Raw genomic sequence first — 115343 nt, forward strand, 5'->3', positions numbered from 1 at the left:
TGGAGGCGCGCACGCTGGTGCTGCCGCCGCCACCGATCCAGGGCATCGGCAACGCCGCCGGCTTCTCGATGCAGGTCGAGCTGCGCGACGGCAACAGCGATTTCGCCAAGCTCCAGGCCATCACGGGCGCGATGGTCAGCAACGGCCAGAGCCAGAGCGCGCTGCAGAGGGTCCAGTCCTCGTTCCGCTCCTCGGTGCCGCAATTCAAGGTCGAAATCGACCGCATCAAGACCCAGACCCTGCACGTCACCACGGACCAGGTGTTCGCGGCGCTCTCGACCTATCTCGGCTCCTCCTACGTCAACCAGTTCAACAAGTTCGGCCGCGTGTTCCAGGTCTATACCCAGGCCGATCCCGCCTTCCGCGTCACCGAGCGCGACATCGCCAACATGCAGGTGCGCAACTCCAACGGCGACATGATCCCGATCGGCACCGTCGCCACGATCACGCCGGCGACCGGCCCCTCGCTGATCAGCCTCTACAATCTCTATCCCTCATCGACCGTCATCGGCCTGCCCGCCCAAGGCTACTCCTCCGGCCAGTCGCTGAAGCTGATGGAGGAGATCGCGGACAAGACGCTGCCGCCGGGCACCGGCTTCGAATGGACCGCGATGTCCTATCAGGAGAAGGCCGTCTCCAACCAGATCTACTGGGTGTTCGGGCTCGCCATGCTGCTGGTCTATCTCGTGCTCGCCGGCCAGTATGAGAGCTGGTACGCGCCGATCTCGGTGATCCTCGCCGTGCCGCTGTCGCTGATCGGGCCGATGCTGATTCTCAATGGCCTGAAGATCGACAACAATCTCTATTGCCAGATCGGCCTGATCCTGCTGATCGCGCTGTCGGCGAAGAACGCGATCCTGATCGTCGAGGTCGGGCTGGAATTGCATGGCCGCGACGGCAAGCCGGTGCTGGAATCCGCCATCGAAGCCGCACGCGCCCGCTTCCGCCCGATCCTGATGACGTCGTTCGCCTTCATCCTCGGCGTGGTGCCGCTGGTGATCGCGACCGGCGCCGGTGCCAGCGCCCGCAAGTCGATCGGCATCACCGTGTTCTCGGGCATGCTGGCCTCGACCTGCCTCGCGGTGCTGTTCGTGCCGGCCTTCTTCGTGGTGGTGCAACGCTTCGAGAACTGGCGTGCGTCGAAGAAGGCGCCGAAGCCAGCGGCGGTGGCCGAGGTGAAGTCCTAAGCCTTCTCAGTGGAGGTCGGCCGCCCCTCGCCGCTCGACACCAGCAACACCGAGACCTTGGCCTGCCTGAGCACGGCGTCGGCGACGCCGCCGAAGGAGAGATGATCGCCCTGGATGCGATCGACCCCCATGACCACGAGATCGACGTCGGTGGTCTCGATCTCGCGCAGGATCGCCGCCTCGGGCGCCCGGTTCACGCGCAAGGTCGTGGTGATGTCGACCTCGTAGCGGGCAGCGAGATCGCTGGCGTCCTTCAGGATGCCGGCCTCCTGGCCCAAGCCGCGGGAGGCACCGCGCTGGGCGCCCTTGTCCCGCGTCGTCGCGACATAGATCACCCGGAGCGAGCCTGATCCCGCCTGCGCCAGCGCCACCGCGACCTCGGCGCCGCGCTTGGAGACGCCGCTGCCGGAGACGGGAACGAGGATGTTGAGCGCGTCGGGCATCGGCTCCTTCAGGTGTTTTCCCTTGGCCGCCACGATCGCGAGCGGTCCGTCGAATTTCGCGGCGATGTCCTCGATCTTGCGGTCGAAGCGGTCCTTGGCGGCAGTGACCTTGTCGACGCCGACGACGAGGAGATCAAACCCCTTGCGCGCTTCGTCGGCGATGGTCTCGCCGAGCTCGGCACGCCTCGCACGGGTGACGACGTCGACGCTGCCGGCATCGCTGTCGCCATGGGCGGCGACGGCTTCAGCAGCCTTCTTCACCACGGCCTCGTGGCTCTCCTCCTCGTCACGGTCCTTCTCCTGCTCCTTGGCGCGCTTGCCGATATGCAGCACGGTGATCGGAAAGCCGCGCATGCCGGCGATCAGGCCGGCGATGTGGGCGGCGAAAGTCGCGTTGACGCTCTCGTCCACGGCGAGCAAGGGGCGTTCGAGATTGGCGACGAAGCCGCGCTTCTCGAATTCTTCGCGCTCCAGCCGCGCCTTCTCCTCGTCGTTCATCGGGAGCCGGGCCAGCGCCGCACGCAACATCGGTGGCATCGCCATCGTCGTCACGATCGCCATGGTGACGATCATCGTGAACAGGTTCTGGCTGAGCACGCCGATGGACAGACCGATGGTCGCGATGATCACCTCGGTCGAGCCGCGGGCATTCATTCCGCTCGCGAGGGCCAGCGATTCCCGCGTGTTCAAGCCGCCCAGGGTGCCGCCGACAAAGGCGCCGCCGAACTTGCCGACGCTGGCGATCACGACCAGCAGGCCGGTGAGCATCAGGAGATTGGGATCGCGGAGCACCGAGAGATCGGCGCTGAGGCCTGCGAGGCCGAAGAACACCGGCATGAAGAAGCTCGAGATCAGCCCGCGCAGGCGCTCGTCGATCTGCCGTGTCAGGATCGGGGATTCGCCGACGAGGATGCCGGCGACGAAAGCGCCCAACACGGTGTGGACGCCGATCAGATGCGTGATCAGTGCCATCACGCACATCAGCAGCAGGATCACCGTGATCACCGCCGCCGCACTGACGAGATTGTCGTTGGCCCAGCGGATCAGCTGAAACACCAGCTGGCGGCCGATCGTGAAGCTGACGGCGAGGAAGGCGAATGTGCCCAGCACGGCTTTCGCCACCGAGGCGATATCCAGCGTGCCGTGCGAGGCCAGGCTGAAGATGACGGCGATGATGATCCAGCCGATGGTGTCGTCGATCACGGCGGTCGCGACGATGATCTGGCCGACATTGCGGCGCATGAAGTTCATCTCGCGCACGACGACAGCTACGATCTTCACCGAGGAGATCGACAGCGCCGTGCCCATGAACAGCGAGGCGACCAGTCGGGCCTGCGGATTCGGCAGTAATGCGTCCGGCAGGAACTCGCCGAGCGCAAAACCGCAAGCAAAGGGCACGAGGATGCCGGCGATCGAGATCGCGATGGCGGCCTTGCCGACCTTCCTGACCAGCTTGAGGTCGGTTTCCATGCCGGTGAGCAGAAGCAGAAGGAGAATGCCGAACTGGGCGATCCCGTCGAGCATCGCCTTCTGCTCGGCCGTCTTGGGGAAGATCGCGTGCTGCGCCTCAGGCCAGAGCCAGCCGAACAGCGACGGGCCAAGCAGGATGCCGGCGAGCAATTCGCCGATCACCGAGGGCTGGCCGATCCGCTGCATGATCTCGCCGAGGCCGCGCCCGACGGCAATCAGCAGCACGATCTGCGCGACCAGCAGGAATTCCGAGGGACCGGCCGATTTGCCGTCCTCGGCGCTGGCCGCAATGGTGGTGAGGACAAGCGCCGCAGGGACGAGGCCGACCGGTCGGAGCAGGCTCCACTGCATGCAGGTGTCATTTCCCCATTATCTGCCCGCAAGGGGCTGAGGCAATAGAACCCGCAAAAGGCGGAGCGGGTTCCTCCGTCTCACGGACGGAGGCCAAAACAAAAAGGTCGAAAACAACCCCATGCACAGTAGAGATGGGATTGAAAAAGCTTGAGAAATTTCGGCCTTGCCGAAACGGCTTGCTCCGTCGGGCAAAACACCGGCATAGTGTTATCGTGGTTGGTGTGCCGGGCATGCCCCACACTCCCCGTCATGGCGAGCGCGGCGACGCAATCCAGTGTCCCTCTGCGGAGGCAGTCTGGATGGCTTCGTCGCTGCGCTCCTCGCAATGACGGGAGAGGCCTGCGCGAGGCGGCCCCCCTCACGCCGCCTGCGGCGTCCGGATCTCGCGGGGCAGGATGATTGCGGCGGCGATCGCCAGCAGGCAGAGTGCGGCGAAGGCGTGCAGCATAGTGACGAAGCCGCCCTGCTCGTAGAGCCAGGCGACCAGGCCGACAGAGGCGCCGGCGGCGGTGAAGCCGATGAAATAGCGCACGGCGTAGGCGCGCGAGCGCCATTCCTCGCTGGTGTATTTGCCGACCATGGCGTCGTTCACCGTCACCTGTCCGAACGCGCCCATGACGATGCCGATCGACACAAGAATCAGCGGCAGATTGGACAGGCTCGCCGCGAGATAGAGGAACGGCGCCAGCATGAAGGACAGCGGCAGCGCCACCGTCTTCAGCGAATAGCGGTCGAGCAAGCGGCCGATCGTGTACTGCGTCATGGCACCGAACACGTAGACGCAGGCGGCGATCACGCCTAACAGCGCCGGGCTCTCGGTCAGATCCGCAAGCCGCTCGGCAAACAGCTTTGGCAGCGCCACCGTGACCGCGTTGAACGTCGTCGAGATCGCGATCACGACGATCAGCAGCGACAGGATCACGCGCCACATGTCTTTCTTCGCCACGCGCGCCTGCGCCGCGGCCTGCCTGGCACCCTTGCGGTCCTCATGCACCACCATCATCGCAAACGCGATGCCGATCAGGATGGTGACGATGCCGGGAACGATGAAGGCAAAACGCCAGCCGAGATACTGGCCGATCACGCCTGTCACCAGCGCCGACGAGGCAACGCCGAGGTTGCCCCAGACGCCGTTCAGCCCCATCTCGCGGCCGAGCTTGTCGGCATAGGACACGATCATCGCGGTGCCCACAGGATGGTAGATCGAGGCAAAAATACCGATTGTGAACAGCGCCGCGCCGAGCTGGGCAGGCGTCTGCACGAAGCCGACCGAGATCATGGCGAGCCCGATGCCGACGAAGAAGATCAGCATCATGTGGCGGCGGCTCCAGCGGTCCCCCAGCCAGCCGGTGATCAGCGAGCCCGCGCCGAAGGCGACGAAGCCCGGGGTCGCGTACGGAAGCAGTTCCGAATAGGCCATGCCGAGCGCCGGTCCCATGATGATCACGGCGGCGGCGAAGATCAGCATCGCATAGTGATCGATGAAATGGCCTGCGTTGACGAAACTGATCACCCGGCTGGGGCTGTTCATTCCGAATCCTCTCCTGCTCCGAAATGAGTTATATGTCGGGCGCATGACGGGATGCTGCCAATGACTGTCGTCGAGACGCCAATCCTCCGGGAGGTCCGGAGCAACCATCGCTCGCCGGCGGGCGTGCATCTGGTTGCGCGCGACTATCCCAAGGGCATGCGGATCGATCTGCACATGCACCGCGAGGCGCAACTGATCTATGCCGCCAAGGGCACCATGCAGGTGACGACGCCCGGGGGACGCTGGTTGGTGCCGCCGGATCGCGCGGTCTGGGTGCCGGCCGGGCTCGAGCACGCCATCGACCTGCTCGCTGACATCGAGATGCGTACGCTCTATTTTGACCTGTCCTGGCTGAAGCGCGAGCAGCGCCTCAAGGGCCTGACCAAGGAATTCGTGGTCCGGGTGTCACCGCTGCTCAACCAGGCCATCCTCGCGTTGTTCGATGCCCGCAATACCGAAGAGCGCACCGGGCTGCTGGTGCGCCTGGTGATGCTGGAATTGCACCAGGCCGAGGATTCCGCGACTTTCGTGCCGCTGCCGCACGAGCCGCGCTGCCGGCGCGCGGCCCTGATCGTGCTCGACGATCCCACCGGCCTGCATGACATCGACACGCTGGCACGCGAGGTCGGAACCTCCGCGCGCACGCTGTCGCGACTGTTTTCGACAGAGACGCAATTGAGCTTCAAGAGCTGGTGCCAGCGCGCAAGGGTTGCGGCGGCGATCCAGCTTCTGTCGACGGACGCCAATGTGTCGGTGAAACAGCTCGCGGCCCAGCTCGGCTATGCCAGCGTGCCGGCGTTCTCGGCGGCGTTCAGGCAGGTGACGGGGCGTACGCCGACCGAGTTTGCGGGGAAGCCGTAGCCGTCGTTGCGCACCAAAGCAGATCCAACTGGTGCTTTGATCGATAGCTTTGATCCAAGCGTGCAATTCTTTGTCTGCTATTGCGCTTGACGGCGAGAGCGAACATCAAGGTCGAGGGCGCCCGACCAGGAACCCAGCGTTGGGTCTGCACTTACCCTTTTTGTTTTTCTTCTGCGCTTTTTCCATCGGAGCTTTTAGAGCGTTCTTCGAAGCGATCAGCGCCCTTGGCTAGATCGTGCCCGGTCTTGCTCTCGTTTTTCGCTTCTTCCTTGGCGGTTGCCTCGCGCAAGCCTTCAGCGGCCCGTTCGCCCGCTTTTGATGATTTTCGTTCGTCATCCATTTGGTGCTCCTTCCTGAGATAAAGACAGGAATACTTCCTTGTCTGTCCGAGCTCAGCCGTAACAATTCCCAATCAGATCGCCGGGGCATTGTTCCAGGTCGCTCGAAGCCAGGTGCGCCTTCCGGCGTAAGCCTCAATTGAGCAGCGCGATCCCCATTCGCTAAACAGCGCCAAGCCGGCATCGAAACTTACAAACACCATCTTCCCTCAGGGTCAAAGCCGCCGTGGTGCCGCACACGGTCGACGTCCGGTCTACGTTCAACAGCGGACATGGCACTCGGCTGGAGCTTGGTCGGCTAAGGGGCCAAAAGGGAAATACCTGCTATCGTTCAAAGCGTGATGCGAACGCACACGGAAGCCGAGGTGTCGGATGTCATTGCGTGGAATAATCCGCAAACTGGATCGGACTGCACTAGGCAGCGTGGCTGACGTTCAACTGCAGCTCAGTCGGGTCTTTGCTGGCGTTCGGTTTGTCTATCTGACCGAGGAACCGCCAAGTGCGATCGAGGCTCGAAAACACATGTCACTTGCCAAGCGGCTCTGGCTTATGTTGTTCGGAGTAAACGGACGCTACCCGTGTTGCAACGGCTCATGGGAGCGTGTGGAGAACTTGGGCGGCGGGGCGATCGAATTCTATTTCGAGACAAATAGGCCCGTTCGATATGTCAGCGCGACTTGCTATGGAAGAACCCGGGGCTTCGACGCCCTATTCGAAGAACTGGAAAAGAACACTGGTTGGAAGACCAACTTTGCTTGACGGACACACCGCCATTCTCATCGCGCGCTCAGGCCAATTGTCGCCTTCGGGTCAAAAGCAAAGGTCAAGGGAAGCCATCCAGCCAGGCGATAGCAAAAGGGAATTGCAGACCAGGCCCTTGATACCGACGCTGTCGAAAGCCCGCCCGACCCGCGGTCACGCGTCGAACGGATCCGCCTATTGCCACACCAAGCGGTTTTTATCGCCGGTTAATGGACAGCAGCGCGAACAGGGCAGAATCGCCCTGAGCTTGAGCGGCCTCCCGCGTAATTTCAAACCCCGACGCGATCTCTGTTTCGCCGTCTGAAACGTTCCACTTCCAGCTTCCTGACCGGATTGCGACACGGCGACGTCGAGCAGGCGAACCGGGGATTTGGCCATACCAGCAATATGAGCCTGAGTCCCGCAGTTACAAGTGCGCCGTGCGCCGGGATCGCATAGTCTGTCTCGAACTGCCTGTCGGCGTGGAAGGTTGGAGGTCCTGCTGGTTGCGCTTCGAATTCAACATAAAACGACCTATCGTTTCAGAGGATTGGTGAGCCTTGCACCACACCGCCTGATGCTTCGTCCGCGCGAAAGTCGCGACCTTCGTCTCTTATCCCAGAACTTGACGATAACGCCGGCAGCGGTGACGGAATGGGCACATGACGTCTTTGGGAATGCGGTCGCGATGGCCAATTTCGCGGCCATGACCGATATGCTCGTTATCGATAGCGTGGCGAATATCTCGCTCGACACGGCTGATTGGCCCATTTTCGCCATCGCCGCTTCCGCCATCTCCTACCCATTCCGCTATTCCAATGACGAATGGACCGACTTGGGAGCACTGACGATCGCGCAATATCCCGATCCAGGCGAGCGGTTGCAGAAATGGGCGAGAGGTTTCGTCCGCAGCAGTCCAACCGATACGCTTTCCCTGCTCAAGGACCTGAATGCCGGTGTCGCGCAACGCATCCAGTACCAGAGCCGCGAAGTCGAAGGCACCCAATCGCCCGACGAGACGCTCGACCGCGGCTGGGGCTCGTGCCGCGACTTCGCGGTGTTGTTCGCAGAAGCGACACGCAAGCTCGGCTTCGGTGCGCGCATCGTGTCGGGTTATCTGCACGATCCGAACCACGACCAACTGGGCTCGGCCGAAGCGGGCTCGACCCACGCATGGGCCGAGGTTTTTGTCCCCGGAGCGGGCTGGATCACCTTCGACCCGACCAACCGCAGCGTCGGAGGCAGCAATCTGATCCCTGTCGCGGTCGCTCGCGATATCAGCCAGTGCACGCCGGTCTCAGGGAGCTTCTTTGGCAACACTGACAGCTTTCTGAGCATGGATGTCGCGGTATCGGTCACCTCATAGGCAGAACATGCCGAACTGTCGATGGCGGGACAGGCGATCCTGAAACCCGACTTGCCGTGGGAGTTCGTGCAGATCGGCAATTGCCGATCGGATACTTTCGCCAATTTCGCGACGGATCAACCTCGCCGGCCTGACGCACATTCACGAGTGCCAACAGACGGATCCCCAGCCCTTCGATCCAGCCGCCTTTCACGGGCTCGCTCTCGGCGAGACGATCGAATTGATCCATGTAGGAAAACGGCTTTCTGTCATCCACATGCAACAGATCACCCCTTGCTGCGCTGTGATGGGGACTGCCGTGGCACATCACACAGGCGCGATGACCGAGCTGAGCGGTACGTCCAGTAAGTAGACGAACCCGGATGGCTCATACGCGAGATGAACCTGGCCGCTCAATTGCTGTCCAAGCGACTCCATCATCCGGGTCCCGAAACTTCGTCTTGTCGGCACCTCAACCAGCGGACCGCCGCTTTCGGTCCAGGTCAGCCGAAGGCGCTGCTTCATCTCGTCAACCGTCCAGGCAACCTCTACGCGGCCTGCCGGGTTGGAAAGAGCGCCGAATTTCGTGGTGTTGGTGCACAGTTCATTGAAGGTCATCGCAAGCGCAATGACGGCACCGGAGGTAATTCGGATGTCGGGCCCGTTGAAATGAAACCGCCTGCCGCCGCTGCTGTCATAGGGATCGGTTGCCCCGCTCAGGGTGTGCGTGAGACTGGCATTCGCCCAGCTGACCTGCATGAGCAGATCGTGGGCGCGTCCCAACGCGATCAATCGGCCCTCCATGGCCTTTTGTCCGTGCTCGACACTCTTTGCTGCCCGGAAACTCTGCGACGCAATTGCGCTCACCGTGGCAAGGGTGTTCTTGACCCGATGATGCAGTTCGCCAAGGATAAGCTTCTGAAGCTTGTCGGCTGCCTCGCGCTCCTTGGCGTCGATGCCGGCTTGGGCAAGCAAGGTGCTGGCGTCTATTCCAGCTTGTTCAAGCAAGAGCCGGAGGTTGTCATTTTCTGCCGTTAAGATGGCCTCATGCGCATTCGCAGCCGCCATTGCCGTGTTTGGGACAATCTTTAATGCCCCCAGACCGATCATCGCCTGGAGTTGGGCGGCCATTTCCTCCATTCCCAGCGGCTTGCCAAAGAAACGGCTGTCCGCTGGCCTTTCCGCTTCCGATGGGTTCACCTGGCCGGAAACCAGAATGATCTTGATGGCCGGCCAGCGGTCGTGGACTGCATGGGCGAGTTTCAGGCCGTCCATGCTGCCCGGCATCTGAATATCGGTGAACAACAACGAGATATCCGAGCGCGTCTCGAGAATGGAAATGGCCTCGTCGGCATTGACGGCTTCGACAGCGGCGAATCCTGCATCCTCGACGATGTCCACCGCGCGCATGCGCAGAACCATTTCGTCTTCGACGACGAGAACGTTGGCTGGAGGACCGGTTAATTCTGATGACATAGCGAGCTCCCGGCACGGAGCCAAAAATGATCGCCCGCGCCAATTGCTCAGTGGCGTCGGGCTAGCCCCGCGCCTATCGCAGACGCACAGCAGCTTTGGACGTTACGCGAAGCGCCTGATCAGCGCTGCGATATCTGGCGAGCTTCACGCACTGGCATCCCTGACCGGACATCGTGCAGGCAGGACGCCTCAAGGCGCGGCCAAATCTGGCTTGAGCAGCTTCCGGCGATGAGGCGAATGGGAAGCCGGTCCGCCTTCGCCATGGCAGCCGCTTCGTCCGCATTCGCTTGAGGCGCAAAACCGGGTATCGCAATCACCGCTGCGCCCAGCAGCGCCAATATCGCCAAGGCCATGAGAGATTTGATCATTTGAGGTTGTTTACTTTGGCTGGTCGCCGGTCCCGCTGCGCTTGGGGACACTTCACAACAACCAGAATGATAAATTGTTCCCGCCTGACAACTTATATTCGAGTGGCCATCGCTGCCGTGCGACGCCGCCTGCGGTCAAAGACCGAAGTCGCTGTCGGAGACGGAGACTGCGGCGTACCGAACGCCCCGCCTTGGCGGGGGCGTCACAATGTTCCGAGTGACCGATGGCACGGCCAAAGATGCAGAATTCACCTGCTTGATTGTGATCGGCTTCCGCCCAGATTTTGTGTAAGCTTCCCGCACCGCACAACCACGTTTCGAAAGGCCCCGATGGCCAATGCCTTCTTCTCAGACCTGCTCACCACCATCTCCGAGCGCGGCCGCACGCTGCTTCGCCGCGGGGATTCTGCCGACACCAAGCAGGATGCCGACGGACTGATCGATCTCTGCGGTGCGCTGCTGTCGGGCCGGGGCGAAGCTTCGGGCACCGCCATGGCGCGTGAGGTGCTCGACATCTACCAGGAGCTGGATGAGGCGGGACGCCGCACCTTCTTCGAAGCACTGGTGCGCGATTTCGGCCCGGATCGGGAACGCCTGTCCAAGGCGATCGAAAAATGGCGCGCCAAGCCCAGCGACGAGGACGCGAGCTCCCTGCACTTCGCCTCGGAGCCGCGCCGGCAGGAGCTGATCCGCCGCCTCAACCGCGCACCGGGCGGCACCGGCGATCTCGTCAGCATGCGTGCCGATCTGCTCGGCATGATGAACGGCCACACCGATCTCGGCGCGCTCGACCGCGACGTCTCTCATCTGCTCTCTTCGTGGTTCAACAGGGGATTTCTCGTGCTGCGCAGCATCGACTGGTCGACCCCGGCCAACATCCTCGAAAAGATCATTCGTTACGAGGCCGTCCACGAGATCAGGGACTGGGATGATCTGCGCCGCCGCATCGACCCGGTCGACCGCCGCTGCTACGCCTTCTTCCATCCCGCGATGGTCGACGAGCCCTTGATCTTCGTCGAGGTGGCGCTGACCGAGACGATCCCCGGTGCGATTCAACCCCTGCTCGCGGTGGACCGCCAGCATCTGCCGATCGAGCGGGCCCGCACCGCCGTGTTCTACTCGATCTCCAACACCCAGCGCGGCCTTGGCGGCATTTCCTTCGGCAGCTTCCTGATCAAGCAGGTGGTGGAGGAGCTGCGCCGCGAAACGCCGAAGCTCGACACCTTCGTGACGCTGTCGCCGGTGCCCGGCTTCATGCCATGGGTGAAGCAGGACAAGGATGTGCCGCTGTCGGACGAGGACCGCGAGATCCTGAAGCGCCTCGACGATCCCAAATGGTTCGAGAACCCCGAGACCACGACGCTGCTCCGCGGCGTGATCGAGCCGCTCGCAGCGTACTATTTCCTCAAGGCCCGCACGCCGAAGGGCAAGCTGATCGACTCGGTCGCCCGCTTCCATCTCGGCAACGGCGCCCGCCTCGAGCGCATCAACTGGCTCGGCGACCTCTCGCCGAAGGGCCTGCGGGAGTCCGCCGGCGTCATGGTCAACTACCTCTACCGCCTCGACGACATCGAGAAGAACCACGAGGCCTACGCCAATGACGGCGAGGTCGTGGCCTCGAGCGCGGTGAAGAAGCTGATCAAGGGTGAAGGGCGAAGGCTGCTGGATATGCGGCTGTCGTAGGGGATTTCGTAGCCACAACATGGCTGTCATCGTCCGCGAAAGCGGGCGATCCAGTATCCAGAGGCCAGCGTTGAAGAGCTCGCCCTCGCCACATCCGGTGCGGCGTACTGGATGCCCCGGTCAAGCCGGGGCATGACCGCGGAGGGTCGGCGCAGACATCGCGCCCCAACGCCGCAAGCGAAGCCTTACTCCGCCAGCGCCTTCATCTCCTTGTAGAGATCCGACTTGCCTTCAAATCCGATGCCCGGCAGGTCCGGCATGGTGATGTGGCCGTTCTCGACGCGCACGCCGTCCGGGAAGCCGCCGTAGGGCTGGAATAAATCAGGGTAGCTCTCGTTGCCCCCTAAGCCCAAGCCTGCCGCGATGTTGAGCGACATCTGGTGGCCGCCGTGGGGGATGCAGCGGCTTGGCGACCAGCCGTGGGTCTTCAGGACTTCCAGCGTACGCTGGTATTCGCACAGCCCGTAGGACAGCGCGCAGTCGAATTGCAGCCAGTCGCGATCAGGCCGCATGCCGCCATAGCGAATGAGATTACGCGCGTCCTGGTGGCTGAACAGGTTTTCGCCTGTCGCCATCGGCCCCGGATAGAATTCGGCGAGCGCTGCCTGCAGCGAATAGTCGAGGGGATCGCCGACCTCCTCGTACCAGAACAAGGGATAGTCGCGCAGCATCTTGGCGTAGGCGATGCCGGTTTCGAGATCGAAGCGGCCGTTCGCGTCGACGGCGAGCTGCGCGTCCTTGCCGATCTCCTTGAGCACCGCCTCGATGCGGGTGCGATCCTCGTCGATGCCGGCGCCGCCGATCTTCATCTTCACGACGTTGTAGCCGCGGTCGAGATAGCCGCGCATCTCGCCGCGCAGCATCGAGAGATCCTTGCCGGGATAATAATAGCCGCCGGCGGCGTAAACGAACACGCGCGGATTGGCTTTGACGCCATGCCGCTCGGCCAGCAGGCGAAACAGCGGCTTTCCCGCGATCTTCGCCACCGCATCCCACACCGCCATGTCGATGGTGCCGACCGCGACCGAGCGCTCGCCGTGGCCGCCCGGCTTCTCGTTGGTCATCATCGCGCCCCAGACCTTGTCGGGGTCGAGATTGTCGCCGGCCGCGTTCAGCAGCGACTTAGGATCGGCCTCCAGGATGCGCGAGGCAAAGCGCTCGCGGATCAGGCCGCCCTGTCCGTAGCGGCCGTTGGAGTTGAAGCCGTAGCCGACGACGCGCCTGCCGTCGCGGACGACGTCGGTGACGACGGCAACCAGGCTCGTCGTCATTCTGGTGAAATCGATATAGGCGTTGCGGATCGGCGAAGAGATCGGTTTGGTTATCTCGCGGACGTCGACGATGCGGACGGACATGGGGGACCTTTTGCTTTCGTCATTGCGAGCGATGGGCAGACCCTCACCCTGAGGAGCCTGCGAAACAGGCGTCTCGAAGGGCGAGGCCACTGGCCGGGCCCTTCGAGACGCGCGTTCCGCGCTCCTCAGGATGAGGGACTAACCGTTGAGCTCGCTCCTCACTTCTTGTCCCTGAAATACGGTTCCACCGGACCGTGCACCTTGATGGTCAGCGGGTTGCCGTGGCGGTCCTTGGCGTTGCCTGCGGTGACGCGGACCCAGCCTTCGCTGATGCAGTACTCCTCGACATTGGTCTTCTCGACGCCCTTGAAGCGGATGCCGACGTCGCGCGCCAGGATGTCCGCGTTGTAATAGGGGCTGTTCTGATCGACCGAGAGGCGGTCGGGAAATTCGTCGCTCATGATTGTCTCGCTCATAACAGGGTCTCGATTTGGGTCCGCAATCCTTCGGGCCGGGCGGTCGGCGCATAGCGCGCGATCACCTTGCCCGCACGGTCCACCAGGAATTTGGTGAAATTCCATTTGATGGAGGCGCCTAACAGTCCGGATTGCTGGCGTTTCAGGTACTCATACAGAGGGTGCGCATGGCTGCCGTTGACGTCGATCTTCTCGAACAGGGGAAAGGTGACGTCGTAATGGGTCGAGCAGAATGCCTGGATCTCGCTTGCCGGTCCCGGCTCCTGCGCGCCGAACTGGTTGCAGGGAAAGCCGAGCACCGAGAAGCCGCGCGGGGACAGGTCCCGATGCAGATCCTCCAGGCCACGATATTGCGGCGTGAAGCCGCATTTGCTCGCAGTGTTGACGATCAGCAGCACCTGCCCTTCGAAGCGGCGCATGGCGACCGCCTCGCCGAGAAGCGAATTGGCCTTGAAATCGTAGATCCCGGACATCCCTAACCCACGGGATCGATCGGCGACGGCGGCACGCCGCCCGCCTCGATCGCCTCGCCCGCCAGGAGACAAAGATCCTCGCGATAGCGGCCGGACACGATGTGCACGCCGACCGGCGCCTTGCCGACGAGGCCGGTGGAGACCACCAGGCCCGGCAATCCCATGAAGGGCGTGGCGATCTGCGGCAGCTGCGCCTCCCAGACGCGCTTGAAGGACGAGTCGTCCTTGCGGTCGAGATGATCCGGAAACGGCAATTCGCCGGAGACGGGCGTCAACACCACCGCATATTGCTCGAAGAACAGCATCCATTCGCGGGTCAGCGTAGCGCGGCGGGTCAGCGCCTTGGCGTAATTGGCCTGGTCCATTGGCGTGACCCTGGCGCGGTTGCCGCGCAGGCACGCCAGCGCGCCGGGATCGCCCTCACGCTCGGCCATTTCGAGCTGCGCCTCGTAGCCGTCGCCGAGCCAAAGCTTGATCTGCCATTCGACGGCTTCACGCATCGGCGGGGTGTTCTCGATCGCCTCGACGGTCCAGCCGGCGCGCTCCAGCCGCTTGCCGGCATCGGTCACCGCTGCCTTCACCTCCGGCGTGGTGGCAAGGCCGTCCGGATTGAGGCAGAGCGCGGCGCGCTTGGGCCTGGCCGGGCCTTCCAGCGGCGCCGGCACAAACCAGGGGTCGCGGATGTCGGGTGCCGACATCGCGGCGAGCGAAATCCTGAGATCATTGACGGTGCGCGCCAGCGGTCCCGACACCGCCATGATCTGCGGCCCGATCGGGCGCTCCGGCAGCGCCGCGTTGAAGGCGGGGACGCGGCCGAGGGTCGGGCGCAGGCCGTGCACGCCGCAGGCATAGGCGGGATAGCGGATCGAGCCGGCAATGTCGGTGCCATGGGCGATGTGGCCGATACCGGCCGCCACCGCCGAGCCGGCGCCGCCGGACGAGCCGCCCGGCGTCAGCGAGGCATCGCGGGGGTTTTTGGTGTCGCCATGGACCAGATTGGTGGTGAACCAGCGATAGGAGAAGGCCGGGCAATTGGTGCGTCCAAGGAGTATGGCGCCGGCTTTGCGGAAATTGGCGACCACCGGATTGTCTTCCCGGGCGATCAAATCGCGCTGGAGCTTGAGGCCGTTGGTGGTGGCAAAGCCTGCCTGGTCGACATTGGCCTTGATGGTGACGGGCACGCCGGCCAGCACGCCGGGGTCCTCCCCCCGCGCAATGGCGGCATCGACGGCATCAGCCTGCTTGAGCACGTCCTCCGGCCGATGGTCGATCACCGCATTGAGCTTGGGATTGACGGCATCGAGCCGGGCGAGGCCGGCTTGGGCTGCCTCCCTGGCGGAGACCTTTTTGGCTTTGACGAGGATGGCGAGGTCGGCGGCCGACAGGCGCCAGAGGTCTTGCATGGCTTGCTCCGTGTAACCGGCGTCTTTTAGCGCCGGGAACGCAGCAAAGCCATGCGATTTCGCAGGGGCGAAGAGCGGGTCAGTGCCGGGTCGCAGACTTGTCGGGGACGTCCAGCAGCGCCTCGGTGAAGGGGAATTCGAGCACGACCTCGCCTTCGACGTCGGTGACCTCGATGACCGCCTCCAGCAGGACCGGTTGGGTGCCTTCCGATTTCAGGACCTCCAGGATCATCTGGCGGGCGACCTCCCAGGCGCGATCCGGATTGCGCAGGTCCTCGCCTTCGGGATCCACGATCAGTTCGTTGCCGATACGGGTGTTGAAGAAATATTTGGGCATCACCGAGATCCAATTGGGCCGCCTGTACCGGATTGAAAGCTGCACTGCACTCACAACTGCTTTATCAGGACAGGGTTCGCGACCGAATGCGCCTGGCGCAAGACTGCCTGCGCAAAAGCGCTGTTCCAACCCATATTTCGCGGCGCAACATGACTTTCTCGGGAAGATTTCACTAGCGAACTTTTCCGTCCGCATTACCTTAACTGTTGGGCGGACACGTCCGAGTTCGCGAAATGGAGAGCCAAAATGGCCTGGAAAGCCCCCAAGATCGTCGAAGTGCCCTGTGGCATGGAAATCAACATGTATGTGAGCGCCACCCGCAAGTAAGCGGTTGGTGACTTCGCCTTCAGTGCAGGTGGGTCTCTCGGTCACGACAGGTTTCCGAACGATGGAAACTGTGTTGGCCTGAGACCCACTTCGCAGCGTTATTTCCAGGAGACGGATCATGCTTCGCGTCGTCGTCCTGGGCGCCGCAGCCGGCGGCGGAGTGCCGCAATGGAATTGCGGCTGCGAGGGTTGCCGGGCGGCCCGTTCCGGCGGCCAGGAGCTTCACAGGACACAGGCCTCGGTCGCCTTCAGCGGCGACGGCGAGCACTGGTTCCTGATCAACGCCTCTCCCGACCTCCGCCAGCAATTGAATGCCACGCCACAGCTGCATCCGAAGGCTGGCGCGTTGCGCCATACGCCAATCGCAGGCGTGATTTTGACCAACAGCGAAGTTGATGCGGTCGCCGGCCTGCTGTCGATGCGGGAAGGCTCGCCCTTCACGGTCTATGCGCACGAGAAGGTGCTGGCGATCCTTGCCAGCAACAGCATCTTCAACGTGCTGAACGAAAAGAACGTCAAGCGCCAGCCGATCGGCATCAGCGAGCCCTTCGAGCCGCGGCTGCCCGATGGTACGCGCGCAGGCATCGAGGTGCTGCCCTTCGCGGTATCGGGCAAATCGGCCTGGTATCTGGAAGGCAAGGCACATCCCGGCGGCGGGAGCGGCGACGGCGATACGCTGGGCCTGAAGATCACCGACAAATCGACCGGCAAGTGCTTCTATTTCATCGCCGCCTGCGCCGAGGTGACCGACGCGCTCAAGGCCGAGATCGACGGCGCCGCTTTGGTGTTCTTCGACGGCACGGTCTGGCAGGACGACGAGATGATCAAAGCCGGGCTCAGCCACAAGACCGGCAAGAGCATGGGTCATGTCGCGATGTCCGGGGACGACGGCGCCATCGCGCGGCTGGCCGGTCTCACGCTCGACAGGAAGATATTTCTGCATATCAATAACTCGAATCCGGCGCTGTTGCCCGCCTCACCCGAGCGTAAAGCGCTCGAGCAGGCGGGCTGGCAGATACCGGCCGACGGAACGGAGATCGTGCTGTGAATGCCGCGTCCAAGGCTGGAATGAACATGACTGGAATGACCGCGCTCTCGATCGGCAAGGACATCAGGCTCAACTCGGCCGAGGAGCTGGAGGCGACGCTGCGTCACATCGGGGCGACTCGCTATCACAGCCTGCACCCGTTCCATAAGCTGCTGCACGGCGGCAAGCTGAACAAGGGCCAGGTGCAGGCCTGGGCGCTGAACCGCTACTATTATCAGAGCACAATCCCGATCAAGGACGCGGTCGTGATCTCGCGCTTCCGCGACCGCGCCACGCGGCTGGAATGGCGCCACCGCATCGAGGACCATGATGGCGATGTCGGCTCCGAAGGTGGCATCGAGCGCTGGCTGAAGCTGACCAGCGGCCTCGGCCTCGACGCGGCCTATGTGGAATCGACCGAAGGCATCTTGCCCGCGACGCGCTTTGCGGTGGAAGCCTATGTGCACTACTGCCGTGAGAAAACCCCGCTGGAGGCCATCGCCTCCTCGCTCACCGAGCTGTTCGCGCCGAACCTGCACGAGGAGCGCATCTCCGGCATGCTGGAGCACTACGACTTCGTCAATCCTGACATCATGAGCTATTTCAAGCGCCGGCTGGCGCAGGCGCCGCGCGACGCCGGCTTTGCGCTCGACTATGTCAAGGCGCATGCCACGACGCCGGAGCAGCGCGCTTCCGTCTGCAACGCGCTGATCTTCAAGACCAACGTGCTGTGGGTGCAGCTGGATGCGCTCCAGCACGCCTATGTCGAGGGCCACATTCCGCCGGGCGCGTTCGTGCCCCAAGAACACTAACGAAGAACACGAAAAAGCGAGCTGAAGGAACATCGATGGCCGGGCCCCGTCACATCAGCGTCAGCGAGGCAAGCCGCCCGGTGCTGCCGCGGCATGCCAAGCTGAAATACGACGAGACGCGAAAAGTCTGGGTGATCCTGGCGCCAGAACGCGTGCTGGCGCCCGACGAGATCGCGGTCGAGGTCTTGCAGCTCTGCAACGGCGAGCGCAATGTCGGCGATGTGTCCGACCAGCTGGCGGCGAAGTATGCCGCGCCGCGCGAGGCGATTCTCGCCGACGTGATCGTCATGCTGCAGGATCTCGCCGACAAGGGCTTCCTCACGGAGGCCCGGGAGAAGACGTCATGAGCGATGCGCTCGGCAATCCCACCATCCCGCCTGATGCGAGCGACAGCCTCGCGGTGCTGGAGAAGCAGCGCTCGACTGCGGAGACCTTTGGCATTCCGCTCGCGGTGCTGCTCGAAATCACCCACCGCTGCCCGCTGCAATGCCCCTATTGCTCCAACCCGGTCGAGCTCGACCGCTCGGGCAAGGAGCTGACCACCGAGGAATGGAAGAAGGTACTGAGTGAGCTCGCCGAGATCGGCGTACTCCAGGTGCATTTCTCCGGCGGTGAGCCGACGGCGCGCAAAGACCTCGTCGAGCTGGTCAAGCATGCCAGCGACGTCGGCCTTTACACCAACCTCATCACATCGGCCGTGCTGCTGACGCGCGAGCGGCTGAGCGAGCTTGCGGATGCCGGGCTGTGCCATGTGCAGATCAGTTTCCAGGGCGTCGAAGAAGCCCTCGCCGATCGCGTCGGCGGCTACAAAAACGGGCATCGCAAGAAGCTCGAAGTGGCAAAATGGACGCGCGAGCTCGATTTGCCGCTGACCGTGAACGCGGTGATGCACCGGCAGAACCTGCACCAGCTCCCCGACATCATCCAGATGTCGATCGATCTCGACGCCGACCGGCTGGAGGTCGCCAATGTGCAATATTACGGCTGGGCGCTGAAGAACCGCGCCGCGCTGATGCCGACGGTGGCGCAACTGGATGAGTGCACCCGCATCGTCGAGGAGGCGCGCGAGCGGCTCAAGGGCCGGTTGACCATCGACTATGTCGTTCCCGACTATTACGCGCTGCGGCCGAAGAAGTGCATGGGCGGCTGGGGCCGGCAGTTCTTCAACATTTCGCCGGCCGGCAAGGTGCTGCCCTGCCACGCCGCGGAGAGCATCACCGGGCTCGATTTCGAATCGGTGCGCTCCAACCATTCGATCGCCTGGATCTGGCAGAATTCGGACGCCTTCAACCGCTATCGCGGCACCGGCTGGATGAAGGAGCCGTGCAAGTCCTGCGAATTCCGCGAGATCGATTTCGGCGGCTGCCGCTGCCAGGCCTTTGCGCTGACCGGCGACGCCGCCAACACCGATCCGGCCTGCGCGCTGTCGCCGCTGCACGAAACCATCTTCAAGCAGGCCGAGCGCGAGGCCGAGGGCGAGACCAACCGCTTCCTCTACCGCAATTTCGCCGGCGGCACTTTGGAATCCGAGAATGGTGCCTGACGCCGACGCGGCCGCATCGGTCAAGCGTGCCGATCCCTTTGCACCGCTGACCTCCGAAATGCTCGACGTCGGCGACGGCCACGAGCTCTATGTCGAGAGCGTCGGCCGCACTGGGGGCATTCCCGCGGTCTACCTGCATGGCGGCCCCGGCAGCGGCTGCCAGCCCGACCATCGCCGGCTGTTCGATCCGGATCGTTTCCACGCCGTGCTGTTCGACCAGCGCGGCTGCGGCCGCAGCCGTCCCAAGGGATCGCGCGAGCACAACACCACGCAACATCTGATCGCGGACATGGAGAAGATCCGCGAAAAGTTCGGCTTCGAGCGCTGGATGGTGGTCGGCGGCTCCTGGGGCGCGACGCTGGCGCTGGCTTATGCGCAGGCGCATCCCGAGCGCGTCTCCGGCATTGCGCTGCGCGCAACGTTTCTCGGCACGCGTGCCGAGGTCGAGATCGCCTTCACCTCGCGCCTGTCGCAATTCTATCCCGCGCTGTACGCCGATTTTCTGAGCGTGCTGCCGCCGGAGGAGCGCGACCAGCCGGTGGACGCATATTGGCGCCGCATCCTCGATGCCGATCCGGCCGTTCATGGCCCGGCATCGCGCGCCTGGCACGACACGGAGCGCGCCCTGTCGGAGCACAAGGCGGCAAAGACCCGGCTGGACCTCGCGTCACTGAACGTGTGGCGTACATTGCCGGCGACGCCGTTCATGGAGGCGCATTATTTCGTCCACGACAGCTTCATGACCGAGAACCAGTTGTTGCGGAACGCCGGTAAGCTCGACGGCATTCCCGGCATCATCGTCCAGGGCCGCTACGACCTGTTGTGCCCGCCTGAGACATCGCAGGCGCTCGCGAAAGCGTGGCCGGGTTCCGAGATTCGGATCGTGGAAGAAGCCGGCCATTCGCTCTATGATGGCGGCGTGCGGGACGCGGTCATGAAGTCGATCGCGGATCTTGCTTCGAAGGCCGCGCGCTAAACTCGATCTCCTCATCCTGAGCAGCGCTCCGAAGGAGTGCGTCTCGAAGGATGAAAGGCCGAGCTGCGAAAGCCGGGCTTTCATGGTTCGAGACGCCACTTCGTGGCTCCTCACCATGAGGGGATAATTGGAAGGACAACAAGAAAATGCCGCTCGCCGGGACAGGCATGCTGCTGACGTCGATGAATATCGACGTTTCAGACGAGGCCGATTTCAACCGTTGGTACGATCGCGAGCATCTGCAAGAGCGCGTCGCAATCGAGGGCTTCCTGGAAGCGCGGCGGTATACCGCGCATGCAGCCAATCCCAAATACCTCTCTTTGTATTCGACCGCGACGCTCGACGTGCTCGACAGCCCCGCCTATCGGACACGGCTCGCCAATCAGACCGAATGGTCGCGGCGCACCATGGCTCGTTTCAAGGACATGCTCCGCGTCGTCGCCCGCATCACGGTCAGCAACGGCACCGGTCGCGGCGCGGTGCTCGGCCTCGTGCGGCTGCGGCCGACGCCGGACAATGCAGGCGCATGGCGTGATGCACTGCAAGAAAAGCTGGCGCCCGGAGAACGCGACGGCATCATCTCCATGCACCTGCTCGAGAGCGAGCCCGAATTGTCGGGCGCAACGGCAGACATTCCAGCGGTGCGCAACGAAGGCGCGCGTGACTGGTTCGTTCTGATCGACGGCACGCATGTCGGCGCGGTCTCGGCTGTCATCGCCGAACGCTTTACCGGCCCCGCTGCATCGCCCCTCCCGCTTCCCGTCTCCGTCGGCACTTACAGCCTGATGTGGGATCTGGCGAAGAGCGATATTGCGCACGGCTGAAGCAGCCATCCGCAACGCAGCATATTGCACCGCCGCATTGCTGCGCGCGGCCGTTAATGCTGTGCGCGCGCAGCTCCCATGAAAGCCGTCAATCGCGCAAATTTGCCGTTGTGCTTCGGAACGGTTCTAATAAGCTAACCCGATGACGTCATTCAGAAACCAGATCGACGCGCGTTAGCGTTCGCCAAGCTCAAGAAAAGGCCGCGGGGTCTTTGAGCCTGCGCGGACAGGGTAGGAATGAAACCGACCGATATCGCGGCCCCCGACTACTTTCACAAAGTGGTCGATTGCCAATGGGCCTGTCCTGCACACACCCCGGTTCCCGAATACATCCGACTGATCGCCCAAGGCCGCTACAGCGACGCCTACATGATCAATTGGAAATCGAACGTGTTTCCCGGAATTCTGGGACGCACCTGCGATCGTCCCTGCGAACCGGCGTGCCGGCGCGGACGCGTCGAGGAAACGCCGGTCGCGATTTGCCGCCTCAAGCGCGTCGCCGCTGACTTCAAGGATGACATCACGCAGCGCCTGCCGCGGCCCTCGGCCAAGAACGGCAAGCGCGTTGCATTCGTCGGCGGCGGTCCCGCTTCGCTGACGGTGGCCCGCGATCTCGCGCCACTCGGCTATCACTGCACCGTGTTCGACGGTGATCCCCAGGCCGGCGGGATGATGCGCTCGCAGATCCCGAAATTCCGCCTGCCCAATTCGGTGATCGACGAGGAGACCGGCTACATTCTCGGTCTCGGCGTCGACTTCAAGGGCGGCCACCGCATCGAGAGCATGAAGTCGCTGCTCGCCGAGAAATACGACGCGATCTTCGTCGGCTCCGGCGCACCGCGCGGCCGCGAGCTCGACATTCCCGGCCGGAAAGAGGCCGCCGCCAACGTTCATATTGGCATCGACTGGCTGTCCTCGGTCTCGTTCGGTCATACCGACAAGATCGGCAAGCGCGTCATCGTGCTCGGCGGCGGCAACACCGCGATGGATTGCTGCCGCACCGCCCGCCGTCTCGGCGGCGAAGAGGTCAAAGTGGTCGTTCGCTCCGGCTTCGAGGAGATGAAGGCCTCGCCCTGGGAGAAGGAAGACGCGCTCCACGAGGACATCCCGATCCTCAACTTCCTCGTTCCCACGGCCTTCGTCCACGACAATGGCAAGCTCACCGGCATCACCTTCCAGAAGGTGAAGGCGGAGTACGACGCCAGGGGCCGCCGCAACCTGGTGCCCTCGGGCGAGCCGGACCAGACAATCGAATGCGACGACGTGCTGGTCGCGGTCGGCCAGGAGAACGCCTTCCCCTGGATCGAGCAGGATTGCGGCATCGAGTTCGATAAATGGCACATGCCCAAGGTCGATCCCAAGACCTTCGTCTCGACCAACCCGAAAGTGTTCTTCGGCGGTGACGCCGCGTTCGGCCCGAAGAACATCATCTGGGCAGTGGCGCAGGGTCACGACGCCGCGCTGTCTATCCACAAGATGCTTTCGGGCGAGGACATCACCGAACGGCCATTGCCGGAGGTGCATGTCTCCTCGCAGAAGATGGGCATCCACGAATGGAGCTATGACAACGACATCTCCAACGACAAGCGCTTCAAGGTGCCGCATCGCGACAAGGTGATCGCGCTGAAGGACATCCGCACCGAGGTCGAGCTTGGCTACGACGTCAAGCTGGCGCTTGGCGAAGCCGAGCGCTGCCTGAACTGCGACGTGCAGACCGTGTTCTCGACCTCGCTCTGCATCGAGTGCGATGCCTGCGTCGATATCTGCCCGATGGATTGCATCACCTTCACTGCCAACGGCGAGGAAGACGATCTGCGCCATCGCCTGAAAGCGCCCTCGCTGCATCCGGACCAGGACCTCTACGTCTCGTCTGATTTGAAGACCGGACGCGTGATGGTCAAGGACGAGGATGTCTGCCTGCATTGCGGGCTGTGCGCCGAGCGTTGTCCCACCGGGGCCTGGGACATGCAGAAATATTTGATCGAGATGACTCACGCAGGTTCAGCATGTCCGACAAAAAGCCGATCAGCAGCGTAAACGACTTCGTCGTCCGCTTCGCCAACGTCAACGGCTCGGGCTCGGCCAGCGCCAACGAGATGTTCGCGCGCGCGATCCTGCGCCATGGCGTGCCGGTGAGCCCGCGTAACATCTTCCCCTCCAACATCCAGGGCCTGCCGACCTGGTACGAGGTGCGGGTGACCGAGGACGGCCATCTCGGCGCCCGCGGCGGCGTCGACATGATGGTCGCCATGAACCCGCAGACTTGGGACAAAGACGTCGCCGGCATCGAGCCCGGCGGCTATCTGTTCTACGATTCCACCAAGCCGATGCCGTCGACGAAATTCCGCGACGACATCACCGTGATCGGCGTTCCCCTGACCGCGATCACCAACTCGACCTACACCGATCCGCGCCAGCGCCAGCTGTTCAAGAACATCATCTATCTGGGCGCACTCTCGGCGCTGCTCGACATGGATCCGAAGCTGATCGAGCAGCTGATCGGCGAGCAGTACAAGGGCAAGGAGAAGCTGCTCTCGTCCAACGTCCACGCACTGCATCTCGGCCGTGACTGGGCGCTGCAGAATTTGAAATGCCCGACCGGGCTGCGGGTGAAGAAATCCGACAAGGTCGGCGACCGCATCTTCATCGAGGGCAACAGCGCCGCCGCGCTCGGCGCCGTTTATGGCGGTGCCACGGTGTGCGCCTGGTACCCGATCACGCCGTCGTCGTCGGTGGCAGAGGCCTTTACCGCGCATTGCAAGAAGTACCGGCACGATCCCGAGACGGGCAAGGCGAAATACGCGATCGTGCAGGGCGAGGATGAGCTGGCCTCGATCGGCATCGTCATCGGCGCGTCCTGGAACGGCGCCCGCGCCTTCACCGCGACCTCCGGTCCCGGCATCTCGCTGATGACGGAGTTCATCGGCCTCTCATACTTTGCCGAAATTCCGGCGGTGATCATGAACATCCAGCGCGCCGGCCCCTCGACGGGCATGCCGACCCGCACCCAGCAATGCGACATCATCGCCTGCGCCTATGCCTCGCATGGCGACACCAAGCATGTGCTGCTGTTCCCAGAGGATCCCGCCGAGGCCTTCGAGTTCGCGGCCGCGGCCTTCGATCTCGCCGAACGGCTCCAGACCACGATCTTCCTGATGCTCGACCTCGACATCGGCATGAACCACCGGCTCTGCCGTCCGCTGAAATGGGACGATGCCAAACAATATGACCGCGGCAAGGTGATGACCGCGGAGATGCTGGAGGAAGGCCGGGACTTCGGCCGCTATCTCGACGTCGACGGCGACGGAATCCCCTACCGCACCTATCCCGGCACGCATCCGACCAAGGGCTCCTATTTTACCCGCGGCACCTCGCGCGATCGCTATGCGCGCTACTCCGAGGAAGGCTCGGTCTATGCCGACAACATGCAGCGCCTCGTACGCAAGTTCGAGACCGCGCAGGACCTCGTGCCGCGGCCGCTCCAGGCCAACGCGGAACGCCCAACCAAATACGGCGTGATCTATTTCGGCTCGACCTCGCCGGCGATGGACGAGGCGATTGGACTGCTGGAAGCGCGCGGGCATCAGCTCGACCGCCTGCGCATCCGCGCCTTCCCGTTCCATTCGAGCGTGGCGAGCTTCCTCGCCGAGCACGATTTCGTTTACGTCGTCGAACAGAACCGCGACGCCCAACTGCGCCAGCTCATCGTCAACGAGAACGGCATCGACCCGGTACGCCTGGTGCCGATCGTGCATTACGACGGCTCGCCGATCACCGCCCGTTTCATCGCAAAAGCCATTGGCGACCACCAGGATCACCTCAAGGTGACCCCGCTCCGCAAGGCCGTGTCATGACCTATATTGCAAAGCCGAAATTCCATCATCCCGGTCTGAAGAAGAACGAGCTTGGCTACACCCATCGCGACTACGAGGGCAAGGTCTCGACGTTGTGCGCCGGCTGCGGCCATGATTCGATCACGGCCTCGATCATCGAGGCCTGCTACGAGCTGTCGATCGAGCCGCACCGGGTGGCCAAAATCTCCGGCATCGGCTGCTCGTCGAAGACCCCGGACTATTTCCTCGGCAACTCGCACGGCTTCAACACCGTGCACGGCCGAATGCCGTCCGTGCTGACGGGTGCCAACCTCGCCAATCGCGATTTGATCTATCTCGGCGTTTCCGGCGATGGCGATTCCGCCTCGATCGGCTTCGGCCAGTTCGCGCATTCGATCCGGCGCGGCGTCAACATGACCTATATCGTCGAGAACAACGGCGTCTATGGCCTGACCAAGGGCCAGTTCTCGGCGACCGCGGACCGCGGTTCGAAGTCCAAGAAGGGCGTCACCAACACCGACAACGCCATCGACCTCGTCGCGATCGCGCTGCAGTTGGGTGCGACCTTCGTCGCGCGCTCGTTCTCCGGCGACAAGACCCAACTCGTGCCGCTGATCGCGGCGGCGATCCGCCACAAGGGCGCGTCCTTCATCGACGTCATCAGCCCCTGCATCGCCTTCAACAACCACGCCGGCTCGACCAAGAGCTTCGACTATGTCCGCGAGCACAATGACGCGGTGAACCGGCTCGACGTGCTGGTCGGCCGCGATCCGATTGCGGTGGACTACGCGCCGGGCACGGTGCAAATGGTCGAGCAGCACGACGGCAGCAAGATCGCGTTGCGCAAGATCGACGCCGACTACGATCCGCATGACCGGCTCGGTGCCCAGACCTTCCTCCAGAAGCACGCCGCCAAGGGACAGATCGTCACCGGTCTGCTCTACGTCGATCCCGACGCGGAAGATCTGCACGCGCATCTCGACACGGTGGCGACGCCGCTCAACACGCTGGAGGCGGACACGCTGTGCCCGGGCTCAGCGGCGCTGGACAAGTTCAACGCCAGCCTGCGGTGAGGGCGCAGTCCTGCGTCGGGTGAGGTATCGGCTCGGCCGATGCCCGGAGAAGTGCCGTTCTAGCTGATGCGCTCGGGCTCCGGCACGGATCGGCCCGGATATGCAAATCGGCCGGCAGTCCAGTATTGCCTGCAGGTATCGAACAGCGTTTGGCTGTCCATGGTCAGGCCGCCGGCGTTGACGACCACGCCATCCGCGCCAAGCGCCTTGTTCATCAGGGACAATAGGCCCTTCAGAAGGCCCCCGGCGAACCGGTGGGCGACAAGGGGGTCGAGTTTGAGCACCACGATCTTCTGACCGCGATACTGCCAGATCAATATGTCCCGGACGGACTGCCAAGCGATAATTTCATCGGCGATCCTGGTGTCGCGAATGCCGACACGGCCGATGAAAACGACCGCCTCCCTCGCGGAAATCAACATCCAGAGGGTCTTGCATGTAGCGAAGCTGAACAACGCGACTCCGACATAGCAGGCCGTCATCTGGAACACGTTGGTGTCCTTGCCGTGGTACCAGTTGAATGCGACCGCGGTGCACATGAGCGTCGCCAGCAGGCCGATGCCGAAAAACTTGAGCAACCGCCCCCGGGAATAGCCGATCGAAAGATTGGGCAGGTTCTGATCTACGGTCATTTTCGATCGCCACCGGCCATTTGCGACAACCCGGGGCTTATCAATGGCCCGCCTTCTAAGGTGTTAGTCTTGGAACCTTGCGCGAGGCTCTCCCCGCGGCAGTGCGAGGCACTTGAACGCGCGATGTGCGGCTTGCGACTAACCGCCAGTTGGCCCTCACCGTCCCGATGCGGGCCCTCAATGACTAACGCGCCCGGTGCGATCATGAAACTTGCATTCGCTGTTCCGCTTACCCTTGCCGCATTCATCGGCGCCGTCCGCGCCGAGGACGCCTCCGACATCCACGAGACGAACCAGACCGAGGCCGAGACCTTCAACGCACGCATGTATGCGGGTCCACCCGGCAGCAAGGCCTATGCCTGCTTCATCCGCCGCTACGATGCGGAGCATCTCGCGCGGCATCCCAGGCAGAAAGTCGCCTCGATGAAGCTGCTGGTTTCCGCGGAGACCGACGCGGAGGACAAGCAGCTGCACAATTCCTTCCGCCTCGGCTTCAGGTATCGCCACCGCTCCGGCGATTTCGATTCCAGCGGCTCCTGCCACCACGTGGTATTCGTGAAGGACGGCAGCGAGGTCCGTCTCGCTTGCGGCGTCGACTGCGAGGGCGGCGGCATCGGCGTCGCGCTCTCGAAGGACAACAAGTCCGCGATCGTGCGGCTCGCGCGTGTCAGGGTCTGGCAGAACAACAAGCCGGATGACGACGCCGAGCAATCGCTGGTCGCCGGCGCCGATGACGGGATTTTCCGCCTCGACCGCACCGACACCGGCGAGTGCGCCTCGCTGGTGACCGACCGCAAGGAACTCGCCGCGCTCCGCCACAAATGATATGTCTCCGGCAAACGTCAGCGCCAGTCGAGGGAGATCGCCATGAACCGCCGGAACATCTTGTGGAGCGCCGCCTCGGCGTTGGGCGCAGCGTTTGCCGCATCCCGTGCCGAGGCCGCGACGGAAGCCACCGCCAACACCAAGCTGAAGGTCGTCTATCATCTCAGCGATGCCGAGAAGGTGAATTTCGTGCTCGGCAACATCCAGAATCACATCGACGGCGTCGGCGGCGCCGAGCACGTCACGATCGCGCTGGTGGTCCACGGGCCGGCGCTGAAGGCGTTTCATTGGGCGCAGGCCAACCCTGACATCAGCAAGCACGTCGGCGATTTCTCCAAGGACGGCGTCGAGCTCGCGGCCTGCGGCAACACCATGAAGGCGCAGAACGTCACGCTCACCGACCTCCTGCCGGGCTTCGTCAGCGCGGAAAAGGGCGGCGTGGTCCGTTTGGCCGAGCTGCAGTCGCAAGGTTATCTCTATCTACGGCCGTAGCTCCGAACGAGGTGCGCTCCCTCCCGCGCTTGCGGTGGAGGGTTGGGGAGAGGGTGTCTCAGCAATCGAGACCCCCGAGAGGAGAAGCCCTCACCCGACGCTTCGCGTCGACCTCTCCCGCATGCGGGAGAGGCAAGAGCAGCCCGCTGAACCCCTTCCCAACTCATCTGCATTCCCCTTGACTATCGATAACCCTGGCGTTATCAATTGATCCATAACTTATGAGTTATGGATTCCGCATGCCCGCCGCCCCCGATCTGCTGTTCAAGACGCTGGCCGATCCCACCCGGCGGGCGATCTTCGAGCGGCTTTGCCGCGAAGGGGAACAGACAGTCGGGGCACTGACGGCGCAGTCAGGTGTTTCCCAGCCGGCGGTCTCGAAACATCTCGGCGCGCTGAAGCAGGCCGGCCTCGTGCGCGACCGCCATCAAGGACGGCAGACGCATTACAGCGCACAGCCCGGTGCGCTCAATCCGCTGATCGACTGGACCAGCCAGATGGCCGGGTTCTGGCAAAACCGGCTCGACGCGCTCGACGATCTCCTGAAGAGGATGGACCAATGACCGAAGCTGCCGCCGAGATGCGCTCCGTCGTCATCGAGCGCGAGTTTGCCTTCCCGGCCGAGCGGATCTGGCGCGCGCTGACGCAGCCGCATCTCATCGAGGAATGGCTGATGAAGAACGACTTCAAGCCGGCCGTCGGCCATCGCTTCAATCTTCGCGGCGAGTGGGGCGGCGTGCTGGACTGCGAGGTCCTCACCATCGAGCCGCAGAAGGTTCTCGCCTATACCTGGAATTTCACGCATGAGGACGCGGCGTTCGATCTCAAGAGCGTCGTGACCTTTACGCTGACACCGAGGGGCGCGAGTACGCATCTGCGCGTCGAGCAGGCCGGCTTCAGCCCGACGCAGAAGCAGGCCTTTGGCGGCGCCCATGCCGGCTGGAAGCAGTTTTTCGCGAAGCTGGACGAGGTGCTGGCGCGGGCAGACTAGCCTGGCCACCGGCATCCATCATTTCTCAGAGGAGGTCTCATTGAGTTCGAACATGTGGATTCGACAGATCCATCGCTGGCTGTCGATCGCCTTCACGCTCGCCGTCATCGCCAACATCGTCGCCATGACGATGCAGGTCCAGGCCGTGTGGATCGGCTTCCTGGCGCTCGTTCCGCTGATCCCATTGCTCGCGACGGGGCTCTATTTGTTCGCGCTGCCCTATCTCGCCCAGCACGACGACGCGCGAAGCGAGGCGGGATCATGAAGAAGGCCGTGACCGCGAAGACAAGCAGCGCGAAGGACGCAAATGGACCTTCGCCTTCGAGGCTGATCGACGGCCGGATCAAGGAGCTCGGCGACTGGCGCGGCGAGATGCTCGGGCGGATCCGCGCTTTGATCAAGGAGGCCGATCCTGAGGTCGTCGAGGAATGGAAATGGCGCGGCGTGCCCGTGTGGGAGCACGACGGCATCATTTGCACCGGCGAGACCTACAAAGCCGTCGTGAAGATGACGTTTGCCAAGGGTGCGGCGCTTGAGGATCCTGCCGGCCTGTTCAATTCAAGCCTCGAGGGGAATGTGCGGCGCGCGATCGATTTCCACGAGGGCGCGAAGATCAATGAGAAGGCGCTGAAGATGCTCATCCGCGCCGCTGTGGCCTTGAATGCATCCAAGGCCAAGGCCAAGAGCAAGCCGGCTAACAAGAGCAAGCCGGCCAAAAAGCGTTCGGCGTAGCCGGCGGCGTCAGGCCGCCGCGGTGATCGGGCGCGGGCTCACGACATATTCGCGCAAGACCTTGTCTTGAGCGTCGACCTCGATCAGCGAGACGTCATAGGTCCAGAGATCGGCGAGATGCTGCAGCACCCGCTTGGCATCGGTCTCGTTGAGCTGCGAGCCCTTGATGACGTGATGATGCAGGATCAGCCGGCGGTCACCTGAGAGATCGACGTCGACCACTTCGATATTGGCGTCGATGTAGCCGACATCATGTTGCCGCGCCAGCTCGCGGCGCACACGGCGGAAGCCGCGTTCGTCGTGGATGGCATCGACCCGGATGCCGGCACGCTCCTCGGGATCGTCGTGCAGATGGAACATCCGGAGCTGTCGCATCAGCTTGGGGCTCAGAAACTGGGCAATAAAACTCTCATCGCGATAATTGGCCCAGACGTCGCGCAGCACGCCCATCACGTCGTTCTTCCCGGCGATATCCGGAAACCACTCGCGGTCCTCGTCCGCGGGATTGGTGACGATGCGCTCGATGTCCTGCATCATGGCAAAGCCAAGTGCGTAAGGATTGAAACCCGAGAAGCGCTGATCGTCGAATTCGGGCTGGAACACCACGTTGGTGTGCGATTGCAGGAATTCGAGGAAATTGCCGTCGGAGATGCGGCCCTGCTGATGCAGCTTGGTCATGATGCGATAGTGGACGTAGGTCGCCGTCCCCTCGTTCATCACCTTGGTCTGGCTTTGCGGATAGAAATATTGCGCGATGTGGCGAACGACGCGCAGCAGCTCACGCTGCCAGGGCGCCAGACGCGGCGCGCTCTTCTCCAGGAAGTAGAGCAGGTTCTCCTGCGGCAGGCCGAGCAGCTTGCGGCGTCGCTCGACGCTGAGCGCAGACCGGGTCTTGCTCTTACCCGCCGGCACGGTACGCCAGAGGTCATTGAAGACTTCCTCTTCGTGCTGGCGGCGTCGCCCTGCCCGCTTCTCCTCGGCACGCAGATCCAGCTTCTTCTTGCCGGGATAGCGATCGATGCCGTGCGACATCAGCGCATGCGCGGCATCCAGGGTACGCTCGACCTCGACGCGGCCATAGCGCTCCTCGCAGCTCATCACATAGTTCTTGGCAAAGTCGAGATAGTCCAGAATACCGTCGGCGTCAGTCCACTGCTTGAACAGATAATTGTTCTTGAAGAAGTGGTTGTGACCGAAGGCTGCGTGCGCGATCACCAGCGTCTGCATCGTCGCCGTGTTCTCCTCCATCAGATAGGAGATGCACGGCGAGGAGTTGATCACGATCTCATAGGCGAGCCCCATCAGGCCCTTGCGGTAGGACGCCTCGTGGAACGCGAAGTGCTTGCCGAAGGACCAGTGCTTGTAGAACAGGGGCATGCCGACCGACGAGTAGGCATCCAGCATCTGCTCGGCGGTGATCACCTCGATCTGGTTCGGATAGACGTCGAGCCCGAGATCGTTCTTGGCCACCTCCTCGCAGGCGTCGGTAATGCGCTGCAAGGTGTGGAAATCCCAATCCGCGCCTTCGAACAATCTTTCCGTCATGGAGCGGCTTTCTCCTGGGTTTCGCGGCGCTGGAACAGGTCGTGGAACACCGGAAAAATCTCGCTGCGCTCGCTGACCTTGCGCATCGAGAGCGGTGCGCCGCCGTTACGCAGGCGCTCATAGAGGGTCCAGAGCGAGGAGTCGGAGAGATCAAAGGCGCTGCCGCCGGATTCCCCGACCTCGAGATAGGCAAAGAACTGGCAAACCGGAAGGATCTTGTCGGTCAGCAGCATGCCGGCGAGCTCGCCGTCGGAATAGGAGTTGTCGCCGTCGGAGGCCTGCGCAGCGTAAATATTCCAGTCCGACGGGTTGAAGCGCTCGCGCACGATCTCGTGCATCGCCTGAAGCGCGCTGGAGACCAGCGTGCCGCCCGAGGCCGGGCCGTAGAAGAAGGTCTGCTCGTCCACCTCCTCGGCGCGGTCGGTGTGGCGGATGAAGACGATGTCGACATGCTTATAGCGGCGCTTCAGGAACACGTAGAGCAGCATGTAGAAGCGCTTGGCGAGATCCTTCATGTGCTCGGACATCGATCCCGACACGTCCATCAGGCAGAACATCACGGCCTGGGCAACGGGCTTGGGCACCGTCTCGAAGCGGCGATAGCGGATGTCGAGCGGATCGATGAAGGGAATCCGCCTGGATTTCGCTTGCAGCTTTTCAAGCTGGGCGAGCAGCACCACACGCTCGTCCTCGTCGGTGCAGGCGGCGATCGCGGATTCCAGCTCTTCGATCTCCTCCTTGCTGGGACGCTTGAGCGCGATGCGGCGTGCAAGCGCGCGCCGCACCGTTCGGCTGACCGAGATGTTGGAGGGCGAGCCCGAGGTGGTATAGCCGGCGCGCTGGATGCCCTCGCTCTCGGTGTGCGCGATCTTGCGCTTGGCAAGGTCCGGCAGTTCGAGATCGTCGAGGAAGAGATCGACGAATTCGTCGCGGCTCAAGACGAAGCGGAAGGCATCCTCGCTGTCGCCTTCGCCGGGACCGGAATCCTTGGCGCTGCCCTGGCCCGAGCGCTGGAGATAGTCGCCCTCCACGAACTTCTTGTTGCCGGGCAACACCATATCGCGCGTTCCGCCTTCACGGCGGAAGCGCGGCTCTTGCATGCCGTCGAGCGGGATCGTGACTTCGCCACCCTCCAGGACATCCTTGATGTCGCGTTCCTGCGAGGTCTTCTTGACGGCGCCCTGCACCAGGGATTTGGCCCGACGCAAGAACCGCTGGCGGTTCTCAAGACTTTTGCCGCCTGGATTCAGGCGCCGATCAATAATGTGAATCGCCACTTTCTCATCCGCCTCAACCGGCCTGCTTCACCCGCATGTACCACTCGACGAGCCGGCGAACCTGACGCTCGGTGTAGCCGCGCTCCACCATGCGTGAGACGAACTCGCCGTGTTTCTTCTCCGTCTCGCCGTCTTTTTTCGACCCAAACGAGATCACCGGAAGCAGGTCCTCAACCTGGGAGAATATCCGCTTTTCGATCACCTCGCGAATCTTCTCGTAGGAGATCCAGGTCGGATTCTTGCCGCCGTTCTGGGCCCGCGACCGTAACGAGAATTTGACCACCTCGTTGCGGAAGTCCTTGGGGTTGGCGATGCCGGCCGGCTTCTCGATTTTCGTCAGTTCCTGGTTCAAGAGTTCGCGATCAAGCAGTTGGCCGGTGTCGGCATCCTTGAAATCCTGGTCCTCGATCCAGGCGTCGGCGTAATCGACGTAACGGTCGAACAGGTTCTGGCCGTAATCCGAGTAGGATTCGAGATAGGCCTTCTGGATCTCGTTGCCGATGAACTCGGCATAACGCGGTGCCAGATCCGCCTTGATGAATTCGAGGTAGCGCTTTTCGACTTCTTCGGGCAGCTGCTCGCGTTTGATCGACTGCTCCAGCGCGTACATCAGATGCACGGCGTCGGCGGCGACTTCCTGCGGATCATGGTTGAAGGTGGCAGCCAGGATCTTGAAGGCGAAGCGCGTGGAGACACCGTCCATGCCCTCGTCGACGCCGGCGGCGTCGCGATATTCCTGGACGCTGCGCGCCTTTGGATCGGATTCCTTCAGGCTTTCGCCGTCGTAAACCCGCATCTTGGCGAACACCGTGGAATTCTCGTGCTTGCGCAGGCGGGACATCACCGAGAACCGCGCCAGCGTCTCCAGCGTCGAGGGCGCGCAAGGCGCCGCCGCCAGCTCGGAGCCCTGGATCAGCTTCTCGTAGATCTTCTGCTCCTCCGTGATCCGCAGGCAGTACGGCACCTTGATCACGCAGATGCGGTCGATGAAGGCCTCGTTGTTCTTGTTGGCCTTGAAGCTCGACCATTCGGCTTCGTTGGAGTGCGCGAGGATGACGCCGGTGAACGGGATCGCGCCGATGTTCTCGGTGCCGATGTAGTTGCCTTCCTGCGTCGCGGTGAGCAGCGGGTGCAGCATCTTGATCGGCGCCTTGAACATCTCGACGAACTCAAGCACGCCCTGGTTGGCGCGGTTGAGGCCGCCGGAATAGCTGTAGGCGTCGGGATCGTTCTGCGCGTAGGTCTCGAGCTTGCGGATGTCGACCTTGCCGACCAGCGAGGAGATGTCCTGGTTGTTCTCGTCACCAGGCTCGGTCTTGGCGATTCCGATCTGGCGCAGCCGCGACGGCTGGATTTTTGCGACACGAAACTGGGAAATATCGCCGCCGAAGGCCTCCAGTCGCTTGTAGCACCACGGGCTCATCAGGCCGGTGAGACGGCGGCGCGGAATGCCGTATTTCTCTTCCAGCATCGGGCCGAGCTGATCCGGATCGAACAGGCTGAGCGGGCTCTCGAACACGGGCGAGAGTTCGTCGCCGGCCTTGAGCACGTAGATCGGATGCACTTCCATCAGCGACTTCAGCCGCTCGGCGAGCGAGGATTTGCCGCCGCCGACCGGACCGAGCAAATAGAGGATCTGCTTGCGCTCCTCGAGGCCCTGCGCCGCATGCCGGAAGAAACCGACGATGCGCTCGATGGTTTCTTCCATGCCGTAGAAGCCGGCAAAGGCCGGATAGGTGCGGATCGTGCGGTTCAAAAAAATACGGCCAAGGCGTGGGTCCTTGGCCGTGTCAATCGTCTGGGGCTCACCGATCGCTGCTAGCAGTCGTTCGGCCGCGTTCGCATATTTCATGGGATCGCTTCGACACGATTCCAGATATTCCGCCATCGACATGTCGTGCTGGCTTCTTGCCTCGAACGACTTAGCGAAAGCGTTGAATAGAGAATCGTTGTACATGATCCCTCTCCGCGTGAGTTCCGCTACAAGCTGAAACGAAAGCAGTTACCGGACCGTTCCTCAGGCCATTTCGAATCAGCGTGAGCACATGACAATCATTGGACACCCGGGTGCCGAGTCGACGCAACGCACAACGTAGGCACTCGTTGAGTTACGAACAGGCACCTGCCTGTAATTTGTGCGAATCTCTATCTATATTGGCTCATTTCCAGAAAATGTCACTTGGTCGCAACATCCGGGCAATACCGGGGATGAGCCAATCCGGCGGCGCACTATAGCGATCCGCGAGCGGCGATCTTATGACGCTTGTACGGCGAGGCCTTGCATCCGCCGTTCATCTTTCTGCTGCAATGCAGTGTGCGGACTGCGGGCGGCGTGACAGTCGCGGCAAGCGCGCAGCAATGTCTCAAAATCGGTCGCCAGACCCTCCGCCCGGATGACGATCCGACCGTTCTGCCGATCGTCCTGCGTACAACGGGCCAAGGCGCGGATGGTGCAAAGCTGCCGCTGCAAGGCCGGCGTCGGCGTCAGCACGATCATCTTGTGCCCGCGGCGTTCTTCGGCCGAAATCTCCACGATCGAGTCCCACAACAGAAATTCATTGCCGATGCGGAGATCGCGGATGCCATAGGGGGTGACGATCACCACCGGCCCCCGTTCGGCGGGGAGCATCCAGACCAGCCAGCAGGTGATCGGACCGAACACTGCGACGCCCGCATAGCCCATCGCGGTATCGTAGTCGCTCATGCCGCCCCACCAAGCGAAGGCCAGACTCGCGCTGAGCAATGTCATGGCGAAACCCGCCGCGACGAGCAGCCGCAGCTGGGTCTTGCATGGATCGATTTCGAGATCGTGGGTCGCATCGACGCATCCGGCGGGCGTAAGCAATTGCGGGCTGTCGGCGACGGTGGGCACCAGGCGGTCATGATGTGCGAGCATGCTTTCCCCCAGCATGGCCATTTGCGACCGAGCCACTAAGTATCGGGCAATGCATCAGGCGGAGCGGAATCCGCTGATGGTACTCCGCGCAGCCACTAGCGACGAGGCGAGGTAGCTGACGTTACGCAACGAAGTCCCGGCCGATTCCTCACGGCCAACAACGACTTTTTACGCAACTCGGCTTCCTCTGCCGGGATCGCCATGATCGCGACGGAGTTACACTGGAGGGTATGACGCACATACCCTTGATTGGTTCCCTCAAGGAAGCATGTAAGCTAGAGGATAGCGCGTCAGGACCGGCGCGGAAACCCCTCGCCCGCAGGCTTGGAGATAAATAAGCATCATGAATCCCGTCAAAGAACTGGAAAAGCACGGACAAGCCGTCTGGCTGGACTTCCTGGCCCGTGGCTTCATCGCCAAGGGCGACTTGAAGCGGCTGATCGACACCGACGGCGTCAAGGGCGTCACCTCCAATCCATCGATCTTCGAGAAGGCGATCGGCAGTTCGGACGAGTACGATGCGCCGATCGGCAAAGCGTTGAAGCGCGGCGATCGGTCGGTCGCCGACCTGTTCGAGGCTGTCGCGGTCGAGGACATCCAGAACGCCGCCGACGTGCTGCGCCCGGTCTATGACCGCCTCAAGGGCGGCGACGGCTATGTCAGCCTGGAGGTCTCGCCCTATCTGGCACTGGACACTGAAGGCACGCTCGTCGAGGCGCGCCGGCTCTGGAAGGACGTCAACCGCAAGAACCTGATGGTGAAGGTGCCGGCGACCCCAGAATGCCTGCCGGCGATCGAAACGCTCATCGGCGACGGCATCAGCATCAACATCACGCTGCTGTTCTCCAGGGACGTCTATCTGCAAGTCGCCGAGGCCTATCTCGCCGGTCTGGAGACATACGTCGCAGGTGGCGGCGACCCCTCGCACGTCGCGAGCGTGGCGAGCTTCTTCGTCAGCCGCATTGATTCGGTGGTCGACAAGCAGCTCGACGAAAAGATCGCCCGCGCCAACGATCCCAGCGAGAAGGAACGGCTCGCCGCGCTCAAGGGCAAGGTCGCGATCGCCAACGCCAAGGTCGCCTACCAGGACTACAAGCGCCTGTTCTCCGGTCCCCGCTGGGAGAAGCTCGCGGCCAAGGGCGCCAAGCCGCAGCGCATGCTGTGGGCCTCGACCGGCACCAAGAACAAGGACTACAGCGACGTCCTCTATGTCGAGGAATTGATCGGCCCCGACACCGTCAACACCGTGCCGCCGGCGACGCTCGATGCGTTCCGCGACCACGGCAAGGCGCGCGACAGCCTGGAAGAAAATGTCGACGATGCCCGCCGCGTGCTGGAAGAGCTGGAGCGTTCCGGCGTCTCGCTCGATGCCATCACCGAGGAGCTCGTCAAGGACGGCGTCAAGCAGTTCGCCGACGCCGCCGACAAGCTCTATGGCGCGGTCGCCCACAAGCGCGCCACCGTGCTCGGCCCCGCGATCGACCGCCAGCTTCTCTCGCTCGGCGACGGGCTCGGCAAGGCCGTGGCCAAGAGCACCGAGGAATGGCGCGCATCGGCAAAGATCCGCAGGCTGTGGCAGCGCGACAAATCGGTCTGGACCGGCAGCGATGAGGACAAATGGCTCGGCTGGCTCGACAGCGCCGCCAAGGCCGACGTCGCCGACTACGAGGACTATGCCAGCCGTGTGAAGGGCCAGAAATTCTCCGACGCGGTCGTGCTCGGCATGGGCGGATCGAGCCTTGGCCCCGAGGTGCTGGCCGAGACGTTCGCACGCAAGGCCGGCTTCCCGAAGCTCCATGTGCTGGATTCCACCGACCCCGCGCAGGTGCGGGCGATGGAAGCGAAGATCGACATCGCCAACACCGTGTTCATCGTGTCGAGCAAATCAGGCGGCACCACCGAGCCGAACGCGATGAAGGATTATTTCCATGAGCGCGTCGCGCAGGCGGTCGGGCCGACGGTGAAGACGGGCCATCGCTTCATCGCGGTCACCGATCCCGGCTCGTCGCTGGAGAAGGCGGCGAAGACGCTGAACTATGCGCGCATCTTCCACGGCGAGCCCTCGATCGGCGGACGTTATTCGGTGCTCTCGCCGTTCGGCCTGGTGCCGGCGGCAACCGCGGGCATCGATATCAAGACCTTCGTCAAGCACGCGCTCGCGATGGCCCGCTCCTGCGGACCGGACGTGCCGCCAAGCGAGAACCCGGGCGTGCAGCTCGGCCTTGCCATGGGCCTCGCGGCGCTCGAAGGCCGCGACAAGGTGACGATCCTGTCGTCGAAGAAGATCGCCGATTTCGGCGCCTGGGCGGAACAGCTGATCGCGGAATCGACCGGCAAGGACGGCAAGGGCCTGATCCCGATCGACGGCGAGCCGCTGGGCGAACCCGCGGTCTACGGCAACGACCGGCTCTTCATCGACATCCGAATCGAGGGCGAGGCGGACGCCGCCCATGACTCCAAGCTTGCCGCAGTCGAAGCGGCCGGCCATCCCGTGGTGCGCATCGTGATGAAGTCGATCGACCATCTCGGCCAGGAGTTCTTCCGCTTCGAGATGGCAACGGCCGTGGCAGGCAGCATCCTCGGCATCAATCCGTTCGACCAGCCGGACGTGGAAGCGGCCAAGATCAAGACCCGCGAGCTCACCGCGTCGTTCGAAAAGACCGGCGCACTGCCGGCCGAACAGCCCGTGGTCAGTACCGCAGACGCCGATCTCTACACCGACGAGACCAATGCCGCGGCACTGCGCGCCGCGGGTGCCAACGGCGACCTCACCTCGTGGCTGAAGGCGCATCTGTCCCGCTCCGACCATGGCGATTATGTCGCCCTGCTCGGCTACATCACGCGCGACAAGGCGACGATCGACGCACTCCAGACCATGCGGCTCGAAGTGCGCGAGAAGCGGCACGTCGCGACCTGCGCCGAGTTCGGGCCGCGCTTCCTGCACTCGACCGGGCAGGCCTACAAGGGCGGGCCCGACAGCGGCGTGTTCCTCCAGATCACCGCCGACGATGCCAAGGATCTTCCGGTGCCGGGCCAGAAGGCCAGCTTCGGAATCATCAAGGCGGCGCAGGCGCGCGGCGATTTCGACGTGCTCACCGAGCGCGGCCGACGCGCGCTGCGGGTCCACCTGAAAGGCGGGCTCAAGAAAGGTCTCGCGGCGCTCAATGCGGCGCTCAACGACGCGCTGAATTAAGGGAATCTCTCAGATGCAACTCGGCATGATCGGCCTCGGCCGGATGGGCGGCAACATCGTTCGCCGCGTGATGCGCCACGGCCATACGACCGTGGTCTATGACAAGGACGCCAAGGCCGTCACGGGCCTTGCCGCAGATGGCGCGGTAGGCTCCGCGACGCTCGAAGAGTTCATCTCGAAGCTCGAGCGGCCGCGCACCGCCTGGGTGATGCTGCCGGCGGGCCGCATCACCGAGACGACGATCGACACGATCGCGGGCGTGATGCAGGAAGGCGACGTCATCATCGACGGCGGCAACACCTTCTGGCAGGACGACGTCCGTCGCGGCAAGGCGCTGAAGGCGCGCGGCATCCACTATGTCGACGTGGGCACCTCCGGCGGCGTCTGGGGCCTCGACCGCGGCTATTGCATGATGATCGGCGGCGAGAAGCAGGTGGTCGACCGGCTCGATCCAATCTTCGCCGCGCTCGCACCCGGGGCAGGTGACATTCCGCGCACCGAGGGACGTGAAGGGCGCGATCCCCGCATCGAGCAGGGCTACATTCATGCCGGCCCGGTCGGCGCCGGGCATTTCGTCAAGATGATCCACAACGGCATCGAATACGGCCTGATGCAGGCCTATGCCGAAGGTTTCGACATCCTCAAGAACGCCAATATCGAGGCCTTGCCTTCCGATCACCGCTACGATTTCGACCTCGCCGACATCGCCGAGGTGTGGCGGCGGGGCAGCGTGATCCCGTCCTGGCTGCTCGACCTCACCTCGACTGCACTCGCCGACAGCCCCGCATTGGCGGAATATTCCGGCTTCGTCGAGGATTCCGGCGAAGGACGCTGGACGGTGAACGCTGCGATCGACGAGGCCGTGCCGGCCGAAGTCCTGACCGCGGCCCTCTACGCACGCTTCCGTTCCCGCCAGGAACACACCTTCGCGGAGAAAATTCTCTCCGCGATGCGCGCGGGTTTTGGCGGCCACAAGGAGCCGAAGCCGAAATAAGAAGCCCGGGTAAGAAGAAGTCCACAAGCGAAGGCCAATCATTCGTGACCAAAGACCAGCAGTCAAAGCGCAAGCCGGAAAATTGCGCCTTCGTCATTTTTGGTGTCACCGGCGATCTCACGCACCGCCTCGTGATGCCGTCACTTTACAATCTTGCTGCCGAACACATGTTGCCGGAGAAATTCTGCGTCGTCGGCGTGGGTCGCAAGGCCATGTCGGACGACGAGCTGCGCAACAGCCTGATGAAAGGCCTGCGTGAGTTTGCGACCCGCTCCGTGGACGACGTCGTCGCCAAGAAACTCCTGGAGCGCGTCAGCTTCGTCGAAGCGGATCCCAAAGACCCGCCATCCTTCGATCGCTTGCGCGAACATCTCGATGCGCTCGAATGCGCGCAAGACACCGGCGGCAACCGCCTGTTCTATCTCGCGACGCCGCCGGCGGCGTTCGCGCCGACCGCGCGCGAGCTCGGCCGCACCGGCATGATGAAGGAGAACGGCACCTGGCGGCGACTGGTGATCGAAAAGCCGTTCGGCACCGACCTCGCCTCGGCGCGCGCGCTGAACGCCGAGTTGCTGAAGATCATGGAGGAGCACCAGATCTACCGGATCGATCACTATCTCGGCAAGGAGACGGTGCAGAACATCCTGGTGCTGCGCTTCGCCAACGGCATGTTCGAGCCGATCTGGAACCGCAACCACATCGACCACATCCAGATCACCGTCGAGGAGAAGCTCGGCGTTGGCCATCGCGGCGGCTTCTACGACGCCACCGGCGCGCTGCGCGACATGGTGCCCAACCATCTGTTCCAGCTGATGTCGCTGGTCGCAATGGAGCCGCCGGCGCGTTTCGACGCCCACTCCGTCCGCTCCGAAAAGGCCGAGGTTCTGACCTCGATCCAGCAGCCGAGCCAGGAGGACGCGCTGAAGAGTTCGGTTCGCGCGCAATATCTCTCGGGGCGCATCGGCGACGACGAGATTCCGGACTATCGCAAGACCGAGGACGTCAGGCCCGGCAGCACCACCGAGACCTATGTCGCGCTGAAGCTGATGATCGACAATTGGCGCTGGGCCGGGGTGCCGTTCTATTTGCGCACCGGCAAGGCCCTGGGCCACAAGCGCACGGAGGTCGCCATCAAGTTCAAGCAGGCGCCGTTGTCGATGTTCTCGGGCACGGCGGTCGACCGGCTCTCGCAGAACTTCCTCACCATCGGCATCGCGCCGACCGAGACCATCGAGCTCCAGTTCAACGCTAAAATTCCGGGACCGAGCATCACCATCGACGGCGTCGAGATGAAATTCCGCTATGGCGACTATTTTCAGGCCGACCCCTCGACCGGCTACGAGACTCTTATCTACGACTGCATGATCGGCGACAACATCCTGTTCCAGCGCGCCGACGGCGTCGAAGCCGGGTGGCAGGCGGTGCAGCCGTTCCTGGACGCCTGGAAGAACGCAGGCACCAACGGCATCGAGACCTATCAAGCCGGCAGCGACGGCCCCGCCTGTGCCGACGAGTTGCTTCGGCGCGACGGGCGAAGCTGGCGGAAGTTTACGTGATGGCCGCAGCCGGACAGCCGAAGCTGATCGTCGAGGCGGACGCCGAGTCCCTCGCGCGGGCCGCAGCCGAACGGGTGATGGCGCGGATCGCCGCCAATTCCGGTCGGATCGCGATCTGCCTCACCGGCGGCTCCAGCCCGAAGAAGCTCTATCAGTTGCTTGGCAGCGGCGCCTGGTGCGAGAAAATCCCGTGGGAGCGCGTGCACTGGTTCATCGGCGACGAGCGCTTCGTGCCCGAAAACGATCCTCTCAACAACATGACGGTCGCGCGCAAGACCTTTCTCGATCGCAACGCGCCCTCCGGCCACATCCATGCGATCCCGACCACGACTGAAAACCCGGATCGGAGCGCCGAGGCCTATGCGCGCGAGTTGCACGCGTTCTACGGCGCCGAAAGCCTTGATCCGGCACGGCCGCTGTTCGATCTCGTCCTGATGGGCGCGGGCCCGGACGGCCACACCGCTTCGCTCTTCCCGGGCTATCCCGAAATCGAGGAGACCGGACGCTGGGTCGTCGGGGTCCCCAAGGCCAATGTTGCCCCCTTCGTGCCGCGGGTCTCGCTCACCCTGCCCGCTTTGGCGTCCTGCCGCGAAATGCTGTTCGAGATTGCCGGGCACGACAAGCAGCCGATCTTGACGCGCCTGCTCAATGGCGAGACTCTGCCGGCCGTGCGCGCGCGATCGAATGGCGAGACCGTCTGGCTGGTCGACCAGGCCGCGCTTCCGGAGGGAATTCGTGGCGGGCGCTGAAGCACCTTGTGCATTGATCGTGATGGGCGTGTCTGGCTCGGGCAAGAGCACGGTTGCGGAGTTACTTGGCAAACGTCTGGGCTGGCGGTTCGAGGACGGCGACAGCTTCCATCCCGCCAGCAATGTCGAGAAGATGCGGGCAGGCCATCCCCTCACCGACGAAGACCGCTGGCCCTGGCTCAACGCGATCGCCGACGAGATCGCTGGGGTCTGCGACAAGGGCGAGCATATCATCATCGCCTGCTCGGCGCTGAAGCACACCTATCGTGACGTGCTGCTGCGCGGGCGCAACGACGTTCGCTTCGTCTTCCTGAAGGGCACCAGGGAGCTGATCGCCGAGCGGCTCGCGCACCGCAAGGGGCACTTCATGCCGCCCGGTCTGCTGACAAGCCAGTTCACGACGCTGGAGCCGCCGGAGGCGAGCGAGCACGTCATCACCGTCTCGATCGACGAATCCGTCGAGGCGATCGTGGACGGCGTGGTGCGGCAGCTGAAACTGGGCGGGGCCAAACGCTGAGGCCACGAAACCCGAACCTTAAGGTCCTGCCATGACGAAAATCTCACTCGTGGTCTCCGATGTCGACGGCACGCTGCTGACCAAGGACAAGCTTCTGACCGAACGCGCCAGGTCCGCGGTGCAGCGGCTGCACCAGGCCGGCATCGGCTTCACCATCACCTCCAGCCGCCCCGCGATCGGCATGCGCTTCCTGATCGAGCCGCTGGCGCTGTGGCTGCCGGTCGGCCCGTTCAACGGCTCCTCGATCGTCGATCCCGAGATGAACCCGGTCGAGCAGCACCTCATCCCCGCAAGCGCCGCCGAGCGGTCCCTGCAGATCCTCCGCGAATTCGGCGCCGACATCTGGCTGTTCACCACCGACAAATGGCTGATCGATAATCCCAACGGCAAATACGTCGCGCACGAGCAGCACACGATCCGCTCCGATCCGACCATCGTGACGGATTTTTCGCCGTATCTCGCCAGCGCCTGCAAGATCGTCGGCGCCAGCGCCGATGCTGCGGGCCTCGAGCGTTGCGAGAAGGCGATGCAGGAGGCGCTCGGCAGCGAGGCCACGGCGGTGCGTTCGCAGACCTATTATCTCGACATCACCCCGCCCGGCTTCGACAAGGGCACGTTCGTGCGGGCGATGGCCAAGCGTTTGGGCATTTCGACCGACGCGGTCGTCACCATCGGCGACATGCAGAACGACCTCGCGATGTTCCGTGTCAGCGGCACCTCGGTCGCCATGGGCAATGCCACCGACAGCGTCAAGGCGCAGGCCACCCACGTTACCGCAACCAACGAGCAGGATGGTTTTGCGGAGGCGATGGAGATGATCTTGACGCGGAATGGCGCCGCTTAAGTCACGGCTTCGACCGCTGCATCGCCGGCTTATCGCACTCCTGCCTTGCGGCGGACAGATTGTGCGCGGTGTTGATGAGCGCGATATGGGTCAGCGCCTGCGGGAAATTGCCGGTCTGGCGGCGCGCAACAGAATCATATTCCTCCGCCAATAGCCCGACGTCGTTCGCAATTCCGACCACGCGGTCGAGCAGGATCTGCGCCTTGTCGAGATCGCCGGCCAGCACATGGGCATCGGCCAGCCACAGGGTGCAGGCGAGGAATGCACCCTCGATCGGCTGCTTCTCGTCAGATGTTTCGCGCGGATCGTGCCGCAAGACAAAACCGTCGCGCATCATGTGCTTTTCTACCGCCGCGATGGTGCCGCGGATGCGCGGGTCCTCCGCCGGCAGGAAGCCGACACCCGGCAGCAGCAGCACGCTGGCATCGAGCAGCTTTGAGCCGTAGGACTCGACGAAGGCATTCTCCTCCGCGTCAAATCCCCTGTTGCAGACGTCGCGATGGATGGCTTCGCGCAAGGCCCGCCAATGCAACAGCGGCGCCTTGAAGCCAAAGGTCTCGGCGCTCTTGATAGCGCGGTCGAACGCGACCCAGGTCATCACCTTCGAGAAGACGTAGTGTCGCGGCTGGCCGCGCCGTTCCCAGATGCCATGATCGGGCTGATCCCAGACCTCGGCGAGATGATTGAGCACGTTGCATTCCAGGGCCCAGGTCGTTTCGTCGTCGAGCTTGAGCTTGGCCATCCGCGACTGATGGAAGGCGTCGATCAATTCGCCATAGACGTCGAGCTGGAGCTGCGCATGCGCGGCATTGCCGACGCGCACGGGCTGCGCGCCCTCGTAGCCGTCGAGCCAGCCCGCCTCCCATTCCAGTAGCCGCCGCTGGCCCCAGATGCCGTACATGATCTGCATGTTCGCGGGCGAGCCGGCCGCGGCGCGCAACAGCCAATTGTGCCACGCCAGGGCTTCCTCGGTATAGCCGGAGTTCATCAGCGCCAGCAGCGTGAAGGTGGCGTCGCGCAGCCAGCAGAAGCGGTAGTCCCAATTCCTGGCGCCGCCGAGCTTTTCCGGCAGCGAGGTGGTGGGCGCCGCGACGATGCCGCCGGTGGGGCCGAAGGTCAGCGCCTTCAGCGTGATCAGCGAGCGCATGATGAGATCATGATAATCGCCGTTATGCGTCGAACGGCCGCTCCATTCCTGCCAGAATTTTTCGGTCTCCTGGAGGGCGATCTCGGGGTCGATCGGCGGCGGTGGATCGACATGCGAGGGACCGTAGGTCAGCACGAACGGCACGGTCTCGCCGGCCTTCACCTCGAAATCGGAGATCGTGGTCATGTCCTCGCCACGGGTCTCGGCCGGCGTGCGCAGCACGGTCATGTCCTGACCCGCGATCGCCAGCAGCGAATGATCGATCCGCCGCACCCAGGGAATGTCGACGCCGAAGCCGAAGCGGATCACCAGCTCCATCCGCATCTTCACCGAACCGCTGACGCCGCGGACCAGCCGCACGATGTCCGAGGCCTTGCCGCGCGGCGGCATGAAGTCGATCAACGCGACGGTGCCGCTCTCCGTCTCGAAGCGCGTCTCGAGGATGAGGGTGTCGCCGAGATAGCGGCGCGAAATGGCTGTGACGTCCTCGCTTGGCGCGATCAGCCAGCGGCCGTTCTTGGGGGTGCCGAGGATCGCGGCAAAGCAGGCGTCGGAATCGAAGGCCGGCCAGCACAGCCAGTCGATCGAGCCGTTGCGCCCGACTAGCGCTGCGGTCTCGCAGTCGCCGATCAGCGCATAATCCTCGATCTTCTGAGACAATGTCGTTCGAACCCTGGAAATGGCGGCGCTCAACGCCCGCCGGGCAACGAGCGTTCCCGCGTGGCGGCCTTCAAAGCTGCGAGATCGATCTTCGAAGCGATCTTGTCGAGCGTCACCGGCAGCCGCTGGCGCCAGTTCGGATGCTCGTCGATCGTGCCTGGAATGTTGGGCTGGTCGATCACGCCGAGCAGATCCTCCAGCGACACCGCGAGCAGCCGTGACGGCGTGCGCGACAGGAAGGCGAGCACCGAATAGAGGTCGTTGGCGTTGATGCCGTTCTGGCGCAGGATCTCGTCGAGCCTGCCGAGCGCATCCCAGCGCGCCTGGCTGTCCTCGCCGGGATCGAGCCCGAGCGAGAGTTTCATCTTGAGATCGCTGAAGGAGCGCCAGCCTGCATAGGTCGACAAATCATGGGTGTTCAGCGTCACCAGCGCGTTGGGCCGGTAGTGATCGACGGGCCGGAAGTGACCGGAATCGTCGCGCTCGAACATCATGACGAGGTAGGACCAGATGCCGAAATCTTGCATGGTCTCGCGAAAACCTTCCGGCACCGTGCCAAGGTCTTCGCCGATCACGATGCACTTATGGGCCGCGCTCTCGCGCGCCACGGTCGCCAGCAGCGCCTCGAACGGCATCTGCACATAGGCGCCGTTGTCGGGCTTGAAGCCGCGCGGCACCAGATACAACCGCTTCAGGCCCAGGACGTGATCGAGACGGATAGCCCCGGAATGGCGCATCGAAGCTGCGAGCATATCGGCGAATGGCACGAAGGATTGCGCCTCCAGGCCGCCGGCATTGAAGCCGGCGAGGCCCCAGTCCTGGCCGATGGTGTTGAGCACGTCGGGCGGCGCGCCGACGGCGAGATGGCGGGAGATCGCCCCCTGCTCGTTCCAGGCATCGAAGCCGTTGGACTGCACGCCGACGGCGACGTCGAGATAGAGGCCGACGCGCATGCCGAGCTGACCGGCCAGCTCCTTGGCCGCATGCAACTGGCTATCGGCCGTCCATTGCACGAATTCGATGAACTCGACGTCGTGCTTGTGGGGACCGTTGCGCAGCTCGGCGCATTTCGCCTCGTCCGGCTGCTGCCATTCCACCGGCCATTCCCACCACGGCGTCGTGAAGCGATGGCGCAACACCTCAAAACAGGCAAAACGGGACAACAGCGGCGCGCGAGCCGCGCGGAAGGCGTCGAACTCGTTGCGGCGGACACCGCTCGCGCTTTTCACGAAGCTGTCGAAGGCGGCACGCAAGGCCAACCACTTCAAAGCCGCCATGTCGGCATAGGGGACGCGGTCGCCTTCACGCAGCCGCGCGGCGGTCGCGGCCGCGTCGGGGACGAGATCGAAGGAAAACTCCGGGATCGCCTCGACGTCGATATAAAGCGGATTGAGAAACAGCCGGCTGTTCGGCGAATAGGGGCTGCAATCGGCCGGATGGTCGTCGAACAACACGTGCAGGGGATTGAGCCCGACGCCGTCGGCCCCCAACTGCTTGGCGAGCCGGACGAGATCGGCAAGGTCGGTGAAATCGCCAATGCCCCAATTTCGGTCGGAGCGGACGCTGTAAAGCTGCACGGCAAGCAGCCAGCCGCGGTCGAAATCGCCGCCGAAGGCCCGTTCGGGCGCCACGATCATTGGCACCTCTTCGCTCACGCCTCCGGCATCGGTCAGCGTCAGGCGGTGATAGCCGAGCGGCAGGCCGGCGGGCCAGGCAATCACCGGCTCGCGCGTCTCGCCTTGCGCGATCACATTGGCGTTGCCGGTCATCTTCCATTTGAGCGGCGGCGCACCGATCGTCACCAATTCGGTGCGCGGATGTCCCAAGGCACGGACCACCACGGGCCCGCTGACGAAGCGGTAAACCCGCTTCTCCGGCAGGGCGTCGAGGATGGATTTGAGGGCCACGGGATCCGTGACCCGCAGCTTTCCGAGGGCATCGACGAATTCGGATTGAACGCCCTTGATCCGGGCTTGAGCTAAAAGATCCATTCGGCACGCAGCTTGCAAAGCCAGTCTCTGGCCCGGGGGGCATCGATTTAACGTGGTCGCGGAATAGGTTAGTCGGGGTTAACTCGCAAACTATGCCTGCTGTTCCCAGGGGAACCAATGACACACAAGCGGCTTTCTATATAGGGTATCAAGCGTAGGTTCCCGACAAGGGAAACGGGCTCCTGCTTTCTTGTCAATGGCATCACCGTGAACAAGACAATTCAAACTGTCGAGAGTGCCGCAGCCGGCAGCGCTTTCCGCATCGAGGACGTCTATCCCGTGATCGACGGCGGCCGCTTCCCCGTGAAGCGGATCGCCGGCGAACGGGTCGATGTCTGGGCCGACATTTATCGCGACGGCGACGCCGTGGTGAGTGCGGCGCTGATCTGGCGACAGGAGCAGGAGCGCGAATGGCGGAGCGAGCCGATGATCCCTCACGGCGATGACCGCTGGTCCGGCGCTTTCACGCCCGTCGAGCCCGGGCAATATGTCTATGCGATCGAAGCCTGGACCGACGAATTCGCCACCTGGTCGCACGGGATCGCGCGCAAGCGGCGCACCGGTGCGGATATCAGTCTCGATGCGATCGAGGGTGCCGGCCTCCTGACCAAGGCGCATGGCGCGCGGCAGGACGCCGCAGCGGTCATCGTCAGGCAATGCGAGGATTATCTTCAGACCGGCGACGTCGCCCCGCTGCTGGCAACCGAGCTCGGCGAAGCCATGGCCGAGAGCCAGTCGCGGCCCGACCTCACTCGCTCTGCGCCCTTCCCGCTCCTCGTCGACCGCGACAAGGCGCGCTTTGGTGCCTGGTATCAGATGATGCCCCGTAGCCAGAGCCAAATCCCCGGCCAGCATGGCACGCTCCGCGACTGCATCGCGCGCGTGCCCGATATCGCCGCGATGGGCTTTGACGTGCTCTACTTTACGCCGATCCATCCCATTGGCCGCACCCGCCGCAAGGGCCGCAACAACGCGCCGGTCGCGACCGAACGCGATCCCGGCTCGCCCTATGCGATCGGTACCTCCGAGGGCGGGCATGACGCACTGCATCCCGACCTCGGCACGATCGAGGATTTCCGCGCGCTGGTCGCGACTTGCCTGGAATACGGCCTCGAGCTCGCGCTCGACTTCGCCGTGCAATGCTCGCCGGACCATCCCTGGCTGACGCAGCATCCGGAATGGTTCAAATGGCGACCGGACCGCTCGGTGCGGACGGCTGACGGGCCCTATTCCGATATCGTCATCCCCGATTTCATGTCCGTCGACCGGGCCGGACTGTGGAACGGGTTTCGCGACGCCATGCTGTTCTGGATCGACCATGGCGTCACCATCTTCGCCATCGACAATCACGACACCGCGCCGCTGCCGTTCTGGGAGTGGCTGATCCGCGACATCCGCCGGCGGCATCCCGAGGTGGTCCTGTTCTCCAAGACGTTTGCGCGGCCGAAGCTGATGAAGGGCCTTGCCAAGCTCGGCTTTGCGCAATCCTTCAGCTATTTCCCCTGGCGCACGGAGAAGTGGGAGCTGGAGCAATATTTGGGCGAACTGACGCGCTATCCGGAACGCGACTTCTACCGGCCGAACCTGTTCGTGAGCACGCCCGACCTGCTGCCCTATCATCTCCAGGGCGGCGAGACCTGGGCATTCAAATCGCGCGTTGCGCTGGCCGCGACGCTGTCGGGCAATTACGGCGTCTACAGCGGCTTCGAGTTGCTGGAGCACGACGCGATCCCCGGCTGCGAGGAATATCTCGACTCCGAGAAATACCAGATCAAGCAGCGCGACTGGGACAAGCCCGGCAACATCAAGCCCTACATCACGGAGCTCAATCGCATCCGCAAGGAAAATGCGGCGCTTCGACAGACGGCGAACCTGTGCTTCCTCGGCATTGAGGACGGCGAGACGATCGCGTTCGCCAAACAGACCGCCGATCCCGCGAACACCGTCGTCGCGGTCATCGCCCTCTCGCGCCATGCGCGCGAATTCTGGCTGCCGCTCGGCGAGCTCACCATCGAAATCGGCGGCGCGCGCCGCCCCGTCACCGCACTCGAAAATCTCCTCACCGGCGAACAGTCCCGCATCGAATGGGGCGGGATCAAATTGCGCATCGATCCCGACCGCGATCCGGCGCTGCTGTTCCGCTGCCTGGCGTAAGGATCACGCCATGAACGTATTGTCTTCGGTCGACACCAAGAAAGCCGAGGCTGCCGAGATCGTGGATGAGCTCTGGTACAAGGACGCGATCATCTACCAGCTCCACGTCAAGGCGTTCGCCGACAGCAATCATGACGGCATTGGCGATTTCGCCGGGCTGACCGAGAAGCTGCCTTATCTCCAGGAGCTCGGCGTCACCGCGCTGTGGCTGTTGCCGTTCTATCCTTCGCCCGGTCGCGACGACGGCTACGACATTGGCGACTACGGCTCGATCAATCCCGATTTCGGGACGATGAAGGATTTCAAGCGCTTCATCCAGGAGGCGCAGAAGCGCGGCTTGCGCGTCATCACCGAACTCGTCGTCAACCACACCTCGGACCAGCACAATTGGTTCAAGCGCGCGCGCCGCAGCCCGGCGGGGTCGAGCGCCCGCAACTGGTATGTCTGGAGCGACACCGACCAGAAATACCAGGGCACGCGCATCATCTTCACCGACACGGAGAAGTCGAACTGGACCTGGGATCACGAGGCCGGCGCCTTCTACTGGCACCGCTTCTTCTCGCACCAGCCGGATCTCAATTTCGACAATCCGCGCGTCGTCAGCGCCCTCATCCAGGTGATGAAGCGCTGGCTCGACGCCGGCGTCGACGGATTCCGCCTCGACGCCATTCCCTATCTCTGCGAGCGCGAGGGCACCTCGAACGAGAACCTCCCGGAAACGCATGCGATCATCAAGCGCCTGCGCCAGGAGCTGGATTCCTACTCCAAGGGCAAGCTGCTGCTGGCCGAGGCCAATCAATGGCCGGAGGACGTACAGGAATATTTCGGCCGCGGCGACGAATGCCACATGGCCTACCACTTCCCGCTGATGCCGCGCATCTACATGGCAATCGCGCAGGAGGACCGTTTCCCGATCACCGACATCCTGCGCCAGACGCCGGACATTCCGGCGAGCTGCCAATGGGCTCTGTTCCTGCGCAACCATGACGAGCTGACGCTGGAAATGGTGACGGACGTCGAGCGCGACTATCTCTGGACCACCTACGCCAACGATCCACGCGCCCGCATCAATGTCGGCATCCGTCGGCGCCTCGCGCCGCTGATGGACAACGACCGGCGCAAGATCGAGCTGATGAACTCGCTTTTGCTGTCGTTCCCCGGCACGCCGATCATCTATTACGGCGACGAGATCGGGATGGGCGACAACATCTATCTCGGCGACCGCAACGGCGTGCGCACGCCGATGCAGTGGAGCCCGGACCGCAATGGCGGCTTCTCGCGCTGCGACCCGGCGCGCCTCTACGCGCCGCTGATCATGGATCCGGTCTACGGCTACGAATCGGTGAACGTGGAGGCGCAGTCGCGCAGCCTGTCCTCTCTGCTCAGCGCCACCAAGCGGCTGATCTCGGTGCGCAAGTCGACGCTCGCCTTCGGCCGCGGCACCATGACCTTCATCCGCCCGGCCAACCGCGCCGTGCTGGCCTATGTCCGGCAGTACGGCGACGAGGTGATCCTCTGCGTCGCCAATTTGTCGCGCGCGGCCCAGGCGACCGAGCTCGATCTGTCGCCCTGGAAGGACCGCATCCCGCAGGAGATGCTCGGCCGCACGCGTTTTCCGGCGATCGGCGAACTGCCCTACATGGTCACGCTGGGGCCCTATGGCTTCTACTGGTTCCAGCTCACCGAGCGCGACAAGTCCGAGCCGGTCACGCCGCGCGCGGTGCCGGAATTCGAGACGCTGGTGGTGCCGGTGAACTCGACCTGGGTGTCGCTGGCGCGCGAGCGCGGCGTGTTCGAGCACGAGGTGCTGCCGGGATTCCTGTCGCGCACGCGCTGGTATCCGGAGCACAATCCCAAGCACATCAAGCCCACGCTGACCTCGGCGGTGCCGTTCTGCGACATCGGCGACAACAGGCCCTGGATCGCGGTCTTCGAGGCGGCGAAGCACGACGTCACGACGCGTTACGTGCTGCCGATGCAGATCGAGTGGGTGCGCTTCGACCGAGAACGCTTCAATCCGAAGGCGCTCGCCGCCGTGCGCCAGGGTGCGCGCGAAGGGACGCTGCTCGACGTCGCGACCGAGCAGATCTTCATCGGCCTTTTCCTGCGCAACCTGTCGCAGAATTTGGTGGTGGAGGAGAACAATCTGCGGCTGGAGTTCAAGGCCACCAGCCGGTTCGCCGACTACACCATCAAGGAGCCTGAACGCATCCGCGCGATCGAGCAGACGAACAGCACCGCGCTGGTCGACAACCAATATGTCGCCAAGATCTATCGCCAGCTCGAGGGCGGCATCAACCCCGAGATCGAGATTGGCTCCTACCTCACCGAAACCGCCCGCTTCGCCAACACGCCGGCGCTGCTCGGCAGCGTCGAGCTGGTCGAAGGCGATCATCGCAGCGCGCTCGGCGTGCTGCACGCCTATGTCGAGAATCAGGGCGACGGCTGGGCCGTCACCGCGGGTTATCTCGACCGCTATATCGACGAGCAGCGAGTGCTGCCGCCGGGCGAGATACCCCGTGAGACCCAGGAGCAAGCGCCTTATCTGCACTTCATGGCACAGATCGGACGGCGGCTCGCAGAGCTGCACGTGGCTCTCGCCGCCGCAAAGCCCGATGATCTGGCCCCCGATCCGATCGCCTCCGCACACGTCAAGCGGTGGACATCCGACCTCAAGGCCCGGGCCGAGCGGGTTTTCGAGGGGCTGGACGATAGAAGCGAAAGCTTGCGGGAAGCGGACCGGCCGTTGGTCGATCAGCTCGCAGCATTGCGCAGCTCCCTATCCGGCCGGCTGCATGCGCTCTTGCCATCCGGGATCGGCGGGCTGAACATCCGTCATCATGGCGACTTCCGCCTCGGGCAAACTCTGATCGTGAAGGACGATATCTTCATCATCGACTTCGACGGAGATCCGCGTTTGCCGCTGGCCGACAAGCGGCGCAAGCTGCCTGCCGCGCGCGACGTCGCCGGCCTGATCCGCTCGATTGATCTTTCAGTTAACGCGGCGCTCAACCGCGCGCTCACTGGCGCCTCCGACGAGCAGGGCCGGCTTACGGCTGCGCTCGGCGAATGGCGCGAGCGCGCCGCCGCCACCTTCCTCACCGCCTACCGGGAAGCCATGACCGATCGGCGACTGTGGCCGGAGGATCGGCAATCTGCGGCTGGCCTGTTAAGGTTTTTCCTGCTTGATCAAGCGTTCGACGAAGTAGAGTACGAGCTGTCCCACCGGCCTGAGGGGCTCCACGCGCCGCTGTCCGGACTGCTTCGCATTCTGTCCAATGAGAGCGAAGTCCATGCCTAAACTCCCAGCCGAGGCCTACGCGATCATCGAGGGCCGCCACTCCGATCCCTTCCACTATCTCGGGCTGCATCCCGAGGGCGGCAAGAGCGTGGTGCGCGCGTTTCTCCCCGAGGCCTCCAATGTCGAGGCCGTCGGCGAGCACGGCGAGGTGGCGAAGCTCGACCGCGTCCATGAGTCCGGCCTGTTCATCGGCGCCCTCCCGAACGGCTCGAAGCGCTACCAGCTGCGCGCGAAGTTCGGCGACAACGTCGTCGAATTCGAGGATGCCTATCGCTTCCCGCCGATCCTGACCGATTTCGATCTCTATCTGCTCGGCGAAGGCACTCACCAGCGCCTCTACGACAAGCTCGGCGCGCATCCGATGCGGCTCGAAGGCATCGACGGCATCGGCTTCGTGGTGCTGGCGCCGAATGCGCGGCGCGTGTCGGTGGTCGGCGACTTCAATTTCTGGGACGCGCGGCGGCACTCCATGCGGGTGCGCGGCGCCGGCTATTGGGAATTGTTCATCCCGCACGCCAAGGCCGGCGACCACTACAAGTTCGACATCATCGGACCGCATGGCCATCAGCTTCCGCTGAAGTCCGATCCGATGGCGTTCGCGAGCGAGGTGCGGCCAAAGACGGCGTCCATCGTGTTCGACGAGGCGCACCTGCCGCGGCCGCGGCCGGCACCCGACGGCATCAACGCATTGTCGGCGCCGATGTCGATCTACGAGGTTCATCTCGGCTCATGGCGGCGCAAGAACGGCGACGAATGGCTGACCTATCGCGAGCTGGCGGAGCAGCTGCCGGCCTACGCCCGCGACATGGGCTTCACCCATCTCGAATTCCTTCCCGTCAGCGAGCATCCTTTCGACGGTTCATGGGGCTATCAGCCGACCGGCCTGTATGCGCCGACCAGCCGCTTCGGCACGCCGGAGGATTTTGCCGCGCTGGTCGATGCGTGCCACCGCGAGGGCGTCGGCGTGCTGCTCGACTGGGTGCCCGGTCACTTCCCGGACGATCCGCACGGCCTCGGCAGCTTTGACGGCACCTCGCTGTACGAGCATGCCAACCCGCTGCAGGGCCGCCATCTCGATTGGGGCACGCTGATCTACAATTACGGCCGCACCGAAGTGACGAATTTTTTGGTGTCTAACGCGCTGTTCTGGCTGGAACGCTACGCGATCGACGGGCTGCGGGTCGATGCAGTGGCGTCGATGCTGTATCTCGATTACAGCCGGCCTCCGGGCGCGTGGATCCCGAATCAATATGGCGGCCGCGAAAACATCGAGGCGATCGCGTTTCTGCGCCGCGCCAACACGGAGATCTTCGCCCGCTTCCCGCAGACGACCACGGCCGCCGAAGAGTCTACCGCCTGGCCGCAAGTCTCGCGCCCGGTCGAATTCGGCGGGCTCGGATTCGGCTACAAGTGGAACATGGGCTGGATGCATGACACGCTGAACTACATCAGCAAGGATCCGATCCACCGCAAGCATCATCACGGCGACATCCTGTTCGGCCTGCACTACGCCTTCTCGGAAAACTTCATCCTGCCGCTGTCGCATGACGAGGTCGTGCACGGAAAGCGCTCGATCCTGGGGCGCATGCCCGGCGACGAATGGCAGCGCTTTGCCAATTTGCGCGCCTATTACAGCTTCATGTTCGGCCATCCCGGCAAGAAGCTGCTGTTCATGGGCGCCGAGATCGCGCAAAGCCGCGAATGGAATCACGACCAATCGCTCGACTGGCACCTGCTCGAGCACAAGACCCACTCCGGCATCCAGTCCCTGATCCGCGACCTCAACCGGCTCTATCGCGCCGTGCCCGCCCTGCACCAGATGGATTGCGACCCGGCCGGCTTCGAATGGCTGATCACCGACGACGCCAACCGCAACGTGTTCGCCTGGCTGCGCAAGGGACTCGACGAGCACGCGCGATGTCTCGTGATCGTCAATTTCTCACCCAACGTCTATCGCAACTATCGCGTTCGCGTGCCCTTCGGCGGCAAATGGAAGGAAGTTCTCAACTCGGACTCCGCCCATTACGGCGGCAGCAATGTCGGCAACATCGGCGAAGTGCATGCCGTCGATGGCGAGCTCCGCCTCACCATTCCGCCGCTCGCCGCGATCTTCCTCGTTCCGGAAAGCTGACCGATGCGCCTGACTGCTGGATCGCCCGCACGCCTCGGCGCAAGCTGGGACGGACGAGGCACCAATTTCGCGCTGTTCTCCGCCAACGCGCAGAAGGTCGAGCTGTGCCTGTTCGACACGCAAGGCCGCCGCGAACTCGAACGCGTCGAACTGCCGGAGCGCACCGAGGATGTCTGGCACGGCTATTTCAACGACGTCTCGCCCGGCCAGCTCTACGGCTACCGCGTGCACGGCCCCTACGAGCCCGAGCAGGGTCATCGCTTCAACGCCAACAAACTGCTGCTCGACCCCTATGCCAAGCGGCTTTCCGGGCGGCTGGTCTGGAGCGACGCGCATTTCGCCTATCGCACCGGAAGTCCGCGCGAGGATCTGTCCTTCGACCGGCGCGACAATGCGCGCGGCATGCCCAAGGGCGTCGTCGTCGACGAGACTTTCAATTGGGGCCGGCGCGAGATCCGCCCCAACATCCCGTGGGAAGACACCATCATCTATGAGGCCCACGTCAAGGGCTTGACGCAGAAGCGCGACGACGTGCCGCCGAATCTGCGCGGCACTTACGGCGGGCTGTCGTCGCCGGCGATGATCGAGCACTTAAAGAAGCTCGGCGTCACCACGGTGGAGCTGCTGCCGATCCACGCCTTCGTCGACGACCGGGTTCTGGTCGAGAAGAAGCTCGCCAATTACTGGGGCTACAACTCCCTGTCGTTTTTCGCGCCGGAGCAGCGCTACGCTCAGGACAACGCGCTCGACTCCTTCCGCACCACGGTCGCACGCCTGCACGATGCCGGCATCGAGGTGATGCTCGACGTCGTCTACAACCACACCGCCGAGGGCAATCACCTCGGCCCGACGCTGTGCTACCGCGGTATCGACAACGCCTCCTATTACTGGCTGAACCGCGAGAACCCGCGCTACTACGACGATTTCACCGGCTGCGGCTCGTCGGTAAACCTCACCCACCCGCGCGTGCTGCAGATGGTGATGGATTCGCTGCGCTACTGGGTCGAGGTCTGCCACGTCGACGGCTTCCGTTTCGACCTCGCCACGACGCTGGCTCGCGGGCCGAACGGCTATGATCGCGGCATCTCGTTCCTCACCGCGATCAGGCAGGATCCGGTGTTGGCGAGCGTCAAGCTCGTCGCCGAACCCTGGGATCTCGGCCTCGGCGGCTATCAGGTCGGCGCATTCCCCTCGCAATGGTCGGAGTGGAACGACCGTTACCGCAGCGCCATGCGCCGCTACTGGAGCGGTGAAGGCAGCCTGATCGGCGACATCTCCAGCCGCATGACGGCGTCCTCCGACCTGTTCAACCACGATGGACGGCGACCGCGCGCCAGCATCAATCACATCACCGTCCATGACGGTTTTACGCTGGCCGACCTCTTCAGCTACAACGAGAAGCACAACGAGGCCAATGGCGAGGACAATCGCGACGGCTCCAACGACAATCACAGCAACAATTGCGGTGTCGAGGGCCCGACCGACGATCCCCAAATCCTCAGCTTGCGCCGGCAGCTTCGCAAGAACGTGCTGGCCTGCCTCATGCTGGCGCAGGGCATTCCCCTGATCCTCGCCGGCGACGAGGTCGGCAATTCGCAATCCGGCAACAACAACGCCTATTGCCAGGACAACGAGGTCGGCTGGATCGGCTGGGACAATCTCGGCAAGGACGGCGACGACATGATCGATTTCGTCGCCGAACTCGCCGACATCCGCCGCCGGTTCTCGCAGCTTCGCAGCCATCGCTGGCTCGACGGTCGCCCCAAAGACGGCATCTCCTACGGCGCGCTGTGGCTGACGCCGGCCGGCGACGAAATGACGGAAAACGACTGGAAGTTTCCGGAAGGCCGGTTTCTCTCCTATGTGATGGGGCCGATGGAACCGGGCAGCGCCGCGATCTTTATCGTACTGAACGCCGCCCCCGAAGAGATCGCATTCAAATTGCCTAAGATGCCCGAATACAAGAGCTGGCAGCAGATCCTGAACACGACCGATGCCAAGCTGAACAGTGTTGATTTCCTGCCCGGGGGCGACAGCAAGGCGCCGCCGCGCTCCGTGCTCGCTTTCGCGGGGGCGCTATGAGGCCATCCTTCGGGGCGAGGCCGACGAAAGACGGCGTATCGTTCCGGCTGTGGGCGCCTGCCGCGCGCCGTGTCGATCTCCTGCTCGACAGACGACACGCGATGCAGCGCCGGCAGGATGGCTGGTATGTCGCCGAGATTGCCGGCCTTGCCGTTGGCAGCAACTACAAATTCAGGATCGACGATGAAATCGACGTGCCCGATCCGGCGTCTGCATTCCAGCCCGAGGACGTGTTCGGCCCGAGCGAGGTGATCGATCATGACGCCTTCGCCTGGCGCGCGCATGATTGGTCCGGCCGTCCCTGGGAAGAGACGGTGCTGATCGAGACGCATGTCGGCACCTTCACTGCGGAAGGCACCTATAGTGCCATGATCGACAAGCTCGATCATCTCGTCGCGACTGGGATCACTGCGCTGGAATTGATGCCGCTGGCCGATTTCGCCGGCCGCCGCGGCTGGGGTTATGACGGCGTGCTGTGGTACGCGCCCGACAGCGCCTATGGCCGTCCGGATGAGCTGAAGACGCTGATCGACGAGGCGCATCTACGCGGGCTGATGGTATTCCTCGACGTTGTCTACAATCATTTCGGCCCGGAGGGGAATTACCTCGGCTGCTATGCGCCGGCCTTCTTCACCGATGCACACACGCCCTGGGGCAGTGCGATCGATTATTGCGTGCCGCAGGTTCGCGCGTTTGCCGTCGAGAACGCGCTGTCGTGGCTCAGCGACTACCGCTTCGACGGCCTGAGGCTGGATGCCGCCAACCACATCATGGCAATCCCCGGCGAGCAATCGATGCTGCAGGACCTCAGCGTCGCCGCAGGCGAGCTTGCCAAGGCGACGGGGCGGCACATCCATCTCGTGCTGGAGAACGGCGACAACCGCGCCAGTCTGCTCGACGCCGCGCAGCAGCCGCCGAACGGCAAATATCGCGGACAGTGGAACGACGATTACCACCACGTCTGGCACGTGATGCTGACCGGCGAGCTCGCCGGCTACTATGCCGACTACCAGACCCCGCGCATGGACCTCGCGCGCGCGCTCGCCTCGGGCTTCGTCTATCAGGGCGAGATCTCGGAATTCTGGGGCAAGAAGCCGCGCGGCGAGAGAAGCGGCGAGCTGCCGCCCGCGACCTTCGTCAACTTCCTGCAAAACCACGACCAGATCGGCAATCGTCCACTGGGCGACCGGCTCGAGAGCCTGGCAACGCCGCAGCAGATGGAAGCCGCGCTCGCGGTCACCCTGCTCGCGCCGATGGTGCCGATGCTGTTTCAGGGCGAGGAATGGGGCTCGACGGTCCCCTTCCCGTTCTTCTGCGACTTCCAGGGCGGCCTCGCCGATGCCGTGCGCAAGGGCCGCAAGCAGGAATATGCCTGGGCCTACGAAAAATATGGCGACGAGGTGCCCGACCCGCTCGATCCGGCAACGCTGCAATCGGCCGTCCTCGACTGGATCGGCCATACGCCGGAGCAGGACACGCGTCTCGCGCTGGTGCGGGAGCTGCTCGCGCTTCGCCACAAGGAGATCGCGCCACGACTGAAAAATGCGCGCTTCGGCGACGCCGCCGTGGCCGATAGCGGCCTGCTCACCGCACATTGGCGCATGGGAGATGGCGCGACGTTGCGCCTCGTCGCCAATCTGTCGGACAAGGACATCGCGCGTCCCAGCGACGCTACGGGAGCGCTTATCTGGGGCGCTACCAACGGCGATGGGCTCTCGCCGTGGTCCGTGGTCTGGCGCCTCGGAGATTGACATGCCTCCGGCCATTCCTCTCGCAACCTACCGGCTTCAGCTCACCGCCGATTTCGACTTCGACAAGGCCGCCGCGGTGGTGCCCTATCTGAAGGCGCTGGGGATCACGCATCTCTACGCCTCGCCGGTGATGAAGGCCCGCAAGGGCTCGACCCACGGCTATGACACCGTCGATCACAGCCAGTTCAACCCGGAACTCGGCGGCGAGGCCGGCTTCGCGCGACTGAGCGCAGCGCTGACGCAGAACGACCTCGGCCTCATCATCGATTTCGTACCGAACCATGTCGGCGTGCACTTTGCCGACAATCCCTGGTGGTTGGACGTGCTGGAATGGGGCCAGACTTCGCCGCACGCGGTTTCCTTCGACATCGACTGGGATCTGCTGCCCTACCGCGCCCGCGACGGCGTGCTGCTGCCGATCCTCGGCGCCTCCTATGGCGAGGCGCTGGAGCGCGGCGAGATCGAGCTGCGCTACGATTCCGAAGAGGGCAGCTTCTCGGCCTGGTATTTCGAGCATCGCCTGCCGATCGCGCCGGAGCGCTATGGCGAAATGCTGCGCATGATCGTGAAGGAGGCGGGCGCCGCCGAGACCGAGGCCGGCAAGCACCTGCTGTCGCTCGCGGCGCGCTACACCGGACTGCGCCGCCCCAACCGCAAGGAAGCGCCCGGATTCAAGGCGGAACTCAGGGAGATCGCAGGCAGCGCCGACATCATCGCGCGCGGCCTCGGCGCCTATCGGGCCGCCAAGGACCGCCCCGCGCAGACGCTGGCGCTGCATCATTTGCTGGAACGGCAGCACTACAAGCTCGGGCACTGGCGGCTTGCCTCCAGCGACATCAACTACCGCCGCTTCTTCGACGTCAACGGGCTCGCCGGCCTGCGCGTCGAGGACCCCGGCACGTTTGCCGCCACGCACCGGCTGGTGAAGCAGCTCATTGCCGACGGCAGATTGCAAGGCATTCGCCTCGATCACATCGATGGCCTGCGCGACCCCGCGCAATATTGCCAGCGGCTGCGCCGGCTGGTGCGCGACGCGCAGGGCACGACAAAGCCGTTCTATACGGTGATCGAGAAGATCCTGTGCGAGCACGAGCGTCTGCCGCACTTCGCCGGCGTTCAGGGCACCACCGGTTATGAGTGGATGAACGTCATCACCCAGGTTCTGGTCGATGCGAAAGGGCTGGAGGCGCTGGACGAGACCTGGCGGCAGGTCAGCAACCGCCCGCCGCGACTTGCACCATACGTCAAGGACGCCAAAAGGCGCGTGCTGGAGACGCTGCTGACCAGCGAATTCACGGTTCTGACGCGGCTGCTTGCGCGCATCGCCAACGGGCACTACTCGACCCGCGACTTTTCAGCCGACAGCCTGCGGCAGGCGCTCGAGCTCTATGTGCTGCATTTCCCGGTGTACCGCACCTACCTGACGACGAGCGCGCCAACGGCCCACGATCGCAAGCTGATCGACGACACCATCGCGCGTGCCCGCGCGGAATGGTTCGCCGCCGACGAAGGCATCTTCGACTTCCTGCGCGACGCGCTGACCATGGACCTGCTCCAGCCTGGCCGTCCCCCGCACAGCGCCCCGCGGGTGCGGCGCTTTGCGCTGAAGCTGCAGCAGTTCACCGGGCCGATGATGGCGAAGTCGCTGGAGGACACCGCGTTCTATCAATTCCACCGGCTGCTCGCCCTGAACGAGGTCGGCGGTGATCCCGCGAGCAACGGCCTCACTATTTCCGCTTTCCACGAGAGCATGCAGGTGCGCGCCAGGGAATGGCCGCAAGGGATGACGGCGACCGCCACGCATGACACAAAACGCGGCGAGGACGCCCGCGCGCGGATCGCAGCGCTCAGCGAGATCACCGGTGAATGGACCAGTGCGGTTTCTCGCTGGAAGGTACTGAATGCGCCGCATCTCGCGCTCAACGGCAATCTGCGTGCCCCGTCGGCGACATTCGAATACATGCTCTACCAGACCCTGCTCGGCGCTTGGCCGCTCGAAGGGCCGGCCGATTCCGGCTTCGTCGAGCGTATCCAGGCCTATGCACTGAAGGCCGCGCGCGAGGGCAAGGAGGAGACGAGCTGGCTCAACCCGCATGAGGCTTATGAGGACGGCGTCAAGAGCTTCATCGCAAAGATCCTCGATCCGGCGCTGTCCGGCGAATTCCTGGAGGCGCTCCAAACACTGGCCCGGCGCGTCGCGCTGCTCGGCGCGCTGAACGGCCTGAGCCAGCTCACGCTGAAGGCGACGTTGCCGGGCGTGCCCGACTTCTACCAGGGCACCGAATTCTGGGACCTGTCGCTGGTCGATCCCGACAACCGCCGCCCGGTGGATTTTGCCGCGCGACACGCGGCGCTGGGCACGCTGGACGATCCGGATTGGACGAACCTGATCAAGAGCTGGCCGGACGGCCGGCTCAAGCTGGCCTGGACGCGGCGCCTCCTCGAGCTGCGCAACGAGCTCCCCGATGTTTTCGCCCGAGGCGACTATCAGCCGCTTCCCGTGCGGGGCGCACATGCCGACCATGTCATCGCCTTTGCCCGCCGCCACGGTCGCACTGCTGCGATCGTCGTGGTCGGGCGCCAGTTCGCACCCTTCACGCAAGCAGGACGCGAATGGCCGGCGCTCGATGGGTTCGATGCCACCATTGACGTCACAGGCTACAGCGTGCCGGGCCTCGCAGGCAACGATCTGCCGCTCGCGCAGGCCTTCCGCAGCTTCCCCGCCTCCGTCGTGTCGGCGCGCGCCGCAGGTGCGGCGAAGCCGGTGCGACAGCGCACCCGCGCTTGAACGCTAGCTTTTCTCTTTGCCCAATAGCAACTGGCCGCGCTTGCGGATCGCGGCCTGCGCCATCTCCGCAAAGCGCTGCAACAGCCAGGGCAGCACCACCTGCACCTTGACGTGGTCGTCGGCGACGTCGACCTGTCCCGTCGCGATCTGCCCGAGCGCGCGGATGCGAAAGCTCATGCTGTCGCCGCTCCAGCGCTCCTCCTCGACCTGCATGACGGGAATGCTGGCTGCGGCGCGGCCGAGCCCGGTCTTGAGCCGGCGCACCGCCTCCTCGCGGCCGAGATGGTGCGGAATGGAAACGACAAGCGGTGCTGACATGGGGCTGCCCTGCGGGTAATTGATCTTCAGCTAATCATGCCGGACACAAGGACAAAGGTTCCCGAGGCCTTCGCCAACCCGCCGTGTTTCATATGTGGAACTTTCAAACCTGCGGCAAGTTGCCCTGAGCACAACGTAGCAACCCTTTGACCAAGGGCTGGAGGAGAATTCGCATGTCTATCGGTACGATCATTCTGATCATTCTGGTCATCGCCCTGCTCGGCGGCTTCAGCGGCATCGGCGGCGGCCCGTTCTATGGCACCGGCTATTATGGCGGCGGCGGTCTCGGACTCGTCATCGTCATCCTGCTGATCTTGCTGCTGCTAGGACGAATCTAGAAGCTTTGTAGGGTGGGTTAGCGAAGCGTAACCCACCATGCTTCCACGAATGCTGAACGAAGTTGGTGGGTTACGCCTTCGGCTAACCCACCCTACTTCTTTTTCCCCGCAAGCTTCTTGATAGCCGCCTTGATCGGCGCGGCGGCATCGTCATAACCCTCCCAGGCCTTCGAGCGCACCAGCAGGCCCGGCACCGTTCGTACGGTATAGCGCTTCGGATCGAGATCGCTCTTCACCTGCGCCCAGGTGACGGGCATCGACACGGTCGCGCCATCGCGCGCGCGCGGGGAGAGCGGCGCTACCGCCGTCGACATCCGGTCGTTGCGCAGATAATCCAGGAAGATCTTCCCGTTGCGCAGCTTCTTGGACATGTTGAGCAGATAGCGCTCGGGATCGTCGTCCGCCATCCATTGGCAGACGCCCTGGGCGAAGGCCTTGGCCTCCTTCCAGCTCACCTTGTCCCGCGCGCCATGGAGCAGCGGCACCACCACATGCAGGCCCTTGCCACCCGTGGTCTTGCAGAAGCTGTCCATGCCGAGATCGGTGAGCCGCTGCCGCATCTCCTTCGCAGCCTCGACGACTTCGGTGAATTCGACGTCCGGCGCCGGATCGAGATCGAACACCAGCCGGCCCGGCGTGTCATAAGCGTTGGGCGCGCAATTCCAGGGATGCAGCTCGAGGCCGCCAATCTGCGCGACTGCGGCAAGGCCCTCGACGCGATCGATCTGCAGATACGGCTTGCGATCGCCCGAAACCTTCGCGAGCTCGAGCAGGTTCGAGCTGCCGGGCATGGCATGGCGCTGAAAGAATGTCTCACCACCGATGCCGTCAGGCGCCCGCACGATCGAGCATGGGCGGCCTTTGAGATGTTCGATCATCCAGGAGCCGACGGCCTCGAAATAGCGGGCGAGATCGAGTTTTGTCACGCCCTCGCCGTCACCGCCGTCCGGCCACAGCTCCTTGTCCGGCTTGGAGATCACGACGCCCATCACCTCGGCGCTGGCGTCTTTTCCCTTGCCGGGCTTTGGCGGCACGCGCCGTCCCGTCGAAGGCTTGGCGAGCTCGGTATCGGCGGGCGTTTCCGCCTCGACCTCCTCCGCCGGCTTGTCCTGCCGCAGGCCCTTGAAGGCGGCCTGGCGGATATTGCCGTCGGCGGTGAAGCCGGCGAATTCGATCTCGGCGACGAGTTCCGGCTTCAGCCAGTGCACGTCCCGTGCTTTCTTCGGCGCGTTCTTGCCGCCGAAGGGGCTTTGCTTGGCCTCCATGGCTTTCAGGGAGGGCATGATGCGCTTCACCTTGTCGGCGCCAAAGCCGGTCCCGACCATGCCGACAAAGGCAAGATGATCACCGCGATGCACGCCCGCCATCAGCGAGCGGAATTTTCCATTGGTGGTCTTCCAGCCGCCGATCACGACCTCATGGCCGGCCCGGCATTTCGCCTTGGTCCAGCTTTCTGTGCGTCCCGAACGATAGGGTGCGTCGAGCTTCTTCGACACGATGCCTTCCAGCTCGAGCTTGCAAGCCGATTGCAGTACGGCGTCACCGCCGCTCACGAAATGCTCGACATAGCGGATCTGGCTCGATTTCTTCTTTCGCGCCTCCAGCAATGCCTTGAGGCGGTCCTTGCGTTCGCCGAGCGGCAGACGACGATAATCGAGGCCTTCCGCAAACAAGAGATCGAAGGCGAAGAAGATGAGCTCTTCGGTCTTGCCGTCCGATAGCGCAGCCTGGAGCGAGGAAAAGTTCGGTGCCCCGTTGTGGTCGAGCGCGACGATCTCGCCGTCGATCATGACGTCCGGCAGCGAGCTCGCCTCGTTGGCGATCGCCGAAAACTTCTCTGTCCAGTCGAGACCCTTGCGCGTCTTCAACGTCGCCTTGCCGTCCTCGACGCGGAGTTGCACGCGATAGCCGTCGAACTTGATCTCGTGGCACCAGCCGTCGACCGCCGGCGGACGCTCGACCGAAGCGCAGAGCTGCGGCGCCACGAAATCCGGCATCTCCGAGACTTTGCTGGCGTTGGTCGCTGTCGTGGCTTTCTTCTTCGTTGCCTTGCCGCTCTTCAGCGCCGCGCGTGGCGCCGGCCTGACGGTGCGCCCGTTTGGCTCCTCGACGCGATTGGACTGCCAGACCGCATCTGCCTTGCCCTTGGCGCCCTTCGCCAGCATGAACGGTTTTGGCGCACGGCCTTTACCTCCGGCGATTTGCGCCATGGCGCGGCCGGACGCCACCGACTTGTCCTCGGCCAGGATATCCTGGCCTTCGCTGGCATACTCGTCGCGGTGCTTGATCAGCAGCCAGTTGGTGCGTTTGCCGCCGCTGCGGTCGTTGCGCATGCGCACCAGCACCCAGCTGCCGTGCAGCTTGTCGCCGTGAAGCGTAAACTTGAGGTCGCCCTTCTTGAAGCCGCGTTCGGGGTCCTCGGATTCCCAGGTGCCCCGGTCCCACAGCATGACCGTGCCGCCGCCGTACTGGCCCTCCGGAATCGTGCCTTCGAAATCGCCGTAATCGAGCGGATGGTCTTCGACCTCGACGGCCAGCCGCTTGTCGTGCGGATCGAGCGAGGGCCCTTTCGTCACCGCCCAGGACTTGAAGACGCCGTCGAACTCGAGCCGTAGATCGTAGTGCAGCCGCGTCGCATCGTGCTTCTGGATCACGAAGCGCCGCTGCTTCGAGGGCACCACTGCCGTCTTGCCCGACGGCTCCGGCGTCTTCTCGAAATCACGTTTCTGTCGGTAGGTGGAGAGTTTTCGCAGCACAACCGGTCCCACATTCTCTTATCGGCGTTGAAGCCTATCACGGCAAAAGTCCCAACCGGGAACCAAACCCCCACCGGGCGGTTGGGGTTCCAAATTGCCTTGAAAACGCTGGAGAATGGAATGGCCCCGCGCGCCTATTGGAAGGGAACGTTGAAGCTCTCGCTGGTCAGTTGCCCGGTCGTGCTTTATCCGGCGACCACCGCGGCCGAGAAGACGCGGTTTCACATGATCAACCGCGAGACTGGCAACCGGTTGAAGCAGCAGATGATCGACGCTGAGACCGGCGACGTCGTCGAGAGCGACCAGAAGGGACGCGGCTACGAGCTGCGCAAGGGCAAATATGTCGAGATCGAGCCGGAGGAGCTCGAAGCCGTCCAGATCGAGAGCAACCACACCATCGACATCGAGAGCTTCGTTCCGAGCGACGAGATCGACCAGCGCTATCTCAACCATCCCTATTACGTCGCGCCCGACGGAAAGGCCGCGATCGACGCCTTTGCCGTGATCCGCGATGCCATGAAAGACCAGGATCGCGTGGCGCTGGCCAAAATCGTGCTCACCAATCGCGAGCATATCATCGCGATCGAGCCACTCGGCAAGGGCCTGCTCGGCACCACGCTGCGCTTCCCCTACGAGCTGCGCGACGAGGACCAGTTCTTCGACGACATCAAGAGCCCGAAGATCACCAAGGACATGGTTGAGCTCGCCGGCCATATCCTCCAGACCAAGGCCTCCCATTTCGATCCCAGCAAGTTCAAGGACGAATACGAGACCGCGCTGAAGGCGCTGGTGAAGCGCAAGGCCAGCGGCAAGACAATCGAGTTGCCGGAGCCCGAGGAGCGGCCGAGCAACGTCGTCAGCCTGATGGATGCGTTGAAGCAGAGCTTGAAGGGACGCGGCGGGAAGAAGACGGCGGCGAAGTCGCATGCGCGTCGGGCGAGCGGCGGGCGGCGAGCTGCGAAGAAGACGCCCCGGTCAACGGCGCGGCAGAGGAAGGCGGGGTAACGCTTCTCGGCGCGCCTCACTCTCTCCCCTCATGGTGAGGAGGCGCGAAGCGCCGTCTCGAACCATGCAGGCCTCGCTGCTGCAGCCGGGCCTTCATCCTTCGAGACGCGCGTTCCGCGCTCCTCAGGATGAGGATCGAGGTCCTAATCCCCCGCCCTTAGCCGATACCCGATCCCCGTTTCCGTCAGTACATATTGCGGTCGCTCTGGATCGGCCTCGATCTTCTGGCGAAGCTGGCGGACATAGACGCGCAGATATTGGGCGTCGGTCAGCTCGTCCCAGAGCTCCCTAAGCAGGAAGCGGTGGGTAAGCACCTTGCCGGCGTGCTGCACCAGCACGCGCAAGAGGTCGTATTCCTTCGGCGACAGTTTGACGTCGCGCTCGCCGACCTTGACGATGCGGCGCACCAGATCGACGGAGAGGTCGCCGGTGCGGAACACCGGGCGCTCGCCCTGGACCTGGAGCTGGTGCCGCAGTGCGGCGCGCAGGCGCGCCAGCAGTTCGTCCATGCCGAACGGCTTTGTGAGGTAATCATCGGCGCCGAGATCGAGCGCCTGCACCTTGCCGGCCTCGTCGCCGCGGCTCGACAGCACCACGATCGGCACGGCTTTGTTGCGGGCGCGGATGGTGCGCAGCAGCTCGTGGCCCTGGATGTCGGGCAGGCCGAGATCGAGGATGATCAGCGCGGGGTCTTCGGCGAGCTTCTCCAGCGCGGTCTTGCCGTTCGGCGCCTCCAGAATCTCGTAACCTTGCGTCGTCAGCCCCATCCGCAGCAGCTTGCGGATCGGCGGCTCGTCGTCGATGACCAGCACCTTGATCGGGGCAGCGCTCATGCGGCGGTGTCCAATGCCTGGGTCTGCGCCGGAATGGGCAGACGGATGGTCAGAACCGCGCCGTTCCGGTCGTTGCGATTCCCGGCCGAGATGGTGCCGCCCATCGCCTCGACGAAACCGCGGGAGATGGCGAGCCCCAGCCCGGTGCCGGGACGGACGTGGTCCCCCTTCTGCGCGCGATAGAACTTGTCGAACACGCTCTCGAGCTCGTCGGGCGGAATGCCGCCGCCCTCGTCGACGATCTGAAGCACCACCTGGTTCCGTTCGCGCTGGCTGCGAATTGCGATCGTTGTCTGCGACGGCGAATATTTGGCGGCGTTGTCGAGCAGGTTGAACAGAACCTGCTCGAACAGCACCGCATCGAGCTGGAGCATCGGAAGGTCTGCGGCCAACACCAGCTCGACCGTGTGCGCGGCCAGGATCTTGCCTGCACGCCTCAGCGCGCTGCCGACGATCTCTCCGAGATCATGCAACGCGGTGTTGGGCACGATGGCGCCGGATTCGAGCTTGGTCATGTCGAGCAGATTGGCGATGAAGCGATTGAGCCGTTCCGATTCGTCGATCACGGTGGCGAGCAGGTCGCGCTTCTCGGTGTCGGAGAGCGCGCTGGCGAAATCGCGCATGGTCGAGGCCGCACCTAACACGGATGCGAGCGGCGTCTTCAAGTCATGCGAGATCGAGGTCAACAATGCGGAACGCAACCGCTCGGATTCGACGGTGCGCTTGACGCGATCGACGTCCTCGACCAGCAAGACGCGCTCGATCGCCAACGCGCCCTGGTCGACCAGCGCATCGAGCAGCCGGCGCTGGTCCGGCGTCAGCAACGGGCCGGTGCGGTCATTGTCGATGCCGATGACGCCAATCGGGCCACGCCCGGTGCGCATGGGCAGGAACAGCCGTTTTGCGCCCGGCAACGTGTCCGAGCCGCGCCCTGCGGGGCGGTCGTTGCTCCAGGCCCAATTGGCGGCGGCAAGATCAGCCTGATCGAGATCATCTTCGGGCGGATAGCCCGACTTCACCGTCAGAAGCCCCTCCTCCGGCAGCAACAGCACCACGCGGACCTTCAGCATCAGCGCGGTCTGATAGGCGGCCGCCCAGAGGACGTCGTCGAGCGTACCGGTGCCGGCGAGCTTGCGGCTGAAGGCGTAGAGCTGCTCGGTCATCCTGATCCGGCCGATCGCGCTATCTGCCTGGGTGCGGACGCGGGCTGCGACATTGGAGACGATCATCGCCACCACCATGAACAGGACGAAGGCGGCCACATTGGTCGGATCGGTGATCGTGAAGGTATAGATCGGTGGCAGGAAGAAGAAATTGTACGACAGCGAGGCCGCGACGGTGGCGAGCAGCGACGGCCACAGCCCATAGCGGACCGCAACCGCCACCACGGCCGTGAGCAGCACGAGGTCGACGTTCTCGATGCCGAACCTCGGCTGAAGCAGTTCGGCAGCCCCGAGACCGACCAGCACGATGCCGAGCGCCTTCAGGTAAGGCAGCGGATCGAATGGCTCCAACCGCGCGGCCGTCTGCACCGCGGTTTTCGGCGCCGCCTCATCGGCCAGCTCGTCACCGGGAATGACGTGAACGCTGATATTGCCGGACCGGCGCACGAGATCATGCACCACGGAGCCGCGGGTCATCTCGAACCAGCGCGAGCGCGTCGACTTGCCGATCACGATCTGGGTGACGTTGTTGCCTTGCGCGAAATTGACGACGTCGTCGGCGATGCGGCGGCCGACGGCGGGAATGGTCAGCGCCTCGCCGCCGAGCGCCTCCGCGAGCCGGAGCGTATCGGCCAGCCGGTCGCGCTCCTCGTCCGAAAGCTGAAGCGAACGCCGCGTCTCGATGGAGATCGCCGTGAATGGCGCATGCAGCCGGTCGGCCAGCCTCTTGGTATAGCGCACGAGTCCGGCCGCCCGCGGATCCTCGCTGACGCAAACGAGGATGCGCTCGCCCGCAGCCCAGGGCCCGGCGATGGCGTTCGCCTGCATGTGGGTCAGAAGCTGCTCGTCGACCCGCTCGGCGGTGCGCCGCAAAGCGAGCTCACGCAGCGCAGTGAGATTGCCCGGCGAGAAATAGTGGTCCAGGGCCCGCTCGGCCTGCCTGGGCACGTAGACCTTGCCCTCCTTCAGCCGCTGGATCAAATCATCGGGCGTGAGGTCGATCAGCTCGATCGCGTCGGCTCGGTCGAATATGGAATCCGGCACGGTCTCGCGCACCCGCACATGGGTGATCTGGGCGACGACGTCGTTCAGGCTCTCGATGTGCTGGATGTTGACGGCGGTGTAGACGTCGATGCCGTGGGAGAGCAGCTCCTCGACGTCGAGATAACGTTTGGGATGGCGGCTCCCGGCCGCGTTGGTGTGGGCGAGCTCGTCAACCAGCGCGATTTTCGGACGCCGCGCGATCACCGCGTCGAGGTCCAGCTCCTCGATCACCTGGCCGCGGTAGTCCAGCTTCTTGCGCGGGACCATTTCGAGCCCCTGCACCAGCGCCTCGGTCTCGGCGCGGCCATGGGTTTCGACGAAGCCGACCACGACGTCGATGCCGGCCTTGCGCTTGGCATGGGCGCTTTGCAGCATCTCGTAGGTCTTGCCGACGCCGGGGGCGGCGCCGACGAAGATCTTGAGCTTGCCACTCGCGCTCCCCTCCCGGCGCGCGGCTTCCAGCAGCGCCTCGGGCGACGGACGTTGTTCGGAATCGCGGCGCTCTCGGACCATTTTGCCAATATAATCGTCGGCGCGTCGCGAGCCTAGACCGCTACTTGGCGGCAGCCCGATCCAGCGCGAGGTTCAGCGCCAATACGTTAACGCGGGGTTCGCCGAGCAGGCCGAGCAGACGGCCTTGCGTCGCTGAGACCACGAGCTGCTTCAACGTGTCCTCCGGCATATTCCGGGCCTTGGCGACCCGCGGCACCTGGAATTGCGCGGCTTCCGGCGAGATGTCCGGGTCAAGGCCGCTGGCCGAGGTGGTCACCAGGTCCACCGGCACGGCGGCGTTCGGATTCTCGGCTTTCAGCTTGTCCACGTCTTCCTTCAGCCGGTCGGCCAGCGCCTTGCTGGTCGGGCCGAGGTTGGAGCCGCCCGAATTGGCGGCGTTGTAGGGCGCGGACACCGTCTTGGTCGAATCATTGGGATCCGGCGCTGATGTCGCCGAGGGGCGGCCGTGGAAATATTTGTCGTCCTTGAACTCCTGTCCGATCAGGGCGGAGCCGACCACCTTGCCGTCCTTCTCGATCAGGCTGCCTTGCGCTTTTGCGGGAAAGATCGCGCCGGCAATGCCGGTCATTGCGAGCGGATAGGCCAGGCCCGTGACGGCGGTGAGCACCAGCAAGAGGACGATGGCGGGGCGGATTTCTCTGAGCACGTGAGGTCTCCTATGTCTTCGTCATGGCCGGCGGCGGCTTGCGCCGCGCCGCGACGGTCAAGCCAGGTGCAACGCGGTGACGACGAGGTCGATCGCCTTGATGCCGATGAAGGGAATGACGATGCCGCCGAGGCCATAGATCAGCAGGTTGCGGCGGAGTAGCGCGCCGGCACCGACCGCGCGATAGGCGACGCCCTTCAGCGCCAGCGGAATCAGGGCGATGATGATCAGCGCGTTGAAGATGATCGCCGACAGGATGGCGCTCTGCGGGCTCGACAGGTTCATGACGTTGAGCACGTTGAGCTGCGGGTAGAACGCCAAAAACATCGCCGGGATGATCGCAAAGTATTTTGCGACGTCGTTGGCGATCGAGAACGTCGTCAGCGCGCCGCGCGTCATCAGCAACTGCTTGCCGATCTCCACCACCTCGATCAGCTTGGTCGGGTTGGAATCGAGGTCGACCATGTTGCCGGCCTCGCGGGCGGCCTGGGTGCCGGTGTTCATGGCGACACCGACGTCGGCCTGCGCGAGCGCGGGCGCGTCGTTGGTGCCGTCACCGCACATGGCGACCAGCTTCCCTTTGGCCTGCTCGTCGCGGATCAGCTTGAGCTTGTCCTCGGGCGTTGCCTGCGCCAGGAAGTCGTCGACGCCTGCTTCCGCCGCAATCGCAGCGGCCGTCATCGGATTATCCCCGGTGATCATGACGGTACGGATGCCCATACGGCGCAGCTCGGCGAAACGCTCGCGGATGCCGCCCTTGACGATGTCCTTGAGCTGGATGACGCCGAGCAGGCGGCCGTCCCTGGCGACTGCCAGCGGCGTACCGCCGGCTTTAGAGATCTCGTCGGCAATGGTCTGAATCTCGCGACCGATGTCCGAGAGCCCGGCGGGCTGAAGCGCCCGCGCGGTATTGCCGGAAGCAACCGCCAGCGGCGCACCGCCACCGACATAGTTCAGCATGGCATCGACCGCGCCCTTGCGCACCGACGAGCCGCCGCCATCGACCCCGCTCATGCGGGTCTGCGCCGTGAACGGGATGAAGGTGGCCCCTAGCTCGGCCATGTCGCGGCCGCGGATACCGTATTTCTCCTTGGCCAGCACCACGATGGAACGGCCTTCTGGTGTTTCGTCGGCGAGCGAGGCGAGCTGGGCCGCGTCCGCAAGCTCCCGCTCGGTGACGCCGCGCACGGGACGGAACGCGGTGGCCTGGCGGTTACCGAGCGTGATCGTCCCGGTCTTGTCGAGCAACAGCGTATCGACGTCGCCGGCGGCCTCGACAGCACGACCGGACATCGCCAGCACGTTGAAGCGGACCAGGCGGTCCATTCCGGCGATGCCGATCGCCGACAGCAGCGCGCCGATCGTGGTCGGAATCAGGGTCACGAACAGCGCGACCAGCACGACCACCGAGATCGAGCCGCCGGCATAGGCCGCATAGCTCGGAATGGTGACGGTGGCGAACACGAAGATGATGGTCAATCCCGCGAGCAGAATATTGAGCGCGATCTCGTTCGGCGTCTTCGCCCGCTCTGCGCCCTCGACCAGCCTGATCATGCGATCGATGAAGGTCGAGCCTTGAGCTGCCGTGATGCGGACACGGATGCAGTCGGACAGCACCTGGGTGCCGCCGGTTACCGCCGAGCGGTCGCCGCCGGATTCGCGGATCACGGGTGCGGATTCGCCGGTGATGGCGGCCTCGTTGACGGAGGCGACGCCCTCGATCACCTCGCCATCGGAGGGGATGACGTCGCCGGCCTCGACCAGCACGATGTCACCGACCTTGAGGCTGGTACCCGGCACGAGATTGAAGGCCTGGCCAGCGCCGGTCAGCAGCTTGGCCTGGCTCTCGGTGCGGGTCTTGCGCAGCGAATCGGCCTGCGCCTTGCCGCGGCCTTCGGCGACCGCTTCGGCGAAGTTGGCGAACAGCACCGTGAACCACAGCCAGAGGATGATCTGGAAGGTGAAGCCGAGATTGGCGCCGCCGGTGACGGCATCGCGCAGGAAGATCACGGTCGTGAGCGCGGCCACGATCTCGACCACGAACATCACGGGGTTCCTGATCATCGCGCGCGGATCGAGCTTGGTGAAGGACGCGCGGATCGCCGGCATGACGATCTTGGGATCGAGCATCGCCGAGACGGAAGCGCGCTTTTGCAGTTTCATCGTATCCATGGAGGTCACTCCAACAATCAAAAGGCTGTCGATCAGAACATTTGGCCGGCGTTCATCGCGAGATGCTCGACGATCGGGCCGAGCGCGAGTGCCGGAAAGTAGGTCAGGCCGCCGATGATCAGGATCACGCCGACGACAAGGCCGACGAACAGGCCGCCCGTGGTCGGGAGGGTGCCCGCCGACGGCGGGATGGATTTCTTGGCCGCCAGCGAACCCGCGATCGCCATCGCCGGAATGATCATGAAGAAGCGGCCCACGAACATCGCGCTTGCGAGCGTGAGGTTGTAGAAGAACGTGTTGCCGGTGAGGCCCGCGAAGGCCGAGCCGTTGTTGCCGGTCGCCGACGTGAAGGCGTAGAGCACCTCGGTGAAGCCGTGCGGCCCGGCATTCGTCATCGAGGCGACGGCAGGCGGATAGACCACGCCGACCGCGGTCCAGCCGAGATACATCAGCGGCAGCACCAGGATCGCGAGCATGGCCATCTTGACCTCGCGCGCCTCGATCTTCTTGCCGACATATTCCGGCGTTCGGCCGACCATCAGGCCCGCGACGAAGATCGCGAGCACGACGAACAGCAGCATGCCGTAGAGGCCGGCGCCGACGCCGCCGACGATGATCTCGCCGAGCTGCATGTTGATCAGCGGGATCATGCCGCCGAGCGCGGTAAAACTGTCATGCATGGCGTTGACCGCGCCGCAGGAGGCGGCCGTCGTGATCACGGCGAACAGCGAGGATGCGACGATGCCGAAGCGGACCTCCTTGCCCTCCATGTTGCCGCCGGTCAGGCCGAGCGCATGGAGCGTCGAGGTGCCGCTGGCTTCCGCCCAGTAGGTGACGGCGACGCCTGCGACGAACAGCACACCCATGACGGCCAGAATCGCCCAGCCCTGGCGCTGGTTGCCGACCATGCGGCCGAACACGTTGGTCAGCGCGGCGCCGAGTGCGAAGATCGAGAGCATCTGCACGAAGTTGGACAGCGCGGTCGGATTCTCGAAGGGATGCGCGGCGTTGGCGTTGAAGAAGCCGCCGCCATTGGTGCCCAGCATCTTGATCGCGACCTGCGAGGCGACCGGGCCGACCGCGATGGTCTGCTTGGCGCCTTCGAGCGTGGTCGCCTCGACATAATCGCCGAGCGTCTGCGGCATGCCCTGCGAAACGAGGAACAGCGTGTAGACGACGGAGATCGGCAGCAGCACATAAAGCGTCGTGCGAGTGACGTCGACCCAGAAATTGCCGACCGTGCGCATCGAGGCGCGCGAGAAGCCGCGGATCAGGGCCACTGCGAGCGCGATGCCGGTCGCCGCCGAGAGGAAATTCTGGTGCGTTAGACCCACCATCTGAACCAGATATGAGATCGTGCTCTCGCCGCCGTAGTTCTGCCAGTTGGTGTTGGTGATGAAGGAGATCGCGGTGTTGAAGGAGAGATCCTCAGCGACCGCCCCCTGTCCTGCCGGGTTGAAGGGCAGTATCGCCTGAAGCCGCATCACACCGTAGATGATGAGGAAGCCGCCGACATGGAACAGCAGCATGGAGACGGTATAGGTCAGCCAATGCTGCTCGCGCCTCTCGTCGACGCCTGAGAACCAGTAGATGCCAGCCTCGATCGGGCGCAGCACCGGCGACAGGAACGTGCGCTCGCCGTTGAACACGCGCGTCATGTACCAGCCGAGCGGTTTTGTGAGCGCGACAATGATGACGCAATAGAGAATGATCTGGAGCCAACCGATCGCAGTCATGGCATTAACCCTTCAGGCTTTGTGTCCGGCGCAGAAGCGGCAGGAGCACCGTCAGCAGACCCGCGACGAGCGCGGCATCCGCCAGCAGCAATTCGAGAAGCAGCAGCACGGGTCAGAACCGCTCGGGCCGCAGCAGCGCATAGGTGAGGTAGGTCAGAAGGCCGAACGAGACGACGCCGGCGAGCGCATAATCGAAGATCATGGTCCGCTCCCTCACAGCCGTTCGCAGGCGTAGCTGTAGCCTATCGCGAGCGCAAAGAAGCCGAAGCCCAGCGCCAGCATCAGAATGTCCATCATGGGATTTCTCCTCGCCGCGTCCTCATGCCCGGCGCAGCCTCTTCTCGGGGACCCGGCGAAGCTCGAAGGAAACGCATGCGCATTTCCAGAGGCGACAGCCGGGACTTTTGACCGTGCTGAAGTGCCACCACAAGCATAGGTTTTCGAGATGACCGCAAAGGCGAAGTTATAGGAATCTCATAAAGGCCAGGGGTTGGCGCCGAACTGCAAAGGCCCCGCACTTATGAAACCTCTATATCTCTCGTTCTTTCCTCATCTCGTTTTCAAATGCCGTTTTGGCCATCATGGAGCGGCCGGCCGACTGACCAACGCCAATTCCAGGAGGCCTGACATGACCGCCGCACTTGGACGCCACGCCCCATCCTCGTTCAGTGAACGCCTGCGCAACGCGCATGCGATGACACGGCCGTTGATGCTCGACATCATCGAAAACGCCTGCCGGCGCTTCCCCTCGCTCGGCCAAAGCGAACGCACCACCCGCGTCATGCGCCTGATCGACGTCGAGGCCTGGGCCGATGCGGCACTGGCGCTGATGGAGCTCGAGCTGCCGATGTGGCAGGTCCGCCGCATCGCCTATGACGAGGGCGAGTGGCATTGCGCGCTCTCGCGCGAGCGCGAGCTGCCGGACTGGCTGGATGCCGCGGTCGAGGCGCACCACGCCGACCTCGCGCTCGCTCTGCTGTTGGCCTTCATTGAAGTCCAGGCCCTGGCCGCGGACGTGTCACGGCCGACCGTTGCTTCGATTCGGCCTGTGCATGATCCGCTTTACGAGCCGCTCGCCCTGCGACAATTTCGGCTAGGCACAGGATTAATACCGTGTCGCAAGCTCCGGACATGCCGCGCGCGCTGATCTGGGCGGCATCCTGACGCTGGTGATCACGCTTCTGGCGCGTGGGCTCGGCGTATAACCCTCACCTCGCCGCCTCCGCCTCGATCAGCCGCGCCAATTCTGCCGCCGTGACCTCGATCGACCGACCGCTGCGCTCGACGCGGGCCTGGATCAGCGCGCCCTGAAGCGCCGACGTGCAGAGCACGGCAAGCGCTTCCGCGCGAGATCTAACGAAGCCGTCCGCGAGAAGCTTGTCGCGCAGGATGGACAATCGCGCCGCATAAGCCTTGCGGCCGGCATCGGACACGGCACGCTCGCGCGGCGCGAGTTCGAGCAGCACGGTCGTGATCGGGCAGCCATTGCGAAAGCCGGAGCCCTGCATCCAGCCCGCCAGCAATCTCGCGTGCGCCCGCAAGAGGTCGCCGGTCGAGCCGCACTCTTCCGCGAGCTTGGCGACCGTCGCCGCGACGCGACGGCCCGCCTCCTCCACCGCCGCCACCGCGATCGAGGATTTTCCGTCCGGAAAGTAGTGGTAGAGCGAGCCCTTCGGCGCACCGCTGACATCGACGATGTCGTTCAGTCCGGTCCGGGCAAAGCCCTGGCGGCGGAACAGAGTCACCGCCGCATTGATGATGGGCTGGCGGTGTTTTGGCACGGCCGGCATGGCGCGCTCCTCCGATCGGAAATTATATTGATTGGTCTACATCAGCCTCCGACAGTCAAGGTCTGACAACGACCGGGAGAGGCAGATGCCAAAGAGAGTGAGCTACGAACTGAATGACGGCGTGGCACGGATCGCGCTCGACGACGGCAAGGTCAATGTGATGTCGACCACCATGCTGGGCGAAATCGGAGCCGCCTTCGACCGCGCCGAGACCGAGGCCGGGATCGTGGTGCTGCGCTCGGCGCGGCCGGACATCTTCTCCGCGGGCTTCGATCTGAAGGTGTTCGCCTCCGGCGATGCCGCCGGGAGCCTCGATATGGTCCGTGCCGGGGCGGAGCTTGCGCTCCGGCTGATGTCGTTTCCGCATCCGACCATCGGCGTGATGGAGGGCCATGCCTTTCCGATGGGAACGTTCCTGCTGCTTGCCTGCGACGTCAGGCTGGGCGCGCGCGGGCCGCACCGCATGGGGCTGAACGAGGTCGCGATCGGCATTGCGCCGCCGACCTTCGCCATCGAGCTTGCCCGCAGCCGCCTGCATCCGGCCTGGCTCAGCCGCACCGTCATCCTGGGTGAGATGTACGAGCCCGAGGAGGCGTTGACGGCGGGTTTCCTCGATCGCGTGGTTGCGCCTGAGGCCATCGACCGCATCCTTGAGGAGGTCATCGCTTCATTGCGCGCGATCCACAAGCCGTCGCATGCGACCGCCAAAAAGCGCCTGCGCCAGCCGGCCATGGATGCCATGCGCACGGCGATCGAGCGGGAGTTGACCATGGCTGCCTACGAGGCGAGCAGCCGCGCCCGCAAGCAGGTCGCGATGCCGGCCTGAGGCCGCGTAGACCCGCGGAAAAAACCCGGCCGATCTGGCGCAATTCCAGGGAAACGTGTAGATCGGCTTCATGAGCACCAGCAACATCAACGTCGTCGCCCACCCTCTGGTCCAGCACAAGCTCTCCCTCATGCGGGAGAAGGACCGCTCGACCAAGAGCTTTCGCGAGATCCTGAACGAGATCGGGATGCTGCTCGGTTACGAGGTGACGCGCGACCTGCCGCTGGAGCTGGTCGGGATCGAGACGCCAATTGCGCCGATGCAGGCGCCCAAGATCGCGGGCAAGAAGCTCACGCTGGCGCCGATCCTGCGCGCGGGTGTCGGCTTCCTCGACGGCATGCTGGCGCTGATGCCCTCGGCGCGCGTCGCCCATATCGGGCTCTACCGCGACCCCGAGACGTTGCAGGCCGTGGAATATTACTTCAAGGCGCCGCAGGACCTCTCCGACCGCACCGTGATCCTGATGGACCCGATGCTGGCGACCGGCAACTCGGCCTGCGCCGGCGCCTCGCTGCTGAAGGCGCGCGGCGCCCGCGACATCCGCTTCGTCTGCCTGTTGGCCGCGCCCGAGGGCATCGCGCAGTTCCAGAGCGAGCATCCCGACGTGCCGGTCTGGACCGCCGCGATCGATGAACGTCTCAACGACCACGGTTACATCGTGCCGGGCCTTGGTGACGCCGGCGACCGGATGTTCGGCACCAAGTAGACAGGTTTGCGCGATCGGGTTAGTCCGGTTGCCATGAGCGCCAACGCATTTTCGCTGCAATCGCTGATCGGCACCGAGCAAGCCGCCGATCCCGCCTTCGTGTTCGAGGGCGCGCCAGTCTCGCGCGCGGAATTTTCAGAAAGGGTCGAGCAGACCGCCGCCTGGCTTGCCGCGCAGGGCATCGGCAAGGGCGATGTGGTCGCGGTCTGGCTGGTCAACCGGATCGAATGGATCGCGCTGCTGTTTGCCGCCGCCCGGCTCGGGGCAATCGTCGCCGCTGTCAACACCCGCTACCGCAGCGCGGAGGTCGCGCATCTCCTCAAGCTGTCCGGTGCCAGGCTGATGGTGGTCGAGGCCGCGTTCCGCTCGATCGACTTTGCCGCTATTCTTGCCGACGTTGCCAAGGCCGACGTGCCCGCGCTTCAACGGCTTGCATTTGTGGGTGCGGATGAGATTCCCAGCCCAATTCCCGGCTCATGGCCATGCGTGCGTTTCGATGCCTTCGACAGGCCCTGTCCGCCGGCTCCGCCGCCGCAAAACGATTTCGACCTGCCGGTGCTGCTCTACACGACATCAGGCACGACCAAAGGGCCAAAACTGGTCGCGCATTCGCAGCGGACGCTGGCCACGCACGCCGCCTCCGTCGCCAAAGCGCTAAAACTCTCGCCGCGACGCCATTCCTTGCTGGCCATGCTGCCGTTCTGCGGCACCTTTGGCATGACGAGCCTGCTCGGCTTCATCGCGGCGGGCGCGACCGTCCATGTGCTCGACGCCTTCGAGGCGGCACCGGCGCTGAGGACTCTCGGCGAGTGCGGGATCACGCACGCCTTTGGCTCGGACGAGATGTTCCGCCGTATCCTCGCCCTCACCGAGGCGCGGCGTCCGTTTCCACGTCTCGAAATCTGTGGCTTTGCCGCGTTCCAGCCGGGCTGGCGCCAGCTCGCCGCGGAGGCCGAGGCGCGCGGCATGCCGCTGTTCGGCCTCTACGGTTCGAGCGAGGTGCAGGCCCTGTTCTCGATCGCTCGCTCCAGTGATGTCTTCGCCGATCGCATCGAGGGCGGCGGCTGGCCGATGTCACCCGACGCAACGGTCCGCGTGCGCGACATGGAGACAGGTGAGCTTGCGGCCCAAGGCGTCTCCGGCGAGATCGAGATCAGCGCACCGTCGCGCTTCCTCGGCTATTTCAACAATCCCGAGGCAACACGCGATGCGGTCACGGCCGACGGTTTCTTCCGCACCGGCGACATCGGCCGGCTCCGCGGCGACGGCTCGTTCGTTTACGAAACCCGCGCGGGTGATGCGATGCGGCTCGGCGGCTTCCTGGTTGCGCCCGGCGAGATCGAGGACGAGCTGAAATCGTGCGCTGGCGTGGCCGACGCCCAGGTGGTTGCAATCGACCTGAAGGGACAGGCACGCTGCGTTGCCTTCGTGATCGCGGCCCAAGGGCCTCAAACAGAGCCGCCGCAGCAGGAGACGCTGACTGCCCGCCTGCGCGAGCGGCTCGCCGGCTACAAGGTGCCAGCACGGATCTATGTCGTGGACGCCTTCCCCGTCACCGACAGTGCCAACGGCGTCAAGATCCAGCGCGCCCGGCTTCGGGCCATGGCAATGGACCGGATCGCAGCCGAATAGGCCTTCGGAGCAACCGGCTTAGTACGACTTGGCGAGGCCCAGCACCTTTTCCGCGATGAAGCTGAGCGCAAGCTGCGGGCTGACCGGCGCGATGCGCGGGACCAGACTTTCGCGCAAATAGCGCTCGACGTGAAACTCCTTGGCATAGCCGAAACCGCCATGGGTCATCACCGATTGCTCGCAGGCATGGTATCCGGCCTCGCCGGCAAGATATTTTGCGGCATTGGCAGCGGCGCCGCAGGGCAAGCCTTTGTCATATTGCCAGGCCGCCGACATCACCATCAGCCAGGCCGCCTCGAGCTCGACCCAGTTCACGGCCAGCGGATGCTGGATACCCTGGTTCTTGCCGATCGGCCGGTTGAAGACAATTCGCGTCTTGGCATATTCGCTTGCGCGCGACAGCGCGACCTTGCCGAGACCCACCGCTTCCGCCGCGATCAGAATCCGCTCCGGGTTCATGCCTTCGAGGATGTACTGGAAACCCTTGCCCTCTTCGCCGATCCGGTCCTCCATCGGAATTTCAAAGTCCTCGAAGAACAGCTCGTTGGAATCAACGCTCTTGCGGCCCATCTTCTCGATCTCGTGGACCTTGATCTTTTTGCGGTCGAAGTCGGTATAGAACAGGCTCAAACCGTGCGTTGGGGAGCGCACCTCCTCCAGCGGCGTGGTGCGCGCCAACAGCAAAATCTTGTGCGCGACCTGCGCGGTGGAGATCCACACCTTCTGGCCGTTGACGATGTAGCGGTCGTTCTTGGCGACCGCACGGGTCTTGAGCTGCGTGGTGTTGAGCCCGGTGTTAGGCTCGGTGACGGCGAAGCACGCCTTCTCGCGGCCTTCGACCATCGGCGGCAGCATGCGCTTGCGCTGCTCCTCGGTGCCGAACACGACGACGGGGTTGAGGCCGAACACGTTGATGTGCACCGCGGAGGCGCCGGACATGCCGGCGCCGGATTCCGCTATCGTGCGCATCATGATCGCGGCTTCGGTGATGCCGAGCCCCGAGCCGCCATAGGCTTCCGGCACGCAGATGCCGAGCCAGCCGGCGTCAGCCAGCGCCTTGTGGAAGTCGTGCGGGAAGCCGCCGTCGTGGTCCTTCTTAAGCCAGTAGGCATCGGGAAAGCCTTCGCAGATCTTGGCGATGGCGTCGCGAATGGCTTCCTGCTGGTCGGTGAGCGCGAAATCCATGTTCTTGATCTCCTGCTTGGGAGCCGCGACCACGCATTCTCCCTTCTCGTCGCGTTCCCGATGCAAGGGCCGTGGCCGATTGCTGCGCCCGGACGTGCCCTCGCTTGCGTTGTTTAACGCGAAAAACCGAGTACAGATACGTGAATTTGGCTGGCAAGTGCGTGTACCATGCATAGGGTCATGCGGCGCGAAGGTGCGAGCGCGCCGTTATTTCGCAGGGAGGAAACCGCGATGGCCGGACTTTATTACGAAGACTTTTCCGTGGGCCAGGAGTTCAGGCATCCGCTGACCCGGACCGTCACGGAGATGGACAACACCATGTTCAGCCTGCTGACGCTCAATCCGCAGCCGCTGCATATCGACGCGCATTTCTCCGCCCAGACCGAGTTTGGCCAGCGCATTTTCAACAGCCTTTACACCCTCGGCATCATGATCGGCATGACAGTCTATGATACGACCATGGGCACCACCGTCGCCAATCTCGGCATGACCGACGTCACTTTTCCAAAGCCGGTCTTCCATGGCGACACGCTGCGGGCGACGACGAAGGTGCTTTCGTTGCGAGAATCCAAATCGCGCCCGAAAGCGGGCATCGTCGAGTTCGAGCACCACGCTCTTAACCAGAACGACGAGATCGTCGGAAAATGCCGCCGCATGGCGATGATGCACAAGAGGCCAGTCTGATGCGTTCGATGCTGTTCGTGCCGGGCGATTCCCCGCGCAAATTCGAGAAGGCGAGCGAAGGCAGCGCCGACGCACTGATCATCGATCTCGAGGATTCCGTCGTCACCGAGAAGAAGGAAGAGGCGCGAGGTCTCACGCTGGCGATGCTGAAGGGCCGCAGCAAGCCGCACCAGCTCTATGTCCGCGTCAACGCGCTCGACACCGGCATGACCCTCGCCGATCTCGCCGCAGTCATGCCGGGCAAGCCCGACGGTGTCGTGCTGCCGAAATCGCTAGGCGGTGACGATGTCCGGCAGGTCGCGACCTGGCTCGAAGCTTTGGAAGCCGCAGCCGGCACGACGGTCGGATCGACCCGCATCGTCTGCGTTGCCACCGAAACCGCGGGATCGATCTTCGGGCTCGGCAGCTACAAGGGCTGCTCTCCTCGCCTCGCCGGCCTGATGTGGGGCGCGGAAGATCTCTCGGCTTCGCTCGGCGCAACCGAGAAATCCTCGGGCGGCGTGTTCCACAGCCCCTATCGTCTGGCGCGGGATCTGTGCCTGATGGCGGCGGCCGCCGCCGAAGTCGCACCGATCGACACCGTCTACACCGACATCGACAATCTCACGGGGCTGGAACAGGAGACGCGCGCCGCGCGGCGCGACGGTTTTTCGGCGAAGGCCCTGATCCATCCAAAACATGTCGATGTCGTCAATGCGGCATTCGCGCCAACCGATGCCGAGCGTAGCTGGGCGGAGAAGGTGATCGCGGCGTTCGCGAGTAATCCGAACTCCGGCACGCTGCGTCTCGACGGCCAGATGATCGACAAGCCGCATCTTCGCGCCGCGAAGAAGATCCTCGGCCAGCCCTAGAGCAGGATGCGAGCCGCGCCATGATCGTTCGCCAAGCCGCAAACGTCCTGGAGAATGCTACACGATCTTGATCGACATGTCCGGCAGGCCCTCGAGCTTGCAGAGCAGCACGTCGCCCTTCACCACGGGGCCGACATTCTCCGGCGTGCCGGAATAGATGATGTCGCCGGCCTTCAGCTCGAACGCTTCCGAGAGCTTTGCGATCTGCTCGGCCACGCTCCAGATCATCTTGCCGAGATCCGAGCTCTGCTTCACGGTGCCGTTGATCGCCAGCGAAATCGCGCCCTTCTCGAAATGGCCGGTCTTGCTCACGGGGTGGATCGGGCCGATCACCGCGGCGTGGTCAAAGCTCTTGCCGATCTCCCACGGCTTCTTCTCCGCGGCCATGCCGTTTTGGAGATCGCGCCGGGTCATGTCGAGGCCGAGCGCGTAGCCGTAGACATGCTCGAGCGCCTTGTCAGCCGGGATGTTGGAGCCGCCTGATTTCAGCGCGGCAACCAGCTCGACCTCGTGATGATAGTTCTTGGTCAGCGAGGGATAGGGATGATCGGCGACCTCGCCAACCGCGACATTCTGGATCGCGTCCGTTGGCTTCTGGAAGAAGAACGGCGGCTCACGGTTCGGGTCCGAGCCACGCTCGATCGCGTGCGCTGCATAGTTGCGCCCGATGCAATAGATGCGGCGGACCTGGAACACTTGGGTCTCGCCGACGATCGGGATCGCGACCATCGGTACCGGGAAGATCGGCTTCGGCCCGGCCTGTGCGGCGGCCGGCGCACTGTCGGCGATGGAAGCTACGGTGGCCGTCGCAGCAGTCACGAGCAAGTCCCTGCGCGTCGTCTTTTTCATTTTGTGCTCCCTTTGGCTTCGTTGGGCCGCGTTCATGTGCGCCGCTCCGGGTGATAGTCGATATTCAGTATGCCATGAACGCTGGACGAGCGTGGCATCGTCTTATTGATGAGACCGTGCCGTCCGGCGACCCAACGCGACCATCTGGAGAGACGATAATCGTCCCCGGGGTCGGCGACTCATCTCAGGATTTCAGCGTTTCGCGCGCCGTCTCCGGTGCCATCAGCGTTGCGATGATCGTGATGATCGAGAGCGCGATGATGTAGACCGACACGGCCGAATACGATCCAGCCCAAGCGAGCAGCGCGGTCGCAATCAACGGCGAGAAGCCGCCGCTGAGCGCGGCTGCGACATTGGCCCCTAATGACGCGCCGCTGTAGCGCACCTGGGTGCGGAACAGTTCCGGCATGAACGCCGCCTTCGGCCCGAACAGCAGTGCGTGCGTCAGCGTCATCGTGACGACGAGAGCCAGCGTGATCAGCGTCGGCTCCCTGGTGTCGAGGAACCAGAATAGCGGAAACGCTAGCGCCACCGAGAACACGCCGCCGGCGAGATACAGGGCCTTCCTGCCAAAAATATCGGACAGCCAGCCGGCGAGCGGCAGCGTCGCGAACTCGACGATTGCGGCGCAGACCACCGCATCCAGGATCACTTGGCGCGGCAGTCCGAGCTTTGTCGTGGCATAGACCACGGTGAAGACGGTGAGAAGATAGGCGAGCCCGACCTCCGACACCGTGATGCCGATCGCCAGCAAAAAACTGCGCCAGTCGCGGCGGAGCACTTCCATCACCGGCTGCGCCAGCACCTCCTTGCGCTCGACCACCTCCTTGAAGTGCGGCGTCTCCGCGAGTTTCAGCCGCACGATGAAGCCGACGCCGACGAGCAGGATGCTGATCAGGAACGGCACGCGCCAGCCCCAGCTCAGGAAATCCGCCTCCGGCAGCTTCGTCATCAGGCCGAAGATGCCGGTCGACGCCGCAACGCCGACGGGAAAGCCGATCTGCACCAGGCTGCCATAGAGGCCGCGGCGATTGCCGGCGTGCTCGGCCACCATGACCACCGCGCCGCTCCATTCGCCACCGAGCCCGATGCCCTGGATGAAGCGCAGGATGACGAGGAAGATCGGCGCCCAGACGCCGATCTGGCTGTAGGTCGGCAGGCAGCCGATCAGGAAGGTGCCGAGCCCCATCGCGATCATGGTCGCGACCAGCATTGTCTTGCGGCCGAGCCGGTCGCCATAATGCCCGATGATCGCGCCGCCGATCGGCCGCGCGACGAAGCCGACCGCATAGGTCGAGAACGCCGCCAGCGTCCCGACGAAAGGATCGAAGCTGGGGAAGAACAGCTTGTTGAACACGAGCGCCGCAGCGGTGCCGTAGATCAGGAAATCGTACCACTCGATCGCGGTGCCGAGCGCGCTCGCCCACACCACATGCGCCGTCGTCGATCTCTCCACTGATGCGGAGACCCCCGTTGCTGCCGTCATGCCATGCCCCAAGATTCCAGGCGGCATCATGGCCAATCGCGCTTACGGTTGCAACCTGCGGGGGTGTTGGCTCTCACAGGATAACCGCACCCAATTTCGCGCGCCTCTGCTTCAACCCCCGCCATTGCGAGGAGCCCTTGCGACGAAGCAATCCAGACTGCCTCCGCCGAGAAAGTCTGGATTGCTTCGCTGCGCTCGCAATGACGGGTGCTGAAGCAGCGGCCCCTGTCGTCCCCACCCGCCAAGCGGAACCCATCCAGAGATCAATTCGCCATTGACAAACTTATTCGCTAATATCTAACTTACCCCCAGAACAACCAGCCGTACCAAGCGGCCAATAAAAGAGAGGAAATGACGATGAGAGGGTTTTTGGCCTGCGCCATGCTCGCTGCCATGACTGCGGCTGCCATGACTTCGGCCGCCATGACCACAGTCGCGAATGCGCAAGTCTCCGACGACGCGGTGCGGATCGGCGTGCTGACGGATCTGTCGAGCTGGGGCCGCGACAACAGCGGGCCGGGCTCGGTCGAGGCCGCGAAGATGGCGGTGGAAGAATTCGGGCCCACCGTGCTCGGCAAGCCGATCGAGATCATCAGCGCCGACCACCAGATGAAGACCGACGTCGGCGTGCAGATCGTGCGCGGCTGGTTCGACAACGGCAAGGTCGACGCCGTCGTCGACATCCCCAATTCCGGCATCGCCATCGCCGTGCACAACATGGTGCGCGAGCGCAACAAGATCGCCTTGCTCTCCGGCCCCGGCGCGAGCTCGCTGACCGATGAGCTGTGCAGCCCGAACACCGTGCACTTCACCTACGACACCTACGCGCTGTCCAAGGTGACGGCCTCCGCCGTCATCAAGGAGGGCGGAAAATCCTGGTACTTCATCACCGCCGATTACGCCTTCGGCCAGCAGCTCGAGAAGGACGCCACGCGCTTCATCAACGAGATGGGCGGCAAGGTTTTGGGCGGCGTGAAGCACCCGACCAATACGGCCGACTTCTCCTCCTTCGCGCTCCAGGCGCAGAGCTCGAAGGCCGACGTCGTCGCCTTCGCCAATGCCGGCCAGGATACCGACAACGCGATCAAGCAGTCGGGTGAGTTTGGCCTGGTGCAGGGCGGCCAGAAGCTCGTCGGCCTGTTGATGTTCGACACCGACGTGCACGCGGTCGGGCTCAAGGCCGCGCAGGGCACCTACATGACCACGGCGTCGTATTGGAACATGGACGAGGCGACCCGCGCCTGGTCGAAGAAGTTCTACGAGCGCACCAAGGTGATGCCGACCATGATCCAGACCGGCGTCTACGGCTCGGTGCTGCATTACCTGAAGGGCATCAGGGCCGCCGGCACCGACGATCCTGCCAAGGTGATGGCCAAGATGCGCGAGCTGCCGATCGAGGATATGTTCGTCCATGGCGGCAAGCTGCGGGAGGACGGCCGCGTCATCCGCGACATGTATCTGGCGAAGGTGAAGTCGCCCGCACAGTCCAAGGAACCCTGGGATTATCTTGAGATCATCAAGACCGTGAAGGGCGAGGACGCCTTCCGCCCGGTCTCCGAGTCCAAATGTCCGCTGCTCAAGAAGTGAGGCCCACATGACCGGCAACGCGCGCAACGCAATGGAGACCTACGAGTGCGATGTACTCGTGGCCGGATCGGGCGCCTCCGGCATGTCGGCCGCGATCACCGCACGCTATCGCGGGCTCGACGTGCTGATCGTGGAGAAGGAGCCGCGCTTCGGCGGCACCACCGCCCGCTCCGGCGGCTGGCTCTGGATTCCCGGCACCTCGCTGGCGAAGGCCTACGGCATCGCCGAGACGCCGGACCAGGCCCGCACTTACCTGCGGCACGAGGCCGGCAACAATTTTGACGCCGCGCGGGTCGATGCATTCCTGAGCGCGGGTCCGGAGGCGGTCGATTTCTTCACGTCAAAGACCGCGCTGCGCTTCGACATGCCGCTGGTGTTTCCCGACTATCATGCCGAAGCGCCCGGCGGTACCCAGGGTGGCCGCTCCATGGTCGCGCGCCCGTTCGACGGCCGCGAGCTCGGCGACCAGATCAAAATGCTCGGCGCGCCCCTGCCCGAGCTCACCGTGTTCGGCATGATGCTCGGATCGGGCAAGGACATCGTCCATTTCATGCGTGCGACGAAGTCACTGACTTCGGCGGTCTACGTCGCCAAGCGCCTGTCGCGCCATCTGATGGACGTGCTGCGCTACGGCCGCGGCATGACCTTGACCAACGGCAATGCGCTCGCCGGGCGCCTCGCAAAATCGGCGCAGGATCTGAAGATTCCGATGTGGCTGTCCTCGCCGGTGCGCGAGCTGACGGTCGAAAACGGCGCCGTCACCGGCGCGATCGTCGCGCGCGAGGGCCGCGAGGTGCGTGTCCGTGCGCGCCAGGGCGTGGTGCTCGCCTGCGGCGGCTTTCCGCACGACGTGGAACGGCGCAAGAAGATGTTTCCGCACGCGCCCACCGGCAACGAGCATCATTCGCCGGGACCGACCGGCAACACCGGCGACGGCTTGCGCCTTGCTGAAGGCGCCGGCGGACACGTCGAGGAGCGGCTGCCGAATGCGGCCGCCTGGGTGCCGGTGTCGCTGACCACGCGCAAGGACGGGTCAAAGGGCGTGATGCCGCATTTCATCGACCGCGCCAAGCCCGGCGTGATCGCGGTGATGCGCGACGGCAAGCGTTTTGCCAATGAGGGCAATTCCTATCACGACTTCGTCCAGGCCATGGTCAAGGCGGCCAGACCCGGCGAGGAGATCGCGGCCTTCCTCGTCTGCGATCACGAGACGCTCCGGAAATACGGCCTCGGCTGCGTGCCGCCGTTCCCGATGCCGCTGGGTCATCACCTCGACACCGGCTATCTCATGCGCGGCGATACGCTGGAGGCGCTTGCGGCAAAGGCCGGCATCGATGCCAAGGCCTTTGCCGAGACCGTGGCGCAATTCAACGCCACTGCGCCGCAAGGCCACGATGCCGCCTTCGGCAAGGGCTCAAAGGCCTATAACCGCTACCAGGGCGACGCGCTGCACGGCCCCAACCCCTGCGTGGCGCCGTTGGAAAATGGTCCGTTCTACGCCATCAAGATGGTGATCGGGGATCTCGGCACCTATGCCGGTATTGTCACCGACGAGAACGCACGGGCGCTCGACGCCGAAGGCCGGGTGATTCCCGGGCTCTACGCTGCCGGCAACGACATGGCGAGCATCATGGGCGGCAATTATCCCGGTGCCGGCATCACGCTTGGGCCGGCACTGACCTTCGGCTACATTGCCGGCCGTCATCTCGCCGACCGCGCCGCCAAGCGCGACGCGGCGTAAGCCACTCGCCAGGAGGCGCATGAAGAGAGAGAGCCGCGGCATCCAGTCGATCGAGGTCGGCGGAGAATTGCTCCGCGCGCTCGCGCGATGCGGCGAGCCGATGATGCTGCGCGATCTCGCGCGCGAGGCCGGCATGGCGCCGGCCAAGGCGCATCCCTATCTCGCCAGCTTCTCGCGTATCGGGCTGATCGAGCAGGATGAGACCACCGGCCGCTACGAGATCGGGGCGCTGGCGCTGGAGCTCGGCCTGATCAGCCTGCGCCGCCTCTCCGGCGTGCGCCTTGCAGGACCGAAGATCGCGGCGCTCGCAAGTCAGATCGGACATGCGGTCTCGCTGGCGGTCTGGGGCACGCACGGCCCGACCGTGGTGCAGCTCGAAGAGCCCGGCCAGCCCGTCCACATCGTGATGCGCGCCGGCTCGGTGATGGCGCTGCTGGAGACGGCCACGGGCCGGGCCTTTGCGGCCTTCCTGCCGGAGAAGACCGTCAATGCCGCGCTCGAAAGCGGCCTCGACCGCCAAGGCGTCGGTTACAATCCGAAGCGCGCGGTGAAGGGCGCGAAGGTCGCCGACATGCTCGCCGAGGTCCGCAAGCACGGCCTCGCCCGCGCACTCGGCGATCCCCTGCCCGGCGTCAACGCCTTCTCCGCGCCCGTTTTCGACCATGCCGGCCATGTCGCACTGGTCATCACCGCGATGGGGCCGGAAGGCACTTTTGATGCCCGCTGGGACAGCCCGATCGCCCATGCGCTGCGCGAATGCGCGGGGGGTATCTCGAAGCGGCTTGGCCACGGCATGACGGTCGCGGCGGAGTGAGGCTTCGCAGCCCAACATAAGCACCGCCGTCATGCCCGCGAAGGCGGGCATCCAGTACGCCGAGGCTTATCGGCTCTATCACTGCTCTCACGGAGTACTGGATCGCCCGGTCAAAGCCGGGCGATGACACCGAATTCGCGGCGACCGCGCCCCCTACTTCTCCTTCACCGGCACCGTATAGTTCAGGATCAGCCGGCCGCCATCCGGATAGATCGTCTGTCCGGTGATGTAGGACGCATCGTCGCTGGCGAGGAACGCCACGACGGAGGCGACCTCGCTCGGCTCGCCGCCGCGGCCGATCGGCGTACGCGACAGCACGCCCTTGCGCGCATCCTCGGACGTGTAGATCGCGGATGCCACCATGTCGGTCAGGATCGTGCCGGGTCCGACGGCCACCACACGAATGTTGTGCGGGGCAAGCGCGACCGCAGCGACCGAGGTGAGCTGCTTCATGCCGCCCTTGGAGATGGCGTAGGTCGCAAGCGTTGGGATCGCCAGCAGCGCGTTCACCGAGGACATGTTGATGATGACCCCGCCGCCGCCTTGCGTGATCATCTGCTTCGCCGCCGCCTGCACGCCGAAGAATGCACCCTTCAGATTGATGGCGATGACATCGTCGAAATCCTGCTCGGATATCTCCAGAATGTCCTGGTTGCGGGCGACACCGGCATTGTTGACCATGATGTCGAGCCGACTGAATTCCTTGGCGGCGGTCGCGACGAGCTGATCCACCTCAGCGCGCTTGGCGACATTGCCGACGACGGCGCGCAAGGCGTCGGGACGCCCGAGCTCGGCGGCCGTTGCGGCCAGGCCATCGGCATCGACATCCGAAATGACGACCTTGACGCCGTCGTCCAGGAATCGTTTCGCGCAGGCCTTGCCGATGCCGCGCGCCGCGCCGGTGATGACCGCGACCTTGCCGGATAGTTTCATGGTCTCACTCCAGAATAGCTGCTGGGGCAGCAGGCTGTTGCCGGATGAGAACCCCGGATCAGCCCGCCGCAAATCCGAGATGAGCACGGAACCGGTTCTTGATAAAGACGGCATCGCGCGACGGCAGCGAGCGCGGCGGATTTTCAGCCAGAACCTTGATGACGAACAGGCGCGGCCCCTCGCCCGGCTCGGCAAGCTGCGCCGCGAGGCGTTCCACCTCGGCGATCGTCCGCAGCATTCCGGTTGCGATAAAGCCGCAAGCAGCCGCGATCGCGGTAAGATCGACGCCGCGCCCGGTGTGGCTTGCCTGCATTCCGGTCTCGCCAAAATGCTGGTTGTCGATCACGACGATGTCGAGATTATGCGGGCGCGCGACGCCAATGGTGGCGATGCCGCCGAGGCCCATGAGCTGTTCGCCGTCGCCGGTCAAAGCCAGGACGCGTTTCCCCGGTTGAGCCTGTGCCAGCCCGAGCCCGATCAACGCGGCGCCGCCCATCGCGCCCCAGAGATAGAAATTGCCGTCGTGGTCACCCACCGAATGCAGATCGTAGGTGGGAGAGCCGAGGCCGGAGACGACGAGCGTGTCCTTACGGTTCTTCAGGAGCGCGGCAACAGCGGCGCGACGATCGAGTTGAGCTTGCATTGGCGTCACCATTTCTTCTTGCCGATCAGGCGCTGCCCGATCAGAACCGCGATCTGCTGATCGGATTCGTAGGCGAGCGCCGCGGCCGATTCGACCGTTTCGACCAGATCGTCTGCCGTCTCCGCGCGCATCACCTTCAGGCCGATCGCTTCGAGCGAGGGCTGCGTGGCCCGGCTCATCGGCACCTGCCAGGGATTGAACTCCGCCCATTCGCCGCGCATTGTCACCAGCATCAGCAGTGGGAACCGTCCGATCGCGGACAGCGACAGCATGTTGATGCAATTGCCGACCCCGCTCGACTGCATCAGAAGCACGCTGCGCTGGCCACCGAGCCAGGCGCCCGCGGCGATGGCGATGCCCTCTTCCTCGGTCGTCAACACGTTGGTGGTGACGTCGCGGTCCGCCGAGAGCAGGCGGATCAGCTGGCTGTGGCCGGCATCCGGCACATAAGACATCTGCCGCACGTCGGCTGCCTTGAGGATACGATAAAGCTCCGCGGGCCAATCGTCGCTGGTTCGCGCTTCGAGATCAGGTTGAGGGCTGTGCACCGCGTGTCTCCGTGACATTCGACCGGCACCCTATCGATGCTCGTCGGCGAAAGCTCTGACCGTCTGGCACGATCAGATATCGAGGGATTGTATAGCTGCCTTTTCACGGCAGCGGCGGTGCCTCTGCTCCCTCGCCCGCTTGCGGGGAGAGGTGGAGAGAGCCTCAATTCGCCGCCGACCTCGCCGTCGCCGGCATGTAGATCTGCGCGTAGCCTTCCTTGATCGCGGAGGTGATGCGGTCGAGGCGGCGGTCGATGTGCTTCTCCAGCACCGACACGCAAGCCTCTTCATCGCGGGCCTTCAGGCCTTCGACCACGGCACGATGCTCGGCTTGCGTGTTGGAGCGGTTGATGCTGTCCATGTCGATCCAGCGAACGAAACGAATCCGGGCGTTGACGTTGCGCAAGACGCGCAGCATCTCGGCATTGTTCGACAACGCCATCAGCCGCTCGTGGAAGGTCTCGTCGAGCTCGACGAGCTCCACCGAGGAACGCTCGCCGGGATCGGGGCCGGTGGCTTCGAGGAATTTCAGGAGCGCATCGATGTCCTCGTCCTTGCCGCGCTTGACGGCGAGGCGGACCGAGGCGACCTCGATCGACTTGCGCAGCTCGTAGAGATCGAAGATCTCGTGGGCGTCGAGCTCGCGGCAAAAGAAGCCCTTGCCCGGCGTGAAGCGCAGAAAGCCTTCCGTGTTGAGGCGGTTGAGCGCCTCGCGCAGCGGCGTGCGGCTGACGCCGAGACGTTTTGCCAGTTCTCCCTCGTTGAGCCGTTCGCCCGGCTTGAACTCATAGCTCACGGCCATCGCCTTGAGCTGTTCGTAGACGCGATCGACGATACTATCGGAGGGGAGTTCCAAGTGCTTGTTCATAGGCAGCTTCTCGACCTCTAACCAAACCGGCGCGGCCGCAATCCGGCATGAAACCACGTAATCATGGAATAGATATCATAGACGGGCAATCCAACCTCGGCCTGAAGCGCGGCCGCGTAAGGCGGCATGTTGGTGCATTCGAGCACGATGGCGCCGACGTCCGGATTCCTGGCAACGAGTTCCTTGCCCGCCTCCACCACGTCACGCTCGGCTTGCGCGATGTCCATGTCGTCCTTCTCGGCCTTGATCAGGACGCGGAAGAACTCCTTGCCGTGTTCCGTGCCGACCAGCGGCGTATCGAGCGGCACACCGGCGCCTTCGAGATGTCCCGGCGTCAGGGTCGAGCCCGACACCGTGACGAGACCGACGCGCTTGCCCGGCGGCAAGGTCGCCTGCACCCACGGCACCTGCATCAGCGACGAGGTCGCAACGGGAACGCCGACGGCGGCTGCGATCTCCTTCTGGAACAGCGAGAGGAAGCCGCAATTGGTGGTGATGGCTTCGGCCCCGAGCCGCACCAGATCCTTCGCCGCATCGATGAAATCAGGCAGCAGGCCGGCCGCGCCCTTCAGCACCACCTTCTCCGGCGACGCCCCGCTCACCACGCGATAGAGCACGGGAAACGGCCAGGTCGTGCCGTTGCCCATGTCGCCGGGAATGCGGGGAAAGCGCGCCTCCAGCATCAAAATGCCGAGCGGCGCGCCATAGATGGCCTTGCCGCCACGGGCGATGCGGGAAGATGAGTTGGCTGGAGTGGTCATGATGCGATCTCAGAGGAAGCGATTCGGTGCGAACGGCGCGAGCGGGATCTCCGGCTCCTTGCCGCTCAGGAGCTGCGCGACGAGACGCCCCGTGCGGGCCGAGCCGACCAGGCCGACATGGCCGTGGCCGAAGGCGTAGACGATGTCGCGCGAAGCCCGCGCGTAGCCGATGCAGGGACGTCCGTCCGGCATGCTCGGCCGATGGCCGAACCAGGTCTTGATGCGCGAGGCCGGAATGTCCTTCGGCAGTTTCGGGAACATGCTGAGGAGATGATTTCGCAGGATCTCGGCGCGCCTCCAGTTCGGCGCGGCCTCAAGGCCGGCGATCTCGACCGTGCCGGCGGCACGCAGGCCCTTGTCGGTCCAGTTCACCACCATCTTCGCATCCGACGCCATCATCGAGCTGCGGGGACCGGTTTCCGGATTCTCGATCATGACGTGATAGCCGCGCTCGGTCTCGAGCGGCAGCGGATCGCCGATCGATGCAGTCAACCGCTTGGAATGCGCGCCGGCGGCGACCACCGCGGCATCGCAGGGAATCTCGCCGGTCTCGGTAAGCACGGCGAGGAGCTTGTTGCCGGAGAGCTTGAGGCCCGTCGCCTTCGCGCGCACGAGCTTGGCGCCGTTAGCGACCGCATGATTGGCGAGTGCTGCGACATAAGCGCCGGGATCGCGGCAGCGACCGGCCTCCTCCACCACCACGCCAAACGTGTAGCGCGGATGCAGATCCGGCTCGCGCTGGCGCATCTCGTCCGCGTTCAGCTCCAGCCATTCGACACCGACGCGCTTGCGCAGGCGCCAGCCGAGATCGTTGTCGAAATTGCCGCGCGACGGGAAGACATGCATCACGCCGTTGCGTTCGACCAATTCAGGGACGCCCGCCTCCTCCGCGAGCTTCCTGTGCAGCAGCGGCGCGTCCTTCAGGAGGTCGCGCAGCGCGAAGGCCGTCTTCTCGACCCGCGCCTCGGTCCAGCCCGAGAGCAGATACTTGATCAGCCAGGGCAAGGCCTTCGGCAGATAAGACCAGCGGATCGCGAGCGGCCCGAGCGGGTCCAGGAGATAGCCCGGCACCTTCTTCCAGACGCCGGGCTCGGCCGGCGGGATCACCGAATGCGACGACAGCCAGCCGGCATTGCCGTAGCTCGCCGCCTGTTCGCCACCGGGCTCGCCAGCGTCGATCAGCGTGACACGATGGCCCTCGCGCAGCGCCTCGATGGCGCTGATCACGCCAACCGCGCCGGCACCGATGATGGCGACGTGGCGGCGCTGCGACATCGCTTAAGCCTTCACCGCCGGGGCGAAGTCCTTGCCGACCGACATCGCGCGCGGATCGATGATGCAGTGGAGGATCGACGGCTTGCCCGAGGCCAGCGCACGCTCGAAGGCCGGCGCGAACTCTTCGGTACGCTCGACGCGCTCGCCATGGCCGCCGAACGCTTTCGCGTACATCGCGAAATCCGGGTTCTTGAGCTGGGTGCCGACGACGCGACCGGGATAGTCGCGCTCCTGGTGCATGCGGATGGTGCCGTATTGCGCATTGTCGACGACGATGACGACGAGCGGTGCATCGTATTGCACGGCGGTTGCGAATTCCTGGCCGTTCATCAGGAAGCAGCCGTCGCCGGCGAAGGCGATGACGGTGCGATCCGGATATTGCCGTTTCGCGAGCACCGCCGCCGGCACGCCATAGCCCATCGAGCCCGAGGTCGGCGCGAGCTGGGAGGCAAAGCTGTGGAAGCGGTGATGGCGATGGATCCAGCCGGCATAATTGCCGGCGCCGTTGCAGACGATGGCATCCTTCGGCAGACGATCGCGCAGCCAGGTCATGACCTGGCCGTACTGGAATTTGCCCGGCAGCTCGCGTGCTTTCTCGGTCCAGGCCAGATAATCGGCATGCGCTTTCGCCGCCTCACCCTTCCAGGCCGGCGCGGCCGAAGGTCTCAGCGTCTCGACGGCGGCGGCGAACGCGGCGGGCGTCGCCTGAATCGCAAGCTCGGGCTGATAGATGCGGCCGAGTTCTTCCGAACCCGGGTGCACATGGATCAGCTTCTGCTGCGGGGTCGGAATATCGAACAGCGTGTAGGACGATGACGGCATTTCCGACATGCGGCCGCCGATCAACAGGATGACATCGGCGCCGTCGATGCGCGCTTTCAGGCCCGGGCTCGGTCCGATGCCGAGATCGCCGGCATAGTGCGAGTGATCGGCGTCGATCAGCGACGCCCGACGGAAGGAGGTCGCGACCGGCAGGTCGAAGCGTTCGGCGAAGCGCGCGATGCTTTTGGTGCCCTCGTCGGTCCAGCGCGAGCCGCCGAGAATGACCAGCGGGGCCTTGGCGCTCGCGAGCATCGCACCAACGCGCTCGATGTCGGCGGGCGACGGCCAGCTCACCGCCGGCTCGATGCGCATGGCGTCCGCAACGGCGGCGGTCTCGGTCAGCATATTCTCTGGCAGCGAGATCACCACGGGACCGGGGCGGCCCTGCATGGCGACGCGGAAGGCGCGCGCGACCAGCTCCGGAATGCGATCGGGACGGTCGATCTCGACCGCCCATTTCGCCATGGTGCCGAACACCGCCTTGTAGTCGAGCTCCTGGAACGCCTCGCGCTCGCGCATGCCGGTGTCGACCTGGCCGACGAACAGGATCATCGGCGTCGAATCCTGCATCGCGATGTGGACGCCATGGCTGGCGTTGGTGGCGCCGGGGCCGCGGGTCACGAAGCAGATTCCGGGCCGGCCGGTGAGCTTGCCATAGGCTTCCGCCATCATCGCAGCACCGCCTTCGGCGCGACAGATCATGACGTCGATCGGGCTGTCATGCAGCGCATCGAGCGCCGCGAGATAGCTCTCGCCCGGCACGCAGGTGACGCGCTCGACGCCTTGCGCGACCAGCTGATCAATCAGGATCTGGCCCCCGGTGCGGGTGTTGCGAATGGTCATGACGGCTCCCTCAAGGCTCTGGCGATGCGCTTCACGGCTTCGCCCAAATGTTGTTCGGAGCTGGCGTAGGACAGGCCGCCAGGGCGCGCAAGATCGAAAGGCCTCTCGCACCCTGCGCAGGCGTCATGCCCGTCCCTGCTGTTTGCACTACCGGCCATTCGCGATGATGCGGGCGCAATGATCGAGCGCCGCACCAACGAGATTGTCGCTCGCCTCCGGCGTGCGGAACGCCGAATGCGCGGACAGCGTCACGTTCGGCAATTTCGTCAGCGGATGCCCTGGCGGCAGCGGCTCGACGGTGAAGACGTCGAGGCCGGCATGCGCGATATGGCCGGAGCGCAGTGCATCCAGCATCGCATCCTCATCGACGACCGCGCCGCGCGCGGTATTGATCAGGATGCTGCCAGGGCGCATCTGCGCGATACGCTCGCACGACAGGAATCCCTTGGTCTCGTCGTTGAGCAGCAGATGCAGCGAGACGACGTGGCTGTCGGCGAGCAACTTCTCCAGCGACACGAACTCGACGCCGGGATGGGTCTTCGGCGACCTGTTCCAGGCGATCACCTTCATGCCGCAGCCCGTCGCCATGCGGGCGGCTTCCGCGGCGATGCCGCCAAAGCCGATCAGGCCGAGCGTCTTGCCGGTGAGCTGCATCGCATCGCGGCGCAGCCAATTGCCCTCGCGCATGCCGCGATCCATCTCGCCGAAGCTCTTTGCAGAAGCCCACATCAGCGCGATCGCGCATTCGGCCACCGCGGTGTCGCCATAGCCCTTGATGGTGTGAACGGAGATGCCGGCTTGGCCAAGTTCTTCCGAATTCATGTAGCTGCGCGCGCCGGTACCGAGGAAGACCACGTGCTTCAAGGTCGTGCACTTCCCGGCGATCGCGGTCGGCACCGCGGTGTGGTCGACGATCATGATCTCGACACCATCGAGCAGGCCGGGCAAATCGTCGGGCTTGATGGAGGGATTGCGGTTGATGCCGACCGGCAGGTCCTGGGAGCGCAGCAGCTTCTCGGTGACCGCAGCAAGCGTATCGTTGGCGTCGACGAAGAGGGCGCGCACAGGCTCGTCTTTCATGTCCGGATTGCAGAAATACCGTATTGCATTTATATCTGAATACAGAAATAGTCCAGATGCCCTCAGCACTTGGGCCGACTACAAACCGCTCGCTGGGCCAGACCTGCGGCGGCGGGATGCTGAAGGGTTTTGAGGCCGTCGGTCTCAGCGCAGACGATATCCGTCCCGAGATCCAGTTCTGACCTCCGGGCTCTGACTACGCGGCGAGCCTTAAGACAGGCTCAATCACGCGAGACGCGCGGCGTCGAAGGCGTGACGTTTGCCGGTGTGTGGAAATCCAGACGCGCGCGGCTCTCCTCGCGAACACCGGATTCGTCGCCGAACTCGACATAGTTTTGCGCGCCCTGATTCCATTGCGGCCATGGCGTCGCCGCCGTCGCCGGATTTCCGGTCCTCGCGAATGCGACCAGCGTATCCATCATGCGATCGGACAAGGCGCGGTCGAACTCGGTCCAGAGCCGCGTGACGCGGATCTTGTTGAAGGCATCCTGCGTGCCGAACCAATAAGGCACGTCGGAGGTGTGATAGGCGCCGATCTTCTGCGGACTATCGAAGAACTGGACGTCCTTCGCGAAGGGGTGCACGCGCGAATACATGTACATGTAGAACGGCGCCTTGCCGGTCTTCGCCTGCGCCATGGCCCAGTTGCGCGTGCCCGCTTCGACCAACCCCTCGCGCGCGGCGAGCAGGCCCATCGCCTTGGCCTCTTCGTCGGTCTTCGCCGGATAGAGCGCGAGGAAGCGCTCGGCCTGGTCGCCATAGAGTTTTCGCGCGGCGGCGACATAGGCTTCGAGCGTTCCTGCGGTGCGCAGATCATTCGAACTTTCGTCGCTGGTGAAACCCGCGACCGTCGCGACATCGTTCTGTTTGCCCGTCGCAAAAATGTTCGGCACGGTGTCGGGCAGGACGTAGCCGTCGATATCCGGCGTGACGGCGATCGTGCCGGCACAGCCGAGCTGGCAGTCTTTCTGGATCGCCAAGATCTTGTCGGCCTGGATCAGCCGCATCTCGGCCAGCGAGGACGCGCCGAGCGCCGTCTGCACCTCGAGACCGACCTTCTCGGCGGCCGGCAGCGCCGGGAATTTGAAGCGGCTGTCGAACATGCTGAGACTCATCGCAAAACCGCGATTGAACAGGCCCTTCGCCAGCGGACTTGCCTCTAACGCCGACACCGACATCGCGCCCGCGGACTGCCCGGTGATGGTGACGTTGTCGGGATCGCCGCCAAACGTTGCGATGTTGCGCTTGACCCATTGCAAGGCCGCGATCTGGTCCATCAAGCCGTAATTGCCGGAGGCATGGTGCGGCGATTCCGCGGTCAGTTCGGGATGGGCGAGGTTGCCCAGGATGCCGACGCGGTAGTTGAAGCTGACGAAGATCGTGCCTTTCTTCGCGACATTCTCGCCGTCGTACATCGCCATGCCGCTGGAGCCGAGCGTGAAGCCGCCGCCGTAGATCCAGACCACCACCGGCAGCTTTGCGCCCGATTTCGCATCCCGGCTCGCCCAGATGTTCAGAGTGAGGCAATTCTCGCTCGTCGCTTCCTCGCCGAAATAATGATTGAGATTGTGCCGGCGCAGCACCTGGATACACTCCGGTGCCAGCCGATCGGCGTGATAGACGCCGTTCCAGGCCTCGACCTTCTGCGGTTCGCGCCAGCGCAAGTCTCCGAGCGGGGGTGCGGCATAGGGGATACCGAAATAGGCCTTCACGCCCGACGCGAGCACCTTGCCGGAGATCGCACCGCTATCGATGCTGACGGGATCTTCGGGAATTGGCGTCGCGACGATCTGCGCCGCCGACGGCACGACCGCCAGCAAGGAGAGAATTGAAGCCATCGCAAGAATCGTGCGCGCGAGCGCGCGCCCGCTATCTGAAACGCTCATTTGATCTCCCCTTTGCTTTTCTTGTCAGGCGACCGCTTCGGGACGGACGGTCAGTTCCGCCCACATCCGGAAGCGCGCGCCGTCGTTGAGCGGCACTATGTGGAACGGCTGACCGAAGATTGCGAGAGGCTCCTTGCCCGGCTCGAAGCTCGGCCAGGCTTCCGCGATATCCGGCATGCCGGTCGTGACGAAGCGCAGCACATTGGCCTGAAACCGCGCCGCGACGTCGATATCGGTAGCCGTCATCGGGCCGCCCTTGCGCTTCAGGATCGGGCGATCGATGAAGTCGGGCAGGTGCGCCCAGAGGCAGGCGTTATCCGCACCATGGGTCGGGCCTTGCGAGAGGAACGGCTCCAGCGCAGGACGATGGTCGAACCGGCTCAGCCACACCTCGCCGCCCGCTGCGGCGTGAAACCGCGCGACATCGGCCATCGGGCGATGCCAGAACGCATCCGACAGCAGCGCTTCGTACGGATCTTCGTCGACGCGCGCGGTGGCGCGGTAGCAGGACAGCAGGTGCCCCCAGCCGGCATCGCCGAAGGCCGCACGTATCTGTCGCTCGGTGGTGCGGATCATCGCGGCCGGCGGCGTGCTTTTCAGGAACATCGCCATCTCGTCGCGGCAGGAGCCGAGCCAGAGCGGGATGTCGCGCAAGCTGCCGTCGGCAAAGACCTCGCGCGGCTCGCGCGGGATCACAGAGCCGTCGAGCACCGGGCCGAACACAGTGCCTGAGGCGGCCTCGTCCGCGAGCCTGCGGCCGACGCGCTCGACGGCGGCGAAGAGTTTTGGCAACGACACCGATGCGATCGCCGTCGGATCGCGCGAAAATTCGAGCTCGTCGAGAACGCGGCGCGCAACGTCGTCCGCATGATCAGGGCTCATGATGTTTCGTCCAGGCGCGCTGAGCGCAAGGGCGCGGATGAACTTGCCTCTGGTCTGCGGCAGGGTTGCGAGCGCAATCACCATGGAGGCGCCCGCCGACTGGCCGGACAAGGTGATCGCGTCCGGATCGCCGCCGAAGCTTGCGATGTTGGCGCGCACCCAGTCGAGCGCGGCGAGCGCATCCTGGAGCGCGAGGTTGTTGGCCTCGTCAAGGCCGTGACGATGCAGTTGCAGGAAGCCGAGCGGGCCGAGCCGGTAGTTGATGGTGACGATCACGGCCGGGCCGTGCGGGGCGAGGAAGCCGCCGTCATAATCGGCGCCGCCGCCGGTGACGAAGGCGCCGCCATGGATGAAGAACAGCACCGGCAGCGGGCGATCGGCACCTGCCGGCGCCCAGATGTTCAGGCTGAGACAGGCTGCCTCGTCCGCATGATCGAGATGGCCGGGCTGCGGCGCAAAGGCGCCGTAGTCCGTGCATTGGCGCGGCTCCGCCCACGCAGGTGGCGGTGTGGCCTTGGCAAAGCGCCGCGCGATCGCGAACGGCACGCCCTTGAAGGCGCGTACGGCCCCCTGCTCGGCGCCGAGAATCGGCCCGCTCGTGGTCGGAACTGCGTGGGTCAGCATGCGATCGTTGCCTCGTCTTTCGCTCAAGCGCGCCGCTTGCCGAGATCGGCGATGTCGACATTGTGGGTTTCGCGCGCGGTCGCCGCCGCTGCCGCCGAGATCACGCAGCAGCAGGCGACGAAGATCGCGACCGGGATCCAGCCGTTCGGCCCCTCGCCGACCAGGCTCGCGCTGATCAATGGCGTGAAGCCGGCGGCGAGGAAGCCGAGCTGGGTACCGATCGCAGTGCCGGAATAACGCACGCGCGCCTCGAACATCTCGGCATAGAACGACGGCCAGATCGCGTTCGGCGCGGCATAGACGATCCCGGAGAGGATCATCGCTCCGGCGAAGATCGCGATCGTGTTGCCTGACGTCACCAGCATGAAATAGGGGAACAGCAGCACCGCGCAACCGAGCACGCCGCCGATGAACACCGGCTTGCGGCCGATCTTGTCGGCAAGCAAGGCCCAGAGCGGCTGGGTGATCAACGCCGTGACGTTCCCGAGCACGCCGGCCCACAGCATGGTCGGGCGCGCGACGCCGAACTTGCTGGTGGCATAGCCGAGCGCGAACACGGCGGTCATGGTGCTCACTGTCGCGATCAGCGCGCAGGCGATCACGCGCAGCACGTCCGGCCAATAGTCCCGCAGCAGCGCAACGATCGGGAAGCGCGCCACCTTGGCCTTGCCCTTGATGTCTTCGAACACCGGCGTTTCCGGCATCGTCCGCCGCACCAGATAAGCGACGACCAGCACAACTGCCGAAAGCAGGAACGGAATGCGCCAGCCCCAGCTCAAAAGCTGCTCCTCTGGCAAGCTCGACACCGGAATGAACACCAGGGTCGCCAGGATTGCGCCGGCCTGGGTGCCACTCAGCGTCCAGCTCGTGAAGAAGGCCCGGTTGGAATTGGCGGAGTGTTCAAGCGTCAGCGAGTTGGCCCCGCTCTGCTCGCCAGCCGCCGACAGACCCTGCAGCAGGCGCAGCAGCGTCAGGATGACAGGCGCGGCGTTGCCGATCGCCTTGGCATCCGGCAGCAGGCCGATCGCGAGCGTCGAGCCGCCCATCAGCACCAGCGTGAACAGGAGCACGGTCTTGCGGCCGATGCGGTCGCCGAAATGGCCGAGGATGACGGCGCCGACGGGCCGCGCGATGTAGCCGATGCCGAAGCTCAAGAGTGCGAGCAGCGTTCCGGTCGACGGATCGACATTGGCGAAGAACACCCTTGGAAAGATCAACGCGGCTGCGGCACCATAGATGAAGAAGTCGTAGTATTCGAGCATGCTGCCGACGAAGCTGACCAGCGCGGCGCGCTTCGGCAGCTTGCCCGTGGCCTCCGTTGCGGACGGCGCGTGTAGCGATGCGGCTGACGTCAAGGTCATGATGTGTCCTCCCCTCTGGTGTCCGGCGCGGCTCGCGTCAGGCAGTGGTCCTGCCCGCGGTGTTATGGTTCTGGTTGCCGCAGCCTTGGTTTGAAGCGATAATGTACGAACTAGTACGTTTATGCAAGATCACCCTGAAGCGGTCGCGACCGGGCGAAATTTGCCTTCACCTTCAAGGTGATCCATAGAAACGGGCGGGAGAAAACAGTGATGCTCAAGCGCATGCCACCCCCATCGAAGCGCACCAATGACCCCGAGCGCACTCAGCGCGACATCCTCGAAGTGGCGATGGCCGAATTCGCCTCGGAGGGCTATTCCGGTGCCCGCGTCGACGCGATCGCGGCGCGGACGCGCACGTCGAAGCGGATGATCTACTACTATTTCGGCGGCAAGGAGCAGCTCTACCTCGCGGTGCTCGAGGAGGCCTATCGCAGCATCCGCGCGCTGGAGGATCAGCTCGACATTGCGAGCTGCGACGCCCGCGAGGGACTGCGCCGCCTGATCGAGGCGACCTTCGACCATGACGAGCGCAATCCGAACTTCATCCGCCTCGTCAGCATCGAGAACATCCACCACGGCAAGCACCTGAAGCAGAACGTGCAACTGCGCCAGCTCAACGCCAGCGTGATCGCGACGCTCGACGGCATCCTCAAGCGCGGCCGCGCGGAAGGCGTCTTCCGCGACGACGTCGACGCCGTCGACCTGCACCTGGCCATCTCCTCCTACTGCTTCTTCCGCGTCGCCAACCGCCACACCTTCGGCGCCCTGTTCGACCGCGACCTCAGCGAGGCCAAGGTGCTGGCGAAGAGCAGGGCGCAGATCGTGGAGATGATCTTGGCGTGGCTGGGGGCGAAGGCGTGACTGCCACCACACTCGCTGTCATTCCCCGCGAAAGCGGGGAATCCAGTACGCCGCGGCCTATCGAGGAATCACGACCGCCTCTGGAATACTGGGTCGCCCGATCAAGTCGGGCGATGACAGCGGAGGCCGGAACCGCCCTCACCCGCCCTTCTTCTGCCGCGAACTCGCCAGCAGCACCAGCATGAACGAGGCCGCCGTCATCAGCGTCGAGATCGCGGCAATCGTCGGGTCGATCTCGTCGCGGAGCGCGGTGAACATGCGCTTGGTCAAGGGTTGATACTGGCCGCCGGAGATGAACAGCGCGACGATGGTCTCGTCCATCGCCGATATGAAGGCGAAGATGCCGCCGGCGACCACGCTGGACTTGATCTGCGGCAAGGTCACCGCGAAGAAGCTGCGCAGGCGATTCATGCCGAGACTGCGCGCCACCATCTCCTGCGCCGGATCGAAGCTCTGCATGCCCGCCAGCACCGAGATGATGACGTAAGGCAATCCCAGCATCACGTTCGCCAGCACGAGGCCCGGCAGGGTCGCGACCAGGCCGACTTTGGCATAGACGAAGAAGATGCCGACCGCGGTGATGATGATCGGCACCACCAGCGGCAGCAGCAGCATCATGTGGATCAATCGCATGATCCGCAGCTTCGACTGGCTGATGGCATAGGCGGCGGAGATTCCGAGCGGCGTTGCGATCAGCACAGTCAGAAGCGCGACCGTCAGCGTCACCTGCGTCGCCTGCATCCAGGCGGGGTTGGCGAAATATTGCTGGTACCAGCGCAGCGAGAACGAGGGCGGCGGAAAAGTCAGGAAGCGCGCGCTGGAGAATGAAATCGGCGCGATGATCAGCACCGGCAGGATCAGATAGACCAGCACCAGCGCGCTGACCACGTAGAGGACGATCCGTGCGGGCGAGGCGCGCATCATTTCTGCCCCAATATGCGATCGAGCGAGATGAAGCGGCTGACGACGAGGAAGATCAGGAGCACACTGGCGAGCAGCACCACCGCCACCGCGCTCGCAGCCCCAAACTGGTTGTAGAGCTCGACATTGCGGCTCACCAGCATCGACACCATCACCGTGCGGCCGCCGCCGAGCAGCTCCGGCGTGATGTAGAAGCCGAGGCAGAGCACGAACACCATGGTGCAGCCGGCGAGCACGCCCGGCAGCGACAGCGGCAGGAAGACGCGGCAGAAGGTGAGCGACGGGCTCGCACCCAGGCTTGCACCGGCCTGCATCAGATCGCCGGGGATCTTCTGCATGGTGGCATAGAGCGGCAGCACCATGAAGGGCAGCAGGATGTGCACGGTCGCAACCACCGTGCCAAACATGTTGTGAACCAGCGCGAGCGGCTCGGAGGTCACGTCGAGATAGCGCAAAAGCTGGTTGATCACGCCGGTGCGCTGGAGCAGCGCCAGCCAGGCATAGGCGCGCACCAGCACGCTGGTCCAGAACGGCAGCACGACCAGCGACAGGATGAGAATGCTCCAGCCCTTCGGCAACGCATTGGCGAGATAGGCCACGGGATAGCCGAGCAGCAGCGCGATCAATGTGACCGCGAGGCTGATCTCGAACGTCAGCGCAAAACTGCGCCAGTAGATGTCTTCGGTGAAGACGCGGCGATAATTCTCCAGCGTGAAGCCGTCATGGTAGATCGACTGCCAGGCCAGCCAGCCGACCGGCAGCACGATCAACAGGAGAATCACGAGCAGCGCCGGCGACACCAAAGCCAGCATCAGCCCGTGCTCGCGGCGCTGATGTCTTTGAGAGGAATCCGGAACGGATGTCATCGACGCTGACTCGATTGGTTGAGTGGTCCGGTTCGGTGGCGCCGAACCGGCTGGCTTATTTCTGCATGAACGACGCCCAGCGCTTCTCGGCGGCTTCGCCCGCGGGCGAGGACCACCAGGCGTAGGACATCAGCGCCTGCTTGGCCGCGTTGGCCGGCTCGCTCGGCAATTGCGCGGCGCGCTCCGGCTTGATCACGCCAGTCTCGAACGCCTTCGGGTTGCCGGGGCCGTAATCGATATTGAGCGGCAGATTGGCCTGGTGCACGGGATCGACAGCCTCGTTGAGGAATTTCACCGCCGTGTCGAGATTGGGCGCGCCCTTGAGGATGCAGAGCGAGGTGCTCTGCAGGACGCCCTGGTTGAAGGTGAAGGACACCTTTGCGCCCTCCTTGGCGACCGCGCTGACGCGGCCGTTCCAGGCCATCTCCATGTCGACCTCGCCGTCATTGAGGAGCTGCGCCGATTGCGCGCCTGAGGTCCACCACACCGTGATGTGCGGCTTGATCTCTTCCAGTTTCTTGAAGGCGCGGTCGACGTCGAGCGGATAGAGCTTGTCAGGCGCCACGCCATCGGCCATCAGCGCCGCCTCGAGCGTGGCGATCGGATGATTGCGCAGCGCGCGGCGGCCGGGGAATTTCTTGACGTCCCAGAAATCCACCCAGCTGTTCGGCGCGTCCTTCGGGAAGGCCTTCTGGCTGTAGGCGAGAACGCTGGAATAGAACTCGTACGAGACCGAATAGGCGTTGCGATAGGCCTCCGGCATCGCCGCCGCGTTCGGGATCTTCGAGAAGTCGAGTTTTTCGATCAGCCCCTGCTCACCGCCGCGCAGGCAATAGCCGGTCGGGGTGTCGACGACGTCCCAGATCGGCTTGCCGCTGCCGACCTGGGTCTTGATCGCGGGCCAGGCATCGGGAATGGAGTCCTGGTTGATGGTGATGCCGAGCTTTTTCGCGGAGGGATCGAGGATCGCCACCGTCTGCGCCTGCTGATAGGCGCCGCCCTGCGAGACGAAGGTGATCTGCTCGGCGGCATTGGCCGCGTTGCCGCTGAGCGCGAACGCCCCAACCAGGGCGCAGCCAAATCCAAAGTGCCGTGTCGTCGTCATCCTCGCCTCCTCCAAATAGATCTCATTGACCGATTGCATCGAGAAACTGATACCAGCCGGCGACCATGCGCACGGCGGGCTCGCGCAACGGATAGAACGGAATGGGTCTCAGGCGCCGCGCATCGAGCAGCCCGACATCGGGCGTCTCGCCGCGGACGAAGGCGGCGAGATAGCGGCCCATCAGGCTCGACATCGCAACGCCGGCACCGTTGTAGCCCATCGCGAACAAGGTGCGGTCGTCGAGCCGACCGATATGCGGCACGGAGTCGAGCGTCATGCCGACGAGGCCCGACCATTTGTGCGCGAGCGGGATGTCAGCGAGGTCCGGGAAGATGCCGACCATCGCCTTGCGCAGCGCATCGAACGCGGATTCCGAATCCTGCTTGCCGAAAGCGCCGCGGCCGCCAAAGACCACGCGATTGTCGACCATGCGGAACCAGCGCATCATGCGTTTGGTCTCGGTGTAGGTGCGCCCCGTCGGCATCAGGCTTCCGGCAAGATTGCGCGGCAGCTTCTCGGTGGCGACGATGGCGCTGCGGAATGGGATCAGCGTGCGCTGCATCTGCGCAGTCGCATCCGTCAGGTCGGAATAGCTGTTGGTGGCGATGATCGCCTGCTTGGCGCGTACCGCGCCATTCGGCGTCTCCGCGACGATGCCGCCCTGCTCTCGCCGCAGCTTGAGCACCGGCGATTCCTGGAAAATCGCAACGCCTCGGCGCGCCACGCCATCGGCGAGGCCACGCAGATAGTTCAGCGGATGGATGCCGCCCGAGCCGGGATTGAGCACGCCGCCGACGAAGATGTCGGAGCCGGTCTCGTCGCGCACCTGGCCCTTGTCGAGGATGCGGACCTCCGCATCGCCCATCTCGCGCTTCATCCAATTGGCTTCGTCGATCGCAGCCTTCAGCGTCGTCTCATTATGCGCGGCCTTGACCTGGCCGGTGCGCGTCAGTGCCGCGCTGGTGATGCCAAATTCGGACACCAGCTCCTCGACGATATCCGTGGACTCATGCGCGATCCCGTACATGCGCTGCGCCATGGCGCGGCCATGCACGGCATCGATCTCGCGGAACGACAGCCGAAATTTTGCGGTGATCACCCCGCCATTGCGGCCGCTCGCACCCCAGCCGGGACGGTTGGCCTCGAGCACGACCGGCGCGAGACCGCTCTTGGCGATGTGGTGCGCAGCGGACAGGCCCGTGTAGCCCGCACCAATGATCACCACATCCGCCTGCTGCTCGCCCGACAGCACCGGGAAGTCGCGCCCCGGCTCCGCCGTGGCCGCCCACAGCGAGTTGGCCGATGGCAATGCGCTCCGGTCCCGGGTCATGCCGTCGCTCATGCCCTACACCGCCGGGCCGACGGCCGCGTCGGCGAGCGCCTTCAAGGTCGGGAAATGGAAGTCCGGCTTGGTCAGCGTCTCCACGGCCGGCGTGCCGCCAAAACCGGCGATGCCCTGGCGGCGCTCGATCCAGCACACCTTGTAGCCGAGTTTCCGCGCGATCCCGATGTCGTGGTACTGGCTCTGCGCGACATGCAGAATATCGGACTGCTTGTAACCGAAAGCGGACTGGCGCCCCTTGTTGTAGGCGAAGAATTCCGGGTTCGGCTTGGCAACGCCGGTGTCGTCGGCGCAGACGGTGTCGTCGAAGGGATTGCCGAGCGCGTGGGCATAACAAGAGAGCGCGACGCGGTCGGCGTTGGTCATCGCGACCAGGCGAAACTTCGTGCGCAAGCGCTTGAGCGCTTCGACGGAATCGGAGAACGGCCCCCAGCGCAGCACGGCGAGCTGGAACATTTCGCAGGACGCGTCGTCAGCCGGCAGTCCGAGCTCCTTGGCGAGGTAGCGGTAGACGTCGAACATCACCTCGCTCGAGCGCTCATAGTGCTTGTCGCGGCCGCGCTTGTAGGACTCGAAAATCTTGTCGTCGCTGAGCTCGGCCGGCGTCTTGCCGGAGATCCTGCGCACCGCGGAGAGCACGCCGGTCTCGAAATCGATCAAGGTGCCGACGACGTCAAAGGTGAGAACCTTGAAATTGCTGAACGAGGCTGGGGACGACATTTTGGTTTCTTCTCTCGGTTTGAACAAGGCTGGTGTTAGTCGCTCCCCTTGGGAACGACGATGGTGTCCTCGGGGTGAAGCGTGACGGTGAGGCTGCCGCCGAGCGGAGGAATGCGGCTATAGGCCTGGTGGTAGCTCGGCTGGCGCAGGCTGAGTGCGGTGCCGTCGGGCAGCGCGAGGAAAATGCGCAGGCTCTCGCCCTGGTAGACGACGTCGGTGACGGTGCCGGTCAACCGGTTGCAGGCGCCATCCTGCGCTCCGTCGTCGATCAGGAGCTTTTCGCTGTGCACGGCGAGCATCAGGGCATCGCCTGGGGGAATGGCGCGGGCGCTGCGCAGCAGGGCATCGCCGAGCGCGACGCTGGAAGCATCGACGCGGCGGACGGGCAGCATCGTCGCTTCGCCAATGAAGCTCGCGACGAAGGAATCGGCCGGATGATCGTGCAGCCGCTCAGGCGCGTCGATCTGGATCAGGCGACCGTCCTTCATCACGGCGACGCGGTCGCTCATGGTCAGCGCCTCGCGCTGGTCATGGGTGACGTAGATGATGGTGGCGCCGATGCGCCGATGCAGCGCGCGCAGCTCGATCTGCATGGATTCGCGGAGCTGCTTGTCGAGCGCCGAGAGCGGCTCGTCCATCAGGATCAGGCGCGGCTCGAAGATCATCGCGCGTGCGAGCGCCACGCGCTGGCGCTGGCCGCCGGAGAGTTGCGCGATGCCGCGCTCCTCGTAGCCGGCAAGCCCGACCATCGAAAGCGCCGCACGCACCTTGTCCGGCCAGATCGCCTTCGGCAGACGCCGTGCGCGCAGGGGAAAGGCGACGTTCTCGCCGACGCTCATATGCGGGAACAGCGCGTAGTTCTGGAAGACCACGCCGATGTCGCGCTTGTGCGGCGGCATCCAGGTGACGTCGCGTCCGCCGAAGAAGATCGAGCCCGACGAGGGCAGGATGAAGCCGCCCAGAATGCCGAGCAGCGTGGTCTTGCCGGAGCCGGAGGGGCCGAGCAGCGAGACGAACTCGCCGGCACGAACGTCGAGGGACACGTCGTCGAGCGCGCGAACCGCGCCGTAATCCTTGCTCGCGGACCTGATCTCGACGCTTTCCGCTCGTTTGTCCAACGATCGACCTCGCCCATGTCCTTCAATGGCGTGCCTCACTGCGCGCCATAAGCCTGCATTATAGACAGGGTTTCGGAGCGCTCATGATCGCAGCGTGCGCTGCAACCAATCTTCTCCCGCGAGCCCTGTCTTTAGGCTGTCATGCCAATGACACCAGACTTGGCAAAAATCGGCAATTGCCAAATTCTCACCTCGCCCATAACATGGCGTTATGCCTGAGCTGCGCCGGATGCTGCCCTCCAGTAACGCCCTGTTCGTCTTCGACGCAGCGGCGCGCAACGGCAGCTTCACGGCGGCGGCCGCCGAGCTGAACGTCACGCAGCCGGCGGTGAGCCGGATGCTCGGGCAGTTCGAGGAGCATCTCGGCGTCCGCCTGTTCGACCGCAAGGCCGGCCGCGCGGTGCTTACCGAGGAAGGTGAGCTGTTGTATCGCCGCGTGCTCGAAGGCTTTCGCAGCATCGAGAGCGGGCTGGTCGAGCTGGAACGGCGCCGCAAAGGCACCGAGACGGTGACGCTGTCGGTCTCCTCCGCTTTCACCACGCATTGGCTGATGCCGCGCATCGACAAGCTCCAGCGGCAGTTTCCGCAAGTCGATTTGCGCTTCCAGCTCATCTCCGGCGCGCTGCGCGGGCCGGTGGAGAATGTCGATCTCGGGATGCGCTTTCGCGATCGCGAAGAGCCGTCATCCGGCGGCACGCTGGTGATGAAAGAGGTCATGCTGCCGGTGTGCAGCCCGGCCTATCTCGGCGATACCGGGCCGGCGGCAGGCAACACCATCATTCGCCTCGCCGAATCGTCCGGCGATTGGGCGGCGGATTATCCATCCTTCCTGACCCGGCGGCGCGGTGCGGCCAAGGCGTTGAGCTTCACCGACTATGCCGTCGTGGTGCAGGCGGCGCTGCTCGGCCAGGGCATCGCGCTCGGCTGGCTGACGGTGGCCTCGCATTGGCTTCTGACCGGCGCGCTGGTGCCGGCATCGGAGACGCTCACCACCACGCGCCGCATCTGCGAATTCCTGCCACCGCGCAACCGGCCGATGCGGCCCATCGCCGCCGAGATCCGCGACTGGATCATCGCGCAGATGCAAAGCGAGCTCGCCGCGATCGACCGGCTCTATCCCAAGCTCGGCGCGATGGCGGCGTGTTATTGATGCTCGATCGCCCTGATGGCGCCGCGGAGCTCGGCGAGGCCGCGCAGGCGGCCGATCGCGGTGTAGCCGGGGGTGGTGCGCTTGGTGACGGCGAGATCGTCCAGCATGCGATGGCCGTGGTCGGGGCGGAAGACAATCTTCTTGTCTCGTGAACGCCGCGCGTTCTCCTTCAAGAGCGCCTTCAGCACCGCGACCATGTCGACGTCGCCGTCGAGATGGTCGGATTCGTAGAACGACAGGCCGTCCGCCTCGCGCTTGGTCGCACGCAGATGGGCGAAGGCGATGCGCGGGCCGAAGCGTTCGACCATCGCAGGCAGATTGTTCTCAGGCCGCACGCCGAGCGAACCCGTGCACAGGCAGATGCCGTTGGCCTTTGAGGGCACGGCGTCGAACAGCGCCTGATAGTCGTCGGCGGTCGAGGCAATGCGCGGCAGGCCGAACAGCGGTCGCGGCGGATCGTCCGGGTGCAGGGTCAGGGACACGCCGAGCTGCTCGGCAACCGGCGCGACGCGCGCGAGGAACTCGGCGAGATGCTGCCGCAGGATCTTTGGCGTGATGTCGCGATAGGTCTCGAGCCGGTCGCGGAATTGCGGGATCGTCATCGGCTCCGTGGTCGAACCGGGCAGCGCGCTGGCAATCACCATGACGAGATAGTCGATGTCGGCCTGGCTCATCTTGTCGAACAGCTGTTTCGCGCGCGCCTGCTGCTCCTGCGAATACTCGGAGGTCGCAGCCGGCCGCTTCAGGATGTGCAGCTCGAAGGCGGCGAAGCGGTCCTGGTCGAAGCGCATGGCGCGGGCGCCGTTGGGCAGCTCCCATTCCAGATCGGTGCGGCACCAGTCGACCACGGGCATGAAATTGTAGCAGATGATCTTGATGCCGGCGGCGGCGACCGCCTCGAGGCTCGCGATCCAGGCCTCGATGGACTTCGTCGCCTTGGCCCCGAGACGCTTGACGTCGTCGGGAATCGGAATGGATTCCACCACCGACCAGGTCAGTTGCGAGCGCCCGGGCTGGCCATGCTCGATGAAATTCTTGCGCTCCTCGACCGCCTTGCGCGTCCAGGCTTCGCCGATCGGCACCTGATGCAGCGCCGAGACGATGTCGCTCGCCCCGGCCTGCCTGACATCATCGAGCGACACGGGATCATCGGGCCCGTACCAGCGCCATCCCTGCAACATCATCAAAACTCTCCCGGATCAGTTCGCGGTCAGCACGACCTTGACGCTCTGCGAGCGGTCGAGCGCCAGCCGCAGCGCGTCGGGCGCGGTCGACAGCGGCCGCTCGGCGGTGACCAGCGACAGCACGTCGACGCTGCCGTTGCCGATCAATTCCACCGCATTCATGAACTCGAAGCCGAAGCGGAACGAGCCGCGCAGGTCGATCTCCTTGGCCATCACCGCATTGGCCGGCACCGGAATCTGTCCACCCGGCAGATTGCCGATCTGCACCACGATGCCGCCGCGCCTGACAATGCCGATCGCGCTGGCAAGGCCGGCCGCCGTGCCCGAGACCTCGAACGCGACGTCGTAGGGGCGCGAAGCGGCCTGCGCCTTCAGGCCCTCCTCGCCACCCGCGACGTTCTCGACATGAGATGCACCGAGCCGGGTTGCGAAGGCCAGCGGCGCCGGCGCGATGTCGGCCACCGTGATATCGGCCATGCCGGCGCGGCGCGCGGCGAGCATGGTCAGAAGTCCGATCGGCCCGGCGCCGAAGATGATGCTGCGCTTGCCCTCGATGTTGCCGGCACGCGCGACCGCGTGCAGGCAGACCGCGAGCGGCTCGGCCAGCGCCGCCGCCTGATAGGACACATGGTCGGGAATCTTCACGCACTGCGCCGGGATCGCGTCGAAATAATTGGCGAAGCCGCCCTGCATGTGCGGCGTCTTCGAGGCCGAGCCCATGAAGTAGATGTTCTCGCAGAGATTCGGCCGGCCCTCGCGGCAGGCGACGCAATGGCCGCACCAGCGCGACGGGTTGACCGCGACGCGGTCGCCGACCTTGAGGTTCCCAGCAGCGCCGGAGATCTCCACCACTTCGCCGGAAATCTCATGGCCGAGCACCAACGGCGACTTCACGACGAAATCGCCGGTCCGGGCGTGACGGAAATAATGCATGTCCGAGCCGCAGATGCCGCCGGCGCCGAAGCGGATGCGCACCATGCCGTCAGCGAGCTTGTCGAGCGGATGCTCGACCATGCGCAGATCTTCGGGGCCGAACAGGGTTGCGGCGAGAGCGATTGAGGTCATTTGGCAAGTCCCATGTATTTCGGTAGCCAGAGGGTGAGTTCGGGAATGTAGGTGATCGCGATCAGCGCCAGCATCAGCGGCACCAGCCACGGCAGGATCGCCACCGTCGTGCGCTCGACCGAGAGCTTTGCCACGCGCGCGAGCACGAACAGCACCATGCCGAGGGGCGGATGCAACAGGCCGATCATCAGGTTCAGCGTCATGATCAAGCCGAAATGGATCGGATCGATGCCGAGCTTGAGCACGATCGGCAGCAGGATCGGCACCAGAATGGTGATCGCCGCCGTGGTGTCGATGAAGCAGCCGACGAACAGGATCAACACGTTGGCGAGCGCCAAAAACACCCATTTGTTGTGGGTGATGCTGAGCATCCAGTCCGAGAGCAATTGCGCGGCCTGCGACACCGTCAGGAGCCAGGCAAAGATCGAGGCCGCGGTGACGATGAACAGCACCGAGGCCGTGGTCTCGATGGTGTCGAAGGTCGCCTTCGCCACCGTCTTCAGCGTCATGGTGCGGTACCGCACGAGGCCGAGGAACAGTGACCAGATCACGGCGGCGACCGCGGCTTCCGTCGGCGTGAACCAGCCGAGCGTCATGCCGCCGATCAGGATCACGGGCGCCATCAGCGCCATCACGGCGGAGAAGTCGAAATACCAGTCGATCGCAAGCAGTGTGCCGAGACCGATGATCACGGCCAAATTGACCGAGAGGCCGGCAAGCACCATCAGCCAGATCGCCATCGGGAAAGCGAGCACGATGGCGATCTCGAGGCCGGCGGAGCCGAGCTGCGGCCAGGAGAACGGCGTATCGCTGCCCCATTTGTTCTTGTAGGCGAAGTAGGTGACGGTGGCCATCATCAGCAGCGTCAGGACGACGCCGGGAATGACGCCACCCAAAAACAGCGCACCGATCGAGACGTTCGCCATCATGCCGTAGATCACGAAAGGTAGCGACGGCGGAATGATCGGCCCGAGCGTCGCCGAAGCCGCGGTGACGCCGACCGAGAATTCCGTGGAGTAGCCGTGATCCTTCATCGCCTTGATCTCGATGGTGCCGAGACCGGCGGCATCCGCGATCGCGGTGCCGGACATGCCGGAGAAGATCACCGAGCCGATGATGTTGACGTGGCCGAGGCCGCCGCGCATCCAGCCGACCAGGGCTACGGCGAACTTGTAGATCCGGCCGGTGACGCCGGCGATGTTCATCAGGTTTCCGGCCAGGATGAAGAACGGCACGGCGAGCAGCGGAAAGCTCTCGACGCCGGCGATCATGCGCTGCGCCAGCGTCACGTCGGGTGTCACGCCGCTCACCAGGATGTAGAGCAGCGACGACGCGGCCATCGCAATCGCCACGGGAACGCCGAGCAGCATCAGGATCAGAAAACCTCCAAGCAACAGCAGCATAGACTTACCCTTCAAAACCGTCGTAGGCGCCGGGACGTTCGAGGATCGAATAGCCCTGTCGCAAATGCTGGATCGCCACCTGCACCGAGCGCACGAACATCAGCACGAAGCCGAGCAGCACGGCGTAGTAGACGTAGTCCTTGGGAAGATTGATCGTGGTCATCGACTCGTCGCCGATGATCTGGATGTAGATCCAGACGAGCTTGATGGCGTAGCCGAAGAAGACGATCCGGATCAGGTCGATCACGGTGGACAGCGCGCGCGCCGCGGCGTGCGGCAGATAGCGATAGATCAGGTCGACCTGGATGTGCCGCGACAGCCGCACGCACATCGAGGAGCCGATAAAGACCACGCCGATCAGGCAGTAGGTCGCGATCTCTTCGGTCCAGGCGTAACTGTCGTTGAGCACGTAGCGGGTGAAGAACTGGAGGAAGACGGCGAGCGCCATCACCCAGAAGATCGCCAGCGCCACCCAGTCCTCGAAAGCGTAGATGCCGAGATCGACTTTCGGCACCGCCTCCTCCTCGAAGGTGTGGGCGATCTCGTCCCCGGAGATCTGCCGGTGCACTTCGACGCTGGTCATGTGGTTACTCCTCAAACGACTTGAACGTCATTCCGGAGCAACGCGAAGCGTCGACCCCGGAATGACGGATATTGCATTACTTGACGGCCTGGATGCGTTCCCAGTCGGCCTTGCGATAACCAAAAGTCTCGAACGCGACGTTCTTCAGCACGGTGTCGCGGAACTCGTTCTTGTCGACCTCGGTCACGGTCAGGCCCTTGTCCTTGAAGAAGGCGACCAGCTTGGCTTCGTTCTGCTTGATCTCCTGTGTGGCCTTGGCGGCCGCCTCCTGCGCCACGTCGGTGAAGATCTTCTTGTCCTCGTCGCTAAGCTTCTTCCAGAGCGCGCCCGCCACCACCGTGTTGAGGTGGTCGACGATGTGGCCGGTCAGCACGATGTGCTTCTGCACCTCGTAGAACTTTTTGGCCTCGATCGTGGTCAGCGGGTTCTCCTGCGCCTCGACGGTGCCGTTCTGGAGCGCGAGATAGACTTCCGCGAAGGCGATCGGCGCGGTGTTGGCACCGCAGGCGCGTGGCATCGCCAGATAGGCCGGAACGTCGGGCACGCGCATCTTCAGCCCCTTGAGGTCGGCGCAGGTCTTGATCGGCTTGTTCGACGAGGTCTGGCGCACGCCGTAATAGGTCACCGCGACGATGTGGTGGCCGCTCTTGTCCTCGTAGCCCTTGGCGAGCTCCTTGAAGATGTCGCTCTTGGTGTAGGCGAGGAGATGATCCGCGTCACGGAAGGTGTAGGGATAATAAGTCACGCCGATCGGCGGAAAGCTCTTGGCCGCAAAGCTCGAGCCGGAGATGATGATGTCGACCGAGCCGAGCGAGAGGCCCTGGTTGATGTCGGCCTCCTTGCCGAGCTGGGACGCCGGATAGACGTCGATCGCATAGCGCCCGTTGGTGCGCTTGCCGATCTCCTGCGCGGCCCAGACCGAGGCGGTGTGGAACGGCTCCGAGGTCTCGTAGACATGGGCCCATTTCAGCTTGGTCTGCGCCATGCCGGCATTGGTCGTTGCGAGCATCGCGGCGACTGAAGCCGCCAGCACCGTTGTCATCGTCCTGAACATTTTCTTTTCCTCCATTGTCTAAGTCTGCTTCTTGTTCACCCGGTCCATTGCGGACCGGCCGCCAAATCTCATCGCCGCGCGGTCCCGCTCTTGGCCTTCTTCGGCGCGCGTTTTGGTCTTGCCGGCTTTGCCGTGGATCGGACCGCCCGGCTGCGTCCGGCGGGAGATCCTGCCGCGGCCTCGGCGCCAAAATTTTGCGCAAAGCGCTCCTGCGAGCGCGCCAGATGTTTTCGCATGGCATCGCGGGCCGCTTCTGGATCATGCGCCGCAATCGCATCGCGCACCGCGCGATGCTCGTCGAGCGCGGTGCGCCACGTGCCCGGGTTCTCGAAATAATGCGCAAGCTGCGCGAAATAGGGATTGAGACGCTGGTCGAACAGCTCGCCGACCACGCGCACGAGGACGGCATTGCCGAGGGAACCTGCGATCGCGACATGGAAGGCACGGTCGTGGATCATCGAGGCTTCGCCGGGATGCGCGACATTCTCCATCGCAACGAGTGAGGCATCGATGCGCGCGATGTCGTCCTTCGTCGCAACGCGCGCGGCCTGCTCGGCAATGGCGCTTTCGAGGAATTCGCGGGCCCGCAGCAGCTCGAACGGACCTTCAATGACCGCGGCCGCCGGCCCGGGCGCAGCCAGGCCCGCGGGCTCGATCACATAGATGCCGGAACCGACGCGGATGCGGAGGCGACCCTCGACTTCGAGCGCGATCAGCGCTTCGCGCACCGTCGGCCGCGAGATCTTGAGCTGCTCGGCAAGCTCACGCTCGGTCGGCAAGCGGCTGCCGACCGCGTATTCACCGCTGTCGATCAGGCTTCGCAATTGATCGGCGACCTGGCGATAGAGCCGTCTCGCCTCCACAGCTTCCAGCGGCACGCTGGCCTCCCCGAAAGGGTCTCGCCGGAAAGCTTTGCGCCCAGCGGCCCGCCAATTTTGAAAATTGGCCTTACCAATTGACCAGAGCATTGACCGGGGACAGGCGCCATGTCAAGCAGCGGCAAAGCAAAGGGGAGACGACCATGCGCCTTAATTCAACGCGCCTTGGCCGCGCCAATCTCGATCGGATGCCGCCGACCATTCGCCGCCCGGCCTATGACCGGTCGCGCATCACGCCCGGCATCGTGCATCTCGGCCTCGGGGCTTTTCATCGCGCACACCAGGCCGTCGTCATCGACGATTGCCTTGCCGCCGGCGCCACCGCCTGGGGCATCATCGGCGCGAGCCTGCGCAGTCCGGATACGCGCGACGCCCTCGCTCCGCAGGACCATCTCTACACCGTCGCCGTGCGTGCGGCCGAAGGCACCGAGCACCGCGTCGTCGGCGC

The 115343-nt window shown here is 64.2% G+C and carries 99 protein-coding genes (2 of these 99 running past the window's edge); 47 read left to right on the top strand and 52 right to left on the bottom strand.

Translation table 11 applies throughout. From position 1 onward, the window contains the following. Positions 1-1187, top strand: the 3' portion of a protein-coding gene (locus IVB31_RS27415; protein ID WP_247330193.1) for a multidrug efflux RND transporter permease subunit. 1972 nt of this gene lie to the left of the window's left edge; 1187 of the gene's 3159 nt are visible here — the last part of the coding sequence; its start codon lies off the left edge, out of view; its stop codon occupies positions 1185-1187. Here IVB31_RS27415 and IVB31_RS27420 read toward each other — a convergent pair. Then, the gene (locus tag IVB31_RS27420; RefSeq protein ID WP_247330195.1) at positions 1184-3451 is read right to left on the bottom strand and encodes a cation:proton antiporter; all 2268 of its coding nucleotides are present in this window, start codon (positions 3449-3451) and stop codon (positions 1184-1186) included. The genes IVB31_RS27415 and IVB31_RS27420 overlap by 4 nt on opposite strands. 361 nt (positions 3452-3812) lie before the next feature. Continuing rightward, positions 3813-4985: an MFS transporter gene (locus IVB31_RS27425; RefSeq protein ID WP_247330197.1), complete on the bottom strand. Its 1173-nt coding sequence runs from the start codon at positions 4983-4985 to the stop codon at positions 3813-3815. A gap of 60 nt (positions 4986-5045) precedes the next feature. Here IVB31_RS27425 and IVB31_RS27430 point away from each other — a divergent pair, with 60 nt between their 5' ends. Further along, positions 5046-5846 (top strand): helix-turn-helix transcriptional regulator, encoded by an 801-nt coding sequence (locus IVB31_RS27430; RefSeq protein WP_247330199.1) that lies wholly within the window; start codon positions 5046-5048, stop codon positions 5844-5846. Positions 5847-5997: 151 nt separating this feature from the next. Here IVB31_RS27430 and IVB31_RS27435 read toward each other — a convergent pair whose 3' ends face one another. Then, positions 5998-6186 (bottom strand): hypothetical protein, encoded by a 189-nt coding sequence (locus IVB31_RS27435; protein WP_179737013.1) that lies wholly within the window; start codon positions 6184-6186, stop codon positions 5998-6000. A 1241-nt stretch (positions 6187-7427) separates the two neighbouring features. Between IVB31_RS27435 and IVB31_RS27440 the strand changes: the two genes are divergently transcribed. Continuing rightward, positions 7428-8291 carry a transglutaminase family protein gene (locus tag IVB31_RS27440; RefSeq protein ID WP_247330602.1) on the top strand — a complete coding sequence of 288 codons (864 nt, stop codon included), beginning with the start codon at positions 7428-7430 and terminating at the stop codon, positions 8289-8291. A 306-nt stretch (positions 8292-8597) separates the two neighbouring features. On the opposite strand, the gene IVB31_RS27445 is transcribed toward IVB31_RS27440, so the two are convergent. Together IVB31_RS27445 and IVB31_RS27450 are read right to left on the bottom strand one after the other, a co-directional pair. After that, positions 8598-9746 (bottom strand): HWE histidine kinase domain-containing protein, encoded by a 1149-nt coding sequence (locus IVB31_RS27445; RefSeq protein ID WP_247330203.1) that lies wholly within the window; start codon positions 9744-9746, stop codon positions 8598-8600. Between the two features lie 119 nt (positions 9747-9865). Continuing rightward, positions 9866-10114 (bottom strand): hypothetical protein, encoded by a 249-nt coding sequence (locus IVB31_RS27450; protein WP_247330206.1) that lies wholly within the window; start codon positions 10112-10114, stop codon positions 9866-9868. A gap of 330 nt (positions 10115-10444) precedes the next feature. Here IVB31_RS27450 and IVB31_RS27455 point away from each other — a divergent pair, with 330 nt between their 5' ends. Next, positions 10445-11797, top strand: a complete 1353-nt coding sequence (locus tag IVB31_RS27455) for a malonyl-CoA decarboxylase (RefSeq protein WP_247330209.1) — start codon at positions 10445-10447, stop codon at positions 11795-11797. A 185-nt stretch (positions 11798-11982) separates the two neighbouring features. On the opposite strand, the gene tarD is transcribed toward IVB31_RS27455, so the two are convergent. The 5 genes from tarD to IVB31_RS27480 form a co-directional block, all read right to left on the bottom strand. Next, positions 11983-13152 carry a mandelate racemase/muconate lactonizing enzyme family protein gene (tarD, locus tag IVB31_RS27460; protein WP_247330211.1) on the bottom strand — a complete coding sequence of 390 codons (1170 nt, stop codon included), beginning with the start codon at positions 13150-13152 and terminating at the stop codon, positions 11983-11985. Between the two features lie 158 nt (positions 13153-13310). Then, positions 13311-13568, bottom strand: a complete 258-nt coding sequence (locus tag IVB31_RS27465) for a DUF3297 family protein (protein WP_247330215.1) — start codon at positions 13566-13568, stop codon at positions 13311-13313. Beyond that, positions 13565-14041: a glutathione peroxidase gene (locus tag IVB31_RS27470; protein ID WP_247330217.1), complete on the bottom strand. Its 477-nt coding sequence runs from the start codon at positions 14039-14041 to the stop codon at positions 13565-13567. Before IVB31_RS27470 ends, IVB31_RS27465 begins: the two co-directional genes overlap by 4 nt. 2 nt (positions 14042-14043) lie before the next feature. Then, on the bottom strand, positions 14044-15444 hold the full coding sequence (locus IVB31_RS27475) for an amidase family protein (protein WP_247330220.1): 1401 nt from the start codon (positions 15442-15444) through the stop codon (positions 14044-14046). A gap of 79 nt (positions 15445-15523) precedes the next feature. Continuing rightward, complete coding sequence (locus IVB31_RS27480; protein ID WP_247330223.1) at positions 15524-15781, bottom strand: hypothetical protein; 258 nt, start codon at positions 15779-15781, stop codon at positions 15524-15526. A gap of 246 nt (positions 15782-16027) precedes the next feature. Here IVB31_RS27480 and pqqA point away from each other — a divergent pair, with 246 nt between their 5' ends. From pqqA to IVB31_RS27530, 10 genes are all read left to right on the top strand, one after another. After that, on the top strand, positions 16028-16108 hold the full coding sequence (gene pqqA, locus IVB31_RS27485; protein WP_007595659.1) for a pyrroloquinoline quinone precursor peptide PqqA: 81 nt from the start codon (positions 16028-16030) through the stop codon (positions 16106-16108). 118 nt (positions 16109-16226) lie between these two features. Further along, a complete protein-coding gene (gene pqqB / locus IVB31_RS27490; RefSeq protein WP_247330226.1) occupies positions 16227-17156 on the top strand; it encodes a pyrroloquinoline quinone biosynthesis protein PqqB in 930 nt (309 codons plus the stop codon). Next, positions 17153-17947 carry a pyrroloquinoline-quinone synthase PqqC gene (gene pqqC / locus IVB31_RS27495; protein WP_247330228.1) on the top strand — a complete coding sequence of 265 codons (795 nt, stop codon included), beginning with the start codon at positions 17153-17155 and terminating at the stop codon, positions 17945-17947. The genes pqqB and pqqC overlap by 4 nt, the downstream gene beginning before the upstream one ends. Before the next feature lie 35 nt (positions 17948-17982). Next, positions 17983-18294, top strand: a complete 312-nt coding sequence (gene pqqD, locus IVB31_RS27500; protein ID WP_247330230.1) for a pyrroloquinoline quinone biosynthesis peptide chaperone PqqD — start codon at positions 17983-17985, stop codon at positions 18292-18294. After that, complete coding sequence (pqqE, locus tag IVB31_RS27505; protein WP_247330232.1) at positions 18291-19490, top strand: pyrroloquinoline quinone biosynthesis protein PqqE; 1200 nt, start codon at positions 18291-18293, stop codon at positions 19488-19490. The genes pqqD and pqqE overlap by 4 nt, the downstream gene beginning before the upstream one ends. Next, positions 19480-20466, top strand: coding sequence for a prolyl aminopeptidase (pip, locus tag IVB31_RS27510; protein ID WP_247330235.1), 987 nt, complete (start codon positions 19480-19482; stop codon positions 20464-20466). The genes pqqE and pip overlap by 11 nt, the downstream gene beginning before the upstream one ends. 146 nt (positions 20467-20612) lie before the next feature. Next, on the top strand, positions 20613-21290 hold the full coding sequence (locus IVB31_RS27515) for a DUF4286 family protein (RefSeq protein ID WP_247330237.1): 678 nt from the start codon (positions 20613-20615) through the stop codon (positions 21288-21290). 237 nt (positions 21291-21527) lie between these two features. Continuing rightward, on the top strand, positions 21528-23327 hold the full coding sequence (locus IVB31_RS27520; protein ID WP_247330239.1) for an FAD-dependent oxidoreductase: 1800 nt from the start codon (positions 21528-21530) through the stop codon (positions 23325-23327). Continuing rightward, positions 23297-25144 carry a 2-oxoacid:acceptor oxidoreductase subunit alpha gene (locus IVB31_RS27525; RefSeq protein WP_247330241.1) on the top strand — a complete coding sequence of 616 codons (1848 nt, stop codon included), beginning with the start codon at positions 23297-23299 and terminating at the stop codon, positions 25142-25144. Before IVB31_RS27520 ends, IVB31_RS27525 begins: the two co-directional genes overlap by 31 nt. After that, positions 25141-26196 carry a 2-oxoacid:ferredoxin oxidoreductase subunit beta gene (locus IVB31_RS27530; protein ID WP_247330243.1) on the top strand — a complete coding sequence of 352 codons (1056 nt, stop codon included), beginning with the start codon at positions 25141-25143 and terminating at the stop codon, positions 26194-26196. Before IVB31_RS27525 ends, IVB31_RS27530 begins: the two co-directional genes overlap by 4 nt. Before the next feature lie 59 nt (positions 26197-26255). Here IVB31_RS27530 and IVB31_RS27535 read toward each other — a convergent pair whose 3' ends face one another. Further along, positions 26256-26828: an STM3941 family protein gene (locus IVB31_RS27535; RefSeq protein WP_247330246.1), complete on the bottom strand. Its 573-nt coding sequence runs from the start codon at positions 26826-26828 to the stop codon at positions 26256-26258. Positions 26829-27032: 204 nt separating this feature from the next. Between IVB31_RS27535 and IVB31_RS27540 the strand changes: the two genes are divergently transcribed. The 6 genes from IVB31_RS27540 (at position 27033) to IVB31_RS27565 (ending at position 29868) form a co-directional block, all read left to right on the top strand. Then, complete coding sequence (locus IVB31_RS27540; RefSeq protein ID WP_247330251.1) at positions 27033-27653, top strand: hypothetical protein; 621 nt, start codon at positions 27033-27035, stop codon at positions 27651-27653. Between the two features lie 42 nt (positions 27654-27695). Next, positions 27696-28145, top strand: coding sequence for a DsrE family protein (locus IVB31_RS27545; protein ID WP_247330253.1), 450 nt, complete (start codon positions 27696-27698; stop codon positions 28143-28145). A 239-nt stretch (positions 28146-28384) separates the two neighbouring features. Beyond that, positions 28385-28708, top strand: coding sequence for a metalloregulator ArsR/SmtB family transcription factor (locus tag IVB31_RS27550; RefSeq protein WP_247330256.1), 324 nt, complete (start codon positions 28385-28387; stop codon positions 28706-28708). Continuing rightward, positions 28705-29136, top strand: coding sequence for an SRPBCC domain-containing protein (locus IVB31_RS27555; protein ID WP_247330258.1), 432 nt, complete (start codon positions 28705-28707; stop codon positions 29134-29136). Before IVB31_RS27550 ends, IVB31_RS27555 begins: the two co-directional genes overlap by 4 nt. Positions 29137-29188: 52 nt before the next feature. Next, positions 29189-29401, top strand: coding sequence for a hypothetical protein (locus IVB31_RS27560; protein ID WP_247330261.1), 213 nt, complete (start codon positions 29189-29191; stop codon positions 29399-29401). Continuing rightward, entirely contained in the window at positions 29398-29868 is a 471-nt protein-coding gene (locus tag IVB31_RS27565; protein ID WP_247330263.1) for a DUF1801 domain-containing protein, read from the top strand. The genes IVB31_RS27560 and IVB31_RS27565 overlap by 4 nt, the downstream gene beginning before the upstream one ends. Before the next feature lie 9 nt (positions 29869-29877). Here the strand turns inward: IVB31_RS27565 and IVB31_RS27570 are convergent, their stop codons facing one another. From IVB31_RS27570 to IVB31_RS27585, 4 genes are all read right to left on the bottom strand, one after another. Then, positions 29878-31413 carry a SpoVR family protein gene (locus tag IVB31_RS27570; protein WP_247330265.1) on the bottom strand — a complete coding sequence of 512 codons (1536 nt, stop codon included), beginning with the start codon at positions 31411-31413 and terminating at the stop codon, positions 29878-29880. Next, a complete protein-coding gene (locus IVB31_RS27575; RefSeq protein ID WP_247330604.1) occupies positions 31410-32684 on the bottom strand; it encodes a YeaH/YhbH family protein in 1275 nt (424 codons plus the stop codon). The genes IVB31_RS27570 and IVB31_RS27575 overlap by 4 nt, the downstream gene beginning before the upstream one ends. 19 nt (positions 32685-32703) lie before the next feature. Beyond that, on the bottom strand, positions 32704-34647 hold the full coding sequence (locus IVB31_RS27580; protein WP_247330267.1) for a PrkA family serine protein kinase: 1944 nt from the start codon (positions 34645-34647) through the stop codon (positions 32704-32706). Between the two features lie 297 nt (positions 34648-34944). Then, positions 34945-35607, bottom strand: coding sequence for an STM3941 family protein (locus tag IVB31_RS27585; RefSeq protein WP_247330269.1), 663 nt, complete (start codon positions 35605-35607; stop codon positions 34945-34947). A gap of 322 nt (positions 35608-35929) precedes the next feature. Between IVB31_RS27585 and IVB31_RS27590 the strand changes: the two genes are divergently transcribed. Genes IVB31_RS27590 through IVB31_RS27615 form a run of 6 tightly spaced genes read left to right on the top strand, consistent with a single transcriptional unit; the run spans position 35930 to position 43439 of the window. Beyond that, positions 35930-38779, top strand: coding sequence for a bifunctional transaldolase/phosoglucose isomerase (locus tag IVB31_RS27590; protein ID WP_247330271.1), 2850 nt, complete (start codon positions 35930-35932; stop codon positions 38777-38779). A 13-nt stretch (positions 38780-38792) separates the two neighbouring features. Next, the gene (gnd, locus tag IVB31_RS27595) at positions 38793-39773 is read left to right on the top strand and encodes a phosphogluconate dehydrogenase (NAD(+)-dependent, decarboxylating) (RefSeq protein WP_247330273.1); all 981 of its coding nucleotides are present in this window, start codon (positions 38793-38795) and stop codon (positions 39771-39773) included. Between the two features lie 44 nt (positions 39774-39817). Beyond that, positions 39818-41329 carry a glucose-6-phosphate dehydrogenase gene (gene zwf, locus IVB31_RS27600; protein WP_247330276.1) on the top strand — a complete coding sequence of 504 codons (1512 nt, stop codon included), beginning with the start codon at positions 39818-39820 and terminating at the stop codon, positions 41327-41329. Continuing rightward, positions 41329-42078 (top strand): 6-phosphogluconolactonase, encoded by a 750-nt coding sequence (gene pgl, locus IVB31_RS27605; protein ID WP_247330278.1) that lies wholly within the window; start codon positions 41329-41331, stop codon positions 42076-42078. The genes zwf and pgl overlap by 1 nt, the downstream gene beginning before the upstream one ends. Then, entirely contained in the window at positions 42065-42595 is a 531-nt protein-coding gene (locus IVB31_RS27610; protein ID WP_247330280.1) for a gluconokinase, read from the top strand. The genes pgl and IVB31_RS27610 overlap by 14 nt, the downstream gene beginning before the upstream one ends. A 31-nt stretch (positions 42596-42626) precedes the next feature. Further along, positions 42627-43439 carry an HAD family hydrolase gene (locus IVB31_RS27615; protein WP_247330282.1) on the top strand — a complete coding sequence of 271 codons (813 nt, stop codon included), beginning with the start codon at positions 42627-42629 and terminating at the stop codon, positions 43437-43439. A 1-nt stretch (position 43440) separates the two neighbouring features. On the opposite strand, the gene IVB31_RS27620 is transcribed toward IVB31_RS27615, so the two are convergent. After that, entirely contained in the window at positions 43441-45246 is a 1806-nt protein-coding gene (locus IVB31_RS27620; RefSeq protein WP_247330284.1) for a glycoside hydrolase family 15 protein, read from the bottom strand. 29 nt (positions 45247-45275) lie between these two features. Then, positions 45276-47237 (bottom strand): 4-alpha-glucanotransferase, encoded by a 1962-nt coding sequence (malQ, locus tag IVB31_RS27625; protein ID WP_247330286.1) that lies wholly within the window; start codon positions 47235-47237, stop codon positions 45276-45278. A 207-nt stretch (positions 47238-47444) separates the two neighbouring features. Between malQ and IVB31_RS27630 the strand changes: the two genes are divergently transcribed. From IVB31_RS27630 to treY, 6 genes are read left to right on the top strand one after another with little or no spacing between them, the layout of a single operon-like run. Continuing rightward, positions 47445-49391 (top strand): maltotransferase domain-containing protein, encoded by a 1947-nt coding sequence (locus IVB31_RS27630; RefSeq protein WP_247330288.1) that lies wholly within the window; start codon positions 47445-47447, stop codon positions 49389-49391. Positions 49392-49401: 10 nt separating this feature from the next. Then, positions 49402-52692 carry a maltose alpha-D-glucosyltransferase gene (gene treS / locus IVB31_RS27635; protein ID WP_247330290.1) on the top strand — a complete coding sequence of 1097 codons (3291 nt, stop codon included), beginning with the start codon at positions 49402-49404 and terminating at the stop codon, positions 52690-52692. Continuing rightward, positions 52685-54823, top strand: coding sequence for a 1,4-alpha-glucan branching protein GlgB (gene glgB / locus IVB31_RS27640; RefSeq protein ID WP_247330293.1), 2139 nt, complete (start codon positions 52685-52687; stop codon positions 54821-54823). The genes treS and glgB overlap by 8 nt, the downstream gene beginning before the upstream one ends. Positions 54824-54826: 3 nt before the next feature. Further along, positions 54827-56905 (top strand): glycogen debranching protein GlgX, encoded by a 2079-nt coding sequence (glgX, locus tag IVB31_RS27645; protein WP_247330296.1) that lies wholly within the window; start codon positions 54827-54829, stop codon positions 56903-56905. After that, positions 56902-58656, top strand: coding sequence for a malto-oligosyltrehalose trehalohydrolase (gene treZ / locus IVB31_RS27650; protein ID WP_247330298.1), 1755 nt, complete (start codon positions 56902-56904; stop codon positions 58654-58656). The genes glgX and treZ overlap by 4 nt, the downstream gene beginning before the upstream one ends. Before the next feature lies 1 nt (position 58657). Next, positions 58658-61444: a malto-oligosyltrehalose synthase gene (gene treY / locus IVB31_RS27655; RefSeq protein WP_247330301.1), complete on the top strand. Its 2787-nt coding sequence runs from the start codon at positions 58658-58660 to the stop codon at positions 61442-61444. A 3-nt stretch (positions 61445-61447) separates the two neighbouring features. On the opposite strand, the gene IVB31_RS27660 is transcribed toward treY, so the two are convergent. Then, positions 61448-61762, bottom strand: a complete 315-nt coding sequence (locus IVB31_RS27660; protein WP_247330303.1) for a polyhydroxyalkanoic acid system family protein — start codon at positions 61760-61762, stop codon at positions 61448-61450. A 173-nt stretch (positions 61763-61935) separates the two neighbouring features. Between IVB31_RS27660 and IVB31_RS27665 the strand changes: the two genes are divergently transcribed. Beyond that, positions 61936-62100 (top strand): DUF3309 family protein, encoded by a 165-nt coding sequence (locus IVB31_RS27665; RefSeq protein WP_007595743.1) that lies wholly within the window; start codon positions 61936-61938, stop codon positions 62098-62100. 92 nt (positions 62101-62192) lie between these two features. Here the strand turns inward: IVB31_RS27665 and ligD are convergent, their stop codons facing one another. After that, positions 62193-64856: a DNA ligase D gene (ligD, locus tag IVB31_RS27670; protein ID WP_247330305.1), complete on the bottom strand. Its 2664-nt coding sequence runs from the start codon at positions 64854-64856 to the stop codon at positions 62193-62195. A 120-nt stretch (positions 64857-64976) separates the two neighbouring features. Here ligD and IVB31_RS27675 point away from each other — a divergent pair, with 120 nt between their 5' ends. Next, entirely contained in the window at positions 64977-65861 is an 885-nt protein-coding gene (locus IVB31_RS27675; protein ID WP_247330307.1) for a Ku protein, read from the top strand. A 143-nt stretch (positions 65862-66004) separates the two neighbouring features. Here the strand turns inward: IVB31_RS27675 and IVB31_RS27680 are convergent, their stop codons facing one another. From IVB31_RS27680 to IVB31_RS27705, 6 genes are all read right to left on the bottom strand, one after another. Further along, positions 66005-66694, bottom strand: coding sequence for a response regulator transcription factor (locus IVB31_RS27680; protein ID WP_247330309.1), 690 nt, complete (start codon positions 66692-66694; stop codon positions 66005-66007). Further along, positions 66691-69414, bottom strand: coding sequence for a sensor histidine kinase KdpD (locus tag IVB31_RS27685; RefSeq protein WP_247330311.1), 2724 nt, complete (start codon positions 69412-69414; stop codon positions 66691-66693). The genes IVB31_RS27680 and IVB31_RS27685 overlap by 4 nt, the downstream gene beginning before the upstream one ends. Before the next feature lie 40 nt (positions 69415-69454). Then, positions 69455-70060: a K(+)-transporting ATPase subunit C gene (locus tag IVB31_RS27690; protein ID WP_247330315.1), complete on the bottom strand. Its 606-nt coding sequence runs from the start codon at positions 70058-70060 to the stop codon at positions 69455-69457. Positions 70061-70117: 57 nt separating this feature from the next. Then, positions 70118-72232 carry a potassium-transporting ATPase subunit KdpB gene (kdpB, locus tag IVB31_RS27695; protein ID WP_247330318.1) on the bottom strand — a complete coding sequence of 705 codons (2115 nt, stop codon included), beginning with the start codon at positions 72230-72232 and terminating at the stop codon, positions 70118-70120. Between the two features lie 32 nt (positions 72233-72264). Further along, complete coding sequence (gene kdpA / locus IVB31_RS27700; protein WP_247330321.1) at positions 72265-73968, bottom strand: potassium-transporting ATPase subunit KdpA; 1704 nt, start codon at positions 73966-73968, stop codon at positions 72265-72267. 112 nt (positions 73969-74080) lie between these two features. Further along, a complete protein-coding gene (locus IVB31_RS27705) occupies positions 74081-74170 on the bottom strand; it encodes a K(+)-transporting ATPase subunit F (protein WP_247330324.1) in 90 nt (29 codons plus the stop codon). A 426-nt stretch (positions 74171-74596) separates the two neighbouring features. On the opposite strand from IVB31_RS27705, the gene IVB31_RS27710 reads away from it, so the two are divergent. Next, on the top strand, positions 74597-75115 hold the full coding sequence (locus IVB31_RS27710; protein WP_247330326.1) for a hypothetical protein: 519 nt from the start codon (positions 74597-74599) through the stop codon (positions 75113-75115). Between the two features lie 61 nt (positions 75116-75176). Here the strand turns inward: IVB31_RS27710 and IVB31_RS27715 are convergent, their stop codons facing one another. After that, the gene (locus IVB31_RS27715; protein WP_247330329.1) at positions 75177-75758 is read right to left on the bottom strand and encodes a TetR/AcrR family transcriptional regulator; all 582 of its coding nucleotides are present in this window, start codon (positions 75756-75758) and stop codon (positions 75177-75179) included. An 85-nt stretch (positions 75759-75843) separates the two neighbouring features. On the opposite strand from IVB31_RS27715, the gene IVB31_RS27720 reads away from it, so the two are divergent. From IVB31_RS27720 to IVB31_RS27730, 3 genes are all read left to right on the top strand, one after another. Continuing rightward, positions 75844-76584, top strand: coding sequence for a crotonase/enoyl-CoA hydratase family protein (locus IVB31_RS27720; RefSeq protein WP_247330331.1), 741 nt, complete (start codon positions 75844-75846; stop codon positions 76582-76584). 70 nt (positions 76585-76654) lie between these two features. Next, positions 76655-77290 (top strand): uracil phosphoribosyltransferase, encoded by a 636-nt coding sequence (gene upp / locus IVB31_RS27725; RefSeq protein WP_247330333.1) that lies wholly within the window; start codon positions 76655-76657, stop codon positions 77288-77290. 33 nt (positions 77291-77323) lie between these two features. Further along, a complete protein-coding gene (locus IVB31_RS27730) occupies positions 77324-78922 on the top strand; it encodes an AMP-binding protein (protein WP_247330335.1) in 1599 nt (532 codons plus the stop codon). Positions 78923-78940: 18 nt separating this feature from the next. Here the strand turns inward: IVB31_RS27730 and IVB31_RS27735 are convergent, their stop codons facing one another. Then, entirely contained in the window at positions 78941-80107 is a 1167-nt protein-coding gene (locus IVB31_RS27735) for an acyl-CoA dehydrogenase family protein (RefSeq protein WP_247330606.1), read from the bottom strand. A 180-nt stretch (positions 80108-80287) separates the two neighbouring features. On the opposite strand from IVB31_RS27735, the gene IVB31_RS27740 reads away from it, so the two are divergent. Both IVB31_RS27740 and IVB31_RS27745 read left to right on the top strand, forming a co-directional pair. After that, a complete protein-coding gene (locus tag IVB31_RS27740; RefSeq protein ID WP_346730897.1) occupies positions 80288-80791 on the top strand; it encodes a MaoC family dehydratase in 504 nt (167 codons plus the stop codon). Next, complete coding sequence (locus IVB31_RS27745; protein WP_247330339.1) at positions 80791-81642, top strand: CoA ester lyase; 852 nt, start codon at positions 80791-80793, stop codon at positions 81640-81642. Before IVB31_RS27740 ends, IVB31_RS27745 begins: the two co-directional genes overlap by 1 nt. A gap of 57 nt (positions 81643-81699) precedes the next feature. Here the strand turns inward: IVB31_RS27745 and IVB31_RS27750 are convergent, their stop codons facing one another. Both IVB31_RS27750 and IVB31_RS27755 read right to left on the bottom strand, forming a co-directional pair. After that, complete coding sequence (locus IVB31_RS27750) at positions 81700-82491, bottom strand: fumarylacetoacetate hydrolase family protein (RefSeq protein ID WP_247330342.1); 792 nt, start codon at positions 82489-82491, stop codon at positions 81700-81702. Positions 82492-82675: 184 nt separating this feature from the next. After that, complete coding sequence (locus tag IVB31_RS27755) at positions 82676-83977, bottom strand: MFS transporter (protein WP_247330344.1); 1302 nt, start codon at positions 83975-83977, stop codon at positions 82676-82678. A 357-nt stretch (positions 83978-84334) separates the two neighbouring features. Between IVB31_RS27755 and IVB31_RS27760 the strand changes: the two genes are divergently transcribed. From IVB31_RS27760 to IVB31_RS27770, 3 genes are read left to right on the top strand one after another with little or no spacing between them, the layout of a single operon-like run. Then, positions 84335-85564, top strand: a complete 1230-nt coding sequence (locus tag IVB31_RS27760; protein WP_247330347.1) for an ABC transporter substrate-binding protein — start codon at positions 84335-84337, stop codon at positions 85562-85564. Positions 85565-85571: 7 nt separating this feature from the next. Next, a complete protein-coding gene (locus tag IVB31_RS27765) occupies positions 85572-87305 on the top strand; it encodes an FAD-dependent oxidoreductase (RefSeq protein ID WP_247330351.1) in 1734 nt (577 codons plus the stop codon). 19 nt (positions 87306-87324) lie between these two features. Further along, positions 87325-88119, top strand: coding sequence for an IclR family transcriptional regulator (locus tag IVB31_RS27770; RefSeq protein ID WP_247330354.1), 795 nt, complete (start codon positions 87325-87327; stop codon positions 88117-88119). Positions 88120-88272: 153 nt separating this feature from the next. Here IVB31_RS27770 and IVB31_RS27775 read toward each other — a convergent pair whose 3' ends face one another. The 8 genes from IVB31_RS27775 to IVB31_RS27810 form a co-directional block, all read right to left on the bottom strand. Then, a complete protein-coding gene (locus IVB31_RS27775; protein ID WP_247330356.1) occupies positions 88273-89052 on the bottom strand; it encodes an SDR family oxidoreductase in 780 nt (259 codons plus the stop codon). Between the two features lie 58 nt (positions 89053-89110). After that, the gene (locus tag IVB31_RS27780) at positions 89111-89695 is read right to left on the bottom strand and encodes a thiamine pyrophosphate-dependent enzyme (protein ID WP_247330359.1); all 585 of its coding nucleotides are present in this window, start codon (positions 89693-89695) and stop codon (positions 89111-89113) included. Positions 89696-89700: 5 nt separating this feature from the next. Continuing rightward, entirely contained in the window at positions 89701-90243 is a 543-nt protein-coding gene (locus tag IVB31_RS27785) for a thiamine pyrophosphate-binding protein (protein WP_247330361.1), read from the bottom strand. A gap of 163 nt (positions 90244-90406) precedes the next feature. Beyond that, a complete protein-coding gene (locus IVB31_RS27790; protein WP_247330366.1) occupies positions 90407-91111 on the bottom strand; it encodes a GntR family transcriptional regulator in 705 nt (234 codons plus the stop codon). A gap of 17 nt (positions 91112-91128) precedes the next feature. Then, complete coding sequence (locus tag IVB31_RS27795) at positions 91129-91872, bottom strand: aspartate/glutamate racemase family protein (RefSeq protein WP_247330369.1); 744 nt, start codon at positions 91870-91872, stop codon at positions 91129-91131. A 9-nt stretch (positions 91873-91881) separates the two neighbouring features. Next, positions 91882-93147, bottom strand: coding sequence for an FAD-binding oxidoreductase (locus tag IVB31_RS27800; RefSeq protein ID WP_247330378.1), 1266 nt, complete (start codon positions 93145-93147; stop codon positions 91882-91884). A gap of 3 nt (positions 93148-93150) precedes the next feature. Beyond that, positions 93151-94812 (bottom strand): thiamine pyrophosphate-binding protein, encoded by a 1662-nt coding sequence (locus IVB31_RS27805; protein ID WP_247330385.1) that lies wholly within the window; start codon positions 94810-94812, stop codon positions 93151-93153. Between the two features lie 147 nt (positions 94813-94959). Continuing rightward, the gene (locus IVB31_RS27810) at positions 94960-95877 is read right to left on the bottom strand and encodes an NAD(P)-dependent oxidoreductase (RefSeq protein ID WP_247330608.1); all 918 of its coding nucleotides are present in this window, start codon (positions 95875-95877) and stop codon (positions 94960-94962) included. 71 nt (positions 95878-95948) lie between these two features. Here IVB31_RS27810 and IVB31_RS33585 point away from each other — a divergent pair, with 71 nt between their 5' ends. Further along, entirely contained in the window at positions 95949-96074 is a 126-nt protein-coding gene (locus tag IVB31_RS33585; RefSeq protein WP_256464356.1) for a hypothetical protein, read from the top strand. A 39-nt stretch (positions 96075-96113) separates the two neighbouring features. On the opposite strand, the gene IVB31_RS27815 is transcribed toward IVB31_RS33585, so the two are convergent. Genes IVB31_RS27815 through IVB31_RS27825 form a run of 3 tightly spaced genes read right to left on the bottom strand, consistent with a single transcriptional unit; the run spans position 96114 to position 100645 of the window. Then, complete coding sequence (locus IVB31_RS27815) at positions 96114-97778, bottom strand: carboxylesterase family protein (RefSeq protein WP_247330388.1); 1665 nt, start codon at positions 97776-97778, stop codon at positions 96114-96116. Between the two features lie 24 nt (positions 97779-97802). Beyond that, on the bottom strand, positions 97803-99284 hold the full coding sequence (locus tag IVB31_RS27820; RefSeq protein WP_247330393.1) for a carboxylesterase family protein: 1482 nt from the start codon (positions 99282-99284) through the stop codon (positions 97803-97805). A 23-nt stretch (positions 99285-99307) separates the two neighbouring features. After that, positions 99308-100645, bottom strand: coding sequence for an MFS transporter (locus IVB31_RS27825; RefSeq protein WP_247330396.1), 1338 nt, complete (start codon positions 100643-100645; stop codon positions 99308-99310). A gap of 210 nt (positions 100646-100855) precedes the next feature. On the opposite strand from IVB31_RS27825, the gene IVB31_RS27830 reads away from it, so the two are divergent. Beyond that, the gene (locus tag IVB31_RS27830) at positions 100856-101506 is read left to right on the top strand and encodes a TetR/AcrR family transcriptional regulator (protein ID WP_247330401.1); all 651 of its coding nucleotides are present in this window, start codon (positions 100856-100858) and stop codon (positions 101504-101506) included. 138 nt (positions 101507-101644) lie between these two features. Here IVB31_RS27830 and IVB31_RS27835 read toward each other — a convergent pair whose 3' ends face one another. The 6 genes from IVB31_RS27835 to IVB31_RS27860 are packed head-to-tail and all read right to left on the bottom strand — an operon-like array spanning position 101645 to position 107578. Continuing rightward, positions 101645-102430: an ABC transporter permease gene (locus IVB31_RS27835; protein ID WP_247330404.1), complete on the bottom strand. Its 786-nt coding sequence runs from the start codon at positions 102428-102430 to the stop codon at positions 101645-101647. Further along, complete coding sequence (locus IVB31_RS27840) at positions 102427-103293, bottom strand: ABC transporter permease (protein ID WP_247330406.1); 867 nt, start codon at positions 103291-103293, stop codon at positions 102427-102429. The genes IVB31_RS27835 and IVB31_RS27840 overlap by 4 nt, the downstream gene beginning before the upstream one ends. A gap of 55 nt (positions 103294-103348) precedes the next feature. Further along, on the bottom strand, positions 103349-104398 hold the full coding sequence (locus IVB31_RS27845; protein ID WP_247330408.1) for an ABC transporter substrate-binding protein: 1050 nt from the start codon (positions 104396-104398) through the stop codon (positions 103349-103351). Between the two features lie 22 nt (positions 104399-104420). Beyond that, entirely contained in the window at positions 104421-105740 is a 1320-nt protein-coding gene (locus IVB31_RS27850) for an FAD-binding oxidoreductase (RefSeq protein ID WP_247330410.1), read from the bottom strand. Positions 105741-105743: 3 nt separating this feature from the next. Further along, positions 105744-106460: an HAD family hydrolase gene (locus IVB31_RS27855; protein ID WP_247330412.1), complete on the bottom strand. Its 717-nt coding sequence runs from the start codon at positions 106458-106460 to the stop codon at positions 105744-105746. Positions 106461-106495: 35 nt separating this feature from the next. After that, positions 106496-107578, bottom strand: a complete 1083-nt coding sequence (locus tag IVB31_RS27860; protein ID WP_247330414.1) for an ABC transporter ATP-binding protein — start codon at positions 107576-107578, stop codon at positions 106496-106498. 211 nt (positions 107579-107789) lie between these two features. Here IVB31_RS27860 and IVB31_RS27865 point away from each other — a divergent pair, with 211 nt between their 5' ends. Next, the gene (locus IVB31_RS27865) at positions 107790-108728 is read left to right on the top strand and encodes a LysR family transcriptional regulator (protein ID WP_247330418.1); all 939 of its coding nucleotides are present in this window, start codon (positions 107790-107792) and stop codon (positions 108726-108728) included. On the opposite strand, the gene uxuA is transcribed toward IVB31_RS27865, so the two are convergent. The 6 genes from uxuA to IVB31_RS27895 form a co-directional block, all read right to left on the bottom strand. Further along, positions 108722-109912 (bottom strand): mannonate dehydratase, encoded by a 1191-nt coding sequence (gene uxuA, locus IVB31_RS27870; RefSeq protein WP_247330421.1) that lies wholly within the window; start codon positions 109910-109912, stop codon positions 108722-108724. The two genes, IVB31_RS27865 and uxuA, sit on opposite strands and share 7 nt — an antisense overlap. A gap of 15 nt (positions 109913-109927) precedes the next feature. Beyond that, positions 109928-110977: an L-idonate 5-dehydrogenase gene (locus tag IVB31_RS27875; RefSeq protein ID WP_247330424.1), complete on the bottom strand. Its 1050-nt coding sequence runs from the start codon at positions 110975-110977 to the stop codon at positions 109928-109930. Next, positions 110974-112380, bottom strand: coding sequence for a TRAP transporter large permease (locus tag IVB31_RS27880; RefSeq protein WP_247330428.1), 1407 nt, complete (start codon positions 112378-112380; stop codon positions 110974-110976). Before IVB31_RS27880 ends, IVB31_RS27875 begins: the two co-directional genes overlap by 4 nt. Before the next feature lie 4 nt (positions 112381-112384). Then, on the bottom strand, positions 112385-112963 hold the full coding sequence (locus tag IVB31_RS27885) for a TRAP transporter small permease (RefSeq protein ID WP_247330431.1): 579 nt from the start codon (positions 112961-112963) through the stop codon (positions 112385-112387). A 76-nt stretch (positions 112964-113039) separates the two neighbouring features. Beyond that, complete coding sequence (locus IVB31_RS27890) at positions 113040-114017, bottom strand: sialic acid TRAP transporter substrate-binding protein SiaP (RefSeq protein WP_247330434.1); 978 nt, start codon at positions 114015-114017, stop codon at positions 113040-113042. Positions 114018-114085: 68 nt separating this feature from the next. Continuing rightward, a complete protein-coding gene (locus tag IVB31_RS27895; protein WP_247330437.1) occupies positions 114086-114895 on the bottom strand; it encodes a FadR/GntR family transcriptional regulator in 810 nt (269 codons plus the stop codon). A 143-nt stretch (positions 114896-115038) separates the two neighbouring features. Here IVB31_RS27895 and IVB31_RS27900 point away from each other — a divergent pair, with 143 nt between their 5' ends. Next, positions 115039-115343 carry the start of a mannitol dehydrogenase family protein gene (locus tag IVB31_RS27900; RefSeq protein WP_247330439.1) on the top strand. 1180 nt of this gene lie beyond the right edge of the window, so the window shows 305 of its 1485 coding nt (coding positions 1-305); it begins with the start codon at positions 115039-115041; its stop codon lies off the right edge, out of view.

The sequence above is a fragment of the Bradyrhizobium sp. 21 genome, assembly GCF_023073335.1.
In the GTDB taxonomy this organism is placed as follows: Bacteria; Pseudomonadota; Alphaproteobacteria; order Rhizobiales; family Xanthobacteraceae; genus Bradyrhizobium.

Coding starts and splice junctions, on each gene's coding strand:
- treY (WP_247330301.1), top strand. CDS start 58,658: ATGCCTCCGGCCATTCCTCTCGCAACCTACCGGCTTCAGCTCACCGCC.
- IVB31_RS27685 (WP_247330311.1), bottom strand. CDS start 69,414: ATGGTCCGAGAGCGCCGCGATTCCGAACAACGTCCGTCGCCCGAGGCG.
- IVB31_RS27850 (WP_247330410.1), bottom strand. CDS start 105,740: ATGAGCGACGGCATGACCCGGGACCGGAGCGCATTGCCATCGGCCAAC.
- IVB31_RS27765 (WP_247330351.1), top strand. CDS start 85,572: ATGACCGGCAACGCGCGCAACGCAATGGAGACCTACGAGTGCGATGTA.
- IVB31_RS27425 (WP_247330197.1), bottom strand. CDS start 4,985: ATGAACAGCCCCAGCCGGGTGATCAGTTTCGTCAACGCAGGCCATTTC.
- glgX (WP_247330296.1), top strand. CDS start 54,827: ATGCGCCTGACTGCTGGATCGCCCGCACGCCTCGGCGCAAGCTGGGAC.
- IVB31_RS27830 (WP_247330401.1), top strand. CDS start 100,856: ATGCTCAAGCGCATGCCACCCCCATCGAAGCGCACCAATGACCCCGAG.
- IVB31_RS27445 (WP_247330203.1), bottom strand. CDS start 9,746: ATGTCATCAGAATTAACCGGTCCTCCAGCCAACGTTCTCGTCGTCGAA.
- IVB31_RS27615 (WP_247330282.1), top strand. CDS start 42,627: ATGACGAAAATCTCACTCGTGGTCTCCGATGTCGACGGCACGCTGCTG.
- IVB31_RS27840 (WP_247330406.1), bottom strand. CDS start 103,293: ATGACATCCGTTCCGGATTCCTCTCAAAGACATCAGCGCCGCGAGCAC.
- IVB31_RS27660 (WP_247330303.1), bottom strand. CDS start 61,762: ATGTCAGCACCGCTTGTCGTTTCCATTCCGCACCATCTCGGCCGCGAG.
- kdpA (WP_247330321.1), bottom strand. CDS start 73,968: ATGACTGCGATCGGTTGGCTCCAGATCATTCTCTATTGCGTCATCATT.
- IVB31_RS27825 (WP_247330396.1), bottom strand. CDS start 100,645: ATGACCTTGACGTCAGCCGCATCGCTACACGCGCCGTCCGCAACGGAG.
- IVB31_RS27800 (WP_247330378.1), bottom strand. CDS start 93,147: ATGTCGCAGCGCCGCCACGTCGCCATCATCGGTGCCGGCGCGGTTGGC.
- IVB31_RS27515 (WP_247330237.1), top strand. CDS start 20,613: ATGCCGCTCGCCGGGACAGGCATGCTGCTGACGTCGATGAATATCGAC.
- IVB31_RS27795 (WP_247330369.1), bottom strand. CDS start 91,872: ATGACCACTCCAGCCAACTCATCTTCCCGCATCGCCCGTGGCGGCAAG.
- IVB31_RS27420 (WP_247330195.1), bottom strand. CDS start 3,451: ATGCAGTGGAGCCTGCTCCGACCGGTCGGCCTCGTCCCTGCGGCGCTT.
- IVB31_RS27805 (WP_247330385.1), bottom strand. CDS start 94,812: ATGACCATTCGCAACACCCGCACCGGGGGCCAGATCCTGATTGATCAG.
- IVB31_RS27815 (WP_247330388.1), bottom strand. CDS start 97,778: ATGAGCGTTTCAGATAGCGGGCGCGCGCTCGCGCGCACGATTCTTGCG.
- pqqD (WP_247330230.1), top strand. CDS start 17,983: ATGGCCGGGCCCCGTCACATCAGCGTCAGCGAGGCAAGCCGCCCGGTG.
- treZ (WP_247330298.1), top strand. CDS start 56,902: ATGAGGCCATCCTTCGGGGCGAGGCCGACGAAAGACGGCGTATCGTTC.
- IVB31_RS27665 (WP_007595743.1), top strand. CDS start 61,936: ATGTCTATCGGTACGATCATTCTGATCATTCTGGTCATCGCCCTGCTC.
- IVB31_RS27820 (WP_247330393.1), bottom strand. CDS start 99,284: ATGCTGACCCACGCAGTTCCGACCACGAGCGGGCCGATTCTCGGCGCC.
- IVB31_RS27535 (WP_247330246.1), bottom strand. CDS start 26,828: ATGACCGTAGATCAGAACCTGCCCAATCTTTCGATCGGCTATTCCCGG.
- IVB31_RS27480 (WP_247330223.1), bottom strand. CDS start 15,781: ATGCCCAAATATTTCTTCAACACCCGTATCGGCAACGAACTGATCGTG.
- glgB (WP_247330293.1), top strand. CDS start 52,685: ATGCCTAAACTCCCAGCCGAGGCCTACGCGATCATCGAGGGCCGCCAC.
- IVB31_RS27435 (WP_179737013.1), bottom strand. CDS start 6,186: ATGGATGACGAACGAAAATCATCAAAAGCGGGCGAACGGGCCGCTGAA.
- IVB31_RS27580 (WP_247330267.1), bottom strand. CDS start 34,647: ATGTACAACGATTCTCTATTCAACGCTTTCGCTAAGTCGTTCGAGGCA.
- IVB31_RS27475 (WP_247330220.1), bottom strand. CDS start 15,444: ATGCAAGACCTCTGGCGCCTGTCGGCCGCCGACCTCGCCATCCTCGTC.
- IVB31_RS27680 (WP_247330309.1), bottom strand. CDS start 66,694: ATGAGCGCTGCCCCGATCAAGGTGCTGGTCATCGACGACGAGCCGCCG.
- IVB31_RS27735 (WP_247330606.1), bottom strand. CDS start 80,107: ATGGATTTCGCGCTCACCGACCAGCAGGAAGCCATTCGCGACGCCATC.
- pqqB (WP_247330226.1), top strand. CDS start 16,227: ATGCTTCGCGTCGTCGTCCTGGGCGCCGCAGCCGGCGGCGGAGTGCCG.
- IVB31_RS33585 (WP_256464356.1), top strand. CDS start 95,949: ATGCCCTCAGCACTTGGGCCGACTACAAACCGCTCGCTGGGCCAGACC.
- IVB31_RS27585 (WP_247330269.1), bottom strand. CDS start 35,607: ATGGCCATGCTGGGGGAAAGCATGCTCGCACATCATGACCGCCTGGTG.
- pgl (WP_247330278.1), top strand. CDS start 41,329: ATGGCCGCAGCCGGACAGCCGAAGCTGATCGTCGAGGCGGACGCCGAG.
- IVB31_RS27740 (WP_346730897.1), top strand. CDS start 80,288: ATGCGGCGCGAAGGTGCGAGCGCGCCGTTATTTCGCAGGGAGGAAACC.
- upp (WP_247330333.1), top strand. CDS start 76,655: ATGAGCACCAGCAACATCAACGTCGTCGCCCACCCTCTGGTCCAGCAC.
- IVB31_RS27470 (WP_247330217.1), bottom strand. CDS start 14,041: ATGTCCGGGATCTACGATTTCAAGGCCAATTCGCTTCTCGGCGAGGCG.
- IVB31_RS27560 (WP_247330261.1), top strand. CDS start 29,189: ATGTGGATTCGACAGATCCATCGCTGGCTGTCGATCGCCTTCACGCTC.
- IVB31_RS27770 (WP_247330354.1), top strand. CDS start 87,325: ATGAAGAGAGAGAGCCGCGGCATCCAGTCGATCGAGGTCGGCGGAGAA.
- IVB31_RS27675 (WP_247330307.1), top strand. CDS start 64,977: ATGGCCCCGCGCGCCTATTGGAAGGGAACGTTGAAGCTCTCGCTGGTC.
- malQ (WP_247330286.1), bottom strand. CDS start 47,237: ATGGATCTTTTAGCTCAAGCCCGGATCAAGGGCGTTCAATCCGAATTC.
- IVB31_RS27775 (WP_247330356.1), bottom strand. CDS start 89,052: ATGAAACTATCCGGCAAGGTCGCGGTCATCACCGGCGCGGCGCGCGGC.
- tarD (WP_247330211.1), bottom strand. CDS start 13,152: ATGTCCGTCCGCATCGTCGACGTCCGCGAGATAACCAAACCGATCTCT.
- IVB31_RS27710 (WP_247330326.1), top strand. CDS start 74,597: ATGACCGCCGCACTTGGACGCCACGCCCCATCCTCGTTCAGTGAACGC.
- IVB31_RS27880 (WP_247330428.1), bottom strand. CDS start 112,380: ATGCTGCTGTTGCTTGGAGGTTTTCTGATCCTGATGCTGCTCGGCGTT.
- pqqA (WP_007595659.1), top strand. CDS start 16,028: ATGGCCTGGAAAGCCCCCAAGATCGTCGAAGTGCCCTGTGGCATGGAA.
- IVB31_RS27520 (WP_247330239.1), top strand. CDS start 21,528: ATGAAACCGACCGATATCGCGGCCCCCGACTACTTTCACAAAGTGGTC.
- IVB31_RS27550 (WP_247330256.1), top strand. CDS start 28,385: ATGCCCGCCGCCCCCGATCTGCTGTTCAAGACGCTGGCCGATCCCACC.
- IVB31_RS27745 (WP_247330339.1), top strand. CDS start 80,791: ATGCGTTCGATGCTGTTCGTGCCGGGCGATTCCCCGCGCAAATTCGAG.
- IVB31_RS27705 (WP_247330324.1), bottom strand. CDS start 74,170: ATGATCTTCGATTATGCGCTCGCCGGCGTCGTCTCGTTCGGCCTTCTG.
- uxuA (WP_247330421.1), bottom strand. CDS start 109,912: ATGATGTTGCAGGGATGGCGCTGGTACGGGCCCGATGATCCCGTGTCG.
- IVB31_RS27855 (WP_247330412.1), bottom strand. CDS start 106,460: ATGTCGTCCCCAGCCTCGTTCAGCAATTTCAAGGTTCTCACCTTTGAC.
- IVB31_RS27750 (WP_247330342.1), bottom strand. CDS start 82,491: ATGAAAAAGACGACGCGCAGGGACTTGCTCGTGACTGCTGCGACGGCC.
- IVB31_RS27555 (WP_247330258.1), top strand. CDS start 28,705: ATGACCGAAGCTGCCGCCGAGATGCGCTCCGTCGTCATCGAGCGCGAG.
- IVB31_RS27465 (WP_247330215.1), bottom strand. CDS start 13,568: ATGAGCGAGACAATCATGAGCGACGAATTTCCCGACCGCCTCTCGGTC.
- IVB31_RS27430 (WP_247330199.1), top strand. CDS start 5,046: ATGACTGTCGTCGAGACGCCAATCCTCCGGGAGGTCCGGAGCAACCAT.
- IVB31_RS27865 (WP_247330418.1), top strand. CDS start 107,790: ATGCCTGAGCTGCGCCGGATGCTGCCCTCCAGTAACGCCCTGTTCGTC.
- pip (WP_247330235.1), top strand. CDS start 19,480: ATGGTGCCTGACGCCGACGCGGCCGCATCGGTCAAGCGTGCCGATCCC.
- IVB31_RS27540 (WP_247330251.1), top strand. CDS start 27,033: ATGAAACTTGCATTCGCTGTTCCGCTTACCCTTGCCGCATTCATCGGC.
- IVB31_RS27790 (WP_247330366.1), bottom strand. CDS start 91,111: ATGAACAAGCACTTGGAACTCCCCTCCGATAGTATCGTCGATCGCGTC.
- IVB31_RS27455 (WP_247330209.1), top strand. CDS start 10,445: ATGGCCAATGCCTTCTTCTCAGACCTGCTCACCACCATCTCCGAGCGC.
- IVB31_RS27565 (WP_247330263.1), top strand. CDS start 29,398: ATGAAGAAGGCCGTGACCGCGAAGACAAGCAGCGCGAAGGACGCAAAT.
- kdpB (WP_247330318.1), bottom strand. CDS start 72,232: ATGGATACGATGAAACTGCAAAAGCGCGCTTCCGTCTCGGCGATGCTC.
- IVB31_RS27570 (WP_247330265.1), bottom strand. CDS start 31,413: ATGACGGAAAGATTGTTCGAAGGCGCGGATTGGGATTTCCACACCTTG.
- pqqE (WP_247330232.1), top strand. CDS start 18,291: ATGAGCGATGCGCTCGGCAATCCCACCATCCCGCCTGATGCGAGCGAC.
- IVB31_RS27730 (WP_247330335.1), top strand. CDS start 77,324: ATGAGCGCCAACGCATTTTCGCTGCAATCGCTGATCGGCACCGAGCAA.
- IVB31_RS27780 (WP_247330359.1), bottom strand. CDS start 89,695: ATGCAAGCTCAACTCGATCGTCGCGCCGCTGTTGCCGCGCTCCTGAAG.
- IVB31_RS27885 (WP_247330431.1), bottom strand. CDS start 112,963: ATGACCAGCGTCGAAGTGCACCGGCAGATCTCCGGGGACGAGATCGCC.
- IVB31_RS27835 (WP_247330404.1), bottom strand. CDS start 102,430: ATGATGCGCGCCTCGCCCGCACGGATCGTCCTCTACGTGGTCAGCGCG.
- IVB31_RS27530 (WP_247330243.1), top strand. CDS start 25,141: ATGACCTATATTGCAAAGCCGAAATTCCATCATCCCGGTCTGAAGAAG.
- IVB31_RS27715 (WP_247330329.1), bottom strand. CDS start 75,758: ATGCCGGCCGTGCCAAAACACCGCCAGCCCATCATCAATGCGGCGGTG.
- IVB31_RS27845 (WP_247330408.1), bottom strand. CDS start 104,398: ATGACGACGACACGGCACTTTGGATTTGGCTGCGCCCTGGTTGGGGCG.
- IVB31_RS27590 (WP_247330271.1), top strand. CDS start 35,930: ATGAATCCCGTCAAAGAACTGGAAAAGCACGGACAAGCCGTCTGGCTG.
- gnd (WP_247330273.1), top strand. CDS start 38,793: ATGCAACTCGGCATGATCGGCCTCGGCCGGATGGGCGGCAACATCGTT.
- IVB31_RS27545 (WP_247330253.1), top strand. CDS start 27,696: ATGAACCGCCGGAACATCTTGTGGAGCGCCGCCTCGGCGTTGGGCGCA.
- IVB31_RS27720 (WP_247330331.1), top strand. CDS start 75,844: ATGCCAAAGAGAGTGAGCTACGAACTGAATGACGGCGTGGCACGGATC.
- IVB31_RS27450 (WP_247330206.1), bottom strand. CDS start 10,114: ATGATCAAATCTCTCATGGCCTTGGCGATATTGGCGCTGCTGGGCGCA.
- treS (WP_247330290.1), top strand. CDS start 49,402: ATGAACGTATTGTCTTCGGTCGACACCAAGAAAGCCGAGGCTGCCGAG.
- IVB31_RS27755 (WP_247330344.1), bottom strand. CDS start 83,977: ATGACGGCAGCAACGGGGGTCTCCGCATCAGTGGAGAGATCGACGACG.
- IVB31_RS27525 (WP_247330241.1), top strand. CDS start 23,297: ATGTCCGACAAAAAGCCGATCAGCAGCGTAAACGACTTCGTCGTCCGC.
- IVB31_RS27875 (WP_247330424.1), bottom strand. CDS start 110,977: ATGACCTCAATCGCTCTCGCCGCAACCCTGTTCGGCCCCGAAGATCTG.
- IVB31_RS27760 (WP_247330347.1), top strand. CDS start 84,335: ATGAGAGGGTTTTTGGCCTGCGCCATGCTCGCTGCCATGACTGCGGCT.
- IVB31_RS27890 (WP_247330434.1), bottom strand. CDS start 114,017: ATGTTCAGGACGATGACAACGGTGCTGGCGGCTTCAGTCGCCGCGATG.